Genomic DNA, 115,343 nt, shown 5'->3' with positions numbered 1-115,343 from the left:
CCTGTTCGGCATCTTCGCCAATGTCGCGCTCGCCATGAATATCTTCCTGATCATGGCGGTCCTGTCGGTTCTGGGCGCCACGCTGACCCTTCCGGGGATCGCCGGTATCGTGCTGACCATTGGTATGGCGGTGGACGCCAATGTGCTGATATTCGAGCGCATCCGAGAGGAAATCCGCGTCGGCAAATCGCCGCTGAATGCGGTCGAATCCGGTTTTGCCCGTGCCTTCACCACCATCATCGATGCCAATGTGACGACCGGTATCGCCGCCGTCATCCTGTTCGTCATGGGCTCCGGTCCGGTAAAGGGCTTCGCGGTGACCCTGCTGATCGGGATTATCAGTTCCATGTTCACGGCGATCATGCTCTCGCGCATGCTGATATCCTTCTGGATGCAGCGCAAGCGCCCGAAGACACTCGAGATTTAGGGAACCGGAATGATGAGAAAACTGAAACTTATTCCGGATAACACGAATATCCCGTTCCTCAAATTCAGGATGATGGCGTTCATCGTGTCGGCGGTGCTGATCCTGGCGTCGATCGGCCTGTTTTTCAGCCTCGGCCTCAACAAGGGCATCGATTTCGAAGGCGGCATCCTTGTCGAGGTGGGCATGGAACAGGCGCCCGAGCTTGGCGATATGCGAAGCTCGCTCGGTGGCCTCGGCCTCGGGCAGGTGGCGCTGCAATCCTTTGGCAGTGACACCGATATCCTGATCCGCGTGCAACGCCAGGAAGGCGACGCATCGGCGCAGGAGGAGGCGGTAACCCTCATCAAGCAGCAACTCGCCCAGGATTATGGCGACGCCATTTCCTATCGCCGGGTCGAATTTGTCGGGCCGACGGTCTCGAATGAGCTGGTGATCGCCGCGACCGAGGCGGTAGTTGTCGCGGTCCTCGCGATGTTGGTCTATATCTGGTTGCGCTTCGAATGGCATTATTCGGTGGGGGCGGTTATCGCACTTGTTCACGACGTGATTCTCACCATCGGCATGTTCGCCATCACGCGGATCGAATTTAATCTCGCCTCTGTCGCGGCGATCCTGACGATTGTCGGCTATTCGATCAACGATACGGTTGTCGTCTATGACCGGATTCGCGAGAATTTCCGCCGTTTCAAGAAGCTGTCCGTGCAGGATTTGATCAATCTTTCGATCAACGAGACCCTGACGCGAACCACGATGACCTCCTTCACGACGTTGCTGGCGCTCGTCGCGCTCTATATTTTCGGGGGAGAAGTGATCCGCGGATTTGCGATGGCCATGATTTTCGGTATCGTCGTCGGCACCTATTCCTCCATCTTTGTCGCCGCGCCGATCCTGTTGCAGATCGGCCTGACGCATCAGAAGGAAGAGGAAGAGGGGTTCGCCGGAGCAGAGCGGGCGGACGCCGACGCGGAAGAAAAAAGCTGATCCTCCGGTCGGCTTGAGGAGACATCATGCAGGACATTTCCGGCCTTCCGAAAGAAGGGCAGCAGCTCATTAACGGCTACGGTGATGGCGGCTTCCGGGTGAGCGGCGTCCGGTTTGAGGGCTCCGTGCTGATCCTGCCGGAAAAGACGCAACCGTGGGACATGCCGACGATCGACGACCTCAGCCTGGAAAGTCTCTCCGCCCTCACCGACGCGAGCGACAGGATTGAAATCCTACTGATCGGCTGCGGTGACGGGATGGCCTTTATCGAGGAGGATATCCGCGCCAGCCTCCGTCAGCAGGGCATCGTGATCGATGCCATGAGCACCGGGGCCGCCGTCCGCACCTATAATGTTCTCCTGCTCGAGCGCCGCCGTGTCGCCGCGGCCCTCGTCGCCGTCTGATCTCCCTTATATATTACCTACTTTACATATAGCGCCTTCCGGACATATGATTCGCCTCGCATCCTGTCGGCGGGGAATTTTGTGTGGTGCCGGCAGGATAATCCTTAAGGGGAAGGGGAGACGTTATGTCCAGTATCTTATCAAACCTCAGAAATACCGTTATTGCGGGTATCGTTCTCACAATTATCATGGTGGCGATCGTCACGGCGCTGACCGGTGGCGGCTTCGATATGGGCGGTCATGCCTATGGGGCCTTTTTCCTGCGCTGGCTGCATGTCCTGAGCGGGGTGATGTGGATCGGCCTGCTCTGGTACTTCAACTTCGTGCAGATCCCGAACATGCCGAATATCCCGGACGAGCAGAAACCGGCAATCGGCAAGGTGATTGCGCCGGCGGCGCTCTGGTGGTTCCGCTGGGGGGCGATGGCGACGATTATCACGGGGCTGCTGCTCGCCTGGGCGAATGGCTATCTTCTGGACGCCCTCACTCTTGGCGGGATGGACGGATTTAGCGTCGACAAGAGTCTCGCCATCGGCATTGGCATGTGGCTCGGTATCATCATGTGGTTCAATGTCTGGTTCGTGATCTGGCCGAACCAGAAGCGGGCCCTCGGCATTGTCGATGCGGATGCGGAAACCAAGGCCGCCTCCGCCCGGACCGCGATGCTGTTCTCACGGACCAATACGATGCTGTCGATCCCGATGCTCTACGCCATGGTCTCGGCGCAGAACCTGTTCTAGACAATAAAAAAGGCGCTTCCCGCAGGAAGCGCCTTTTCATGAATTAATCAGCGATTATGCCTTGGCGAGATTCTCGTTCGCGAAGTCCCAGTTGACCAGGTGATCGAGGAAGGTCGCGATATAGTCCGGGCGCCGGTTCTGGAAGTCGAGATAATAGGCATGCTCCCAGACGTCCATCGTCAGAAGGGGCGTGGCCCCGTCGGTCAGCGGGCAGGCCGCATTCGCGGTTTTCGTCACTTTCAGCTTGCCACCGTCGTGCACGAGCCAGGCCCAGCCGCTGCCGAACTGGGTTGCGCCGGCGGCCTTGAATTCCTCAACGAATTTGTCATAGGAGCCGAAATCCGCATCGATCTTCGCGGCGATTGCGCCGGTCGGCTTGCCGCCGCCGTTCGGCTTCATCGAGTGCCAGTAAAAGGTATGGTTCCAGACCTGTGCCGCGTTATTGAAGACGCCGGCCTTGGCCGCGTCGCCCGCGGTCTCCTTCATGATTTGCTCAAGGGAGCGGGAATCGTCACCGATCAGATTGTTCAAATTCGTCACATAGGCGTTGTGATGCTTTCCATAGTGAAAATCGAGGGTGTTCTCCGAAATATGCGGGGCGAGGGCGTTTTTTGCGTAGGGAAGGGGGGGAAGTTCGAAAGCCATAATAATTCCTCTTGCCAAATTACTGGTCAATTTTTCAGTTCATAATTCTGTGGAAATTCAAGCCCCTGAATGGGGAAAGAACTCGCTTATCGCTACTCTAACAGATATATACAAAATTATGCGGGCTTCCAGTTTTTTTATAATGATTCTATTCGAAAGTTGAGATGAACAGTGACCGGAGCGGATCAGAATTCCTTTTTATCCGAAGAAGTTAGGCGCTATGACTACGACCGCTGGCTGACCGTGCTGTTCGCGCCGGCGCCGGTTCGCAACGCCTATCTGGCCCTGCTTGCCTATCATTCGGAACTCGCCCGCATCCGCGAAACCGTCTCCGAACCGATGCTCGGCGATATCCGCCTGCAATGGTGGCGCGACGCCCTTGGAACTATGGAGGCGGGCGGAGCCGTACCGGTGCATCCGGTTGCCGAGGCGCTGGCCGAGACCCTGTCCGCTCATGACCTGTCGGTGGCGGACCTGCGCGAGATGATCGATGCGCGGGCCTGTGATCTCGACCCGCTTCCCTTCCAAACGGTGACGCAGCTTCTGGACTATGCCGGGCGGACCGGCGGCGTTCTGCAACGCCTTCTCTATCGCATTTCCGGCGGCGAGACGGCGGAGGGGGGCGCGGCCGCCTATCAGGTTGGCAAGGCCTATGCGCTCTGCGGCATTATCCGGGGCATTCCCTATCACGTGGCGCAGGATGTCCTGCGTGTCCCGAAGGAAATGATCACGGCGAAGGGCCTCACGGCAGCGACGCTGTTTTCCAAAGGGAACCGGCAGCACTTCTTCGAGATTGCACGGGAGCTCACGGAAATTGCCTTGGCCGAGCAGGAGAGGGCCCTGCGCCTCGTGAAAGCGCGTCCGCGATCTGAAAAGGCGGCCTACCGGCTGGCGTCGCTCACCTCCCTCTATCTCAGGCGGCTGACGGCCTCCAGTCATGATCCGGCGGATCGGAAAATGGATATCGGACCGGTCCGAAAGATAGCGGCGCTCGCGCTCGGGCGCTAAGAGGCCTACATATTGCCGAGGCGCCAGGTCTGCGACTGCATGAAATTGCGGGCGAGGAACTGGTAGGTTTCCTTGAGCAGCCGTTCGATTGCCGGGTCTTCCTCGATGATCATGTCGTCCCATTTTTCGACCATCTCGCTCCAGATCATGAAGCGCTGATGCAAATCGTCGCGGGTCCGGCGGATCGTTTCGATGGTCGGCTGGAAATTCTTGAGAATGACCATCACCTCGCAGGTCTGCGCATCGATTTCGGTGAAGGTCCGGTCGAATTTCCGGATGACCGGATCGATCAGGATCTGCATCCGGTTCAGTTCCTCCGATGTCGCCCGGTCGCGCCGGTAAAGGCCGGCGAGGCGGTTAAGGTTGGTGCTGATTTTCTTGATCTTGGTATAGTAGTCGCGCAGCGCCTCGATATAGGCGAGTTCGCGGATGACATCATCGATCTTGGCGACGACATCCTCGCGCCGGATGCCCAGCTTCTCGGCAATCTCGCGAAAGGCTTCCTGGACTTTCTCCTTGGTGTCGGGATCGTTGGAAATTTGCTCGAGTTCCTTGATATTGAGGACGATTTCCTCATTGCCGCTCAGCCAGGAAACGACCTGAACCGTGATGCGGCCGCGGGCGATTTCCTTGTGCATATCGTCGATCGACCAGGAGGCGGAACCGTCGAGAAGCTCGCGCGGGATGGAATCGTTGGGGCGGATTTCCCGGACGAATTTGAGCGCACTCCCGATGGTCGACAGCAGCTGGGCATCGGAGCTGTCCTTGTCGATGCCGAATTCCTTGCAGATCGACTTTGTGGGGATGGCGCCCTTTATCTCGCCGAGATTGACGAAATAGCAGGGTTCCTTGGTGTCATGGGTGAGGCTGAAATAGGCGCCGTCGACCGTGAAAATCTTGTGGTCGAAAGCGAAATAAACGCTCGGATCCCGCTTTTCTTCCATAGACTTACCCGCTGCGTCGCTTGCTTCCGCCTGATCTGGTTGCGCGTTGCTCATTCAATGTCCAGTGTCTCAATGCCCTCCCGGGCGCAGGGCCGCCGGAGTTGCTCGATCCTGATCATAGGAAAACATTCTATACAAAAGGTTACCAAGCGCCGTTTACCTGCCGGGCGAAACAGATAAGCGCGGCCGGGAAATCTATTCGGCGGCGATTTTCCTGTCTGTCCAGCGGGCAAAATCCTCGGCGGCGCGGCGGGTATAGGCCTGTTTGCGCTCCTTCTTGCGAATTTTACCTTCCGGCGGCGGGAAAAGGCCGAAATTGACGTTCATCGGCTGGAAGGTCGAGGCGTCCGCCCCGCCGGTGATATGGCCGAGAATGGCGCCAAGCGCGGTGGTGATCGGCGGGAGGATGAATTCCTCCCCCCGTATGTCGGCCGCCGCGAGCCGTCCGGCGACGAGGCCGACCGCCGTGCTTTCGACATAGCCCTCGACGCCCGTAATCTGCCCGGCAAAGCGGATATGCGGATGATTCTTGAGCCGCAACCGGCTGTCCAGAACCTCGGGGCTATTGATGAAGGTGTTGCGGTGCAGGCCGCCGAGGCGGGCAAATTCCGCATTTTCCAGCCCCGGTATGGTCTGAAAAATGCGCTTCTGCTCCCCATAGGTAAGCTTGGTCTGGAAGCCGACCATGTTATAGAGGGTGCCGAGCTTGTTATCTTGCCGCAGCTGGACGACCGCATAGGGCTTCTCGTCGGAATTGGGATTGGTGAGGCCGACCGGTTTCATCGGGCCGAAGCGGAGCGTCTCGGGGCCGCGTTCCGCCATCACCTCGATCGGCAGGCAGCCATCGAAATATGGGGTATTCTTCTCCCATTCCTTGAATTCCGTCTTGCCGCCCTCATTGAGCGCCTGAATAAAATCGCGGTACTGCGCCTCGGTCATCGGGCAATTGATGTAATCCGATCCGTCGCCCTTGTCATAGCGGGACTGGAACCAGGCGATATCAAAATTGATGCTGTCCTTATAGACAATCGGCGCGATGGCATCGAAGAAGGCAAGCGCATCGGCCCCGGTTGCCGCATGGATCTTTTCGGCGAGCGCGCCGGAGGTGAGGGGGCCGGTCGCGATAATTACCTGCTCCCAGTCGGCGGGGGGCAGGTCGGTCACCTCCTCGCGTTCGATGGTGATCAGCGGATGCGCGGTGATCTTTTCCTCGACATAGTTCGAGAACCCGACGCGATCGACCGCAAGGGCCCCGCCCGCCGGCACCCGATTGATATCGGCGCTTTCCATGATGAGGGAGCCGAGATCCCGCATCTCCCGGTGGAGGAGGCCGACGGCGTTGTTTTCCGCGTCATCGGAGCGGAAGGAATTGGAACAGACAAGCTCGGCGAGGCCATCGGTCAGATGCGCGTCGGTTCCGCGCACCGGGCGCATCTCATGCAGGATAACGGGAACCCCGGCGCGCGCGACCTGCCAGCTTGCCTCGCTCCCCGCAAGGCCGCCGCCGATCACATGAACGGGTTTTCTGCTCTCTGACATGATCCTATGCCGCCTTCGTCTTCTTTGGCTTTTTCGCCTTGGCTTCCGCCTGCTTGACCGGTGGCCGTTTGGCGAGAATGTCTTTCAGATACTGCCCGGTATAGCTTGCCTCGACCTTCGCGACGTCTTCCGGCGTGCCTTCAGCCACCAGATAGCCGCCCGCATCGCCGCCATCGGGGCCCATGTCGATGACCCAGTCGGCGGTCTTGATGACTTCCAGGTTATGCTCGATCACGAGAACGCTGTTGCCCGCATCGACAAGCGCCTGAAGAACTTCCATCAGTTTGCGCACATCCTCGAAATGCAGGCCGGTGGTCGGCTCATCGAGGATATAGAGCGTGCGGCCCGTCGCCCGGCGGGAGAGTTCCTTCGCGAGCTTGACGCGCTGCGCCTCACCGCCTGAGAGGGTCGTCGCCTGCTGCCCGACATGGATATAGCCGAGGCCGACCTGCTGCAACGTCTCGAATTTTTCGCGGACGTTCGGCACTGCCTTGAAGAAGACGGCGGCATCATCGACGGTCATATTGAGCACGTCGGAGATGGACTTGTCCTTGAACTTGATTTCCAGAGTCTCGCGGTTATAGCGATCCCCCTTGCAGACGTCGCATTGCACATAGACGTCGGGCAGAAAATGCATCTCGATTTTGATGACGCCGTCGCCCTTACAGGCCTCGCAGCGGCCGCCCTTCACGTTGAAGGAGAAACGCCCCGATTTATAACCGCGCGCCTTGGCCTCCGGCAGGCCCGCGAACCATTCGCGGATCGGCGTGAAGGCGCCGGTATAGGTCGCCGGGTTGGAGCGCGGGGTCCGCCCGATGGGGGACTGATCGATATCGACGATCTTGTCGAGCCATTCGATCCCCTCGATCCGGTCATGCGGTCCCGGGTGGTTGCGGTTGTTGTTGAGCTTTTTCGCGATCGCCTTATAGAGCGTCTCGATAATCAGTGAGGATTTGCCGCCGCCGGAGACGCCGGTGACACAGGTAAAGGTGCCGAGCGGGATATTCACATTGACCCGCTTGAGGTTGTTGTGGCGCGCGCCGATGATGCGAATCTGGCGCGATTCCTTCACCTCCCGCCGCTGTTTGGGAAGCGGGACTTCCATCTCGCCGGACAGATACTTGCCGGTGATACTTTCCGGCTCCTTCATGATGTCTTCGGGCGTGCCCTGCGCGATCAGGCGGCCGCCGTGACGACCCGCGCGCGGGCCCATATCGACCACATGATCGGCGGTCAGGATCGCTTCCTCGTCATGTTCGACGACGATAACGGAATTGCCCTGGTCGCGAAGGTTGACGAGGGTCTTGAGAAGCCGGGCATTGTCCCGCTGATGCAACCCGATGGAGGGTTCGTCCAGCACATAGAGCACGCCGGTGAGGCCCGAGCCGATCTGCGAGGCGAGGCGTATCCGCTGGCTCTCGCCCCCCGACAAGGTGCCGGACGAGCGGGAGAGCGTCAGGTATTCCAGCCCGACATCGACAAGGAAGCCGAGCCGCTCGTTGATTTCCTTGAGCACCCGCTCGGCGATGGAGTTATCTTTCTCCGACAGCACGCCGGAAAGTTCCTCGAACCATTTGCGGGCGTCGAGAATGGATTTTTCGACCACCTCGCCGATATGCAGGTTGTTGATGCGGATCGCGAGGCTCTCTTCCTTCAGCCGATGCCCGCCGCATTTGGAACAGTTGGTCTTGTCCTGATATTTCTCCAGATCCTCCCGGACCCAGCTGCTGTCCGTCTCGCGCCAGCGCCGCTCGATATTCGGGATCACGCCCTCGAACGGCTTGTTGGTCTTGTAGGTGCGCAGGCCGTCATCGAAGGTGATCTGGATTTTCTCCTCCCCCGTGCCGTAAAGAATCGCCTTCTGCTGTTCTTCCGTAAGGTCTTCCCAGGGTTCGGTGGTGGTGAAGCCGTAATGCTTCGCGAGCGCCTCTAGCGTCTGCATGTAATAGGGCGCGGGCGTCTGGGAGCGGGACCAGGGCGCAATGGCGCCTTCGCGCAGGGTGAGCGTGACATCGGGCACGATCTGGTCGGGATCGAAGAACATCTCGGTGCCCAAACCGCCGCAGGCCGTGCAGGCGCCATACGGGTTGTTGAAGGAGAAGATGCGCGGCTCGATCTCCTCGATCGTGAAGCCGGAAACCGGGCAGGCGAACTTCGACGAAAACATCGTCCGGTCCTTCGTATCCGCATCCTCGACGGCAAAAAGACCGTCCGCGAGGTCGAGCGCCGTCTCGATGGAATCGGCGAGGCGGCCCTGAATATCCTCATTCAGCACGACCCGGTCCACGACCACGTCGATATGATGCTTGATCTGCTTGTCGAGCTCGGGCACTTCCTCGATATCGAAAATCTCGCCATCGACCTTGACGCGCTGGAAACCCCGTTTCCGAAGATCGAGGAATTCCTTGCGATATTCGCCCTTGCGGCCGCGCACGATCGGCGCCATCAGATAGAGCCGCTTGCCGTTCCCCATGGCCATCACCTGATCGACCATCTGGCTTACCGTCTGGCTGGTGATCGGCAGGCCCGTCGCCGGGGAGTAGGGAACGCCGATACGGGCATACAAAAGGCGCAGATAGTCGTAGATTTCCGTCACCGTCCCGACGGTGGAGCGCGGATTCTTCGAGGTTGTCTTCTGCTCGATCGAGATGGCCGGGCTGAGGCCGTCGATATGATCGACATCCGGCTTCTGCATCATCTCGAGGAACTGCCGCGCATAGGCCGACAGGCTTTCCACATAGCGCCGTTGCCCCTCCGCATAGATGGTGTCGAAGGCGAGGGAGGACTTGCCGGAGCCCGAAAGCCCGGTGATCACCACCAGCTGGTCGCGGGGGATGTCAATATTGACATTCTGCAAGTTGTGTTCGCGGGCGCCGCGGATGCTGAGAATTTTCTGCATTCGGATAATATACCTGACGTGATCTTGAATGATGGCCGGAATTTATCGGTTAACGCGGTAAATTACCAGTCACAATCCGAAAAAATGTTTTCATTTTGTTCACGGTCGACATTCTGGTCGAAAAGCACTGGCCAGAGGCGCTTTTGCACGTTATTGTCTGGCCAGAATTTTTTACGGGAAATTAGAATCGGAAGCGAAATCATCATGGCGGGCAGCGTTAATAAAGTCATTCTTGTTGGAAATCTGGGCGCGGATCCCGAAGTTCGCTATATGAACAACGGCAAGCCTGTCTGTAACCTCCGGGTGGCGACGAGCGAATCCTGGCGCGACCGCGACAGCGGTGAGCGCAAGGAACGCACGGAATGGCACAGGGTTGTGATCTTCAACGAAGGACTTTGCAAGATCGCCGAGCAATATCTCAAGAAGGGCTCGAAAATCTATCTCGAAGGCCAGCTTCAGACCCGCCAGTATGAACAGGACGGCATCACCAAATATTCGACCGAGGTTGTGCTGCAGGGCTTTAATTCCGCGCTCACCATGCTCGACAGCGCCGGTGGCGGTCAGGGTCAGGGCGCCGGCTACGGCGGGGCGCAGGGCGGCAATGAATATGGCGGCGGTGGCGCCCCGAGCGGCGGCGGAGACAGGAGCTATGGCGGTCCGGCCGGCAGCGGCATGGGCGGCGACTTCGACGACGATATACCGTTCTGATCGTTGGATGACGGGAAGAAAGTGAGAAAAGGCTGTCCCTTGCGGGCGGCCTTTTTTATTTGACAAGGAACAGCAGGGAGGAAAGAAAATGGCGATAGATCATGTTTCCGTTGCGGTCAGCGACATTGCGAAAAGCGGGCAATTCTATGATGCGGTGCTCGGGCATCTCGGCATGACGCGCATTGCCGACCGGCCGACGATGATCGGTTATGGCAAGAAATTCCCCGAATTCTGGATTAATGCGCGCCCCGAAATGGCGCCGGTCGCCGCCGATACCGGCTGTCACATCGCCCTCCGTACCCGCAGCGAGGAACTGGTCACCGCCTGCTACGAGGCAGCGCTCGCGGGCGGCGGCGCGGATGCCGGGAAACCGGGAATGCGCCCGGCTGCGCTCACCACTTATTTTGGCGCCTTTTTCACCGATCCCGACGGCAACAAGGTCGAGTTACTCACCTTCCCGCAACCAGTATAACGCTTCCATGACCTTATTGCTCGGCATTGATACCGGCGGCACCTATACGGACGCCGTGCTGTTTGATGAGGAAAAGGGCGTCATCGCCAGCGCCAAATCGCTGACGACGCGGGAAGACTATGCAATCGGTATCGGGAATTCCCTCGCCAAAGTGATTGCGGCGGAAGGAATCACGCCGGGCGACATCGGCCTGGTGTCGCTTTCGACCACGCTCGCCACCAATGCGCTGGTTGAAGGGCAGGGCGGGCGCATCTGCCTGGTGATGATCGGTTTTGAGGAGAGCGCGCTTGATCGCAATAACCTCCGTGAGGCCCTTAAAGGCGATCCGGTCATTTTCCTCGGCGGCGGCCATAACGGACATGGGGAAGCGCTGGCGCCGCTCGACGAGGACAAGCTGACGGCGGAGCTGGCCGCCATGGAGGGAAGCGTTTCCGCCTTTGCCGTTGCCGGCTTATTCGCGATCCGCAATCCCGAGCATGAACTCCGGGCGCGCGAATTGATCCTCGCCCATTCCGGCAACAGCGTCACCTGCAGCCATGAGCTTTCCAGCAAGCTCGACGGGCCGCGACGGGCGCTGACCTCGGTCCTGAATGCGCGGTTGATCAATCTCATCCATCATCTGGTCGCCTCGACGGAGGCCCTGCTTGCGCAAACCAGGATCAACGCTCCGCTAATGGTGGTGCAGGGCGACGGCGCGCTCATCTCCGCCGAAATTGCCAAGGTGAAGCCGATCGAGACCATTCTCTCCGGTCCCGCCGCGAGCCTTGTCGGGGCGGCCTATCTGAGCGGCGAGACGGACGCCATGGTTTCCGATATCGGCGGCACGACGACGGATATCGCGCTTCTTGACGGGGGACGACCGCGGCTGGATGCGGAGGGGGCGACGGTCGGCGGCTGGCGGACAATGGTCGAGGCGGTGGCGATGTATACCGTCGGCCTTGGCGGGGACAGCGAGGTTTCGGCGGTGCGGTCCGGCCTGTCGCTCGCCATTGGCCTCGGGCCGAGACGACTTGTGCCGGTCAGCCTGTTCGCCCTTGACCATGCCGATCTTGTCCATCGCACGCTCGATGCCGCGCTCGGACAGGAGCGGGTAACGGAAACCTCCGGCCGGTTCGCCGCTGTCATCGGACGGCAGAGCGCCCATCTCGCGGCCCTGAAACCGCTTGAGCGCGACCTTCTTGATGAATTGCAAAAAGGGCCGGTGGCGCTGGACAAGCTGATTGTGAAGCGCCGGTATCTGACGGCGCTCGACCGGCTTGTCTCCATGGGGCTTGTCATGGTCGCGGGCCTTACGCCGTCGGATGCGGCCCATGTTCTCCGGCTCCATGATGCCTGGGACCGCGGGGCGGCGGAGATGGCGGCGGCGCTGTTCGCCCGCAACAAGGATAGCCGCGGGATGGCGATCGCGCCCTCCGCCGACGCGCTGAGCCGGATGATTGTCGATGCGCTGGTGACGACATCAAGCGAGACACTGATCGAGGCTGCCCTTGCGGGAAATGAGCAGCTTCCGCCGTCCCTTGCGGTCAGCCTTTATCGCGCCGCCCGCCGGCCCGAGGCGCATCCGCTCGTCGATCTGAGCATCGGCTTTCGAAAACCGGTGATCGGGCTCGGCGCCTCCGCCCATATCTATTATCCGGAGGTCGCGGGGCGCCTGCGCACCCGGGCGATCATTCCCGATCATGCCGGTGTCGCCAATGCCGTCGGCGCGGTTGTGGGTCAGGTCCGCGTCAGCGCCAATGCCACCATCATGCCGACGGAAACGGATGAATTCCGCCTCTATCACAGCGGCGAGCCGCTGGACTTCGCAACCTTGGAGGCGGCCGCCTTGGCGGCGCAGGAACTCCTGACCCGGGAGGCGGAGGAGATGGCGACGGCCGCGGGCGCCATGCAAATCCATACGACGTTCGACCGCAAAGACAATGTCGCCCTGATCGACGGCCGCGAATTGTTTATCGAGAGCCTTTTGACCGTCGTAGCGTTCGGACGGCCACGCATTGCCCGCTAAATCGACTGAAGCGGCAGGGCGGTGGTGAACTTTATCTCCTCCATCGCGAAATTGGAGCTGACGTCGGAGAGCTCGACCTCCTGAATGAGCCGGTGATAGAACCGATCGTAGGCGGCAACGTCCTTCACCGCGACTTTCAGCAGATAATCGATATCGCCGCTCATCCGGTAGAATTCCATGATCTCCGGAAACTTATCGACGGTCTCGGCGAATTTCCTGAGCCAGTCGACATCATGGCGGCTTGTCTTGATGGCGACAAAAACGGTGACCGGCAAATTCAGCTTGCTCCGATCGAGAAGGGTGACCTGGCCGCGGATGATGCCCGCGTCCTCCAGCGACTTGATGCGCCGCCAGCAGGCGGTGCGCGAACAGCCGACCTCACCGGCGAGGTCCGCGACGGCGATGGAGCTGTCCTTTTGCAGGCGAGTCAGAATTTTCTGGTCAATATGATCCATGGGTAAATATCCCGTAAAATATAAAAATTACGAGCAATATGTTTCACATAAATTGTCATATGCGTCAATAAAGGACAAAAATTTCCGTATGATCGGTTATTATTGTCCCCAAGTTGTGAGTATGAATGACCATTAGAAACCGGACCAAGACAGATGACGATCCTGAAACTCTTTACCGAGCATCCCGCTTCCGTCAATGAAAGCTATGCCGAGCATATGGAAATGTCCGGCACCTTCGCATTCTGGCTGTTTGTCGCCGGGTTTTGCGCGACCGTCCATGCCGTCTTCCCATTCCTTTTTGAAAAGACGGGAAGCCGGATCATAACCAAATTGCATGACCGGATGGTCACGAACCGCGTGCGCAGGGCGACGCCGGTTTCCCGCGGACAGCAGGCGCTCGACAGCGCCGCCCTTTAAGGGGCGCAACAAGCGGCGAAAGGGCGCCTTTCTGGCCCGCTAAAGGTTGCGCGAGGGGCTGATATCTTGTAGAACAGGGCAACCCTGTTCACAGCCGTTTCGGGCAGGGGAGTTTTACCATTTTCCCATGCCTGAATCATCTCAGGCATAAGCAAGTTTATTCAGGAATCCCTGCCTTGAGCGATGTAACCAACCCTCCTTTCGACAAGCATATTGTGCCCGTTACCATCGAGGAGGAAATGCGGCGGTCGTATCTCGACTACGCCATGAGCGTGATTGTGTCGCGCGCGCTTCCAGATGCCCGTGACGGCCTCAAGCCGGTGCACCGGCGCATCATCTACGCGATGTATGAGAACGGCTATACCTCCGACAAGGCCTTCCGCAAATCCGCCCGTGTCGTCGGTGACGTGATGGGTCGTTACCATCCCCATGGCGACAGCGCGATCTATGACGCCATGGTGCGCCTCGCGCAGGATTTCTCGATGAGCCTCAAACTGGTTGAGGGGCAGGGTAACTTCGGCTCGATGGACGGCGACAAGGCCGCGGCCATGCGTTACACCGAGGCGCGGCTTGAAAAGGCGGCCGAGAGCCTGATCGACGATATAGACAAGGACACCGTTGATTTCGTCAATAACTATGACGACAGCGAGCGCGAGCCCTCGGTTCTGCCGGCGCGCTATCCCAATCTGCTGGTCAATGGCGCAGGCGGCATTGCCGTCGGCATGGCGACCAATATCCCGCCGCATAACCTTGGCGAAGTGATTGACGGGGCGCTCGCCCTCCTTGAGAAGCCGGACATGGCGGTCGAGGAACTGATTGACTATATCCCCGGTCCGGATTTCCCGACCGGCGGCATTATCCTCGGACGCAGCGGATCGATCAGCGGCCTCACCACCGGGCGCGGCTCGGTGATCATGCGGGCGAAGGTGGATATCGAGGAAATCCGCAAAGAACGTCAGGCCCTGATCGTCAGCGAAATTCCCTACCAGATCAACAAGGCGCGGCTCGTCGAGCAGATTGCCGACCTGGTGCGGGCGAAAAAGATCGACGGAATCGGCGATCTCCGCGATGAATCGGACCGGCATGGCGTGCGCGTGGTGATCGAGATCAAGCGCGATGCGATGGCCGAGGTGGTACTGAACCAGCTGTACCGCTTTACCTCCCTGCAGACCTCCTTCGGCGTCAATATGCTGGCGCTCAATCGCGGCAAGCCGGAGCTTCTGAACGTCAGGGAACTGCTCGAGGCCTTCCTCGATTTCCGCGAAGAGGTTATCTCAAGGCGGACCAAGTTCCTGCTGGGCAAGGCGCGGGAGCGGGCACATGTGTTGATCGGTCTCGCCATCGCGGTTGCCAACATTGATGAAGTGATCAAGCTGATCCGTGCGGCGCCGGACCCGGCAACGGCGCGCGCCGAACTGATGGGCCGCGACTGGCCGGCGAACTCCGTCGAGGCGCTGATCCGGCTTGTCGATGATCCCGAGCATATGATCAATGCCGACGGTACCTACCGTCTGTCCGAAGCCCAGGCGCGGGCGATCCTCGATCTCCGCCTGCAGCGCCTGACCGCGCTCGGCCAGAACGAGATCGGTGACGAACTCAAGGATTTGGGAACGAAAATTCTCGACTATCTCGATATTCTGTCCAGCCGGCCGCGCCTGATCGGGATTATCCGCGACGAACTTCTGGAAATGAAGGAGAAATACGCGGTTCCGCGGCGTACGCAGATCGAGGAAAACGAGTTCGAGCATGATATCGAGGATTTGATCCAGCGCGAGGATATGGTGCTGACGGTCAGCCACAAGGGATATATCAAGCGCGTGCCGCTCTCGACCTACCGGCCGCAGCGCCGCGGTGGCAAGGGCCGTGCGGGCATGCAGACCCGTGACGAGGATTTCGTAACGCAGGTCTTTGTCGTGAACACCCATACGCCGGTGCTGTTCTTCTCCTCCTTCGGGCGGGTCTACAAGCTGAAGGTCTACCGGCTGCCGCTCGGCTCGCCGCAGAGCCTCGGCAAGGCGATCATCAATCTCCTGCCACTGGAGGAGGGTGAGGTGATCTACACCTTGATGCCGCTCCCCGAGGAGGAGGAAAGCTGGTCGGAACTCGAGGTTATGTTCGCGACCGCCAAGGGCAATGTCCGGCGCAACCAGCTCAGCGATTTCTCCAACGTGAAATCGAACGGCAAGATCGCCATGAAGCTGGATGAAGATGACCAGCTTATCGGCGTTCAGATCTGTACGCCTGATTCCGATGTGCTGCTGGTCGCCAAAGGCGGCAAATGCATCCGCTTCCGCGCAACCGATGTGCGCCTGTTCAAGGGCCGCGATTCAAGCGGCGTGCGCGGCATGAAGCTCGCCAACGGGGACAGCGTCATCGGCATGTCGATCCTCAATCACGTCGACGTCGATACGGAAACCCGCGATGCCTATCTCCGGGCGCGCAAATCCGTCGATGACAGTGGCAACGTCACCGAGTATGGCGATATTTCGGCCGAGACCTATGAGACCTTGCTAAAAGATGAGGAAGTCCTGCTCGCCATCACCGAAAACGGCTATGGCAAGCGGACGAATGCCTTCGAATACCGCGTCACGAACCGCGGCGGCCAGGGGATCATCAATATTGAAACCTCGAGCCGGAACGGGGAGGTCGTTGCGACGTTCCCGATTACGGAGGATGAGCAGATCATGCTGGTCACCAACGGCGGCAAGCTGATCCGGACGCCTGTCACCGATATCCGGATCGCCGGCCGGAATACGCAGGGCGTCACGCTCTTCAAGACGGCGGAAGGCGAGAAGGTCGTATCCGTCACCGCGCTTGCCGATGCGAAATCGGATGACGAGGGCGGAGAGGACGCCGATCCCGCCGGTGAGGAAGAAAACGACTGACCGCCTGTGCAGAATAATCAAGCTAACGCAAAGAAGTAGCAAAGAAAGGAAATAAATTTCATGCCGAAGAATCGCGTAGGATTGTACCCGGGGACCTTTGATCCGATCACCCTCGGCCATTATGATATCATCCGGCGGGCGTCGAAACTGGTTGATACGCTGGTGATTGGTGTGGCGATGAACCCGGGGAAAAATCCTCTTTTTACCGTCGAAGAACGCGTGGAAATGGTCGAGAAAATGACCGAGGAATTTCCGGGCACCAATTTCGTCGTGAAACCCTTCAACAACCTTCTCATGCATTTCGCGGAGCAGGTGGGCGCCTCGATTATTATTCGCGGTCTTCGCGCCGTATCCGACTTTGAATATGAATTCCAGATGGTGGGCATGAACCGGCGCCTGAATTCCGAGATTGAAACGGTTTTCCTGATGGCCTCCGACCAGCATCAGTTCATTGCCTCCAGCCTGGTCAAGGAAATTGCCTTGCTGGATGGGGATATTACGAAATTTGTTTCCGCAGCGACGGCGCAGAAAATTGTCGAGCGCGTCGAGCTGATCCGGAGCAATAAAACCAGCTAACACTACTGTCCGGGAGGGATCCGGACGCAACAGGAGCGATTTATGTCCCGTGATTTAGAAAACACCCTCTATCTTGAACTGAAGGACGGCCGCGTCGTTATCGAGATGCGCCCCGATCTTGCGCCGAACCATGTCACCCGAATCAAGGAACTGGCGCGCGACGGCTTTTATGACGGGATTGTATTTCACCGCGTGATTGACGGTTTCATGGCCCAGACGGGCTGTCCGCATGGCACGGGAACCGGCGGATCAGGGCAGAAGCTGAGCGCGGAATTCTCCGGTGAAGCGCATATTGAGGGCACTTGCTCGATGGCCCGCGCCGGACATCCGGACAGCGCCGACAGCCAGTTCTTCATCATGTTTGACCGCGCACCGCATCTCGACAGCCAGTATTCCATCTGGGGCCAGGTCGTCGAGGGCATGGACGCCGTTCACAAGATCAAGAAGGGCAACAGCATGGACAATGGCTCCGTTAAGGACCCGGACAAGATCATCAGCCTGAAGGTTGCGGCCGACGTCGAATAGATTTCCTCTAATTCCGGGCACGAACGGCTTGGCGTCCCAAGTCGTTCGTTTGCGTTTTACGCCATGAAAGTTGACCTGTTCGATTTTACCCTTCCGCCGGACCGGATTGCCGATCGTCCCGCCGTTCCGCGCGAGGCGGCGAAGCTTCTGGTGGTCGGGAAATCCTTGGCCGATCATAAGGTCGCGGATCTCCCTGGACTGCTGCGCGAAGGCGATCTCCTCGTCTTTAATGATACCAAGGTGATCCCGGCACGGCTGCGCGGGACAAGGCGGACGGCGAAGATCGAGGTCACGCTTCACAAGAATGTCGCCGCCGATAGCTGGCATGCCTTTGCGAAGCCTGCGAAGAAGTTAAAGGTTAGTGATATCATACGGTTCTCCGATGATTTTACAGCATTGGTTACGGAAAAATTCGATGGCGGCGAGGTTGCGCTCTCCTTCTCTGCTTCCGGCCCTGAACTGATGGAAAAGCTGATGGCGCATGGGGAAATCCCCCTCCCGCCCTATATCAGCAGCCTGCGTCCCGTCGATGAGCAGGACAAGCGCGACTACCAGACGATTTTTGCAAAAGACGAAGGGGCGGTCGCGGCCCCGACGGCGGGCCTTCACTTCACCAAGGCGCTTCTTGAGAAATTCCGCGCGCGCGGGATCGAGATGGTGACGACCACCCTGCATGTCGGCGCGGGCACCTTCCTGCCGGTCAAGGTCGAGGATACGGAAGACCATCTGATGCATGCGGAACGGGGCTTCCTCAATGCGGAGACGGCGAGGAAAATTAACGAGGTCCGCACCCGCGGCGGACGGATTGTTTCGGTCGGGACGACCAGCCTGCGACTTTTGGAGAGCGCGGCGGATGAGCAGGGCATTCTCCATCCGTTCGAGGGGGAGACGGATATTTTCATCACGCCGGGCTACCGTTTCAAGGCGATCGATTTGCTGATCACCAATTTCCATCTGCCGAAATCAACGCTGTTCATGCTTGTGTCGGCCTTTTCCGGACTGGAGACCATGAAGGCGGCCTATGCCCATGCGATCGCGGAGAAATACCGTTTCTATTCCTATGGCGACTGTTCGCTGCTATATCCGACGTCATGACAAAGACATTCGAGTTCAAAATCTCCTGCGTTGACGGCGCGGCCCGGCGCGGAACGCTCAATACCGCCCATGGGGAGATACGCACGCCCGCCTTCATGCCCGTCGGGACGGCGGCGACAGTGAAGGGCATGACGCCGGAGGCCGTGCGCGAGACCGGCGCCGATATCCTGCTCGGCAATACCTATCATCTGATGCTGCGCCCGGGATCGGAGCGGGTGAAACGCCTTGGCGGCCTGCATAAATTCATGAACTGGGAGCGGCCGATCCTCACCGACAGCGGTGGCTTTCAGGTGATGTCGCTCAATGAGCTGCGCAAGATCGATGAAAACGGCGTCACCTTTAAATCCCATATCGATGGCCAGCGGTTCGAACTGACGCCCGAACGCTCCATGCAGATCCAGAATGATCTTGACGCGACCATCACCATGGCCTTCGATGAATGCACGCCCTATCCGGCGACGGAGGAGGTGGCGGCAAGCTCCATGCGCCGGTCCATGCGCTGGGCCGCACGCTCCCGCGAGGCCTATGAGCAACGGGCTGGCTATGGCCTGTTCGGTATCGTTCAGGGCTCGACCTACGAGGATTTACGTCTGGAATCGGTGGCCGCCCTTACCGGCATCGGGTTCGAGGGTTATGCCGTCGGCGGGCTGGCCGTGGGGGAAGGGCAGTCGGAAATGTTCCGCACGTTGGAGTTCACAACGCCCGCGCTCCCGAACGACAAGCCGCGCTATCTGATGGGGGTAGGCAAGCCGGATGATCTGGTCGGCGCGGTCATGCGCGGGATCGATATGTTTGACTGCGTGCTGCCGACCCGCTCAGGGCGGAATGCGCAGGGCTTCACGCGTTATGGCACCATCAATATCCGCAATGCCCGGCATGCGGATGATCCGCGCCCGCTAGATGAGCGGTGCGCCTGCCCGGCCTGCCGGAATTACAGCCGCGGCTATCTTCATCACTTGTTCAAGGCGAAGGAGATGCTCGGCTCCATCCTGCTGACCTGGCATAATCTGCATTATTATCAGGAGATCATGGCGGGCATGCGCGCCGCGATTGAAGCGGGAAAGATGGCGGATTTCGCGCTCGATTTCTTCGCGATGCAGGAAAAAGGCGATATCGACCCGGTTTAGGGAGAGGGGTAATCGAAGCCATTTTTGCCGTTGAGGGGAGGGGTGGAAAGGGCAAAAACAGCTTCGATCAACCTTGGACAACTTTATCATCCGCCTCGGACTCTTAACATTGCGTTAAATTTGAATATGCGGGCATGAATGCAAGAGAGACTCCCTGAAATTGCATATTTTTTGCGCAAATTAACCATGTTTTCTGCGGGGTTGCGGCATTGGCGGCGCGAATCGCGAGTGATCGGAAGGCCGCCCGGACAAGCGCGAATTACCGATTCTCGGGCGAATTTACGGGCGGCGCCGACGGCTTCTCGGCGGCGGTGGAAGATTTAGCGGTGAATGATTTCACCTTTTGCGCCATCGGGGTCGCGGCCGGCGCGGTCGATCGGGTTGTCACCGTCGAGATGATCTTGTCGATGACATAGAAAATGAGCTCGACGCTGTAGCCGGCGAGAAAGGCGACGGCAAGCGGGCTGAAATTGCTGAGGCTCGACGTTCCAAGCTTTATGGTCGCGAAGGCCGATGAATGCGCCGTCATCGAGTAGATCTGTGCCGGTGTCTCCGTAAAAAAGAAGCTCGCCATAATTCCGGCGAGTGGTCCTTGCGTAATCCTGAGGCTGTAGTCGATATGGGAGTTCATGGAGAAGGTGAGCTTCTCGATATCTTTCGGCAGCTGGCGCAGGACATAGAAAGACGCCCCCAGCAACCCATATAATATCGGCAGGAAATAGGCGGATATGGCATGCAGCACATATTGCGCGGATACATAATGGACATGGGTTTTCGCCTCCTCCGACAGGTCGTTGTAATCCGGCTTTTCCCAGGTTTCCTGGCTGAAGAAAATGAGCCGGCCCCAGAATCGGTTCCAGTTCTTGAGCTCGATCACCTCGGCATTGCGCCAGGAGATCAACTCGCCAATGCGCCGGTTGAGTTCCTGCGTATCAACGGCGGTTGACGTCTCCGATTGCCCGGCGGCGTTGCGGGCGGCGCCGGAACCGCTGGATTCCATCGCTGATCCGGGGCTTTCCGCCTGTCTTTTCGAAAGATCGCTGCCGTTTCCGTATCCGTCCGATTTTGTCGACGTGAATACTTGCGCTTCGAGCTCGACGATCCGATCGGACTGCTCCTTGATGTCGATAACCAGTGTGTTGCCGATGGCCCAGAAAACCTGAAGCGCGATCAGCGACAGCAGCGTCAGCGTCGAGAGCAGCTTGTAGCGGAAGGCCGATTTCCGGGAAAAGGGAACATAAACCTTGCCCTGGAGATATCCCCAGATGCCGGATCGCAACTGACGGAGATCATGGGTTGCGCGGACGCTGTCGATGGTGATCGGACTCAGCGTATGGGAGAGGGATTCATAGGCCTGCCAGAAATCCGCGGCAATCTCGGGGGTTATCCGCTTTTTTTGCAGTGCATCCTCAGCATCGAGAACGGCGCGCGTGATGTCCCCGTCAATTTCGATCCCGCGTTCGGCCGCGGTCATCATCAACAACTGGGCGTCGGCAAGCGAGCTCGCCAGAATCGTCATGCCGAAGGTATCGGACGGCTTGGCCGTCGCGTCGGAATATGGTTTAGAGAACCAGCCGCCAAAAATACCCATTCTTCCCTCCGTCCATGCTGTGACGCCGGGAGGCACGCGGCTGTGACCGAAATTTCGCAGTTTTCCGGGAAATTCCGTGATTTCACCGCAAATGCCGCACGGGGTTGTGCTGCCCTGTTTCCGCGCGGTAAAAGGGAAGGCGGAAAAACTGTCCTGAAGAGGTATTCCCTTTGATTATATATGGCATCAAGAACTGCGACACCTGCCGCAAAGCCATGAAATGGCTTGATGAGGCCGGTATCGCCTATCGCTTCCATGATTTTCGAAAAGATGGTCTCGCGCCGGAGGAACTCGCGAAATGGCTCGCCGCAATTGACCGCGATGTTCTCATCAACCGGCGCGGCACGACCTACCGGCAACTGGATGACAAAGCGAAGGCGGCGCTTGCGGGGGAAGAGCCGGCGGCCGTGCTACTTGGCGCGCCGACCCTCATGAAACGGCCGATTTTCGCCTGTGAGGGAACCTATCTCGTCGGCTTCGGCGATGCGCAGAAAGCCGCGTTGAAAGACCTGGCGGGTTAGTCGAGCCTCTGTACGTAGCAAAGAACATGGTCGATATCGACCTGGTTCTCGCTGAGCGGCAGGGCAATCACGCGGAGCGGAATCTCATCGAAGGTGGAGGGGAAATATTCCGTGCCGTGGGTCGGCTTGCCGGTATTTGCGACGTCGCGGGCGAGGCTGAGCACCCAGTCGACGATCATCGGTGAAAATTCGATTTCCGAATTTATCTCCCGGTGGGGATTTTCCTCCCGCATCACAGCGCGAAGTTCATTGGCGAACCCGTTCTCGAGCTGTAGCCGTCCCGCCACCCGGTCGCAATGGACAAGCGTGCAGTTGGGCCAATGCCGGCCGATCTTGGCGGTATCCAGATTTTGCCAGGTCGGATAGCGGTTGCCGTCGCGGATTTCCATCCAGTAAGAGAGAATGTCCGGCGCGACAGCCTTTTTCTGCCATCCCGATGTTGCCGCGGGGCGCGCCCAGTTGGCCCGTCGCGGTGGCACGGCGGAAACGGGTTTCGGGGCCGATTCGATCTTTTTTCTGGGCGCGGGCGCGGGTTTCTTCGCCTTAACCGGTTTAGCGGCCGCCTTTGCCGGTGCGTCGGATTGCTTTTTGGCGGTGACAGGGACCGGCTTGTCTTCTGCGGATTTCTTGATTTCCGGGGCGGGCGCGGGTTTGCGCGCCGGTTTGCTCGCCTCGAGTTCCTCCGCAAGTGCCTGCAGCCGATCGGTAATATCGCCGGATTTCACCTTGCGCGGGGTATTCGCGGCGTCTTTCGGACGCCGGACCTTGATACGCGAAAGCGATGCCGCATCGAGCCCGCCTTCCAGTTTTTCATCAAAATTTTCACGCATAATGGTTTACTTCCACTCAGAGGGACGATTTATCCAGGACGCAGGCGCAGCTGCGGGGCAGTATTTCGGTCCCGTGATTGGCGATATATTCTTCCAAAGCAGTTTCAAAAATCGATTGTGCGGACATCTGCGTATGCGCGGCAATCAGCTTGAGTTGAAGGTGATCCTTCGGCGACATCCGCACGGAGATGCGAATACGACCGAGGCCGTCTTTTTTCAGCTTAGCGACCTCATCGGCAATTTCCTGCGCCTTCTCCTCGCCAAGTGGCGGCAGATCCTCTGCGGCGCTCTCCGCGCCGTTCATCGCGGCGGACGTCGGCGCGCTGTAGGCGGCCGAGGGCACATAGGACGCGCCGTTAAATCCGTTCACATTCGTATCGTCGGTGTCGTCGGATTTACTTTCCTCGGAATAATAACCGTTGCTTGAGATGTCGCCGGCGTCAGCGGCATGATCGGCGTCATAGGACACGTCATCGTGAGACTCTTCGCCGTCCGGATGCGGATCCGCATATTCCCGCACGCGCTGATAAATGCGCGAGACACGGTTTTCGCCGGTGTTCGCATCTTCATCAAGAAGGTTCCGCGGCGTCAGTCGGGGGGACGCCGGAGCGGCCTTGCCCTTGGAGGCAATCAGTGAACTTGTAAGGAAAGCTGCTTTCATGACAAATCTTCTTCTTGTGTATGGCGATCAGGAATTAATTGAAGGCTGCGCCGTTGCTCGCCTGCGAGGCGGAAAGATGGTGCGAGGGCGGCATCGGGTGGTTTGCCTCCATTCGTGCCAACCGTTCCTCGATATAGGTCCAGAGCTTGCTGATTTCGTCGCTTGACCGCGAAGAGGGGTCGAGTTCCATCGTCGTGCGGCCATCGATCATGCTGGAGGCGAAATCGACGCGCTGATGGATGATGGACGGGGCGAGCGTGCCATGCTGCGAGAGGGCGATCGCGGCTTCGCTGGTAATGCGGGCCCGCGGCGTCGCGCCATTGACCACGAAAATCAGCGGCGTGTTCAGTCCTTCGGCAAGCTCGACGGTCGCGCCGACGGCGCGCAGGTCATGCGGGCTCGGGCGGGTCGGGATGATCAGCAGATCGGCAAGCCCGATAACATTCGCAATCGTCGAGGTGATCGCCGGCGGCGTATCGACGAACAGAAGATTGATTCCCATCTTCTCCATCCGGCCGATATCGGCGCCAAGCCGTTCGACGGTCGTGCGGGCAAATAGCGGCGTTTCCGCCTCGCGTTCGTTCCACCATTCTGACAAGCTGCCCTGGGGATCGGTGTCGACGAGCGCGACCGGCCCCTGTCCGGCCATTTCGGCCTGAACGGCAAGATGTCCGGCGAGCGTCGTTTTCCCCGAACCACCTTTTTGTGAAGCAACTGCAATAACCTTCATCAGAACTCTCCTGCTCGGATCTTGAAGCCGGAGGTTAAAATGCCGTTGCAATCACGGCATATCCGCTCCAACTATTGTCTCATGAAGCAAAATTACCGATGAAAACTTAAAAGAGAATTACGAATTGCGCCAAATCTTAGGTAAAAATTAGTAAAATTTTACAAAGTGTTAAGGCGCCAGCGGGCAGCGTTAGAGGATAAACTGCTCATCCAGGATGCGCTTTTCAAGGTTATGTTCCGGATCGAACAGCAGCCGGATAGTGATATCGCGTTTTTCCTCAACGATCACCGTTGCAACGTCGCGCACCTCGACAGCATCGGCAACGGCGCTGACGGGTCGTTTTACCGCCTCAAGCACATTGAGTTCAATGCGCGCCTCCTTTGGCAGTATGGCGCCACGCCATCTTCTCGGACGGAAGGCACTGATCGGGGTCAGGGCGAGAACGCCCGCGTTGACCGGCAGAATCGGTCCATGGGCGGAATAATTGTAGGCGGTACTCCCGGCCGGTGTCGCCACCAGGATCCCGTCGCAGGTGAGCTCAGCGACCTTGACATGATCGTCAATAGAAATGCGGATTTTCGCGGTCTGGCGGCTTTCGCGAAGGAGGGAAACCTCGTTGATGGCGAGCGCCTCGGTTTTCCGGCCATGCATGTCGACGGCGGTCATCTTGAGCGGATGCAACTCGGTGATCTCGCCGGCGTTTAACCGCTCAACCAGGCCATCTTCCTTGTAATTGTTGAGCAGAAACCCGACGGTTCCCTTGTTCATGCCGTAGATCGGCAGGTTGGAGTCCATAAACCGGTGCATGGTTTCCAGCATGAAGCCGTCGCCGCCAAGCGCCACGATAATTTCCGCCTCGTCCGACGCAACATGCGGATAGCGGGTTTCCAGCATTGTAAGGGCGGTTTGCGCGTCCTCTGACTCGCTGGCGGTAAAGTAGATCTTCATCCGTCCTTAGCCGCCCGTTACGCTCATATGACGGGGGACCGCCGGACGGTCGTCATTTTGCCGGTCGACGACGAAATCATGCCCCTTCGGCTTGCGGCCGATTGCCTCGTCGATCGCCGCATCAAGGGCGGCGGCGCCGTTTTCGCCGCGCAGGACATTCTTCAGGTTGGCGCTGTCTTCCTGACCGAGGCACATATAGAGTATGCCGGTGCAGGTTAGCCGCACCCGGTTGCAGCTTTCGCAGAAATTATGGGTGAGGGGGGTAATGAAGCCAATCCGCCCACCGGTTTCCGCCACATCGAAATAGTCGGACGGCCCGCCTGTCCGATAGGCTGACGGCGTCAGGGTCCAGTTTTCGGCAAGCTGTTGCTTCACGTCCGAGAGCGGAAGATACTGGTCCGAGCGATGGCCGTCGATCGTGCCCATGGGCATGGTTTCGATGAAGGTGATATCCATCCCCTCATCGCCGACCCAGCGAACCAGGTCATTGAATTCATGGTCATTAAAGCCCTTGAGCGCCACGGTATTGATCTTGATCTTGAGACCGGCCGCCTTCGCCGTCCTGATCCCCGTCATCACCTTTTCGAAATTGCCCCAGCGGGTAATATCCTGGAAGCGGTAGGGATCGCGCGTATCCAGCGAGACGTTAAGGCGCCTGACGCCGGCCTCAAAAAGCTCTCCCGCATATTTTTCAAGCTGGCTTCCGTTGGTGGTGAGCGTCAGTTCATCGAGTTCGCCGCTCCGGATATAGAGGCCGAGGTTGCGGAAAAGTTCCATAATCCCCTTGCGAACGAGCGGTTCGCCGCCGGTAATGCGGATCTTGCGCACGCCCTTGCGGATGAACGCGGCGGAGATCTTCTCCAGCTCCTCAAGGCTCAGGACATCCTTTTTCGGCAGGAAGGTCATGTTCTCCGACATGCAATATTTGCAGCGGAAATCACAGCGATCCGTGACGGACACCCGAAGATAGCTTATTTTCCTGCCGAATGGATCAATCACGCGCCGGTTCCGAAAAGAGGGTCAGACGAACTTCTCCTTTCAAAATATAGTTTTAATCTCGTTTTGCAAGCGATGAGGTAAAACGGCCGAAATGCCTAGCATGTTTCGGAATATTTGATATTTCCGGACATGAAATCTTCGTTCTTGAGTGCCGCCGCCGCGGACTCCTGCGTTAGCAGGTCATAGAAATCCATCGGCACCGATTTGACCGGCGACAGGATTGATGATGATTTGTCGCGGATTGACGCCGTGAGGTCATAAATTGTCTTGAAGATGACCCGGTCGATATTCAGGCTGCGGCAGGCCACCGCCAGAATTTCCGGATTGTCCGTATAGATGATCGCCCGCGCCTGGTCGATATCGACGTCAAGCAGCTTGGCGAAAGCAAATTCGAACAGGTCGATTTCTCCCTGATGCAGGGATTTGATCATGAACCTTGTCGACAGGTCGCCGGAACGATGCAGTTTTTCGACGAGACGGAAGGACGGATCGCTGTCACCCGAGATTGCCTCGATCGTCTTCTCCCGATCCAGGATATCCATTTCCAGCGCCCGCACATCCACCTCGAAATTTGCGCAGATATATTCGCGCAAGGAAATGGACACCCAGCGGTACATTTTCTCGGCGATTGGTTGGGGCAGGAACGGGCGCTCCAGAAGCGGGCGCTGATATTCCGGGATGAATTCCGATTGCTCACCGAGATAGCTCAGCATCAGCAGGGGCATCTGGGCGGTGTGGTTCTGCAGCAGCGTCACCGTGATATCCGGATCATTGATCTCGCACAGCGCCGTGCAGACATTCTCGCCGATATTGTCGCGCGCCGCGACGGCAAGACGATGCTGCTTGGACCGAAGCTTGACGATTTCCAGCAAATCATTTTCCGCGAGCAAACCGCAATCGCGGAGGATCGGCAGGGCCACCTCTATGTCGTCATTGGCGAGAAACGCCATCAGGCTTGGGGGAACATCCGCACGGTTTGCCAGCTTTTTCGCAAAATTCGCCCGGATCGATTTTTCCACATCCGCCGTGATCCGGCAGATGATATCGGCCATGATTTCCTTTTCGGAGCTGGAAAAGGCCTGTTTGTCGTCGACAAGAAACTCACCGATCCTGTTGTAGAGGAATTCCCGCTGCTCCGGTGTTTTCGTTTCCGCCAGACCGACAAGCATTTTTATTTCTTCAATATTTTCATGATGGGCAGCGCTCATTACGAATTCGTCCAAAGGGTTCTAAACTCTTCGGATCACTCTAGAATTTTAGTGTTAAATAAACCTTAATGAGGGGCTGAATTCCGCGATTTCGGGAGACGCGGAAATCCCTCAATGCGCGAGCGGCAGGCGGATTTTGAAGCGGCTGCCGTCAGAAAGGCTACTTTTCACCGTGATATTGCCGCCCATCAGCCGCGCGAGCTTGAGAGAGAGCGTCAGGCCGAGACCGACGCCGTCGGTGCCGCGGCTGTAAACCCCTTCATGCGCCTGCTTGAAGGCTTCGAAGATCTTCTCCTGATCTTCAGGGGCGATGCCGGGACCGGTATCCCAGACGGTGATATCGACAAAAGTATCATCGATGATTTCATACTCAATCCCGATGGTGCCGCCGTTCGGTGTAAATTTGACGGCATTGCCGATGATATTCACAAGGATCTGCAGGCACCGGGTCGGATCGACGGCCAGCTTGACATCCTCGGTGATGCGCGTGCCGATTATTTCAAGGCTCTTCTGCCGCGCATGGTTCTGCACGAGGACATAGGCATCCGCCACCATGCCGCCGAGCGGGGTCGGGACGATTTCGATCGGGATTTTGTCGCTTTCAATCCGGGCGATGTCGAGGATATCCTCGATCAGGCTCAGCAGATGCTTTCCCGAATTCAGGATATCGCCCACATATTCGCGGTATTTATCGCTGATCGGGCCGAAGGTCTCAAGCCCGATGACTTCGGCAAAGCCGATGATGGCGTTGAGCGGCGTGCGCAGTTCATGGCTCATATTGGCAAGGAAGGTGTCCTTTGCCTTCGCCGATTCCAGCGCTTTCTTCGCCGTTACCTCCAACTGGATGTTTTTCTTGGTGATTTCATTGATTGCCCGCTCCAGATTGGCTTTCGAGGACAGGGCCTCGTCCTCGGCATGAAGCCGCGCCGTGATATCGTCGCTGGTGCCGCGATAGCCGACGAAGCGGCCTTTCTCGTTGAAGACAGGGACGCCGGACATATTGAAAATCTTGTAGTCGCCGCTGGTATCCTGGATCTCGAGCGGGACGGAGCGGAAGGGGACATGCTGCTCCATGGCGAATTCGGCCTTGTTGCCGCCCGTCGGCTCGGGCTTGAAAACGCCCAGATCGGCGAGTTTCTTGCCCTTGAGAAGCATCGGCGGCAGGCCGACTGCCTGCACGACGCGGTCGGACACGAAGGTGAGCCGGCCATCGGCGTCCGTCTCCCATATCCAGTCGGAGGCGGCGCGGGTAATGTCGAGAAACCGGCGCTTTTCCTCTCTCAGCTTGGCTTCGGCGTTGACCTGCCGGGTCGAGTTGATGAAGCTGCCGCAAATTGCGATCAGTTGGTCTTCGTCATCAAAAATCGGGAAATGGCGAGAGAGGAAATATTCCGTTTCCCGGCCGCTGGTGAGGGAAAGTTGCCGCGTTTCCGTTTCGCCGGTTTCGGCAATGCGCTTGACGATATCGAGATGATCCTGGGGCAGGGAGGGGAGTATCTTGTCTTCAACGCGTTGCGCGGCGCCGGGCCGGAAATGTTCCCGATAGCCATTGTTGGCATAAATAACGGTGCCGTCGGGGCGGGCCATATACATTGGGGGGGCCTGTTCAAAAACGGCATCGAAGAATTCCCGGCTGACAATGCTCTGCGTCGACGGAATGTCCGAGCCGCTCGCGTTTTTCACATCCGAATGAAGCGACACGACGCTTCCTTGCCCCCGTTCAGTCATACACTTACTACATGCAAATCCACATGTTCCCTGATACCGTGTTACGCTACTTCAGGACTCATAGATAAACCCTGTCGTCGTCTAGATCGTCGTCGAGTTTCTCTATGGCTTCCAGATAATCACGCTCCAATTGCCAGAAGCGTAATGTCATTTTCGCACTTTTCGCCGAAAGTTTATCATAAATTTTCATTATAATCTCAACTTCTTCCGGACGTGTTGTATTTTTTACTTTTTCATCATGCGAAATATTGCGGGTTAGCAGGTAAACGCTTGAAAAAGAACTGCGACTGAATTCAAGCGCCTTGAGGACAACCAGCAGGGCTTCGGCGTTCGGATCATAAATAAAACGACTGATTTTCAGGTAGTCGAGGCCGGAGAGTTCGGCGAGCCCGATGACGAACAGACGGATCTGGCGGCCACGGAGTGCCTGGACGAGGAATTTCTCATTAAGCTCCTTGCGTTTGACGAGTTCGGCAATCAGCTTGTCCGCGTTCGAGCTCTTGGCGGCGACATCATAGCGATACTCGGTCTTGGTGGCGGCGACGATTTTTTCGTGCAGCTCAAGTTCGTCTATTTCGAAATGTTCAAGGATATGGCGGCGCAGCGCGGCGGATACCCACCAGAACATCTTGTGGGCGAGGTCGGCCGGAATATCGTGGCGGGCGACCAGCGGTTCCTGGAAGCGGTCGATGCGGCGGGATTCCTCGACGAGATACTCCATGCTCTTGCGGGAGATCTTGGCGTCGCCATTTTCGATCAGATGCGAGATCACATCCTCATCGCCGTGGCTGATGAGGAGATCGCTCAGCGTGGTGTTGAGGTCATCCCGCTCGGCGATGGCGAGCAGATGCTCCTTGCTGCGGTTCTGGATAATCTCGATCAGGTCCGGCTCGGCAAGAAGGTGGCTTTTGAACAGGATCGGGCGCGCGACATCTATTTCATCATTGGCGAGCAGGGTGATAAGCCCGTGCGGGACGTCTTCAAGGTCGGCCAGTTCTTCGGCCAGATTCTGGCGGATCGTCGTCTCGATTTCGGAAAGCAGCTTGGACAGAATGCCAATAACAAGCGCATGCTCCTGCTGGCTCATGCGCTCTTCGTCCTTCAGGAAGAGTTCAGTGATATTGTTGAACAGTTGCCGCCGGCCGCGCTTGCTGCTGTCCTTGGACAGCGCAATCAGCCTGTCGAGCTCTTCATTCTGACTATCTGTCATCTCAATCCTGTTTTCCGCCATATGAAGCCTCGCTTCGCGACGACCAATTGATTCCGAAAACTCGTCCTGCCGGACCTGTCCGGCGGCCCGGTCCGGACAAAATGAATGGCCTGCGCAAGTCGATCTTAACGCCCCAAAATGCTATAGCGACATTAAATTCCCGTTAATTACCCGGCGGTATCATCTTAAAAACTACGACGTGATCATAATATTGCCGCGAAATTATGCCTTATTTTACATAACCGTGGCGTCGAAGAAAGAAGGGAATTCAATGAAATCATCGAAAACGAGAGAGTTTTCGGAGGATTTGCGACGATATCGCCTATTCTTCGCGAAGAATTTTTAACATTTTACAATTCGTTAAGATTGTCCGGGCAGAATAGCACAAGATTTCTAAGAGTTTCATTTTTCGATAAACGCGTATTGCCGGTAAAGTTAAGGAAAAATTGTGACTGACGATTATCATGAACTCACCAGGTTGATTGAACGGCTTCACCGCCGGTTTCTCGACGTCTTGCGAACAGAACTCACGTTGATGGAGATTACCGATATCAATGCCGTGCAGGCGCTCCTGCTCGCCAATATCGGTGATGAGGAAATCAATGTCCGTGAACTGATGTCCCGTGGGTATTATCAGGGATCGAATGCGTCCTATAACCTGAAGAAGCTTGTCGAGATGGGATATCTCCTGCAGGAAAAATCCGATCGCGACCGCCGCGCGACGATGATCCGCCTGTCGGAAAAGGGCCTTGATATGGTTGAGAAGCTCGCCCAGCTTGAACAGAAGCAATCGGACCTTCTGGCGCGGTCGAATCCGGCGCCGGATGTTGCCGAAACGCGCAAGCATCTGCGTCAGATAGAGCGCATCTGGACCGACTACATCCAGTACGGGGCGCAATAGGCGTCACCGCGCAATCATCACAAACATCGCTTTTTCGCTTCGCCGGCCAGATAACCGGCGAAGTCCTTCCCTGCGGCATTAAGAATTTGTTAACATATTTCCGCTAGGTTTGATACCTGCGGTACTTCCGCAAATTGTGTTTGGCTTTACCTTTAGAATAAAGGAGAGGAGTTGCGTTATGGACGTAACCCCGTATGCAAAACAAGACCCGTTGGTCACCTCGTCGACGTCCGGTTCCAATCCGGCACGAAACGACGCGACGAAATCCTTCAACGAGGGCATTACCGGCCCGTCGGAGAATGAGGCCGTCGTTGCAGATCCGGTAAAGCGCGCCGAAGCGGCGATTGGTGGATTGTTCACCGATTCCCGTTTTCCCACTGGTCGGTTCAGCATCGACCACGATCAGGACAGCGGCAGATATGTCTATCGCCTTGTCGATCGGGAGACCGAGGAAGTCCTGAAACAGTTCCCCGGCGATTACGTTCTTCGGCGTGTTGCCTATTACCGTGAATTGCAGGGTATTGCGGTCAACAGCGAAGTCTGAATTTCACACCGGCTTTCTAGATCACCTGATTGATGGCGATGGCGCCGTCGACTGCGCGCGAATTTCTGCTTGAGAGCGGATTGGCAACGCTGGCGCGTGCCGTATAGCCGCTGGGCGGCGCCTTTTTCTTGGCCACCTCGTCCGCGACCGCCTTGACCAGTCCCTCCGTCACCGTTCTCGCGGTGGAAAGCTTGCGGAAGTGACTGTCGAGGATCCCGTAGAATTTGCTGCTGACTTCCTTCAGATGATCGATCTCTTCCCTGGGGCAGGATTTATAGGCGTCGGGATTTCTCTTGATCAGGGTCATCTGCTGATTATACACGGCGATCAGGCGGGTTTTTTCGCTCAGCGTCGCCTTGAAACTTTCCGGTTTATTCTCGTCGAGCAGCTTGTTTTCCTGCGCCAGCACATCGCTCAGCCGCGATATCATGTGCGACAGGGCTTCGGGGCTCATCAGTTTTGCTGCGTTGGTCTGGGTTTCTTCCGTCATCTACTTAACCTCCTGCAAGGCCAGCATTTCACGATAAACCGCATCGGCGATGCCGACACTGTTGTTACGGCTCATCGATTTGGCATATTCGTCGTTCAGCATGGAGCGGAACATCTTCTCCGATTCGCCGCCGCCGAAGACATTGTCCGTCTCGAGCCCGGAAGACATGGAGTTCAGAACCTGGCTCAGGAAGAAGGCCTCGAATTCGATGGCCGTCTGGCGGATCTGATCGTCCGTCTGCGGGCGGTTCTTCTTGTCCGCGGCGCTGGTGTCGACGATAAATTTCGGGGCGTTTGTCTGAATTTCGCTCATTACATTAACTCGATATCTGCCTGCAGGGCACCGGCGGCCTTGATGGCCTGCAGAATGGAAATCATGTCTCTCGGTCCGATGCCGAGGGCGTTGAGGCCGTCGACCAGATCCTGAAGGCGGACGCCCTCCTTGAGGATGGTCAGTTTCTTGTCGCTATCGTCGTCGACCTCGATATTGGTGCGCGGCACGACGACGGTCTCGCCATTTTCCGAGAACGGGGCGGGCTGGGAGACTTGCGGCGTCTCCGTGATCCGGACCGTCAGGTTGCCCTGGGCGATGGCGACGGTATCGACCCGGACTTCACTGCCGATCACGATAATGCCGGACTGCTCGTCAATGACAACGCGGGCGATCTGGTCGGGATTAACCTGAAGCTGTTCGATATCGGCGAGTAGTTCGACCATGTTCTCGCGCTGGCTGCCATCGAGGTTGAGGATAACCGTCGACGGATCGGACGGTTCGGCAACGGTCGTGCCGATATATTTGTTGATCGCCGCGGCGATGCGGCGGGAGGTGGTGAGATCCGGGTTGCGAAGCGAGATGCGCAGGCTGGTAAGCGCCGCCAGATCGAACCCGAGCTCGCGCTCGACAATCGCGCCATTGACGACGCGGGCGGTCGTCGGCACGCCGCGGGTGATGGATTCAGCGGCGCCGCCCGCGGCAAAGCCGGCAACCGTAAGCGTTCCTTGCGCAACGGCATAAACTTCGCCGTCCGCCGCCATCAGCGGCGTAACGACCAGGGTGCCGCCCATCAGGTTCGTGGCATCACCGAGGGAGCTGACGACGATGTCGATTTTCGTGCCCTGGCGCTGGAACGGCGGCAAGGTGGCGGTAACGACCACCGCCGCAACGTTTTTCGTCTTAAGGGTTTCATCGCTGGTATTCACGCCGAGGCGTTCCAGCATCGAGGTGAGGCTCTGTTCGGTAAAGGGGGAGTTTGGCAGCGAGTCGCCGGTGCCGTTCAGGCCGACGACCAGCCCGTAGCCGACAAGGATATTGTCGCGAATTCCCTCGAATTCGGCGATATCTTTCACGCGCGAGGCGGCGTTCGCCGCGTCGAATGACCAGAAAAGGCAGCTCAAGGCGACAAAAACCGCGGCAATATAGTGCGATTTCGCCTTCGAATGCGTTGCGATTTGCTGAACAATCTTTAAAGCCATCAGTCAGTTCCGTTCTTGGATACCCAAAATTTTCTAATTTCGATAAAAGATAAGCGAGAAACATGCCAAGTTTTATGCCTGCTAACATATTGATTTATATGGATTTCTCTTTTGTTGAGGAATATTTTCCGCGCCGAAGGGCAATATCTTCCCCTTGACCGGGAAAGAATGTCCCATGAGAATGGGGCATGACATCGATTGTCATCAAATATGTGACGGGGTAACTGTTGTAAGATGAAAGTGGGCGGACCAGGCCGGACCAGTCCGGCATCGGGCAGTAAAGGCGGCAAAGCGTCGCAAAAATCCGGCGCGAAATTTTCCATAGAAAATGACCCGGTTGAAACGGTGGCCTCCGGTGGCGTTGCCTCGTCGTCTCCCATCAGTTCGATCGAGGCGCTGGTCGCCCTGCAGGGGGTGGATGACGAACAGCCGAAAGACAACCGCCGCGCCGTCGTGAAGGGGGAGGACCTGCTCGAAAAGCTGGAAGCGATCCGCGATGGTCTGCTCACCGGCCGGTTGACGGCGGATAATCTAAAGCAGTTGAAAAACACGCTTTCCGGTTACGATGTGAAGGGCGCCGATCCCGAACTGCAGCAGATTGTCAAGGATATCGAGGTTCGCGCGGCCGTCGAGCTGGCGAAATTCGGCTTCTGACCTGCTTTTTTCTGTCGATTGGCAGATTTCCCGATATCTCATTGAATTTCATTCGACTTTCATAAATATCACGCGATAGCCCATTAGTTTGTTGCTAATGCGTGCGTGATCTTATATTTATTGCCGTTAATTTTTTGGGTGTCGGAAATGCGACACTTGATATGGGAACTGGAGTCGCTTAATGAACGTTCAAATTCCTGAAGATTACAGGCCGTCCGAGGACGAGCCGTTTATGAATCCACGGCAGCAAGAATATTTCCGCGCGAAACTGTTGAAGTGGCGTAGCGAAATTCTTGCGGATGCCAGCCAAACCATTCTGAGCCTGCAGGAAGAGACGGTGAAGGAGCCGGATATCGCTGACCGGGCGTCGACCGAGTCGGAGCGGGCGCTGGAGCTGCGCACCCGTGACCGGCAGCGCAAACTGATTGGCAAGATCGATGCGGCGCTCCGCCGGATAGACGAGGGTCAATATGGCTATTGCGTCGAGACGGGGGAACCGATCTCGCTGAAGCGTCTTGAGGCGCGTCCCGTTGCGACATTGAGCTTGGAAGCCCAGGAACGCCACGAACGGCGCGAGAAGAGCTACCGGGACGACTGATCCTGATCGAGATAAGGAAAGAAAAAGCCGGTTCGCGAGGAACCGGCTTTTTTGTTGGCATATAGGACCCTTTTAGAAGGGGAAGATGATATCGAAGAGCTGCTGGCCGTAGCGTCCCTGCTGGACATCGGTCAGATGGCCCCGGCCGCCATAGGCGATGCGGGCTTCGGCAATCTTCGAGGATTGGACGGTGTTCGACGAGGTGATGTCCTCCGGCCGGACGACGCCGGTCACCGACAGATCGCGGCTTTCGAAATTCACCCGTACTTCCTGACGGCCGACGATCACCATATTGCCGTTCGGCAGGATCTGGGTGACGATGGCGGCAATCTCCATATTGATGGTTTCGTTGCGGTTGACGGCACCGGACCCGCTGACGCTGTGGTCGCTGCCAAGATCGACAAGGGCGCTGGCGCTCGTGCCTTCGGGCAGGACTTTCGTCACTTGGGATTCCAGGCCGAGCAGGCCCGCGAAACCGGCATTTTCAGATGTGGTGCGTGACGTGTCGGTCGAATTGTTCAGCGTCGCCTTGTCCTCGATCTCGACAAGAACGGTTACGATATCGCCGACCTGGTTGGCCCGCTGGTCCTTGAAAAAGGCCTTGGAGCCGGGCCGCCAGAGCGAATTGGCTTGCTGCAATACGGGTTCCGGGCGGGGCATCGGCATTGAGACCGGCTGATAGCCTTTCTGGGCGACCGGGTTCTCGATCTGCGAGAGCGGCGGTTCTTCGCCGATATTGGCAAGCCGGGTGAAGAAGTTGCAGCCGGACAGCGCAACGCCAAGGCCGGCCACCAGAAGGACGCGGGATATGGTATTGAGGCGGGTTGTCATCGGATACTCCTTCAGTTTTCAACAGTATTGGCGGACGCCAGTTGCGGCGGACGGGTGACGATGCGGACTTCCTGCGCGCTGATCACCTGGGCCAGAATTACCTTGCGGCTGTTTATGTTCTCGACGCGGATCACATCCTCTTCGCCGCCGGCCTCCAACGTGCGTCCGGTGACAGAGAGATACATTCCCCCATGCTCAAGAATAACGGAAACGAGCTTGCCTTTCCCGACCAGAACGGGATCGCCGAGATTGCTCATGCTGACCGGCTGGCCCGAGCGAACCGAACGGCGCGGGCTCTTGCCGATCAAAAAGGCGGCATCGGTTACGACCTGGCGGCCGACTTTGCTCGTCCGTTCCGCCATGTAGTCGATATCGCTTTCGCGGATTTCCTCTCCCGCGGGCTTGAAGCGCTTGAGAACCGGGATCATCGTCTGCGGATGAACCTGACCGCTTATGCGGACGCGCTGGCCGTTCTCCGAATGGGCGGGGGCCAGGATTTCCGCGACAAACTGACCGCTTGTCTTGTTAAGATACAGATTTTCGACGGAAACCGTCTGCGGCTCGTTCGCGGCGATCTGGATGTTGAGATTCTGCGTTGCGAGGCTCATCTCGAAAAGTTCCAGCTGCATTTCATATTCCAGGGCGGCGCGCAGCTGCTCATCGATGACCTGCTGCGGAATGCTTGCGCCGAGGCGGCGAACGGTAATCCGGCGGATCGGGGTTGCCGGGCGCCATTCCAGTCCCTTCGACTGAATAAACCGGGCGACAGAGACAGCCTTGAATACGGTCGTTTTGCCCGGGGCCGGGGACGGGGCGATCACCAGATCGGCCTTGTCACCGGCGCCCATGAAAAGATCGCCGAGCGTAATCCGGTCCCCTTCGACCGTGATATCACGGCGGAGGGTGACCGACTCCTCGGCAACGGCGATGCCGGGCGCGGTGAGGGCGACCATCAAGGTTAAAACGAGTGCAATGTATTTCATAGCTGACCCTTTCATACTAGAAAGTGTTTATCGTCCGAGCTGGTTGGTGACGGACATCATTTCATCGGCGGCCGTGATCGTTTTCGAGCACATTTCATAGGCCCGCTGGGCGCTGATAAGCTGGGTGATTTCCTGCACCGCGTTCACGTTGGACATCTCGAGATAGCCCTGACGCAGGGTGCCGAAACCGGTTGATCCCGGAACGCCGATGGTCGGTGCGCCGGAGGCGGTGCTTTCCTTGTAAAGGCTGTCACCGAGCGGCTGCAGGCCTCCCTCGTTGAAGAAAATGGCAAGATCGAGCTGGCCGACGGTCTGAAGGTTGACCTGGCCGTCGATCTGGACCTCGACTTCGCCGCTGGGATTGATGGTAACGCTGGTCGCGTCCTGCGGGATGGTGACGCTCGGGATTACCGTAAAGCCGTCCTGGGTCACGATTTCACCGGACGGGCTCAGCTGGAACGAGCCGGCACGGGTATAGGCTTCTTCGCCGCTCGGCAGCAGGATGCGGAAATATCCCTCACCCTGGATCGCCATGTCGTAGGTGTTGCCAGTGGCCTCTAGGCCGCCCTGGTCGGTGATACGGTAAACCGATGCGGTTTTCACACCGACGCCGATCTGGATACCGGCGGGAACAATGGTCCCTGCATCCGAGGACGCCGCGCCGGCCCGTTCCATGTCCTGATAGAGCAGGTCCTGAAACTCCGCGCGCTGGCGCTTGAAGGCGGTGGTGGTCATGTTGGCGATGTTGTTCGAGATAACATCCACGTTAAGCTGCTGGGCCAACATCCCTGTGGCGGCAATACCGAGAGCTCGCATTATCTTGTTCCTTCTTTACTGTACCGCGGGTAATTCTTCGATGGCTTTGAGCTGCAGGTCATTTTCAGAATCCAGCAACTGCTGAGCCGATTGATAGGCGCGCATGATGTCGATCATTGACGTCATTTCCAGGATGGGATTGACGTTGGACTTCTCCAAAGTGCGCTGCATGACGCTTACGTCAGTGGCCGGCTGGGGACGAAAATCCTCCGCATCATAGAGGCCGTTGCCGATCTGCTTGAGAACCTGCTGGTTCTCAAACTGAACCATGCCGATCTTCTGTGTCTGGCCCGGTGCCGTTGTAATCGTGCCGTCCGGGGCGACGGTGACTTCCTGGAACTGGACGTCGACCATGATCTTGCGGTTGTTCTCATCGAGAAGCGCCTGGTTGTTGATGGTGACGATATAGCCATCGTTATCAAGGCGGAAGCTGCCGTTCCGCGTGTAGCGGATGCCCTCGGGCGTCTCGATCGAGAAATAACCGGCGCCGCTGATCGCGAGATCAAGCGGACGGCCCGTGTGGGTAAATTCACCTTCCCGCAAATCACGATAGCTGCCGTAATCCTGAACGAAGGAGACGTCTTCCTGGTTCAGGCGTTCGACCAGAAACTCCTCGAACAGCGGATGCTCGCTCTTGAAGGCGGTCGTATTGACGTTGGCAAGGTTGTTTGCGGTCATGTCAAGGCGCCGCTTCAACGCCATTTGCTGTGACAATCCGATAAAAACTGCGTTTTCCATATCTCTGCCCTTCTGGCACAAATTGATCTGCCCTTACTTACGCAAAGGCCATGCCAGAAAAAATACTCAATAAAAACAATGATTTGAGTTTATCGGGAGGAAGGATGCGCGGCAAACCGGGGCGCAATTCCGACCGGGGGCGGCAATTTTTTCCCATTCTGATCGGCGAGATGAGCGGCATTTCGCGAAATTCCCCAAAAAAACGCGCCTTTATGCAAATGATCTTAACAATCTCAACTTCTTGTTAACCAAAGCCGCCTACTCTGTAGCCAGTTAACGAATGTCGAGATCGTCGAAGGTACGAAACGAACAATGGCTGACGAGATAGATGATGAGGCGTTGGACGCCGAGCAGGACGAGGACGGCGAGCCGAAAAAGCGAAAGAAACTGAGCGGTAAGGTTCTGGTTCTTTTCATTTTGCTTCCCCTGTTGATTATTGGCGGTGGCGCCGGTGGCGCCTATTACGCCGGCGTATTCGACACGCCGGAGCCGACGGAGGAGGAAATCGCCGCTAAAGCCGCCGAGATGAACAAGAAGGTCGTCTTCTATGATCTTCCGGAAATGCTGGTTAATCTGAACTCCAGTACATCATCGAGCAGTTTCCTGAAACTCGGCGTATCGCTGGAACTTGCGGACGAGGCGGCGATTGCCGATCTCGAACTGCTGATCCCGCGGATCATGGACAACTTCCAGGTATATCTTCGCGAACTTCGCAAGGAAGACCTGAACGGATCCCAGGGCGTCTTCCGCCTCAAGGAAGAGCTGCTGATGCGGATCAACAACTCGGCGACCCCGGTTAAGGTCAACGACGTCTTGTTTAAAGAATTGCTGGTGCAATAGGTAGGTTTATGGCTGATCTGGACGACGAAATGGATATGGCGGCCGCGATGGCCGCCGAAGAAGACGGGGAAATGGACATGGCCGCCGCCATGGCCGCCGAGGGTGGCGATGACGAAATGGCCGCGGCGATGACGGATGCGGACGGCGGCGATACAGCTTCCTCTGCCGCTGCCATGACCGGTCACAGCACCCGCGTCCTCAACCAGGATGAAATCGACAGCCTCCTCGGCTTCGATATGGACGGCGACGGCGGCGGCGAAAATTCCGGCATCAAGGCCATCATCAACTCGGCGCTGGTCAATTATGAACGTCTTCCGATGCTGGAGGTCGTCTTTGACCGGCTGGTGCGCATGATGACGACGTCACTGCGCAATTTCACCTCCGATAATGTCGAGGTCAGCCTGGACAACATTACATCGATCCGCTTCGGTGATTATCTCAATTCCATTCCGCTGCCGGCGATCCTGAGCGTGTTCCGCGCCGAGGAATGGGACAATTTCGGCCTGATCATGGTCGAAAGCTCCCTGATTTACTCGATTGTTGACGTTCTGCTCGGCGGCCGCCGGGGAACGGCGGCTATGCGGATCGAGGGACGGCCCTATACGACCATCGAGCGCAACCTCGTCGAGCGGATGGTTTCTGTTGTTCTCAACGACATGACCGGCGCTTTCGAGCCGCTGAGCCCGGTCAATTTCCGCCATGAGCGCATCGAGACAAACCCGCGTTTTGCGACCATCGCGCGCCCCGCCAATGCGGCGATTTTGATCAAGCTCCGGATCGATATGGAAGATCGGGGCGGACGCCTTGAAATGCTCCTTCCCTACGCGACGCTGGAGCCGGTCCGCGAACTTCTTCTGCAGATGTTCATGGGCGAAAAATTCGGGCGCGACAGCATTTGGGAAAACCATCTGGCAACCGAACTCTGGTCGACCGAGGTCGATATCCAGGCGGTCCTCGATGAAAAGCAGATGTCGCTCAATGATGTTTTGAAACTGGAAATCGGCGATACGATCATGTTCAACGCCTCGCCGAGCAGCCCGACGGTACTCCGCTGCGGCGGGATATCGATGGTGTCGGGAAAAATGGGCCGATCCGGTCAGAATATTGCCGTGAAGGTCGATAAATCACTGCGAACGCTGGGTTAAAATAATGCTGGATTCTCTACCACTTGATTTTCTGCTGAACCTGTTTCTCGTCGGGCTGTTGCTGGCGACGATCGGCTATTGCGCACTGTTGAACAAGCGCCTGTCCAACATGCGCGATGCCCATACGGAACTCCGGCAATTGACGGAGGAATTCGACAAGGCACTCCTGCGGTCCAAATCAGGTGTCGATGAGCTTAAAAACCTGGCGGCGACCACCGGCAAGCAGTTTCGCGATGAAATCAAGCAGGCGAAGGATCTGATCGAGGAATTGCAACTGATCAATGCCTCCAGCACGCGGATCGCCGATCGTCTCCAGAAAGGGGTCGAATCAACCGCGAAACGCGAGGTGACAGGGGTCTATGACGATGATCCGGCGGGGCTTTTCGATGATGAGGAAATCACCCTTGACAGCCGGTCCGAGGAACCCAAGAAATTCCGCACCGAAGCGGAAAAAGAACTTTTTGAAATGCTGACCAAAGCGACGTGAGGCGGGACCTTCCATGATGAAACATATTCGCATTTTGCCCGTAACGGTCTTTGCGCTGATCCTGATCTTCGGGCTCAAGCTGAGCGCGGTCTGGACGGACGCCCAGGGCGTTCTTTTCGACGTCCGGCTCGCCGAGGTTCAGGCAAGCGAGAAGGAAGAGGAAAAGCCCGCCGAAGCGGCGGCGCCCGCAGCGGAAGAAATGGTTTCCGCGGTTGCGACGGAAAAGCCCGCCGATCCGGTGAACGAGACAAGGGTTGCGGCAACGGATCCCACCGGCGTGCGGCAATTCTCCAAGAGTGAGATCGAAGTGCTGGAGCGTCTGGTCGAGCGCCGGGCCGAACTTGACCGGCGCGGTGAAGAACTCGATATGCGCGATAACCTGCTGAAAGCGACGGAATCGCGCATCGATGAAAAAATCACCAAATTGAAGGAGATGGAGACCACTCTTAATTCTCTGCTCAAGCTTCACGACGAGCAGGAAAAGGCCCAGATGGAGAGCCTGGTCAAGATCTACGAGAAGATGAAACCGAAGGATGCGGCGCGGATCTTCAACGATCTCGAAATGGATATCCTCATCGATGTTGCAAGTAGCATCAAGGAAGCCAAAATGGCGGCAATCCTGGCCGCAATGAACAGCAGCCGCGCCAACAAGCTGACCGTTGAACTGGCAACACGCCGGCAGCTTCCAGGTGTGGAAGACGACAAGAGCTGATCGCCATCGGCAATTGACTCCGGCTCTTGCCTGTCCGCCAGAAATCGCCTCCGTCATTTACCGCCGGTTAACCATTGCCGGGTAAAATTTGCCTAGCTTGAATGCGATGCGATACGGCGTCTTGGGAAGGGTAAGCAGGTAAATTGTGAACGGTACGGATAATCACAATAATTCGGAGATAGATTTTATCGAGCCGATGCTGGAGCCGGTGCGGGAGAAGAACGCAAATTCGGTCGTTTTTGTCTCGCTCTATCTGCTGCTGCTCGCCTTTTTCATTTTCCTTCATTCCATTTCGGTGATGCAGGAAGACCGCATTCGCACCGTGCTTGGCAGTGTCAATATCGCCTTTAACGGCCTGTCGCGGGATACCCCCGCCGACCGGCAGAAGAAACTTTCCGGCGAAGAGCAGGGCACGCAGGCCTTTCACGCGAAGCTCAAGAACGTGTTCGAGACGGCGGTCCCCCTCGTTGAATCGCGGGTGACCAGGGGCGGGACGCGCCTGCAGTTTTCCGTGCCGATCCGCCAGCTTTTCGCCTATCGCAGCCTTGAGCTGCGCGACAGCCTTGGATCCTTTATTGAAGATGTCGCGGCGACGCTGATTTTGCGAAACCGCAATATTGCGACGGACCTTGAAATCATGATCGGCACCGGGCTCAACCTCCCGGGACTCGAGGAGATGCCGACGGACCTGGCGCCGCAGCGGGTAAGTTATCTTGCACAAACTCTTATGGATAAGGGCGTGCCGTCACGGAATATCTCCATCGGCATGGCGGCCGGTGACGCCGGGCTGATCCATTTCAGCTTCTTCCTGCGTCCGACGCTTGAATTCCAGTTCCGGCCGGAGACGCGTCAGAAATGAATTTCCTGTTTCCGAAAAGCGACAAGCCGCAGGATTTCAGCAATGTCTGGATGACATCGCTCGCGGACTTGCTCGCGCTGCTGCTGGCGTTCTTCGTCCTGCTCTTCTCGATGAGCGAGATCAAGGTCGATCGCTGGCAGACCCTGACCGAGACGTTCGGCAACAAGATGAGTGACATAACCGATCTCGTCACCAAGACGGGCGAGGCGGAAAAGAACATGGCCATGATCACCGAGCCGAAAGCCATTGATCTGTCCTATCTGGAGCACATTCTCAACGGCAAGAAGGAACAGAGCCCGCTGCTGGCGAATGTCGAGATTTTCCGCGCTGAGGAGCGTCTTGTGATCTCGCTTGCGGGGTGGGACTTCTTCAGGCCCGGCACCGAGAAGGAAGGCGGAGAAGTTGCCGAAGTGATTGATATGATTGGCAATACCCTCCGTCATATCAGTAACAGGGTCGAGGTTTACGGCCATACCGATCCCGATCCCATCACGTCACCGACGGCGAAGTATCCGAATAACTGGGCGCTTTCAATGGCGCGCGCGCTGTCGGTTGCGACTGAATTGAAGCATTCCGGATATATCTATCCGATCCGGGTGTTCGGCATGGCGGATTCCCGTTTCGGCGAGCTGATTTACGTGGACGACAAGGATAGAAAATTTGCGCTGGCACGACGCGTGGACATCGTCGTGCGCGAAGCTGAGGGTCGAGGACAGTAACATGAACCGCGTATCGAGTATGTCAATCAAACACCGGATCGGCCAGTTTCTACTGGCGGGGATTCTGGTCATTGCCTGTCTCTGGGCGGAGGCGATGGCGGCCGTGCCCGTAAAGGTGACGGCGGCGGACACGGGGAATGTCGGCCGCTTGACCTTTGGCTGGGACAAGGCACCGGAATTCAGCACCGAACTTGAAGACGGCTACCTCTATATCCGCTTTACAACGCCATTTGACGCGGATCTCGCTGTGGCCTCAGCGGAACTTCGGAACTATGTCGGCCCCGGCGAATTTTTGGAGGGGCGTCAATCCGTTCGCTTTCCGTTAAAAGGGGAGGTGCGTCTCGCCTCGAAAAATGACGGCAATCTGGTCATCGTGGAGCTTGAAAAGCCGGCCGCGGGACAGACCGGCACGGCGTCGGATGCCTCTGTCCGCGTGCGTCTGCGGGCGGGTGATCACAAGGATTTCAGCCGCCTCGTCTTCGACTGGCCGACCGCGAACACGGGCTATAGCAGCCGCGTCGTTGAGGACAGGCTCGAAATCACGTTCGATGGCCGCGCCGAGATTAACGTGAAGGCGATCAACAATGATCCGCTCAATTTCGCGAAATCCGTTTCGCTGAGTGCATCGGGCGATAAAACGCAGGTGACGGTCCGGCTTGCGCCCGGCAGCGCGGCGACCAGCTTCCGCAATGAGAAAAGTATCGTCTTCGATATTCGCAAAGGGCCGGAGAAAGTTACCATCGCCGAGGCGCAACCAGATCCCGAACCCGAAACCAAACCGGTGAAGACGCCGGCGGTGAAGACAGTGCCCGAGGCGGTTGCCCGGGCCCCGGAACCGGTCGCGCCGGTGGTGACGGCCAAAGCGGAACCTGTGGCGACCAAGGCCTCTCCGGATGAGCCTGTCGCGACATCCAAAGGACCCGTGATTGAGCTGCCGGTTGTCAATCTGAATGACAAAAAAGCGACCGTTGCACCGGCTAAAAAGCCGACGGAGAAAACGGAAGAAAAGATAGAGATCGCGCGGGAAAAGGCGTCTCCGCAACCAATTGCCTCCTCCGGTGTCGTCGAAATGGCGACCCCGCAAGAAGATGACCGGCTGGGATATATTTCGCCCGCGTCGGGATCAGCGATTGCGCCCATTGGCCCGACTATCGTCCTCGACCCGCCCGCGGAGAAAGAGGAAATTGCCGCTGTCGAGCCGGAAAAGCCCGAGCCGATCGTCATCAAGGACGCCGGCGAGGAGCCGGTCGCGAAAGTCGAGCAGCCGAAAGTCGTCGCCAAACAGATGGAGGCGCCGCAGATCGCGCAGCTCAAGGTCAAGATCGCCAACCTGAAGGATGGTTTCCGCCTGATCTTCCCCTGGGATGAGCCGGCCGCGATGGCGATGTTCGAATCCGGCGGTGCCCATTGGGTCATTTTCGACCGTCCCGCCGAGGCGGATTTCAGCAATCTTTCCGGACCCTACAAGTTCCTCGTCTCCAGCGCGCGCCAGTTGGCCGATCAAAAGGCGACGCTCCTGCGGTTTAACTTCCGCGAAGGCTATGCGCCCAAGGTTGATAAGGTCAATGAGGAATGGTTCATCGATTTTACCCTCGACGCGAGGCCCGTCGTAACGCATCCGCTGGGCGTCCAGACACAGGGAATTTCGGCCTCCGAGTTCCGCGCCTTCATTCCGGCGGTTCATAACGGCCGGGAGGTCCGCTTCTTGGATCCGGAGTCGCAGGAAGAACTGGTGGCCATGCCGCTCACCGCGGCTGGCTACGGCATTCCGGAGGTGCGTGTCTTCAACGGCATCACCATCCTGCCGACGGTGCAGGGTGTCGCCCTCAGGTCATCGGCGGGCGAGATCCGCATCGGCCGGGAGCAGAACGGCTTCGCGGTAACGGCGATTTCCAACGAATATGCCGCGCCGCAGGAGCCGAAGGAAGTTCCGAAAAAGCCGGGCGAAGAAATTTATCCGACTCCTTCCATCGAAAAGGCGCAGCTTGTCCGCCTCGCGGAATGGCGGCAGGTAAATCCTGTTCTTTTCACGATCCGCAAGCAGGAGCTGCAAAATGCCATTGCGACCGCCGAGAAGAAGGATCAGCGCAAGGCTAAGATGACCCTCGCGAAATTCTTTGTCGGACAGAAATACTATGCCGAGGCGCTTGGCGTGTTGGCGGAGCTCATCCGCCGCTATCCGAAGATCGAGAAAGACAAGGAATACCGCCTGCTGATGGGGCTGGCCGAACTCGGTCAGCACCATTATGACGCGGCGGCCCTCCATCTGTATGACGAGGGTTTCGAAGGCGATGTCGAAGTCGCCCCCTGGCGCGGCATGATCTCCGCCGGTCTTGGCGACTGGGAGCGCGCGGCGCAGGAACTTAATTATTCCGCACCGGCCTTCACTGTCTTTGAAAAGGAATGGGCCGATCATTTCCGCCTGTTGCGGGCGCGGGCGGCGCTCGAAAATGTCGATGTTAATCTGGCAAAACAGGTTCTGGACGAGGTCAAGACGCCTGACTTGCCGTCGCAAAAGGCCGAGAAATCCTATCTCGAAGGCGTGCTGGCGCTACAACTCAGCGATTTTCCGACGGCGGCGGCGAAATTTACCGATGCGATCAAGGTCGGATACCGCCCGATCACGGAAAAGGCCCGCTTCGACAAGATCAATGTCGATCTAGTCGCAAAACTGATCACGCCGGAACAGGCAATCGCCGAGATTGAGAAACTCGATTTTGCCTGGCGCGGCGACGAACTTGAGGTCGAGGTGCAGAAGCGCCTTGGTGATTTGTATGTCGCCACCGGCCAGATCGGCAACGGACTGGAAACCTATAAGCGGATCGTCCGGCATTTCCCGGAGTCGCCCTATTCGCGGATTCTTGGTCGCAAGATGAACGATCTGTTCGCCGAGCTGTTCCTGGAGGGCGGCGCCGATAACCTGCCGCCGGTCAAGGCGCTTGCCATTTATTACCAGTACCGTGAACTGACCCCCGTCGGGGATCGCGGCGACAAGATGATCCAGATCCTGGCGGACCGCCTGACACGTGTCGATCTGCTTGAACAGGCGGCGCAGCTCCTTGAGCATCAGGTCAGCTTCCGCCTGAAGGGCGCGGAGAAGGCCGCCGCGGGAACCAAGCTCGCCATTGTTCATCTATGGAACGACAAGCCGGAAGAAGCGCTGCGCGCGCTCTATGATACGCGCTGGCGCCAGCTTTCGCCCGAAGCCAAGAAAGAGCGCCTGCATATCGAGGCGCGGGCGCAGGCGGGCCTTCAGCATTACAAGGAAGCGCTGGCGCTGATCGAGAGTGATCGCAGCCTTGAGGCAGATGAGCTGCGCGCTGAAATTCACTGGAAATCGAGGAACTGGGCGCAGGCGATCCCGGCGATCGAGAAACTGATCGGCAATGGCGGCAACAGCAACGGCGCGGATTTCGAGCGGCTCGACCGGCAGCGGATCATGCAGCTCGCCGTCGCGCTCAATCTTTCCGACGACAAGCGCGGCATTCGCCAGCTGCGCGATAAATACCGTGAAAAGATGGAAGGGACCGTCGATCAGGCGGCGTTTGATTTGATTACGGAACAGAATGATCCTTCCGAAACCGAATTCCGCGAACGCGCGACGGTGATCGCGAAGGTCGGTCAGCTCGAATCCTTCATGGCCGGATATCGGGAGAAACTGGAGAACGGGCAGTTCTGGGCGACCTACTGATCGCCCTCGTTGAGGATGCGGGCGTAAAGCGCGGGATCGACATTGCCTCCGGACGCGACCGCAACCAGCGTTTTACCCTGGATATCAACCTTCTTGCTCAACAAGGCGGCGAGTGCGACGGCGCCACCCGGTTCGATCACGCATTTGAAATAGTGAAAGGCCGCGCGCATCGCCGATTTGGTCTCTTCCTCCGTGACGACGAGCCCGCCGGAGAGGGTCATCTTGTTGACGGCGAAGGTTATTTTCCCCGGTGTCGGCGTCACGATGGCATCGCAAATGCTGTGATGTCCCTCGGCATTGGCGACGGGCTTGCCCGCCGCGAGGGAGCGGCTGGTGTCATCAAAGAATTCCGGTTCCGCCGCATAGATTTTTGTCCGGGAGCTTAATTCCCGAAGGGCGAGGGAAGTGCCGGCAATCAGCCCGCCGCCGCCGGCCGGGGTGACGCATATGTCGGCGCGGGCGCCGTGATCCTTCACCTGTTCAGCAATTTCTATGCCCACGGTTCCCTGACCGGAAATAACGAAGTAATTGTCGTAAGGCTTGACGAGGGTCAGGTTTTTCTCCCGCGCGATTTTCTCGCCGATCTCTTCGCGCGACTGGTGGTAGCGGTCATAGGTGACGACCGTCGCACCATAGCCGCGCGTATTGTCGAGCTTGATCTGCGGTGAATCCTCCGGCATCAGGATGGTTGCCGGGATGCCGAGAAGTTTCGCCGACAGGGCTACGCCCTGTGCATGGTTGCCGCTGGAATAGGCGATAACGCCGGCGGCCTTTTGCGACGAAGAGAGGCGGCTCAGGGTGTTGTAGGCGCCGCGGAATTTGAAGGATCCCGTATGCTGAAGCGTCTCACATTTGAGAAACAGCCGGGCCCCCAGCTTTTCATTGAGCGCGAGGGATTCCAGCAGCGGCGTGCGCACGGCAATGCCGCGAAGCTGCGCGGCGGCGTCGCGGATCGACTGGTATGACGGGGTTTTATCGAACTCGAGCAATGAAATCATCCAATACGGCAAGGGCTTCGGGCTCATTGAGAAGCGGCACATGGCCCCGGTTGTTGAGCACCAGCGTTTGCAAATTCGGGTTTTCCGTCTTCATCCGTTCGAACACGGCGGCGCTCAGAACGTCGGAAAGGGCGCCGCGTATGGCCAGCGTCGGCACATCGGCAAGCGCCTTGAAAAATGGCCAGAGGTCAACCTGCTCGCTGGAATTGATCTGCTCCGCCAGCGCCTTTCCAAGCGCCAGATCGTAGTTGAGGCGGTAGTTCTTCGCCGCGTCATCATAAACGAAGGTGGTTTTCGCCTGGCCTATCCAGTCCGCGTCCGGCATATCGGGATAGGCGCCGCCATAAATTTCCTTTTGCTTTGCGGCGGCGGCCTCGAGCGTCGCGAAACGGGCATCCTTGCCGACATAATCGAGGATGCGGCTGCTTCCCGCGCTGTCAACCTCCGGCCCGACATCATTCAGAACCGCGCCCGCGATGAAATTCTTGGCAAGTCCTGCCATCGCCATGGTCAGCAGGCCGCCGAGCGACGTTCCGACAAACAGCGCCTTCTCAATATTTTTCTGGGTAAAGAAGGCAAAAATATCGCCAAGATAGACCTGCGGATTGTAGTTCTTGTAATCCTTGTCATAGTCGGATTTGCCGCGTCCGCGATAGTCGAGCGCATAGACCTTGCGCTCTTTCGAATAGCGTTCCGCGACGTCATGAAAATCAAGGGAAGACCGGGTGAGGCCCGAAAGGCAAATGATAGGGCAGGCGCTCTCGCCCGATCCATATTCCCTGTAATATAGTTTCAGGCCATCCTGAGACAGGTAATGATTTTCACTGAACGACATGGGTGAAGGGTGTCCTTATTCAAACGGCGCCGACTATGGCGGGTAACTCATCGAGGGTGCGGATCTGTGCGTCCGGCGTTTCGGGCAGCCGTTCGTCCGCCTGGCCGAAGCGGTTGCACCAGATAACGTTAAATCCGAACGCCTTGGCGGAATAGGCATCCCAGCCGTTCGACGACTGAAAGGAAATCTCAGACGGAGAGACATCGAGCCTGTCTACCGCCAGCTGATAGACGGACGGGTCCGGCTTGTAGATACCAACCTCTTCAATCGAGTAAATCCCGTCGAGAAGGGAGGCGATGCCGGCATTTTCGACGGCGGCATCGAGCATTTCCGGCGTGCCGTTGGAAAGGATCGCGCATTTCATGCCGGCGCGTTTCAGCGTCTGCAATGTTGCCTTTACTTCGGGATAGGCCGAAAGCGTGAGATAGAGGTTCATCAGCCGTTCGCGCAGCGCCGGGTCGGCCATTTTTGCGCTGGCAATCGCGAAGTCGAGGGCATCGCCGGTCACTTCCCAGAAATCCGCATGACGCCGTTGCAGGCTGCGAAGCCAGGTATATTGAAGCTGTTTCATGCGCCAGATTTCGGCAATTTCCTGCCATTTATCCCCGAGCGCCTGCTGTTCGGCGCGGGCCGCGGCATTGACATCGAACAATGTGCCATAGGCGTCAAACACGCAGGCCTTGATATGTTCAAGCTTTACGGTTGCCATGTGTCATTCTTTCCTTAAGAAAGCGCGCCTTCCCGAATGTTGGATATCTGGCGCGGCAATGCAAGTAAAGAATTGGCCGCGCTTATCGCGTTGCGCTGCCGCGGTTGATGTCAAAGCTGATCCTCAAGGTGCTGCCCTCGTCGCGGGCCAGCCGTTCACGGTAGACCTGCAAATTCTCGATGACCCGCTGGACATAATTCCGGGTTTCCGAGAAGGGAATGAACTCGATCCAGTCGATCATGTCGATATCGCCGGAGCGGGGGTCGCCCCATTCCCTGAGCCAGCGTTTGACATTGGAGGGTCCGGCATTATAGGCAGCGATGGCCAGCACGTAGGAGCCGCCGAACTCGTCGATCAGGCTGGCGAGATAGGCGCTGCCGAGCATCGCGTTATAGGATGGATCGGCGGTCAACAGGGTGGGCGAGTAGTTCAGGTTGAGCCGGCGGGAGACGGCCTTGGCGGTTCCCGGCATCAACTGCATCAGACCCCGCGCGCCGGCCCAGGAGACCGCATCGGCGGCGAACGCGCTTTCCTGGCGGGTGATGGCGAGCATCAGCGCCGGTTCAATGGGCGGATTCTTGATCGCGAGCGTCGGCGTCGGCCAGTTGATCTCGGTCAGTTCGGTCCCGAGCTGCGACGCGCGTTTGGCGACGGCAATCGCATAATCCGGCCGCCCGATCTTGTTCGCCAGCTCCGCAACCGCCACGTAATCCGCTTCACTTTTCGCCTTTTCGGCCATTTCCAGCAGGAAGGGCTTTGTCCATTTCGGCGCGCCGATTTCGGTGAGAAGGCGGACGATCAGAACCTGCTCATCACTGCCCACATCGGCGCTTACAAGACTTTTTGCCAGCGTGATTTGCGGAATTGCCGGGAGTTTCCGCTGCCCGAGTTCATGCAGCGCCATCTGCCCGTAATAGGTCGTGTAATATTGCGTCGCGACCTTGTACCAGTATTCCGCCATAACCCTGTCGCCGAGGGATTCTTTCGCCCGAGCAATCCAGTAGGCGCCGCGGGCACGGCTGATCGGGTAGCTGACATTTTCATACAGGCGCGTGAAATGCCGAAGTGCCGCGTCGCCATCTTCCAGGAAGCGGAGGGTGATCCAGCCGGACAGCCATTCCGCGGCGGCGAAATCCTCGCCCTCAGTGAGGCCATGGCGGCTCGCCAGATTATAGGCGTCTGTAATATGCCCCATCGCCAGCAGCTTGCGGGCCTGCACATGTCGTTCGGGCCACCATTTATCGGCGCGCGGAACGGTGTCGTCCACTTCGAAGAGCAGTTCACGTGATTCTTCATCGAGGGCCTTGCGGCGGCGCCATTTCGCCCGTTCGAATATCAGCCCTGGATCATCGCGGAGTTCGGCTGGCACGGCGCGGATGGCCTGATCGACATTCCCTTTTCGCGTCATCAGCCGGATCCGGGCGATCGCCAGTTTCTTGTAGCCCTCGCTCACGAAGCGGAACATGCGCTTCGCGGCCTCGGTTTCCCGCTCCCACAGCAGATGGTCGAGGCGTTGTTCGTGATCCGCCTTGCTCAACAGGCCGCTGTAGTTTTTCAGTATCTCTTTCTCGATGTCCTTACGGAATTCGCCGACATGCCAGGCGCGGCGGATCCAGTTGGCGCCCTCGGCGGCCCTTCCCGAAGCGATCAGCGCCTCGCCATAGCGATACATACCGATGCCCGTGATCGGCTCATTGCCAGCGAACCAGTCAAGCAGCCTTTCGGCGGCGACGGGCTCATCAAGCGCCTGTTCAGCGCGACGGCGCAAGGTACCCAAACCCGGCCAGTCCGGATTTTCTTCGATGAAGCGGGAAATCTGGTCGAAACTCGCAAAATTCCGATAGGCGCTCATATAGCGCCATTCGATTACCTTCGCCGGCAGCTTGTATTTAGCCCGACCGGCGATTTCCATCGCCTGGCTCCACTGGCTCTTGTCAGCGAGCGCAAAGGCCTCCCGGTAAAGCTTCAGGTCCCGCGCATCGACCAGGCCGGTTGCCAGCGGATGCGGCGGCAACTCCGTGCCGACGGGGCGTTTCTGCGGAATCGGGGGAAGATCGGCGTTCAGCAGGGCAAGCTCGACGAGATCGGGTTTGGCGATAGGAAGTGGAACGCTCTCTCCGTCCGCCGCATCAAACTCGGTCGGTGTTTCCCGGCTCATGGTGGCGGCATCGGGATTTTGCATCGCGACCGGTTTGCCCGCCGCCGACAGAGACGACGAGATAAGCATTGTCCCGGTTATTAGCGCCACATAGGTGAACTCTTTTCGCATTACCCCGACCGATCACTCAAATGAAATTAAAAGCTGCTCCTCAATCTGATATCGCTTCGCGTCATATTATCAGATAATTTGGCTAATTATGCAGGCTTTTATTTGCCATTTCGTAAACATGATCTGATAAATCCGGCAATTTGAGGATTTTTTCGAGTTCTGCCGTCATCAGGCCCTGCCGTTCGGCGTCATACCGCCGCCATTGCCCGAGCGGCGCGACGAGGCGGGCGGCGATCTGCGGGTTGGTCTTGTTAAGCGCCGCAATCACGCCCGACAGGATGCGATAGCCTTCGCCGCTTCTCTCATGGAAATAGACCGGGTTGCCGGAGGCAAATGCACCGATCAGGGAGCGCATCCGGTTCGGGTTGCGAAGGGTAAAGGCGGGGTGATCCATCAGCGCCTTGACGTCGGCAATTGTGCTCGCGCGTACTGCCATGGCCTGCAGCATGAACCATTTGTCGATGACGAGCGCATCTTTCTGCCATTTATCGTAATAATCCGCGAACAGGGCCTCGCGGACGGGATGCGTAATGTCCTTAAGCCCGGAAAGTGCGGCGACGCTGTCGGTCATGTTATCGCTGGCGCGGTATTGCCTGTCAGCGAGGCCGACATAGTCTTCCTTTCCCGTCGCGATCAGATAGGTGAGCGCCGTGTTCTTGAGCTTGCGGCTGCTGCTTTCCGGCTGGTTCGCGGGCGCGGCCGCGCAGCTGCATTCGTCGTAGAGCCGCCGCCATTCTTCCTCGAACCGGAGGCCGATCTGGCGTCTTGCCCCTTCGCGGACCTTGTGGATGGCATCGACATCGACGACCGGCATTTTCTGTGCGATATCCTGCTCGCCGGGGAGAGTAAGCGCGGCGGCAGTAAAGGCGCGATCGAGATCCTTGTCGGCGAGAATATCGGCAAACGCCTCCATGAACGCCTCGGGAAGGGCGGCGGTTTCGTCTTGTTTCTCGATCTGTTTCAGGATGATGTTATTCGCAAGGCGCTGGCCCGCATCCCAGCGGTTGAAAAGGTCCTCGTCCTTGGCGAAGAAGAAAGCGAGATCGCGATCGTCCATTTGCTGGTTGATCTTTATCGGCGCGGAAAAGCCACGGAAGAGCGAGGCGCGCGGAGGCGACTTTAGACCCGCGAAGGTGAAGGTCTCCCGCTTTTTCGTGAGATCGAAAACGCCGCTGTTCTTGCCTTTGAACGGCCCCTCCGTAAAGGCTATCGCTTTGCCATTCTCGTCGAGAAGCCCCATCCGGAGCGGGATATGGAGCGGCTTGAAATCGGCACCGGCCTTGGCGTTACTCTGCTGGAGAGTGAGCTTGTAAGTACCTGTTTTCTCGTCAAATTTTTCATTGACCGTAATTTCAGGCGTGCCCGGCGTTACATACCAGCGGCGGAACTGGGTGAGGTCCACGCCGGAGCCACCCTCAAGCGCCGAGACGAATTCCTCGGTCGTCACCGCCTGTCCGTCATGGCGCTCAAAATAGAGGTCCATGCCTTTTCGGAACTTCTCCTCGCCGAGAAGGGTATGGATCATGCGGATCACCTCCGCGCCTTTTTCATAGACGGTGGCGGTGTAGAAATTGTTGATCTCGACATAGCTTTGCGGCTGGATCGGATGGGCGAGGGGGCCGGCATCCTCCGGGAACTGGGCGGCGCGCAGGCGCTGCACATCGCCAATACGCTGCACGGCCGCGGAGTTCATATCCGCCGAAAACTGCTGGTCGCGAAAGACGGTCAACCCTTCCTTCAGGGTAAGCTGGAACCAGTCGCGGCAGGTGATGCGGTTGCCCGTCCAGTTATGGAAATATTCATGGGCGATAACGCTCTCGATCCCGTCGAAATCGGCATCCGTCGCGGTCTCCGGGGAGGCCAGCACATATTTCGAGTTGAAGACATTGAGGCCCTTGTTCTCCATCGCGCCCATGTTGAAATCGCTGACGGCGACGATCATGAAGATATCGAGATCATACTCACGGCCATATTTCTCCTCGTCCCATTTCATGGATTTTTTCAGCGAGGTCATGGCGTGACCGCATTTATCCTCATTGCCCTTTTCAACAAAGATCCGGAGCTTGATGTCCCGGCCCGAGCGGGTGGTAAAGCTGTCCTCGACCATTGCGAGATCCCCGGCGACAAGCGCGAAGAGATAGGCGGGTTTGGGATGCGGGTCATGCCAGGTCACGGATTTGCGACCGTCGGAGAGAATTTTCTCCGCCGTCAGGTTGCCGTTCGAGAGCATGACAGGGTATCGCGTCGCGTCGCCGATAATGGTTGTCGTGAAGACGGCCATGACATCCGGCCGGTCGAGATAATAGGTGATGCGCCGAAAGCCCTGCGCCTCGCACTGGGTGCAGAAATTGCCGCTTGATTTGTACAGTCCTTCAAGCGCCGTATTCTCCTGCGGCTTGATCCGGGTCTTGATGTCGAGGTGAAAACCGTCCGTTTTCGCCGGTATGTTCAGCGTGAGATGCTTGCCGTCGACCTCATACTCTGCCGCTTCGAGCGTCCGCCCATCCATGGCAACGGAAACAAGTTCGAGATATTCACCGTTGAGGCTCAGTTTCTTCGCCGCGGCGTTGTTGCGCGCGAGATCGAGGCGGGAGGTGACGATCGTATCCGCCTCCCCGAGTTCGACGGTCAAATCCACCGTCTTGATCAGGAAATCGGGCTCTTTATAATCTTTGAGGTAAATCGTGGCATGCGCGGCGGGAGACTTGGACAAGGGGGACACCTTTTACAAAAATGAGAACAGTCTAAATGTAACCCCGATATTGGTATGATCAAGTGCGATCCACCCTGCTTTGTTGCCGTAAATCGTCATTATGGGTCCGGTCTGCCCGGGATTTATGCAGTTACCGCTTGCCATGCGCGGCATCATGCCTATAAATCATGCGTTTGCCGCAGGTGAAAATAAGGGTCTTTTGAAAGCAGGCCCATCGCATGCCAGGCGGAAACGGAAAACCAACTTATCGAGGATATTGTCATGTTTAGAGGATCGATCACAGCGCTTGTCACTCCCTTTGATGGAGAGCGCGTGGATGAAAAATCGTTTCAATCCTTCTGTGACTGGCAAATAAAATCCGGAACGAAAGCGCTTGTCCCCGTCGGGACGACCGGCGAGTCCCCGACCCTGAGCCATCCCGAGCATGACCGCGTGGTCGAGCTCTGCATCGAGGCGGCGGCAGGACGCGTGCCGGTTATGGCGGGCGCGGGTTCGAACAATACGGCGGAGGCTATCCGCCTTGCCAAGCATGCGAAAAAGGCCGGCGCCGATGCGGTGCTTGTCGCCATGCCCTATTATAATAAGCCGACCCAGGAAGGTATGTTCGCGCATTATAAGGCGATCAACGACGCGGTGGATATTCCGATTTATATCTACAATATCCCGGGCCGTTCCGTCGTCGATATGACGCCGGAGACGATGGGCCGCCTTGCCAAACTGGCAAATATCGTCGGCGTCAAGGATGCGACCGGCGATGTTTCCCGCGCGGCGCTTCAGCGCATTCACTGCGGCGAGGATTTTATCCAGCTGTGCGGTGATGACCCGATTGCGCTTGGCTATAACGCGCAAGGCGGTTGCGGCTGCATTTCCGTAACCTCCAATGTCGCGCCGGCGCTGGTCTCGGAGATGCAGGAAGCAAGCCTTGCGGGCGAAAGCGAAAAGGCGCTTGAGCTTCAGGACCGACTGATCCGGCTGCACAAGGCGCTCTTCATCGAGGCAAGCCCGGCACCGACGAAATACGCCCTGTCCCTGCTTGGCAAATGCAAACCCGATGTGCGCCTGCCCATCATCCCCGTGTTCCGCGACGAGTCCAAGCGCGAGATAGAGGCCGCCATGCGCGACGCGGGTGTCCTGAACTAGATAGAGTGGATTGCAGACATGGGCCGCACGATCGCGGAAAACCGGAAGGCCCGCTATAACTACTTCATCCATGAAGAGTTTGAGGCGGGTCTGATCCTGCTCGGTACGGAGGTGAAAAGCCTGCGCGCCGGGCGGGCCAACATTCAGGACGCCTATGCGTCTTTTGAAAATGACGGCCTGTATCTCGTCAATCTGCATATTCCTGAATATGGACATGGCAACCGGTTCAATCACGATCCGCTGCGGCCGCGCCAGTTGCTGATGCATAAGAAGGAAATCAAGAAGATCGCCGGTCAGATACAGAAGGCGGGCAAGACGCTTGTGCCGCTCTCCATGTATTTCAACGACCGCGGCATTGTGAAGGTTAAGGTCGGGCTGGCATCAGGCAAGAAGCAGCATGACAAGCGGGCGACGGAACGCGAACGCGACTGGGGCCGTGAAAAACAGCGCCTGCTGAAAAACTTCTCCTGAGAAACTAGGCCGTCGCCTCCTTGGGGAGCGGTTTCGCGAACTCGAGCCCGAGGAAATTATCCTTAGCCCAGACAACGCGGCCCTTGAGACCCTTCGAAAAATCGCGGGAGGACTGCAGCACGAGAGACGTCCCGGCCGGCAGCTTTCCCTGCAACCAGATCTTCGCGCCGGTCCGGCTGTAATCGACAAGGCTGACGTTCATCTTCGTCTCGTTCGTGATGATGAAGGCCGGCCAGTCGATTTTCTTGCGCGGGAAGCGGCGCTTGTTCACCATTTCGTCCATATGCTCGCGGTAGAGCGGGATATCGCTGTCCGACAGACTGGCGAGCTGCCGGGGGCGGTATTTCTTGTCGAGCTCCCGCCGTTGCAGAACGGATTCATGAAGTTTTTCCGGCTCCAGATTAAGTTCCCCGGGAAAGCTTTGCCGGGATTGTCCGACGGCCCGGTTGAAGGGCTTCTTGAAGGGCAGGGGAATGCCGAACACCTTCCGCCGGTTCATCGCGATCTTGCCAAGGATGTCCGGCGTTGTGAGCTCGGCCAGTTTTTCAGGATCGATGGCGAGGCCCTGTTCGCCGGCCCGGTCCAGCAACCATCGCAGGGCGATATCGGACAGGCGGCTGTCGCGCCGACCGCCGACAATATTTTCATGGGATCCGGGGAACCAGACCTGCTCAACCGTCTGGATTTCAGGGGAATGTACACCCGTCCAGAGGCCGGGCTTGAAACGGCTGCGCCGTTCATCCAGGGCAAGCGCCTGATAGGCGCTTTCGACATTCGCATTGATCTTGTGGTCATGGTACATCATCCAGCTTTGCGAGATGCGATGAAGTCCCGGCAGCGGCAAACCATGGCTGCCGACCGTATCCCAGCAGCCGAGAAAACGGATGCGCACGGATTTCGCCGGCAGGTGGTCGGCCAGGCTTTTTGCGCCCGGCGTTTCAAGGGCTTCGGCAGGGATCTGGCTGTATTCGAAGGCCTCCGGCAGCAGATTGAGCTTTTCGGGCGGCAACAGTCCGACCCTGTCGAGCAGATCGGCGAGGCGGCGGATGTTGAAGGCGCCAAGACCGGCGCCGAACAGGTAAATCTCATCCTCTTCGGAGTGGTAATTCCGGGACAGGAAGGTGTAGCTGTTAAAAATTTCCGCCTTCATCCCGAGCCCGAAAGTCCGCTGCATCAGTCGGCGGTAGAAGGCCGGGCGGGCTTCCAGATCGTGCAGATACCGGATCTGTTCCGCGCCGTCTCCCGTTTCTTCGGCAATGCATTGATAGGCGAGGGTCGCGTTCCCGGGAACGCGCCGGTTCTTGCTTCTGAACTGCGGGGCAATCCAGCTGCCGTCACTCAGGACCACAAGTTTTCGGGCCATAACTTCCCCTCTTAATCCAGACAATTATAGCAAACCGGGTACGAAAGGCGGCGTGGCATTGCAAGGCCGCATTAAAAATAGACGCAAAATTTTTACCGAATTGGCATTCTCTGTCAAAAATGCCGTGATTATTGTAGCCATAATTCGACCCTACTTCCTAAGAAAAAATTCAAGGCATCGATCAAGGAGACCTATGACAATGTCTTGAAACCGCATTTTTTTGATTGCTGCGGCCCCGAAATACCTCTATTTCGAGAAAAATACCGGGGTATATTGCACCGGTAGATTATTTTTTTGATAGAAGAGGGGAACAATGGTGATTTCGCAAAAAGTAAGAATTTTTTTCATTTTCATTTTTCTGATGGGGCTTTCCGCGTGCGCGGTTGACCGCAGCACCGTTTCGGTTGAGGCACCGGAAGATATTTCTAATCCCGTTAATGGGGTGGAGGTAAAACTGGTTACCGTAACGGATGACCGTGTTTTCGAATTCAAGCCGGCGACCCCTGATATACCCTCGCTCTCGGAAAGTGAAATTGCCAATACAGATATCAAGGCAAGGGCTTTCGCGAGAAAAAGAAATTCCTACGGGCAGGCCCTTGGCGATGTCATCCTGCCGGAAGGCCAAACCGTCGCGGGGATTATGAGAAGGGCGCTAATGCATGCTTTCCGATCCGCGGGCTACCGCGTAATCGAGCCGGGCGATCCCGGATATGAAAATGCCGTTCCCGTCGATGCGAAGATCATACAATTCTGGTCATGGATCGAATGGGGCTTCTGGGAGCTTGGCGTGCGGAACCGGGCAGAAGTCTCTCTCAAGGCGCCAACAGGAAAATTAGACAAGGGCGTAACGGTGCTCAACGAAATCGTCACAAAACATTCTGCGGTTTTCGATAGTGACTGGCAACAAAGCGCGACCGCGGGCATGCAGGGTATTTCCGCAAAGATAACGGAAGAATTGAAGAGGGGACAATAACCCGCTGACAGTCGGGGAGGTTGCCGCCGGTCAGGCGATCTCCTCGGCGTCCTCATAGGGATCGAATTCGCCGGGGTAATCCTCAAATTCCCGGTCGGATTTCTGGCTGACGGCGCGGCCGACCTTCTTTTCCATATCCTTGAGTTCAATGAAAAAATCGGCCTGTCGGCGAAGCTCGTCGGCGATCATGGGCGGCTGCGACTTGACTGTGCTGACGACACTGACGCGGACGCCCTGACGCTGGATTGATTCCACCAGCCGGCGGAAATCACCGTCGCCCGAGAACAGCACAGCGTGATCGATATGGCCGGCGAGTTCCATCATGTCGATGGCCAGCTCGATATCCATATTTCCCTTGTACTTGCGGCGACCGGCGGAATCGGTAAATTCCTTGGTCGGCTTCGTGACCATGGTGTAGCCGTTGTAATCGAGCCAGTCGACAAGCGGGCGGATCGGGGAATATTCCTGATCCTCGATAAGGGCGGTGTAGTAAAATGCCCGGACGAGTCTGCCCTGCGAAGCGAATTCGCTCAGTAATCTCTTGTAGTCGATGTCGAAACCAAGTGCCCGGGCGGCCGCATACAGGTTCGATCCATCGATGAAAAGAGCAATTCGCTCTTCTGAGTAAAATGGCATTACCAATTTCCGCACTTTATATTATAAATAATTCTTGTTACGGTCGCTAACGCTCCCTAATCATTCATCAATAGCAAAATTATTGGTAATTCTCTAGATAAGAATTACGCGGCGGTGCGCCAATTATGGTGAAATGATGCGAAAACCTTGGTTTTTTCGTGGTTTTTAAGGATAAATTTAGGTGATTTTGATTGGTTTAGGGGCAAATATGCCACATCCGGACCATGGCGAACCGGTCAAAACCCTGGCCGCCGCGGTCCGCAGGCTCGCCTCGTCGGTTAACCTGGTCGGGCAATCGAGCTGGTATCGCACCGCGCCGGTCCCTCTTTCCGATCAACCCTGGTTCGCAAATGCTGTTGTCCATATCGAGACGGAATTGCCAGCACCTGACCTGTTGAATTTGCTGCATGATATCGAGGCCGAGTTCGGGCGGGTCCGCCGGGAAAAATGGGCGGCGCGGCTGATTGACCTCGATCTTCTGGCCTATCATGACCAAGTCACGGAAAACACAGATCAAATCTCCGGCCCCGTTGTCCCGCACCCACTCTTGGAGACCCGGGCTTTTGTTCTCGCGCCCATTGCCGAAATCGCGCCGGACTGGCGCCATCCGGTAAGTGGAAAGACGGCGCCGGAACTCCTCAAGGAGCTGCCTGACGGACAGGTATTTGACATTATTCGCGCCGGCGATGTCCCGACATGATGCGAAAATGCGACGCGGTGACCGAAAAGTGCCGATTTTCAAGGGGTTTTTTATGTCACTTAGACTTGCTATCTGATACGCAAACGAATATGTAGTAAGCTAAATCACAGACAATTGGAGTTACTGTAAATGGCACGCGTCACCGTTGAAGATTGCGTTGAAAGAGTACCGAACCGTTTTGAGATCGTCCTGCTGGCCGCCCGCCGGGCGCGGGAAATCGCCGCTGGCTCCATGCTGACCGTCGATCGGGACAATGACAAGAACCCTGTGGTCTCCTTGCGCGAGATTGGCGATGGCACCATCGATCTTGACGAGTTGAAGGATCATCTCGTGCATTCGTTGCAGCGCCGCGTCGAGGTGGACGAGCCGGAAGAAGACAATATGGCCGCCCTGATGAGCGCAAGTAATGAATGGGCAGGTGTCATTCAGGAAAACACGACTGAAGAAACCTTTTCAGCCGATGAAGTCGGCGCAACGGTTGAGGGCGCGCCGGCTGAAGAAACGAACGCCGATGACCCGTTCGCTGATAATTGAGTGGAACACAGGTAAAGCCCGGCATTTACAACCCATACCCGTTCGGAAAATGCCGGGATCAGCGGATTTTAGTTTCGACGCCAGTACCGATTTCAAAGTAAGCCATAGGGTTCAGCAGGAGGGAGACGGCGCCTGCACGTCTTGTCGCTGCTGATGTTGCGCCAGGTTGAACTTGTCGATCGCGTCTTGAGTTATGATCCTCAAGCCGATGAGGACTTGCTCAACCGGGCCTATATTTTTACCGTCAAAGCCCATGGCAGCCAGGTGCGCGCCTCGGGCGACCCCTATTTTTCCCACCCCATCGAAGTCGCCGGCATCCTGACCGAGCTCAAGCTGGACACGGCGACCATCGTGACGGCCCTTCTGCATGACACGATCGAGGATACGGTCGCGACGAAGGAGCAGATCGAGGAGATATTCGGCAGCGAAATCGCCGCGCTTGTCGATGGTGTCACCAAGCTGTCGCAGATTGAACTGCAGTCGGACAAGACCAAGCAGGGGGAGAATTTCCGCAAGCTCCTCCTCGCCATGTCGAACGATATCCGCGTGTTGCTGGTCAAGCTTGCCGACCGGCTGCACAACATGCGGACGCTTCATTTCATCAAGAACCCGGAAAAGCGTAAACGGATCGCCACCGAGACGATGGAAATCTATGCGCCGCTGGCCGAACGGATCGGTATGCAGAATTTCCGCGACGATCTTGAGGATCTCGCCTTTATCGAGCTGAACAGCGAAGCGCGGAATTCGATCAAGCGGCGGCTGGAATATTTGCGCGAAGAGGGGGAGGATCTCGTCGACCGCATCGTTGATGCCCTGAAAAAGGATGTCGCAACGACGGAAATCGATGCGGATATTTACGGCCGCGAGAAACGCTATTATTCGATCTGGCGGAAGATGGAGAAGAATAACGTCTCCTTCGAGCAACTGGCCGACATCATCGCGTTTCGCATCATCGTCGAGACGGTAGAGGACTGTTACCATGTCCTCGGCATTCTGCATTCAAAATATTCGATGGTTCCCGGCCGGTTCAAGGATTACATCTCAATCCCTAAGCGGAATAATTACCGATCAATTCATACGACCATCATCGGACCAGAGAAGAAGCGCATCGAGGTCCAGATTCGTACCCGGGAAATGCACCAGACCAATGAATATGGTGTGGCGGCCCACTGGCAGTACAAACAGGATCTGGAGCATATCAAGGAGGGCAAGCAATATCGCTGGCTGCGGGAGCTGCTTGAAATTCTGGAAAATACCGTCGATCCGGATGAGTTTCTTGAGCATACAAAGCTCAGCATGTTCCAGGACCAGGTGTTCTGTTTCACGCCGAAGGGCGACCTGATCTCCCTGCCGCAGGGAAGCAGCCCGGTCGATTTCGCCTATGCGGTCCATACGGATGTTGGCAATACCTGCGTCGGCGCGAAAATCAACAGCCGCCTGGTGCCGCTCAGAACGCCGCTTCGCAATGGCGATCAGGTCGAGATATTGCGATCGAAGAACCAGACGCCGTCGCCGACCTGGGAAAGTTTCGTGGTGAGCGGCAAGGCGCGCTCCGCCATCCGCCGGTTCACCCGGATGAAGCAGCGGGGCCAGTATGTCGAGCTTGGCCGGGCGATCGCCGAGAAGGCGTTTCGGGTGGAAGGAAAGCAGTTCGCCGAAAAGGCGATGCAGACGGCCGTCGATGTCTGGAACCAGGAAACGGTTGATGATGTTTATTATATGCTGGGCGACGGGACGCGGACCGGGCGCCAGCTGATCGACGTCATATTCCCTGGTGAAAAACGCAAAATCGACAATGAAAATGTCGTTCCGCTCAAGCAAGCGAAATCGAAGCCGAGCGGGAAAAATTCGCACGCCATTCCCATTCGCGGCTTGATCCCGGGGATGGCGATGCATCTCGCCGGTTGCTGCCATCCGTTGCCGGGCGACCGCATTGTCGGGATCGTCAGCACCGGGCGCGGCGTCACCATCCATACCATCGATTGCGACACGCTGGAGCAGTTTGCGGACGTGCCGGAGCGCTGGCTTGATGTCTCCTGGGATGAGGAAAACCAGCAGGCGGCGCTTCCCGTCGGCCGCATTTCGATCATTATGGCCAATGAACCCGGGGCGCTCTCCGGTATTACCTCGACCATTGCCTCCAACAACGGCAATATCAATAATCTGGCGATCGTCAATCGGAGCCAGGATTTTTTCGAGATGATGATCGATATCCAGGTCAAGGATGTCCGGCATCTGACGAACATCATTGCGGCGCTCAGGGCGGATCCCGTCATCAGTTCCGTGGAAAGATCGGCCGGCTGACGACGGCCCGAGGCAGAAAGGGAGATTATGACTGAGGAAGAAATCCTGTCCCATTTCCGGGAAACCGATGCGCTGCTGGAGGGACATTTTCTGTTGAGTTCCGGCCTTCATTCGGACCGTTACCTGCAATGCGCCAAGGTGCTGATGCATCCTGACCGGGCTGCGTCCCTCTGTCGTGCGCTGGCGGATAAGGTCATTGCAGCGCTTGGCGAGAATGCCGTGGATATCGTTGTCGCGCCGGCGATGGGAGGGGTGATTGTCGGCTACGAGATGGCGCGGCAGCTCGGCGTTCCGGGGATATTTACGGAGCGGGAGAATGGCGTCTTCACCTTTCGCCGCGGATTTTCGCTTGCGCCCGGCGCCCGTGTGATCATGTCGGAGGATATTGTTACCACCGGAAAATCGAGCCGCGAATGCATCGACGCGATCCGTGCGGCAGGCGGGGAGGTTGTCGGCGCGACCTGCCTGATCGACCGGTCAAACGGGACGGCAGATGTCGGGGTGCCGCTGTTTTCCCTCATGAAAATGGATGTAAAGACGTATGAGCCGGATAATCTGCCGCCGGAACTCGCGGCGACGCCGGCCGTCAAGCCGGGAAGCCGTAATCTCAAGTAATCTTACCCAAAGCGGAGTGCTGGTCGAATGTTTCGCCGCCGTAAAAAAACAACACGGTTCAAGCAATTGGCGGATTTCTTCTGGCCGGCAATCGGCTTTCGCCGCTCGTCGAAATATGTCGGCTACCGGCTTGCGCGCCTGAAAGGCTCCCCCTACAGCCTGGCGGCGGGATTCGCGTTCGGGGCGGCCGTCTCCTTTACCCCGCTGGTCGGCCTTCATTTCATTATCAGCGGTGTGCTCGCCTGGATATTCCGTGCGAGCATTCTCGCCTCCGCCCTTGGCACGGCCGTCGGCAATCCCTGGACCTTCCCCTTTATCTGGACGCTAACCTACAAGGTCGGGCGCTGGATGCTTGGCGGTGAGCCGGGAGACAAGGCGTTTCCCGATGCCAGCCTGACCACCTTCTTCGATGGCCTGTGGGCTGGGCATTGGTCGGAAGTCTCCCATATCTTTTTTGACGTCATCCATCCCATGCTGATCTCGAGCCTTCCGATCGCCATCTTCGTCTGGATCATTTTTTTCTACCCATTGCAGGCTTTGATCCGTAGATTTCAGGATAAACGGGCGCAAATAATTACCAAGGCGCGGACACGCCGGGCGAACCGGCGGATCGCGGACCGGGATAAGTTGGGAGTAAGCGAGAAATGAAACATCTGCGTTTGGGCGTGAATATTGATCATGTGGCGACCATCCGTAACGCGCGCGGCGGCGTTCATCCGGACCCGCTCAGGGCGGCGCGGATCGCCGAGGCGGCGGGCGCCGACGGAATAACCGCCCATCTCCGGGAGGACCGCCGCCATATCAGCGACGGCGACATCACCCGTCTGGCGAAGGAGCTGACGATCCCGCTTAATTTTGAGATGGCGGCAACGGAAGAGATGTTGGCAATTGCGCTGGATCATAAGCCCCATGCAAGCTGTCTGGTCCCGGAAAAGCGGGAAGAACGGACGACGGAAGGCGGGCTTGACGTGGCGGGCGGACATAATTCGCTTCGCTATTATGTGGAAAGCCTGAGAGGCGAGGGCATCCGCGTATCGCTGTTTATCGAGGCCGATCCGCGCCAGCTCGAGGCGGCGCAGAAAATCGGCGCGGATATCGTTGAAATCCATACCGGCGCCTATTGCGATGCGGAGGATGCGGCGGCGCGCCAGCACGAGCTTGAGCGCATCCGGAAAGCCGCCGCGCTTGCCGATGACCTCGGGCTGGAATGTCACGCGGGCCATGGCCTGACCTTCGGAACGGTGAGCCCGATCGCCGCGATCCCGACCATTGTCGAGCTGAATATCGGCCATTTCCTGATCGGTGAAGCGATTTTCACCGGCCTCGAAACGGCAATCGGCAAAATGCGCCGCCTGATGGATGAAGCCCGTCAGGCCGTGGCCTAGCGCCGGGGCGGGGAGAGATGTCCAGAATTATTGGCATTGGCAATGACATCATCGATATCCGGCGGATCGAAAGAACGCTGGAGCGGTTCGGAGATCGGTTTGTCAGGCGTATCTATACCGATATCGAAATTGCCAAGTCGGAGCGGCGGCTCAACCGCGTGGAATCCTATGCAAAGCGCTATGCCGCCAAGGAAGCCTGTTCGAAGGCGCTTGGCACGGGATTTCGGAAGGGCGTTTTCTGGAAGGACATGGGGGTTGTAAACCTGCCATCGGGAAAACCGACCATCGCGCTGACCGGCGGGGCGCTCGCGCAGCTCGTGCGGATCACGCCGCCCGGTATGCGGACGGAAATTCACCTGACCATCACGGATGAGCCGCCGCAGGCGCAGGCGATTGTTCTGATCACAGCGATTCCCGAGGAGGATTAGCCGCCGCCAATGCTCGCAAAAAAGACGGGAAATTGGTTGCTTGCAAATGGCGTTCGTGCAATTGAATGTCCCTTATTTGTTTATTGATTTGGAAATGAGTTCATGAAGGAAGAAGCGGTGAAGGCCAAGGGCGGCGTCGGGGAGACAATCCGGACAATTATCTATGCGGTGCTGATCGCGGTTGTCATCCGGACATTCGCTTACGAGCCGTTCAAAATTCCGTCCGAATCCATGCTGCCGACCCTGATGATCGGCGATTATCTCTTTGTTTCGAAATATTCCTACGGCTACAGCCGTCATTCCTTCCCCTTCAGCCTTGCGCCCATCTCCGGGCGCGTTTTTGGTGAATTGCCGGAACGCGGCGACGTGGCGGTCTTCAAAAAACCGATTGGCGAGCCGGTCGACTATATCAAGCGGATCATGGGCCTGCCGGGCGACAAGCTGCAGATGATCAATGGTGTCCTTTACATCAACGGCACGGCGGTGAAACGCGAACGGGTCGATGATTTCGTCGATCGTGACCGTTTCGGGAATGTCCGGCGCATCGCGCAGTATCGCGAGACCTTGCCGAACGGACAGACCTACCTGACGCTGGATGAAACCGTGCAGGGTATGATGGACAATACGGATATTTACACGGTTCCAGAAGGTCATATCTTTGCCATGGGCGATAACCGCGATAATTCGACGGATAGCCGTTTCCTGAGCCATGTCGGATATGTGCCGGTGGAGAATCTTGTCGGCCGGGCGGAGATCATCTTTATGTCGCTCGACGGCTCCGCCGCCTGGTACGAAATCTGGAAATACCCGACGGCCATTCGCTGGAACCGGATTTTTAATTCTTTAAGCTGATGGCCGCGCCCGTAAAAAAACTCGATGATCTTGCGGACTTGCTCGGTCATGTGTTCAAGGATCCGGACCTGCTGAATGCGGCGGTCACGCATTCCTCCCTGATCAAGGGCAAGGGCAAAAAACAGCCGGGCAGCGATTACGATCGTCTCGAGTTTCTTGGTGATCGCGTGTTGGGCCTGATTATCAGTGACGAACTCTTTCGCCGTTTCGAAAGCGCCGAGGCGGGGCAGCTCTCTCGCCGCTACAACGCCCAGGTGCGACGCGAGGCACTTGCCGAGATCGCACTTGATATGGGGTTGCAGAACTATATCCGGATGGCGGATGATCTTGCCGCGTCGGGCGGGCGGGAAAACCCGGCCATTCTGGCCGATGTAATGGAGGCGGTGATCGCCGCTCTCTATCTCGATGGCGGGATGCGCGCGGCGTGGCGTTTCGTTGAAAAAAAATGGTGGCCGCGGTTCGACCGCAAGGATGCCTCCAAGAAGGACGCGAAATCGGCGTTGCAGGAATGGCTGGCGAAGACCGGCCGGCCGCTGCCGGTTTACCGGGTGGTGGAGGAGACGGGACCGGACCACGACCGGCATTTCACGGTGATGGTGTCGGTTAAAGATTTCGAACCGGCGACCGGATCGGGATCATCGAAACGGGTGGCAGAGCAAAAGGCGGCGGCAAAGATGTTGAAGGAACTTCAAGGTGACTGATCAGGCAACCAGGGGCGGCGGCACGCGCTGCGGATATGTTGCGCTGGTGGGGGCGCCGAATGCGGGGAAGTCGACCCTGCTCAACCAGCTGGTCGGGGCGAAAATCGCCATCGTCACGCCGAAGGTGCAGACGACCCGCTCGCGGGTCACGGCGATTGCCATCGAGGGGGACAGCCAGATCATCTTTGTTGATACGCCGGGAATCTTCAAACCCTCCCGCCGGCTTGAAAAGGCGATGGTTGAGGCTGCCTGGGGCGGCGCTGCGGATGCCGACAGGATTGTTCTCATCATCGATGCCGCGAAGGGACTCACCTCGGACGTCAAGCGAATCATGGACGGGCTTGAGAAGAACGGTCGCCGCGCGCATGTTATTCTCAACAAGGTCGATATCATCAAGCGCGATAAACTGCTCGGCCTCGCTCAGGAATTGTCGGACCGCGGCATATTCGACGAGATTTACATGATCTCGGCGCTGACGGGTGACGGGGTCGCGGAATTGCGAAGCGCGCTTGCGCAGGAATTACCGGAAGGGCCCTGGCTATACCCGGAAGACCAGCTTGCCATCGCGCCGATGCGCCAGCTGGCGGCGGAGGTCACGCGCGAGAAGCTGTTCATGCGGCTCAATCAGGAGCTTCCCTATTCGCTGACCGTGGAGACGGAAAGCTGGGAGGAGCGAAAAGACGGCTCCGTCCGCATCCAGCAGGTCGTCTATGTCTCCCGCGCCAATCACAAACCGATCGTCCTCGGCAAGGGCGGGCAGACGATCAAGAAGGTCGGAGAACTCGCCCGTCAAGAACTCGAGGAGATGCTCGGCTGCCGCGTCCATCTATTCCTGTTTATAAAAGTCCGCGAAAAATGGCTCGACGATCCGGAACGCTACCGGGAAATGGGCCTCGATTTTCCGAAAGACAATTCCTGACGCCCACACGGCTTTTCCCGAAATTTGCCGATGGGGACGCGGCGGTGCCATGGATCGGTGCGCAAAAAGCGCAGATTCCCCATGAGATTCACGAACATGGTTAAAAATGTAAATCGAGAAACAAAAAATTAACTAAATTCCTTCCATCATGTCGCAGATCAAAGATTTTTCATTAATCGGAGAGTGTTTTGTCTGGATAGTCGTTTAAATATGGGGAATGGAACAATGGCTAAACTCGAGGTGAAATATATAGAGAAACATTTGAAAAGCGCCGATGCAGGCGTGGCGGATGATCAGTTCCGGGCTGGCCTGCTATACTCGACAGGTGAGGGGGTGCCGCAGGATCTGGTAACCGCGCATAAGTGGTTTAACCTCGCGGCGATGAACGGAATTGAGGAAGCCCGCGAGAACCGCGCAGAAATTTCTCTCGACATGTCCGCCCAGGAAATTGCCAAGGCACAGAAGCTGGCCCGCGAGTGGATTATGGGCCGCTAGGGCCCGGTCTTCGCGGAACAAAAAAATTGCAACTAAACTCTTTGACACACGGCCAAAATCTGCCATATTGCCGCCTCCGGTGAGCTGGCCGAGTGGCTGAAGGCGCTCCCCTGCTAAGGGAGTATGGGGTCAACGCTCCATCGAGGGTTCGAATCCCTCGCTCACCGCCACAACCCACCCTCAGAACATATCAGACCCAATCACAATATCTCAATGACGGCGCATGATTCTGCGCTTGTTCTTGTCACGTTCTCTCAGGCTTTATCTTGTTCTTTCCCCGCATCGCGTGGTATGATGTGGGTGAAAGTATGGATGAAATAATGGCAAGGCAGATAAACAGACTTAGTCCGGTCGCCGTGAAGAATGCGACCAAGCGAGGTTTCTATGCCGATGGTGGTGGACTTTATTTACAGGTCTCGCCTTCGGGTTCAAAAAGTTGGGTCTATCGATTCACCCTGGACAAGCGAAAAAGGGACATGGGATTAGGGCCATATCCCCTGATATCGTTGGCAGATGCGCGCATGCAGGCCGAAAAATGCCGCCGCCTTCGTTATGAGGGCATTGATCCCATCGAGAAGCGCAACGAGCAAAAGCGGCAATCCCGTCTAGAAACTGCAAAGACTGTCACCTTCCGATTTTGTGCAAACGAATATATCCGGCTTAACAGGGCAGGTTGGCGAAATCCCCGTCAGGCGAAGCAATGGGAAAGTTCATTGCGGACATACGCTTTTCCTGTGCTTGGCGATTTGCCGGTCGATAAGATTGATATTGGCTTGGTGCTAAGAGTGTTGGAGCCTATCTGGCAGACGAAAGCGGAAACCGCGAGCCGTGTTAGAGGCCGGATTGAATCAGTTCTTGATTGGGCGAAGGCCAGAAAATTCAGGGAAGGAGAAAACCCGGCCAGATGGAAGGGCAACTTAAGTATGGTCCTCCCATCAAAAAAGAAAGTCGCGAAAGTTGTTCATCATCCCGCCTTGCCGTACACCGAAGTCAGCGACTTTATTTCAGACCTTAGAAAAAGAGACGGGCTGTCAGCTCTAGGGCTTGAATTGGTTATTCTGACAGCTTGCCGGACTGGTGAGATTATTAAAGCAAAGTGGTCAGAATTTGATCTTGATAAAAAGTTGTGGACGATCCCGGCGGACCATATGAAATCAGGCCGGGAACATCGAGTGCCTCTCTCCGAACCGGCGCTTGATGTGCTGAAGGAATTGAAAGAACATTCCCGCAATGACTTTGTTCTGCCCGGTAATGGAAACAAGGGAGGTTCATCAAATATGATATTCTTGCAGCTTCTTAGACGGATGGGCCGGTCGGATATAACGGCCCACGGCTTTAGAAGCACGTTCCGTGATTGGGCAGCGGAGAAAACAGATTATCAAAACGAGGTCGCGGAAATGGCGTTGTCGCATGCCGTTGGCGACCGCGTAGAGGCCGCATATAGAAGGGGCGATATGTTTGAAAAGCGGCAGCAGTTAATGGATGATTGGGCGATGTACTGCATCGGGCTGGGTAAAGAATGAGCACATATACAGTCGAGGGTCAGCTTTATGGTATTGTTCCATATGAAGCGGTGGTTAGGTTGTCCGAGGCTGGCTGGACGAAAAAACATATTTCTGAACGCTTATTAGATGAAGTGCGGCGCGGAAATATCACGTTAATTGCTAAATCTCCATCATTCTTTGGCAATAATGAATATAACCCCATTCCAAGCGGTCGGCGATGGCGCTCAATTGTTGACATGGATAAGCGCATAGCGGTTGTTCCGGCTAAACCTAAACTGACTGATAAAGAATTGGAAGACGAAAAAGGGACCGCGTCACGAACATATTATGTAGGTGAAACCCCCCCAACAGAAGAACTTACGACTACGGTTATTGCGTGTCTGGCTCATCCTGATCCTGACTTAAAGAAAGCCGGAATAGATACCAACGATATCGGCTTGACGGATGAAGCCTTAGTATATTGCGGAAAGTCGTATAAATGGAAAAACAACTTAGCGAGAGTCCCTGAATTTCCAGATATTGTATGGCACAAATTAACTGATTTATGGTTCTTATATCGGGAACTTGTTTCGTTTCTGACTTTTAGGTGGTCAGATAAATGGCTGGATGATTACCGTCACCCTCTTATTCCACCCGGCTATGCTCCAATAACAGAATTATGGGACAGCCTGCTTGTTGCGCTTTATGGTGATGGTGCGGCGGGTCCTATCGATTTTGTCCGGCGACAAGGCTTTACGCGCGGCGGGAAGGGTATTGGGGCAGGCTTCCCACTCGCGCCGGAGTGTTATAAGCGCGCATTTGATCTTATGCTGACGGCTCTTAGAGACGGTAAAATAAATGCTGTTCTTCAAGTAGGTGACAACATGGGTCGAATTAACCGAAGGCAGTGGGCTCACGAGGAGGGGCGAGCCGCGCTACATATGGGATATTTTATAGACGCCTCCAATGAGCGGGGCGAAGAAGAGGCGATCTACGTTAACGAGGAAGAAACCAAAGCGTTTGTTCAATCGATTTTACCTGACGTGACAGCGTTGCCAGAAGAAAAGCTAAAAAGGCGGCTCATCAACGATATAATGGATAAAAATATTGGAAAGAGGGGCGCATCTAAAAAGACGGCTGAAAAATACGCTTTGTGCGCTATTGATTATTATCGTTTTCGTGCAGAAGAGCCAGATAGCTTTGACGGCGCAATGAAGCGGGCGAGAGAAGAATTTAAGCGGCGAAATCCTGACGATAAAATCTCTACAATGGATAAGCAGTTAAATGAATACTTGGGAGCTGGCTGGCAATCAAAGTTCGAACTTAATTGACCCTACTTTGTGAGTTTCACAAAATTTCACCGTTTTTCATAAATAAGTATAAATCCACGAAACCCGCAGAAAACAGCCAATAATTAAGCAATAAAAATAATAACTTTTCTCTTGCTCACAATTCTGTGCGCGTCAGGATTGATCTTATTGGAACGGGGCGTTGCCCTTCTATTCAAGGATCAAACCATGACGACCATATTAGAAAAAGAGACTGAGGAAACGAGTGGCGGTTTTCGCCCCGCGTTATCTATCCCTGACACCGCCAGGGCCATCGGCAGTAGCGTGCCAACTGTTTATCGTGAGATAGCAGCAGGCAATCTCAAGGCGAAGAAGCTGCGAGGAAGATCGATAGTTCTGCCCGCAGAGATAGACCGATATTTGAACGCCTTGCCCAACATGTCGGCGGCGTCATGAACAGCAATAACCGCTTATGCGATATCCCAACAAAAAACCAGCGGCGCAAAGGTTTGGTCACTCGCGCGCTCGCTGGTTTCTTTTTAACCCTTATTACAAGGATTTTTCACATGCCAAAAGTACGACAAAAAGCCATCCAACGCAAGCAGGAAGGCAACGATCTCACCCGACGTCAGGCATCTTCAATTCGTCGCCGCTACCATGTTTCCCCTTCATTCGCCCGCATCATTGCACGGGAGTTTTTTGGAGGTGACGTATGAGTAGGTTGAAAGTCACTGCAGTTGTTGGACCAAAACAGAAGGACGCGGCCTGATGGCGCGCGGTGGCAAAGTGTTGACTAACGGGCGGAACAAAAATGAGCAGTTTGTTCCGCTCCCCTATGCGATGGTTCGTAGCGAAGCATGGCTATCGCTTAGTTCGGGGTCAATCAAAGTCTATGTCGAGCTGAGATCCAAGTTTAACGGCGGCAACAACGGCGAATTATCTCTTTCCTATGCGACGGCGCGTAAAAAATTGCACTTGGGTAATTCGACAATTGAGAAAGCCTTCGATGAGTTGGAGGAAAGGGGCTTTATCGCTTTAATCAAAGAAGGGCATTGGTATGGGCGCAAGGCTGCGGAATGGAGAGCTACCGATCGACCTTATCAGGGAAATCCGGCAACCAACGCATGGAGGCGATGGAAGCCGGGCATGGATTTCAGAAAAACAGAAGCCGCTCCCGACACGGGACATATTCACTATCTGACGGTCCCATCTCAGAAACGAGGGGCATAAATATGTCCCGCCTGAGTAATCGTCACGTCCATTTTAGATGCTCCCATGGTCCCGTCTGGGGAGTACCTATAATTACCACTCTTTACTCCAAGAATAGGCTACGGAGTAAATCAGTATCGAGGAGCGTTTGAGTATGACGAAGACAATGGAAAAGAAATCACCCACGAATGGAAAAGGAGACCAAGGGGTATTACTGCCAAGCCAGAAAGGGCGGTTTAAGAAAGAACTGAGCAAGATGTCTCCTGCTCTGGCGGAAAAGACAGCGGGCGTAATCGACGGGGGAAGTAACTACCCTTATTTGACGGCCAGAGAAGACGGCAATTTGGACCTTGTGATTGACGGCGACAAGGACGCGGGGCGGACGGCGCTCGTTGGTTTATTCGGCGTGCATGGGCCGTGGTATGCTCATGAACAACTATCGTTATTAAGAAGGACACACGCAACTGTCGAGCAATCCGCTGAGGATCAGGCGGAGAAGGCAAATAACGACTTGGCGGCAATCGCCTCAATCAGCCCTGATGGAGCCATGCAAAGCATGTTGGCAACACAAATGGTGGCAACCCATAGGGCCGCGATGAAAGCGCTGTCTCAACTGCATAGCGTTGATACTTTAAGGCAGGCAGATAGCGCCATGAACAGGGCTTCCAAGCTCCTGAATGTGCATATCAAGCAAATCGAGGCAATGAACAAGCTGAAAGGCAAGGGACAGCAAAAGGTCGTTGTCGAGCATGTGCATGTCCACAAGGGCGGGCAGGCCATTGTGGGCACCGTAGAGGGGGGAGGTGGGGTTAGTGCAAAAAAGTGAGGACAACCCCATGCGTTGCGGTGCGAAGACCCGTGACGGCTCTCCCTGTAGATCCTGGGGGATGAAGAACGGCAGATGCAGGATGCATGGCGGAACGTCACCGGGCGCGCCCAAGGGCCCCGGCAACGGAAACTATAAGCATGGATTTTGGACTAACGAGGCAATAAAAGAGCGGTCGCAGATGTCAGAGTTTATCCGGGAGATGCGCGACTCACTTCCTTAAAAAATCAGTAGTTTGTTCCATAGGCTCTGACGGGGAACAGGACTTCATCGGTGGTATCTAAAGACAGGGTATATGGGGAATATGATTATTCTTAAATTATGATATAACGTCACTACAGGATGCAAATCTGGAGCAGAAAAAAGTTGTGTTGCGTGGATCTACATATCCACATTTTATCGACACCGCAAGAAATTGCATCTCGGTGAACAGGAGCCCTGTCAGATGGTAGCCCATCGCACACAAAGACAACTCGCAGCGATTATGTCTGTCGATGTCGTTGGTTTTTCCCGGCTAATGGGCGTGGACGAAGAGGGTACGTTGGAGGCGCTAAAGCGCTTGCGGCAAACTATTGTGTCGCCACAAGTGACTAACCATCAAGGGCGCATTGTCAAGCTGATGGGAGACGGCGCAATTATCATCTTTTCCAGCGTCGTTGATGCCGTTTCAGCGGGAATTGCAATTCAACAAGCAATGAATGATTTTAACAATGAGATTTCCTTTGAGCATACCATCACCATGCGCATTGGAATCAACCTAGGTGACGTTATTCTGGAAGGCAAAGACATCTACGGTGACGGGGTGAATGTAGCAGCCCGCATCCAAGAAGTGTGTACTCCCGGCGGTATAGCGCTCAGTGCTACTGCATATGAGCATGTAAACGGCAAGGTAAACGCGGATTTCGTGGACGTAGGCGAACGGGTTCTGAAGAACATCACCCGGAAGATACGTGTGTTTCGCTGGCCTGATACACAAACAACCGAGTCTCCACCGCGGTTATCGTTACCCGACAAACCCTCCATCGTGGTGCTTCCATTTGACAACATGTCGAACGATCCAGACCAAGATTATTTTGCCGATGGTGTGGTGGAAAGTTTGACGGCGGCCTTGTCACGTATACGATCTTTCTTTGTAATCGCACGCAATTCAGCTTTTGCCTATAAAGGCCGTCATATGAACATCATCGATATTGGTCGAGAACTGGGCGTAGGCTATCTGCTTGAAGGGTCGGTTCAGCGGGCTAGCGGCAAACTGCGAATAACAGTCCAGCTGGTCGAGTCCACAACCGGGGCACATCTCTGGGCCGAAAAATATGATGGTGCAGACAGTGAACTTTTTGATCTTCAGGACCGGATTACCGAACAAGTTGCTGGTGCATTGCAACCTTCAATTCAAAAGGCGGAAATTGACCGCGCAACACGCAAGCGTCCCCATGACATGGGAGCTTATGATTATGCCATGCGCGCGATCCGCCACGTCTGGATGCAAGATCAGGAAGAATCCGCCGTTGCGTTGAAACTGCTGGAAAAATCACTTGCCATTGACCCTGACTATCCGCTTGCCCTGGCGCTGTCGGCTTGGTGTTGGGCTCAACATTCAGTTTACAACTGGACGGATGATATCGAAAGCGCGAAGACCCGGGCGCTGCATTTGGCAGAGAAAGCGGCTGCGTTCTCGAGCGATGATCCATTGATCCTTTCAGTGCTTGGTGTTGTCCATACGTTTGCCCGTAACCATGGTACCGCACGCATTATGCTGGAACGTGCAATTAAGCTTGATCCTAATGCCGCGTGGGCGCTTAGCAGACTGGGTTGGCTCGAGGTTTACGCGGACCGCCCTGAAGCTGCTTTTCAGCATTTCGAACACGCGATACGACTCAGTCCGCTTGATCCGATGAATTTCAATAATCTTGTTGGTATCGCCAGCGCGCACCAGATTTCCGGGGACTTTAGTGCGTCTGCAAATCTCTTCGAACGTTCTCTGATGGAACGACCAAATGCGTTTTGGATTTATCGTAATCTGGCACCCGCTTTGCTGGCCGCAGGCCGACGAGAAGACGCTGAAGCGGCGAAGAATCATATGCTGAAAGCATATCCAGCCATGACCATTAAACGGTTCAAAGATGCAATGGTGTTTTCTCCAAAAACTCTCGAAGGTATGGCTGTCTATCTTCGTGAACTGGGTATTCCCGAAGAATAAATTATGGCGTTGTTACAGTGCTGATGGAAGAAAACAGCTTGTTGGCTCATCTATTTTCTACTCTTCATGAATGATACAGCACTATCCTTTCCATTATCTCCTTAAATCACCGACTGACCTTCCAATAATCCGGGCCACATGGTTGGCTTCCATATGCCGCTTAATTGCAAGATATACGCTCAGAAACAATATCCGTTCCGTCTGAGGTATTAATGGTTAGTTGGCGGTAAAACTTGAAGCCATAAGACATTAAAGTTTGCGCATGATTATCAGAGCGGATTTGCTTGACTTCGCGGGCATCATATTGTTCGGCTCGGTTAACGCTTTGAGCCAGTTCCTGAGTCGACATTTTTCGGGGGTCGAGTGTGTAGACTCTCGTTATAGCGTCTCCCGAAAGGGTAACGCGCTCAAACGTAGTGCCCGGCATTACCTCTTGTGGAAGAGATTTGTTTTACGGGCGACATACTGCTTATCAAGCTCCGAGAACTTAAAATCGGCCGTACAACCGGCCAACAACAGGAAAAGTAGTAATATCCTCATCATCAACTCCTTTTCTTAAACATAGCACTTATCTATGAAGGAGAGTCCTAAAACTAAAGGTTGCTTACAGCAACGTTGACGATCTATCTTTAGGAGATAGGGGGATTATAAAATGAAAAAATGCCTATTTGTATTGGCTTTGATACTGTTGACAGCATGTCAGGACAATTCTGGTATTTCGACACAGGACAAGAATGCCGGTTCCCCCGATAAAACGTCGTATAAGATATACTCCGAATTGATGGGGCGCATTCTTGGCCAAGGCGTCGCAAACAATGTTGATATGGGGTTGCGAAAGGGGACAATTAATCCTTATCGGAAAGGGTTTCCAGGATATCAGCATAAGGCGCTAGCCGCATGTTTGGTTTGGGATACTGACGCTGTCCTGGCGAGTTCAAAATACTGGCACAGCTCGGGTAGCAGCGATTGGAGTTACGCCGCATTCAATGCATTGGACAAATGTTCTAAAACCGCGCAAGCAAGGGATCTCGATTGCAAATGCCAACTTGTGGACCACGATGACGTAAACGTCTTAGAAGTCCCGTACGACTTCCGCAAGGCCTATGAGAGCCTGCCAGAAAATAAATCTGGTTTCATAGCACTAGGAGATTCTGGCGGCGGAAGTCAAAGTAGCGATGAAATCCGTTATTTGGAAGCTCCTGTTGAACCAATAACCAGCCTGCTCACAGTAAGATATCGCCCAATTCATAAGGCTCCGCGCATTAAAGACGAAACCACTGTTAATGTTGATGAAAACGGAAAGGAAAAAACGTCCACCGAGCATAAAGAGAGCACTATTTTGGTATCCAAGATTGGAGAAAACCTGCTTTACCAGACGAGCTACACGGCTGAAGGCAAGGATTTCACAATAAATATGCTTATGTCGGAATTTGGCGAAGTCAGGGAAGTAACGGTTTCCGGGTCAGACACGGCGGCGTCGGGTGAAGTAAACCAGGCCTTGCAAACTTTCGAGTCGACGATAAAAGCCTATACAGTCGTTTATCCGCGCGAGGGCGTTAGAACTGGCGATGACCTCTTTGCCGATAGGGGCGAGGTTAGGATGGGTTCGTTTGACGCATGGATTTATATAAAGGGCGAAGTACAGGGGTTGTCTCATTTCCGTGGACGCCCGTCTATTTTGGTGGATCTGGCGGGAAGCTATCTCGTGATAGGCTCTAATCCAAAAGCTTACATGGACGGTTGGATGTTGCTCGACGTCGAGACCGGGATGACCACTAAAATGTATACAAGAATAGCCATGCGCTTTTCGGACAAGGCCAACCAATTTATCGTAACCGCGACTGACGAAATACGCCTCCCGCAATTGGCCCCAAAGCAAACCGCCGACCCATCCGAGAAACAATACTACCTGGACCTGGCATGGGAAAATCTTCTTGAGCAAAGGGATGTGTTTCCCGTGATGATAAAGCAAGTAGGCCGTGTCGGTTACGTAAAGTCTGCTTCGCTCATCGGAGGTAAGAAGTGCGATGCTGTCTTCCGGTATGATGAGACGGGGCAAGGAGATTGGGAAGTCACCTGTACTGATGGAACGCGGGCCGTAGGTGTCTTGCAGACGCTTGGTCGTGGCAAGGGGTCCAAGGGAAGCGGCTTTGATACGGACGGAAACAAGATCGATTTTCGGATTCGGCATGGAATCGCAGAATAAAAAAAGAGTGGAGAGCTGAAACACTATCCCCCCTTAAGATGACCGTTCCTGAGCTTGGCGATCTATCGGTGATTGCCGGTTATACCTTCGGTCGTATTGAGATAGAAAAGAAACAAGCACGTCCTGCGACGATGCAGGCATTTGCCAAGGTATTTCTGGAGCGGGATTTGTTGCCATCCCAATTTTAGGGAAATTGCACAAAATAATGACACATGAATTTAACAGCATCATTCTCTTACGTGGGGTCCTGACGGTGCCGAAAAATCTGGTTCTTGGCGCATCGTTTCTCGTTTTATCTACTTATCGAGTGATAGCGGACTATTACTTTTGCTGGGTCACCAAAAAGCTTAATCCAAGCTACGGCTTTTCCGAAGCTGAAATTAAAAAGAATAAGTTTTCAGTCAAGATCGAGGATCATAAGGAAAAGTCGTTTTTATCGCGATACTCAATTTTACCGGGCGAGGAAAAGATTTCATGCGACCGCTACGAAATTGATATGCGCGTTAACGGTGAACACGTTGGTGTAATCAAGTTCTATGTCTTTCGCTCGCTATTCGATATCCAGCTTTTCAGGGATATGACTTTTGTCCAGAACAATGGCCGCAAAGGAATATCGTTTAGATTTTGTGGGAGCGAGCGCAATGGACATTGTGGAGTCAGGAATTAGGCTGGCAAACAAAAGAGGGGAGTAACAATGAAAAAGTTTGTTGTTGGGATCATCACTATTCTCATGTTAGTTGGCGCCTATTCGGAGCCCGCAAGGGCCGTAACCACCCCGAATGTACTATTAAATTTATGCGATATAAACAAACCAGCAGACGACAATGCGAACATTTACTGTGCTTTGTTCATCTTGGGTACTGTTGAAACGTCCGAGTTCTTTTTTTTAGATGGTGACGACCTGGGAGGCTATAAGTTTTGTCGTCCTGACAATACGCTGAATAGCCAAGTGAATAATATCGTTTGGACGTATATCCGCGAGCACCCTGAGCAATGGCACTTCGCGATGATAACAGTGACTATGCTCGCTCTCAGAGAGGCGTTCCCTTGCGAGTAATACTGCAAGAGTGCCGTCAGGAAAGTAATTCGATTGCGATAACTAGAAGAAAACTGCTGATAATAGTCCAGCCCAGAATACTGACGAATTTCTTGAATCTGGGGCTTTCGCTTATCAAGCTTAGTGCGCCGGGAGAAAAGTTATTGCTATTGCAATTGCCGCAACAGCAAATAAGAGAATTAAGGAGTATTCCGCCAGCCGATTGGTAAGTTCGAGTATTTATACCATTGGTTTCCCGATCCTGCACACACCCTGAAAATTACCACTCGACGTGCCGCTATCAACAGAGGGCGTTGTCACATTAAGATCGAGTAGACGCAAAAAGTTATTGCTCAATACATTCAGGCAGGGGAAGTTGCCGCTGCCCAAACATCAAAAGCTTCTTCGCGGAGCTGCTTGAAGTAAGTTCGATTGATTAGGTGACGTTGGACGTAAAAGTTATTGTAGGTGGCTGAGTGAATATTGAGAAATCTTTGGGCGGATTCTGGAGACTTGAACCTCTGCATTTTTCGCTCTCTTCGCCTGACAGGAAGATGTGAGTTTTCAGCTCGATTGTTTGAACGTTTGTTGTCAAGATGCTCGGCAGTTAACCCCAAGGTTCGAAATGCCTTGTGATAGGATTTCAGTTGATCTGTTATGATTTGCGTTGGCGCAAAGCCTTGTTTTTTCAGTAGTTTCCGCATCAATTTCAAGGCAGCTTTCGTATTCCGTTTTGATTGTACGAGAAAATCCAGGACTTCCCCTTCGTTATCAACGGCGCGCCAGAGCCAGTGTCGCTTTCCTCGAATGACGATGACCATTTCATCCAGATGCCAGATATCATTGGGAGTAGGGCGGGTAGATCTTAGGTTTCTGGCTACTGGGTCACCAAACTTTAGAAACCATCGCCGAACTGTTTCGTACGAAATATCCAGGCCGCGTTCTGCCAGTAAATCTTCAACATCCCGATAGCTCAATGTAAATCGAGCGTAAATCCAAACGGCATGTTTAATTATGTGAGAAGGGAAGCGATGTCGGGAATAGGAGATCTTTTGCATCGCTGGAGATTAGAGGATCATAAATTTTCTCGCCACTAAGTTAATGTGACAATGCCTTCCGGAAAAGCCTCTTCTGACCGATATTTGCGGTCTCATTATCTGAATGCCCGGTGTTTTTTCACCTAAAGCCCGATAAATAGCACCATGATTAGACCTGTTTGCATTTGCTTAGATGGTACCTTTTCGAAATGACGCAAATTAAGAAAATCGAGATTCTAACAGCTTATTTATCATCGCTTTCACTTCCATAGATTTTTGCTTGTCGCTCCTCAATAGCAAGAAAGACTTGAGGTATATTGGGGGATCAAATGGAATAAGCGACAATCCGCTACGGTCAAAGGAGCTTTCAATCGCGAGGGGGTTCGTGAGGCCTATGCCGATTCCAAGCTTGACCAACTCCGCCACGGTAATGGCATAGGGTGTCTCGATGACAATATTTGGATTGATCCCATTCTCATTGAGAACAGTATCTATTTGTTGGCGCGCGCTATCCTCAGACATGAACGCGATAAAGTCCTCACCATCGAGATCTTGTGGTCTGATAACTTCTTTGGTTGATAAGGGATGTTTATTTGATACGGCACAGATTGCCCTGACACTTGTGAAAACTTCAAAATGCATCCCCTCTGTATCGATCTCTTCGGCAGCCAGTCCGATGTCAAAATGTCCGTTGTAAACCAGGTTGCGAACTCGAGCAGATGAGGCAATCTGCAGTGTAATCGCGGTACTCGGATATTCCTCTCGGAACTTGGCGATCGCCCTGGGTACTAGGGAAGAACCCTGTGAGGGAATGCTGGCAATTCGGATTTGCCCGGAACCGAGATCCCGTATTCTAGCTGCTGACGTCCGCAATGAATCAAGCCCACGAAAAGAAGTTTTCACATCGCGAAAGAACATTTCACCTTCCGGTGTTGGCACTAATCTTCCGCGAATTCGATTGAATAGGGGAAAACCAAGTGACCTCTCCAGTTCCGCGATTGCCCGACTGATAGCCGGTTGAGTTATTTGAAGTAGGTCTGCCGCGCGGGAGGCCGAGCCAGCCATCATAACTGCCCGAAAGGTTTCTATCTGCCGAAAGTTCATGCGAATTAAATAGTCCAATAATTTAACCTATAAGTTTTTAGCATAGACTTGTTTCTTTTCGTCAATTGTTTTTGATCATTTCCAGAGCTAACTTGATTTCACTTTCCCGTTTGGGGGCTTTCAAAGAATACAATTGAATATAGGCAGGTAAGGAATTGAATATGTCATTGTTGAAATCAACATTTACGAAAGTATTAACGTCCTGTGTTGTGGCCGGGATGTATATTTCTTCAGGAAATGCGGCAGAAGTTAATTGGGATTTCCCGATTTCTTGGCCGGAAAAGAATTTTCATACTGTAAACGCGACTATTTTTGCATCAGAAGTTGAAAAATCTACAAATGGCGAAGTACAAATTACTATCCACCCAAACGGCTCATTGGGCTTTAAAGGGCCGGAGATGCTCACGAGTGTAGAGCAGGGATTGGTGCCAATTGCAGATATTGTCATGAGTGCTCAATCTGGTATCGCGCCAATTCTGGCACTTGATACGCTGCCTTACCTCGTTAATGACATCGATCAATTGCGGATCCTCTATAAACATTGGCGTCCCGCAGTTGAAAATGCCGCGGCGAAGCATAATCAGAAAGTGCTTTATATGGTGCCCTGGCCCCCAGCCATGATCTACACGAAATCGCAAGTAAATAGCATAGACGACCTAAAAGGCGTGAAGGTTCGTACATATAGCAAAAGTTCCAGTGAAATGATGAATAGTCTCGGGATGACTGCGATACAGATGCCTTGGGGAGAGCTAATTCCAGCGTTAGCTTCTGGAGCTGTTGAGTCTGTGACTACTTCGGCAGCTTCCGGCGTCGATGGCAAGCTTTGGGAGTATCTGGACTATATGTATGTGACGTCCCACACATGGTCTACGAACATGGTGACAGTCAATCTGGATGCTTGGAATGCTTTATCTGACAAGCAACGCTCTACCATTGATGAATTAGCTCAGAAGCTAGAACCGGTGTTTATTGAGAATGCTCTTTCAGATCACATCGCAAAACTGAAAACGCTGCAGAGCAATGGCATTGAACTTGGGACAATTTCACCAGACACGCTAGAAAACATGAAGACGCTTACGGCGCCATTGGTCGAGAAGTATGTCAACGAAGTGGGTGCGCCTGCGTCTGATGTCCTTAAAAAATATCGCACAGAAATAAACGGCTAAGTGATGAACGTGAGAAAAGTGATAGGGCGTGCAATTCGCTTTGCTGATTGCCTGACTTTGGCAATGGCGTGGATCGCCGGCGGGTTGGTCATACTTGTGACGATACTCATCCTGATCGAGGTGGTGTCCCGTTCGTTATTGAACATTAGCATGGCTTTCGCTTGGGAGTTTTCCAGTTTTGGTGCCGGATTAGCAATGTTGCTGGGCACTCCCTACGCCTTTCTCACCTCTGGGCATATTCGTTTAACGCTGGTTGATGAAATGCTTGGGCAGCCATGGGCATCCAGACTGGCGATATTAACAACGTTGTTTGGGTTGATTGTTTTGGTTGGAATAACAGTCGCGACTGGGCAGCTAGCATATTACTCCTACAGTAGAGGGGTAACATCTTTTGCAACGGATCTGCCCTTAGCTTTACCACAGGCTGTCATTTGTTTTGGATTCCTTGCCGCTTCCATACAACTTGCGGCGGCTCTTGCGCGCCTCACCATGGATTTCGACAACTTAAATGTGAAAGGCATGGATGGGTAGCATGGCAATTGTAGCAATTTGTACGATTGTACTTCTTTTTCTTACTTTGGGAATGGGCCTGTGGATTGGTCTGTCACTCGTGACGACCGGCGCGGTTCTCATGGAAGTTTTTCGGAGCATTCCGACCGCAAAGTTATTATCTCAGCAGATATTCAATGTTGTGTCTACTCCAGAGTTAGTCGCCCTCCCGCTCTTCATTCTGATGGGAGAGATACTTTTTCATACGCGCCTGGCGGAAAATCTGTTCTCTGGATTGCGTGTTTGGATTAACCGGCTTCCTGGTCAATTGCTCCATGTAAATGTTTTGGCATGTACGGTTTTCGCCGCTGTTTCGGGTTCCTCTGCGGCGACCACGGCGACAGTTGGTCGCATTACATTGGATGAATTGGACAAGCGTGGTTATGACGGAAATGTATCCGTTGGATCGCTTGCAGGCGCAGGAACATTAGGTTTCCTGATCCCTCCTAGTCTCATCATGATTGTATATGGAGTTATCGCGGAAGAGTCTGTTCTGAAGCTCTTTGCTGCAGGGATTCTACCCGGATTGATGATTGCCGGACTATTCATGCTCTATATTGCCGGAGTGTCACTGGTTCGGCCGAAAGTAACGCCTAAGTCGGACGAAAAGTTTACGTTATCGCAAAAGCTTAAAGGTGTTCGGGAGTTTGGGCCGGTGACTTCACTCATCGTATTCGTACTTGGTTCAATGTACGGTGGGTTTGCAACACCAACAGAAGGGGCTGCATTTGGTGTTCTTGGGGCGATCATAATCGGAGTCTGTCAGCGAACACTGACAATATCAAACTTCGGAAAAGCCATTTTGTCTGCGACAAGAACCTCCAGTATGGTTTTTCTTATACTTGTTGGCGCAGTTTTCTTTTCTGTAAGTCTTGGGTTTCTTGGATTGCCCAAGTTTATCGCAGTGCAAATAGCCGGGCTGGAATTGTCGGCATTTCAGTTAATCGTTGCATTGGTCTTGTTCTACGCATTGCTGGGTACTTTTCTGGATGGCATTTCAAGTCTTTTGATGACCTTGCCCATTACACTGCCGCTGGTTCTACAGGCTGGGTATGACAAAATCTGGTTTGGTGTCTTCATAATCGTAACAATTGAGATGGCTCAAATTACACCGCCACTAGGTTTCAATCTCTTTATTCTAAAAGATATGACAAAGCGGACGATTGGGCAGATCGCCATGTCAGCCTTGCCATTTTTCTTGATACTTTGCTTGGCCTGCTTGTTGTTGGCGGCAATTCCGAGTATCGCGACCTTTTTGCCGTCAATAATCACAACAGATGTGAAATAAAGAAAACTACTAAGGAAAAGACAATGAGTTTTTCAGTTAAACAGAGCCCGAATTCAGAGAAAATCTTGATTTCTTCGGGGTCTCCATTTGAAGAAATGACAGGATACTCGCGCGCTGTTGCGTTTGGTGAAGAAATCCATGTATCTGGCACAACCGGGTATGATTATTCAAATATGACCATATCTGAAGATACCGGTGAACAAGCGGATCAATGCTTCAAAAACATCCAGAAAGCTTTAGAAATGGCCGATTTTGAGATTGAGGATATTGTTTGCTTGCGCACTTACTTTCCTAATCGCTCCGATTGGCCGGCCATCGCAGAGGTGATCTCCAAATGGTGCAACTCTGCTCGCCCGACCAGCACAGCCGTTGTCTGCGGCCTGGTCGATGAAGAAATGAAAGTTGAGATTGAGGCTTACGCTCGGCGGACGACCGCAAGGTAAACCAGTTTTCTCTGATGAAAAACCAACAAATTGGCGGGTGAAATGATTTCAAGAAATAGATCGATAGCGGATTGTACAATCAACTGGGTTTACACCGATGATCTTGTTGGCACCAAGGCGTTCTATGCCGAAAAAATCGGTTTGAAGGTTGCGTATCAGCAGGAAGGTACATTCATTTTTCATCTTGGCAGAGATTGTTTTCTGGGGATCTGTAAAGTTCGGCCGGGAAGGTATGTCGAGCCTCGCGGAACGATGAACACCATTGTGACGAATGAAGTTGATGATTGGTATGAAAAGCTGATTGACGCGGGCGTAGAAATTGAAAGTCCGCCGCAACATAACGAAACTTTTGGAATCTATCATTTTTTTGCAAAAGATCCGAATGGCTATGTCATTGAATTTCAACGATTTACAGATCCTCGTTGGGCCGAAATGCGAAAGCAGATGAGTAACGAAGAATGACAGATAATTTCACACTTTTTAATTACAGCCCCTACAACCGGCGGCCGCAAATCCGTTGGCCGGATGACGCTCGCATCGCACTCGTTGTAGTGCCCAATATTGAGTACTATGAATACAATCCACCAGGCAATTCCCGCTATCAGGGATGGGAACGTCCTGCCCCGGACATCCTGTATCTATCTCATCGGGACTATGGAAACAGGGTCGGGTTGCATCGCATGATGTCTGTGATGGAGCGATATGACGTTCGGGGCACGGTCTCGCTAAACGTGGCTTTATGTGATCACATGCCTGAAATTATCGAGGATTGTTGCAACCAAGGGTGGGAGCTTTTTTCGCATGGAATATACAACACAAGATATATGTATGGCCTGACCGAAGATCAGGAAAGAGAAGTAATTCGCGACTCGATCGCTTCTATCAAGAAACATAGTGGCCAGGATATGGCAGGATGGTTATCGCCATCCATCACACCGACAATTCATACAACTAGATATTTAGCAGAAGCCGGCGTGAAATATACATGTGATTTCTCCCATGATGATCGACCGATTGGAATTGAGTTTTCGGGAAGTCGAATTATTAGCATGCCGTATTCATATGAGATCAACGACTATTTCGCATTGAACTCATATCATTACACTCCTGAAGAATATCTGGATGTAATCAAGCGGCAGTTTGATCAATTGTACAAAGAAGGCGAAGAATCCGGAACAGTTCTCTCGCTGCCCCTACATCCTTACATCATCGGACAACCTCATCGGATTAATATTCTTGATCAGGCGCTTGATTACATTACCGGGCATTCAGCTGTTTGGCGTGCAACAGGAAGAGAAGTCGCCGATCACTGCCTTGCGCATTTTGATGAATATTATGGAGGCAATAATGGACGCTGACTATCTCCAATATGAATATCGCAGAAAAGGCTATGATCATGGTCTCTTCAGTTTTTCCAATAGCTTCTCTCGCCCACCTCTAGTACTACCCGGTGGGGCTAAAGTTGCGGTTGTGATACTGCCGGTTTTGCAACATTTTCCGGTTTCCGGGCAGGCCGGAGAGTATCCCAATTTATGGGATATAAGCCGGTATGATTACGGAGTGCGGGTAGGTATTTTCCGCATCCTTGAAACGCTGGGTAAGTTTGATTTTCCAGCTACCGTCGCATTCAATGCCTCTCTAGCAAAGCTCGAGCCCCTCGTTAATCAAATGCGCGATGCCGCCTGTGAGATCATTGGGCATGGAAGTAACATGAATGTCCTTTTCACAAACGACCTTGGGTATGAAGAAGAGAGCCGGGTCGTTGGTGAAAGCCTGCAAATTCTGGAGAGTACATTTGGAAGTAAAGTAACAGGCTGGCTATCTCCTCAATCTTCAGAATCAAATCATACTCCCCGCATACTTGCCTCACATGGGATCAAGTATCAATTTGATTGGTCGAATGATGACAGGCCCTATTGCTTTGATCTGGCAGATGAGAACCTGATCGCGATGCCCGGCAGTTACGAACTAAGCGACAAATGGGCGATGGAGCAGTTGAACTACACCTCTCCTCGTTGGGCGGATCAAGTGCTTCAATATGTGAATGTTCTCAGTACAGAGGCCAGCCAACATGGCGCACGCGTCATGACATTACAGCTTCATCCATGGATAGCGGGGCAACCGCATAGAATTAGGTCTCTTGAGAAAATATTTGAGCACTTTCAGGCGCGGGAGGATGTTCTGGTAGCAAAAGCAGAAACAATCATTGAGAGACTTGAACCACAACTTAGGAATGATGGCTCTATCGGGAATTCAGATGTAACGCCTCCATAGACGGGCTCAGGTTTAGAATTTTTCTGAGTTTATTCAATTGTCCGCCGCGACATTGCCATTGTTGCAACCAGTGGCCACAGGATTGCTTTGCCTAAAAGCCTTAAACGGGACGCAAACTTAAATCGCTGAAATGGAAGAAAATCAAAATGACGGGAATTAAGCGTGAAACAGAAGTGGCGAGCCTAATATCGTTCGCTCACAGAATATTTGATGAAAAAGGTCTTAGCCGTGAGACTTTGAGTGAAATATTGGACAGATTAACGGATCTGGCCGCACAAACAGACTTATGGAATTCGGAAGCCTATCCGCCGCCGAAGGAAGGCGAATTGCAGGTCCGATATCTGATTAGCCAAGATGAAGATGCAACCTACGCCCTCTATCTTAACACGATGCGTCCTGGGAAGAAAATTCCACCACATGATCATACTACATGGGCATGCATAGCGGCAGTAGAAGGTGTTGAGACAAACACAATTTATACCCGTCTGGATGATGGCGAGGAACCGGGAAAAGCAACCATCGAAAGCATCGATGAAATAGAAGTCGGTCCTGGACAGGGAGTAGCACTTCTTCCGAACGACATCCATTCAGTAACCATCATGGGGAGCGAGCCCATTCGCCATTTGCATCTATATGGCAGAGCGTTGGAGACACTGACTGAGCGCACGGTTTTCGATATTGAATCCGGAACCTGTCGGATAATGGATGTCGGCGTCAAAACACGTTCCGCGAATGCAAAGGACAAGTCATGAGTACCCATGTCACAACCAAGTTAATTACTGCGGACGAACTTAAGGCACGCTTGGCCGCTCTCGAAGAATTCGCCTTGCTGGATGTCCGCGAAGCCGGAGAATTCGGCGAAGGACATATGTTATTTGCCTCCAATTGTCCATATAGCAGGCTTGAACTTGATATCACGAAACTGGTCCCAAACCGGCATGCTTTATGTGTATTATGTGATGGAAATGACGGAGTGGCTGATCGTGCTGCCGTTCGGCTCAACGCGATCGGATATGAGAATATAAGAATTCTCCACCAAGGTATGCCTGGATGGGAAAAAGCTGGCTTTAGTGTCTTTAAAGGAATTAATGTTCCAAGCAAGATACTTGGTGAACTGATCGAAAAAGCTGAGAAAACTCCTACAATTACGCCCGATACATTGTCCGGCTGGCAAGAAGAAGGCAGGTCTGTGATGGTCATTGACGGCAGACCTTTTTCAGAACATGCTAAATTTACATTGCCAGGATCCAGATGTATTCCAAACGGCGAGTTTCTATACCGCAAGGATAGCATCTTGACTGATCCCGAATTGACCGTTGTCATTCACTGCGCAGGGCGGACACGCGGGCTGGTTGGGGTTCAAAGCCTGATCGATGCATCGATTGAAAATCCGGTTTTTGCATTGGAGAATGGAACCCAGGGTTGGGCATTGTCCGGGCGAGATCTAGTGCGGGGAAAGGTCGGCGAACCATTGCCGGAGGTCAATGCTGACATCAAAAAGCAAGGCGCAATTGTCGCAGATAGATTGGCGGCTTCGCATGACATTCCCTTCATCAGCGCAGGTACAGCCAAGCAGTGGTTTCACGACAAGTCGAGAACAACATACTTGCTTGATGTACGAACGCATGAAGAATTCGACGCAAGGCATGTTCCCGGGTCAGTGCACGCCCCAGCAGTGCAAATTGTTCAAGCGACTGATGAATGGATTGCCGTTCGCAATAGTAGAGTTGTGTTGATTGATGATAATGGCATTCGCGCAACTTCTGCAGCCTCAAGGTTAAAAAGGCTTGGCTATTCAGTTGCTGTAATGCGCACAGCTTTTGAAGCATTGGGAACATGGGACACTCCGGAAAAATCTTTGCCTGAATTCTGCGAATTCCCCAACATGAAGGAAATTTCAGCAGCGCAACTAAAAGCGAATAAGGATCAATTCAATATAATTGATGTGCGCCCCAGTTCTCAATATCGGGAAAAGTGTATTCCGGGGTCGTCCTGGTCCATACGCCCGAAGTTAGATCAGTTGGATTTCGAGCGCGGAACAAATGTTGTGTTGATCTCTGACAATCAACCTGTTGCCAATTTGGCAGCTCTTGACATCCAGGAAGCGACCGGCGCGGATGTGTATTTTCTAGTCGGAGGTTTAGAAAACTGGGAAGAAATTGGCGGCGAGCTAGAACAGGATTCCAATCGGCCATCTGCGGAAGAATCCATAGATTATTTGTATTTTGTTCATGATCGGCATTACGGCAACATGGAGTCCGCTCGGCAATATATTGCCTGGGAGATCCAACTGATAGACCAACTTGATAATGATGAGAGGCAGCTCTTCCAAATATCTTTAGAAGAGGAAGCCACCCATGGATAGAATGACGCAATTAGTAAGGTCCGGGAGAGATTTGCCCACGGATACTCGGCCTGCAGCAATCAATCCACCGGTTATCAAAGCATCAACAGTTCTTTATTCGAACTGGGAAATGATGCAGTCAGTCCGTTCCCGCCGAGATAAAGGCGAGAGAATATTTTCATATGGCGCGCATGGCACTCCGACGACGCACTTCCTCGAGGACAGTCTTTGTACCCTTGAAGGTGGTGATCGTGCGTTTGTTTTTCCAACCGGGCTCAGCGCCCTAGCAACGGTCTTCTTGACTTACACCAAGCCGGGGGATCATGTGGCGGTTATTGACAATGCATATCCTCCGGTTCGCAAGCTATGCGATGAATATTTTGCAAACCGGGGGGTAAAGGTGTCTTACTTTGCGCCTAACCCAGAAAGTCTTTCTGAGGTTATTCAATCTGAGACTAGCCTTGTACTGGCAGAGTCACCCGGATCAGGGACCTTTGAAATTGTCGACCTTCCTGCCCTCTCAAAGATAGCCCATGAGCATGAGGCGATACTTGCGGTTGATAATACATGGTCAGCGGGAGTATTCCTTCAGCCGTTGTTGCTTGGGGCTGATATATCGGTGCAGGCCGCGACAAAGTACTTATGCGGAGCATCAGACATTATGATGGGAACCATAGTATGCAAGGAAGCATGCGCAAAGCATATATATGATGTAGTGACATTACTGGGTATCATAACAAGTCCGGAAGATTGTTACGATACCTTACGGGGGATGCGCAGTTTATACCCACGACTTAAACAGCACGAACAAACCGCGATTGAGTTGGCGAATTGGCTAAATTGCCAGGATGAAGTGGCAATGGTTTTGCACCCATCATTGCCGGATCATCCTGGGCATGAAATTTGGAAACGTGATTTTTCGGGATCAAGCGGTTTATTCGCATTTGGTTTTACTGATGAGTTTGTCGCGAAAACACCGGATTTTATTAATGAACTAAGGTTGTTCGGTATAGGTTCTTCTTGGGGTGGTTTTGAAAGTCTTGCGTTGCCAGTATCGCCTGAATCAATACGAAGCTGCGGCTCCTGGGATGGTCCAAACACTTTGGTTAGAATACATGCGGGTCTTGAATCTCCCGGCGATTTGATTGCTGACCTTCAGCAAGCATTGGCCAAAATATCGCAATAAGAATGATTGGATAGATCGCATAGATGTATTGCGACCGCCAATTCAAGTTGGCTATTCGCTGATCACCAATAAGCGAAATCCATAGAAATTTAATTAGCATTACCTTCGCCGAACTAGACATTACATCGGGCGATTTGGATGAACATGGAATGGAGAGTTAGATGAAACCGGTAATTGATGTCATTTCTCTGGGTGGCACAATAGCAATGAAAGACAAGAGCGGATCGGCTGGAGTTGTGCCAACTTTATCAGGCGATGATCTTGTGCAAGCTGTTCCACAACTGGCAGAAATTGCTGTAATTGGAACACATTCACCTTGCAATGTACCCAGCGCTCATCTGACCTTTGAAGATATTTTTAATGTAGCAAGTAAGATCAGAATGTTGGCGCAAGAGGGATCCGCTGGCTTTGTCATTACACAAGGAACGGACACCATTGAAGAAACAGCTTATGCGCTGGACCTGTTGCTGAGTCTTGAAGTGCCTGTTGTCGTAACGGGAGCAATGCGGAACCCGACGAAGCAAGGAGCCGACGGTCCGGCCAATATACTGGCTGCGGTTCAGGTGGCGGTAGAACCAGCTGCAAAATCTCTTGGTTCTCTTGTCGTGTTCAACGATGAGATACATTCAGCCCAATTTGTCCGAAAAACGCATACAAGCAATCCATCAACTTTTCGATCGGATCCGCTGGGTCCGATTGGTTGGCTGGCTGAGGACGAAGTGAGAATACATTTAGAACCAAAAAGTCGACCGGTTCTCGGCTCTAGTGAATTTGATAATGACGTACGGGTTGCGATTATAAAGTTAGGGCTAGGTGACGATGGCAGATTGATCGATGCAGCGGTTACAGCAGGCTATTCCGGGCTTGTCATCGAGGGATTAGGAGGAGGGCATGCATCTGTAAGCGCAGCCGATGCTTTGGAGCGTGCCTGCGCGAAAATACCGGTAGTCCTTGCATCACGTACAGGAGCGGGTGAAGTTCTGACTTCTACATATGGGTTTGTCGGATCGGAAATTGACCTTCTCTCAAAGGGGCTTATCTCTGCAGGTCGCCTTGACGGATGTCGTGCGAGAGTATTGCTGACTTTGTTGCTTTGCTCAAAAGAAACAAGTGTTGAAAACATCGCCGATGCATTTCTTTCTCATGGAACACAATAGACTGTTGATCCTATTAAACAGTCAAAGCTGCTTTTAGCTATCTTTTGCATTGGAGGGTTGCGGGTTGAACGCGTGGCACAGACAAATTTACACTTCCTGTTCGGGGCTATTTCCGGGCCTTCTTCTCTGTCTGACGGTTGCCGCGGCGGCGCGATTTTTATCGGAACATTATACGGCGCCGCAAATGCTGTTTGCGCTGCTGTTGGGGATGGCCTTTCATTTTCTCGCGGAAGAGGGCAAATGTGTCGAGGGGGTTGAATTCTCATCGAAGACCATACTTCGGTTCGGTGTTGCTTTGCTCGGTATGCGACTGACAATCGACGATGTACTTTCGCTCGGCTGGGCGCCTGTTGGCGTGATTATCAGTGGGGTCGGGGCGACTATAATTGTGGGAATTCTCTTATCCAGATTGCTGGGTCGTCGCCGCCGTTTCGGAACATTGACAGGAGGCGCCGTTGCCATTTGCGGGGCGTCGGCCGCGCTGGCCATTTCTTCTGTGTTGCCGAAGTCAAAGAGCAGTGAAAGAGATACAATCTTTACCGTCATCGCCGTGACGGCCCTCAGTACGTTGGCGATGATCCTGTATCCCATTGTGGCCAGTCTCCTGGGGCTTGACGACAGGTTCGCCGGCATATTTCTGGGCGGGACAATCCATNGGTCGTTGGTTGAACAATCGCTGTGAGAACTCCCATCTTCCTTTCCGGCGACGAGAGCAGGCGATGCTAAAATTCAGGCGCTGGCGAAGTATGCAGAAGTTCGTCTCAATCCACTCATCATTCCACAGCCACTTCAACCATGAGCGTCACTTAACCAAGCGAAAAATATACAAGCTTCAAAGAAATGCCGCACTGGTCGAGTGGCGGCAACTTAGTGCGGCATAGTAGGGGCACCGTTAAGCCACTTTACGCCATACAGAGACGACGTCGCATTCGTCTGACAGCACCTCAAAGAACCATCGCACTTGCCGAGTGGCAGCAGCTTGGTGCTGCATAGTAGGGCCACCGTTATCCCATTTTACGCCATACAGAGACGACGTCGCATTCGTCTGACAGCACCCCTTTAGTGCCAAAAAATTTGACGACGAAGAAGTCTGAAGCAACTTTTTAGTCGCGTAAAATCATTCTTACATTTTTTTCGATTTCATCTTGAGCGTCTTCTAGAGTAGTGATGTCTTCTCGGAGGAATTTCAGCCAAACGTACAAACTAACTGCACGTAACACTTCTGCGGCTCGCTCAATCTGAAAACCCGCCGGGACAAGTCCTCGATCAGCGAGTATACTAAAAATTTTTAGACGTTCGAGGTGAGGACCTGTATCCAATTCAATAGACTTTTTACCTAGTGCTGACCACGGGCTCATTATACCGGCCGCTGCTATTCGCCTCCATAGAGGTCGGTCCAAATATCGTGTTGCGTGCCATAGCCGTTCTTTTTCATACAAAATCATAGCTTCAGTTAAATCATTTGGCGGAGAATCTACTACTCTAAGGCGTCTGGAACCTATAGATTTTCGATGCAACAAAAGAATTGCGAGCAGTATATTCTCTTTAGTTTCAAAATAAGAATAAACTGTTCCGGGCGACACTTCTGCTGCTTCTGCTATGTCTTCAATTCGCGTGCTTTGATAACCACGGTCCCGAAAAAGATTTGACGCTGCTTCAACTATCCATTTTTCTCGACGCTCGCGATTGCGCTCCTTGAGGCTTTTTTTAACGCTTCCATCTTTCCTAAAGTTTTCATCAATATTTTTCACACCAATTCCAAGCTGTTACCTTGTCCCAACTAATACAAAAATAGATTCTAAAAATCTATTTAAACCTTTTCGAATTTGACAGCCAGTTGAAATTCATACTTCTAAATCTACTCCAGGCAACGCATTCTTTTTTACAATGTAATATTTCGAGCTACATATTTTTGAAATCTATGCAATCCAATTTCCCAAAATGGTGAGAAGCGTGTTGGGAAATTCATACGCTTTCGGACCGCTGCCATTTCTTGGGCGGATACTAAAAATGGTATATCTTGCGCCAAAACATTTTTCCAAACTTCCGCAATCTCTTCACGTTTCACAGACAGTTCCGGAGAAACTGCGGCGTCGCCGAGGTAATAGATCTTCCGAGTTTGAAACGTTTTAGTAACGCTAACAGGGCGAATGAGATTAAGAATAAAATAATTTGGAAAAAGGAGTACAACGGCATTCGGCATTAAGAAAATAATATAAAAATTGATAGGTTCATTATTCTCCAAATTTATTTTCATTTTCCTGAATGTAGGAAACGGACTGGCTTCAGTTTCACTATTAGCTGCGCGACGCCGCATTTCTTCTATGGATAACGGTATTTTGTGTCCAATATATGCATCCTTCTCATCCACCAATACAGAGGTTTCCTTAGGCGGCAATTCAAGCTGAGGGTGCACCCAAGGAAGATGATAGCTTTCAATTCCACCTTCGACCAATAATTTCCAGTTAAATGGAAGTTCTGTTTCGGGTACGGCAACGTCAGCGACTGTCACTTCATCTAATTCATAATCGGCCAAGAGGCAGTTGAGCCGCGTGAAATGATCTGCAAGTGACGGAGCTTCTCCACTAATATCAACGAATAGAAGATCTTGCCAGGTGTCGCATCTAACCTGGCGAAGCCCAAGAGACTTACGATCCATGCCTTCCACATCGCTCACGCCAGGTCCGCCAAGATGTGGAGTTCCTATCAATTCACCATCGAGGTTATATGTCCAACAATGATATGGACAAGATATTGAATTACCACTTTTACAACCTTCCACCAACTTACTGCCTCGATGGCTACAAATGTTATGGAAACAACGGACGTTATTATCTTTGCCACGTACCAATAATAACTCCCAACCGGCAATGGTGACTGATTTTTTATCGCCTGATTTCGGAATATCACTAGAATATCCGGCGGCAAACCAAGAATTTGTAAATATAGATTTTTGCTCCAACTCAAAGATAGCTTGATCTGTATAGGCCTGCCCTGGTAACCCTGTTGCTAAGGCTGTTGGCTTTTCGAGTCCTTCCAAACTATCATTTCCGAGAATATCGGCCGATGTTGCTTTGCGCATTCTAATCCTCACAATTTTCGACTAGCCAATTTTATTTATCAATAGGAACAGAGAGCACAGGTTGGGCCATTTAGAAAAATACGCTGTACCGCCTATATTCCCTTTTTACATTAATCCAATCTTAAGAATGAAGTCAACTTTATTTATGTAGTTTACTATAACAAATGACAGGATTTCGCATTTTTGGCATTTTCGGTACTTAGTAATTGAAGTATGTTGCCTTGCTAAAAAATCCCAAATGTATCGCTCAATTGAAAAGTTGCGACCGATCATATGCAACATCTGCTCAGAGTGCGGAAAGTATTTGCCGTTAGCTTTCTGAAGCGCGAATATGTAACCTAGGCTCGCGACTCCTCTTATTTTAACCTTGAACAATTGCTTGGGGCTTTGATCCCAAAGCATAAGAAAGGAATTTAAATTTTTACTTGTGCGGAGAGCCGTGTCGACCTCCAAGATTGAATGTTTGATGCTATAGTATTTATCAGCAAAGCTGAGACAGTTTTTCAGCGCTATGTAAGCAGGTGGTCACGTGTGCTGAGAAGTAACGCGGGTTGGCTTGTTTATGGCGTAAGATATCAATTGGCGGTTATGTATGAGTTTTATGGAAAGCGCCGGATACCGAGGACTTGAACATTAGTCAATTTTTCTACATCTTCTCGGCATCCTGAAGCTATTCAAAACTAGTAACTAGGTTGTGTTTGCCTACTAGTTCTTTGGCGATATTGACTTTCACTCACCAAATAGACGGATGCTCTGATTTAGTGGATTTAGTAACCAAATTATCTAAATAGAAAAATCTCTTCTAACCATAGAAAATTTTATTTTTTAGTATTTTGTCAAATAATGACATTTATTTTAACAATTATGTATTTAAAATCTCAAGTTCGATGCGTATTCCTAAGAAATAGTACTACATTTTTTAAAATTTATCATTGGCTAAAAATAACAATTTTTCCGATTCAGATTTTTCAAAACGAGGTGCAGAGAATGCACCTCGTTAAAAATGTCTCTAAATTAGGTAATTCAAAATGTTCCTTGATCGATTCCGCTCTTTTCAACGGCAAGTTCGGACTGGTTGTATTTCTCTAGGATCTTGGCGTAAGTACCATCTAATATTATTGCGTCTAGGCCCGCCGCAATTGCGTCACGCAATTGCGTATCATCCTTAAGAAATGCCCATCCATAATGCCATTTTGCCAGAGGTTCTCCAATTTTCGAGTAGGTGTCTGGTTCCAATTTCATTAGCCAATTGACCGTTTCAGTAGTAAGCATTGCAGCATCAAAGCGTTTTTGCAACAGTCCTAGTTTCGGCCGCAAATCCGTTGTTAAGAGCTCAATTTCTGGTCTACCTTTATCAACACACTCTTTCGCATTGAATTCTTCTAATACTGTTTTGAAAGTAGAAATATACCGTAAATAGGCAACAGGTTTTCCGCAAATATCTTCGTATCCCCTAATTGTTTTGCTACTTTCTTTGCGAATTACTATATACGGTCCAGCTGTCACGTAGTCTACAAAGGTGAGTTTTTTCCGGCGTTCCGGAAAATCGCCGATGGCCGCTCCGACAAAATCGAAACGCCCGGTATCCAATCCTGGAAGAAGGTTTGCAAAACCAACCCCAAAAAATTCGAACTTAACACCAAGTTTGGCAGCGATGGCTTGTAATAGTTCGTAATTTACGCCTGTCTCTTCTCCTGTTTTTGGATCCTTGAAATCCATTGGTGCAAAATCATGCTGCATGCCGACTCTTATCACTTTTGATTCTTGAAATTTGGCGGGCAGCATTTCTTGCTGAGCATGTACTCCTCCAATAGCAGTAAAAATAACCCCAATTGCCGCCGCAAAAGTTACTAGAACTGGCAAAAGCCTTTTTCTTATAATTTTCATAGTTTTCTCCCTAGGTTTTGTAAGCTATTTTTGAATCTTAAGCTCGGACAGCAGTAAGAAAGTTCTGTGTTCGGGTATGTTTTGGATCTGCCAACAATTCTTTAGCAATTCCTTCTTCAACGATCATACCGTCATCCATAAATACAATTCGATCTGCCACTTCTCGAGCAAATCCGATTTCATGCGTAACAACGATCATTGTGTGACCGGAATTGGCAAGACCGCGCATAACCTGCAGAACCTCGCCAACTAATTCTGGATCCAACGCTGAAGTCGGTTCATCGAAAAGCATTAACTCGGGTTCCATAGCCAAAGCTCTTGCTATTGCGACCCGCTGCTGCTGACCACCGGAAAGTTGGTTCGGGTAAGAATGCGCTTTTTCGTTGAGTCCAACTTGATTGAGCAACTTAGCGGCGGTGTCACGAGCTTTTTGCTGCTTGGTGCCTTTAACATGGGTAGGCCCCTCAATAAGATTTTCAATTACGGTCTTATGAGGAAATAAATTGAACTGTTGGAATACCATGCCGATTTTTGATCGCTGCCTGGAAGCCAGCTTGTCCGACAATTCATGTAACATTCCGTCAACTAATTTGTAGCCGATGATTTCACCATCAACCTTAATCAAACCACGGCTGATTTTCTCCAAATTATTTATGCACCGCAACATTGTGCTTTTACCCGAACCCGAGGGTCCGATTATGCATACAACCTCACCTTTGAATACGTCCAACGAAACACCATTCAACGCCCGAACGGGTCCATAGTTTTTATACACATCCATGATTTGAACCAAAGGAGTCATTTTTTAGTCTCTCCCTTGGCGGTATCTCTGCTAGATCGATTATAATATCGCTCAATATGCATTTGTCCAAAAGACAAAATGGAGACAACTACTAAGTACCAAAATGCACAAACAAATAAAAGTTCTATTACTTGAGCATTAGCAAAATAAATCGTTTGAGCGCTGTAAATGATCTCGCGGTATTGGATAATACTTGCGAGTGAAGTATATTTAACCATGCCGATCGTTTCATTGCCCACCGGCGGGACAATGACTCGCATGGCTTGTGGAATAATAATTCGACGAAGAGTTTGCCCTTTGGTCATTCCGAGGGATTTTGCCGCTTCAGCTTGCCCACGATCGACTGACAGCAATCCGCTTCGTATAACTTCACTTGTATACGCGCCTTGCGAAATTCCGAATGCTAAGACAGCCGCGACAAATGGCGTTGCAACTTCAGTCATTGGAATAGAGAATAAGCCTGGTATCGCAATAGTTGGGAAAATAAGGGCCAAATTGTACCATATTAAAAGTTGGAGTAAGACGGGAACCGACCTGAAAAAAAATATGTAAAAAAGCGCTGTATTGCGTACGACTAGATTGGACGATCCACGCATCAACGCAGCGATTAATCCAAACGAAATACCTAAGAACATAGAAATTATAGTCAGAACGACGGTGTTGACGATCCCTGTTAAAATACTTCTTGCAAACAGGTATTCCCTTACCACTCCCCAATCGATCTTGCCGACGACAAATGCATGCACGATCAAAATGGCTATGAATAGAATTATTGCGGCGGCAAGATATCGACCGTACCTAAATTTTGTTGCAATCGGGTAATGATACTTATCCTTGAAAGCATCATCTGATGATTGCTTAACAATACTAGACAATACAGTGCCTTTCTCAATATTAATGGGCTAACATTTGGCTGGCCACCTAGATGACTCTATAACTAGACTTGTTTTTGCCGCATCAATTTAGTTACGGTCATTTGCCATATAATGTCAACTACATAAATGTAGTAAACTACATTTTTACGGCAAATTTGAGTTCTCGGGGCTTTGTCAGAAGAAAATTTCTTGATGGGAATTTTCTCGTCGACCAGCCTCCGGGAGCGCTGTCAGAAGAAAATAGCTTGTCCCCCAATCTATTGCTTCTTACTCTCTCTGAATGGCTTTGTCAGAAGAAAACTACTTGATGGGGATTTGGTCGTCGACTAGCTTTCGAGCATGACAAAACAGAACCCGTTTCGCTATTTCAAGACGTCTCCCGAGATCATCCGCCTGGCGGTGATGATGTATGTTCGATTTCCCCTTTCGCTTCGCAATGTTGAAGACCGGCACTGTCAGAGGAAAATCGGGCTTTGACCATATTTTAGTAATTCCATAAAATTCTGAAATGAAAAACAGGAACCCTTTTCGCTATTTCAAGACGTCACCTGAAATCATCCGCTTGGCGGTGATGATGTATGTTCGATTTCCGCTTTCACTTCGCAATGTCGAAGACCTTCTTCATGAGCGTGGTATCGACATTTGCCATGAGACTGTGCGCTATTGGTGGAACAAATTTGGCCCAATGTTCGCAAGTGAGGTAAGGAAGAAACGGATCCATCCGTCTCAGAATTATTCAAACTGGAAATGGCATCTTGATGAGGTCTTTGTGAAGATCAATGGCGAAACACATTACCTGTGGCGTGCGGTCGATCATGAAGGAGAGGTGCTGGAGGCCTTTGTTTCTAAACGCCGCGATCGCAAAGCCGCTTTGAAATTCCTCAAGAAAATCATGAAACGGTACAGAAAACCACGGAAAATAATAACGGACAGATTACGTTCATATCGCGCGGCCATGAATACCTTAGGAAATGCTGAGGTTCAAGAGGTTGGCCGTTGGAAGAACAATCGCTGTGAAAATTCTCACCTCCCATTCCGGCGACGAGAGAAGGCTATGCTACAATTCAGGCGCCTGCGAAGTTTGCAGAAATTCGTCTCTATTCACGCATCCGTCCACAACCACTTCAATCATGAGCGCCACCTAAACAACAGAGAAACATTCAAGCTTCAAAGAAATGCCGCGCTGGCCGAGTGGCAGCAACTTAGCGTGGCATAATAGGTGGCACGGTTGTGCCATTTTACGCCATACGGAGACGAGGTCGCATTAGTCTGACAGCACCCACCCGCATATTATTTTGGCGCTTTTCGTAACAAATCACCTAATATTTCCTGCGTATGATGTCCGACCTGATAGAGCAGTTTTCCTGCGGCTGATGGTGTTCTTGAAAACTTTGGTGCGGCGTTGGGTTGGAGTATGCCGTCAACTGTAATAACAGATTCTCTCTCTTTCAGATGTGGGTGGTCCGCAACTTCGGCAAAGGAAAGCACCGGCGCAAAGCAGACATCTGTCCCTTCCAATAACTCGCACCATTGAGCCCGTGTACGGGTCCGGAAAATACGGCTGAATTCTTCCTTCATCATTGGCCAATTATCTCGGTTCATCTGTTGATCCCATAAGCCGCCGCTCAGATTTAATTTGTCTTTGAGCAGGGAGAAGAATTTGGATTCAATGCTGCCAATGGAAATATATTCGCCATCTTTTGTTTCATACACGTTGTAATATGGCGCGCCGCCATCGATTTGATTTGAGGCGCGGCTGTTCTCCCATTTTCCTTCTGACATGCGCGCGAGAAATGTCCCCGCCAGGGATATTGCCCCATCGACCATTGCGGCATCAATAACCTGTCCTTTGCCAGAGCGAGAGCGTTCAAACAAGGCAGCACAAATACCCATGGCAAGGTAAAGCGATCCACCACCGAAATCGCCAATAAGATTTAGGGGTATAGAGGGCGGCCCCTCCTTGGGGCCGATAGCGGCCAGTGCCCCAGTCAATGCGATATAGTTGATGTCATGTCCGGCGGAATGAGCCAATGGTCCGTCTTGTCCCCATCCCGTCATTCGACCATAAATCAAAGCAGAATTTCGATTCAGGCATATTTCCGGACCTAACCCCAGTCGCTCCATGACTCCCGGTCGAAAGCCTTCAATCAATGCATCAGACTGTTCCACGAGTTGCAAAGCCGTCTCAACATCGGCGGGGTCTTTTAGATTAAGGGTTATCGATCGTTTGCCGCGAGAAAAAATGGACGATGTAGAATTGGCGTCTTCGCTGTGGCGATCGATGCATATGACATCCGCCCCCATGTCCGCTAAGAGCATGCCGCAAAACGGCCCCGGACCCATCGCTGAAAATTCTATTACTTTAAGACCTGAGAGAGGGCCGTGCATTTTAGTTACTCCACTTGGTTGCTGTCAGACTGAAAGATTGGTGTGATTTTCCGGTATTGAGGCATTCATGTCGCCAGTCCTCTTTCTATTGGGTGCAAAGTAGAACATGGGCATGGTTATATTCCATAAAAAAATATATCAATATATAAAATTACATATTATAAAATAGTACAATTTAGAACCTCGCAGTTTAGGGCTCAGGCGTAAATGAATGCGCAGATCAAACTTACATGCGTGGCATAGATGCAAACTAACAGGATGAAAAAATGACCAATGATCTTCTAAAAGATAAAACTGCCTGGATTGTTGGTGCCGCCGGCGCGATTGGTCATGCGACGGCTCTCCGCTTTGCGATGTATGGGGCTGCTGTTGTTTTGAGCGGAAGAAATGAAGATAACCTCAAGCGTCTGGCAGATGAGTTTGAATCACAAGCAATGCCCCGGCCGGCGATAGTACCGGTTGATATTACCAGTCGCGAGAGCGTGGACAGTGGCGCGCAAGCCGCAATCTCTGCGCTCGGGAAAGTCGACATCCTTATAAATTCAACGACGAATCCAATCTTCGCCGATTTCATGGATTTGACGGATGAGGACTGGATGGCCGTCATGGATGCGAAGGCCTTCGGATATATGCGCACCGCCCGAGCGATTCTCCCGCATTTCAAAAAGAACGGCGGGGGCACGATCATAAATGTCTCGGGACGTGGTGGCCATCAGCCGACGTCCCCTTCACATCTCGCGGGCAGTCTCGCCAATGGCGCCGTTAATACATTGACGAAAGGATTGGCCAATATGTATGGGGGCGATGGAATTCGTGTAAATGCGGTCGCGCCCGGGCCGGTCAAGTCTGAGCGATATGACCGAATTGCGAAGGCAAATCAATTGGTTTCCGATACGATGAAGCTAAAACCCCGACCAGGAACAGGAACGGATAATTCTCTTGGCTATATGTCAGGGCCGAATGAAATAGCCGATACGATTGCCTTTCTCGCGAGTGATATGTCACGATTTATGACCGGAGAAACTCTGCGCATTGATGGCGGGGGAACCGTCGCGACGTGAGCCTCTTATTAAAAGATAAGCTTGGTTAAATATTAGCCGTGGAAATTTTTAGGTCCGGCATTTTCGTTGCATAGAGTAATATTTATGCACAGCACGGTTCTTTGATCTCGGCAATACCTGCATATTGACCATCATGATAAATTAATGGTCGATCTGAATCGGCATTTCGTACGGCGACGACCTCACCCAGAAAAATACGATGCGATCCTTTGTCAATGAACCCTGACACTGAGCAGTCAAAATTGGCTGAAGAGCCGACAATTGCCGGTGCGCCGGTTTTTAAAGTCGACCAGTTACACAGCTCAAAACGCTCGGCACCCGAAACGGCAAGGAACTTTTTAGCGAGATCCACTTGTGTTTCCGACATTACATTTATGCAAAAAAAACCGCTTTCGCAGACCGACTGATAAAAATTTGTGTTCCTATTTACGCACACAAGGAGGGTCGGGGGGGATGCGCTGACCGAACAAACAGCGGTAGCCAACATACCGCAGGGTTCCTGATTTACCCAAGTGGACACAATATTAACCGAAGCTGCCAAGTGCCGCATTCCTTGTTTGAAGCTATCAGCGGACGTCGAATTCATTTGCAGACCTTTCCGTAAGTGATTGTTGTCGTGTTTACATCAAATCAAACGTTATTAATAGATACAATATTAAAATTTGTATCAATATATAATGTTACAATATCTATGGATCTAAGAGGATACGTTACGGGTCTTGCGATCATCGACGGCGAATTCGTTTTGGTGACGGTGCTTTTCGGCGCCAGTATGTCAATGAATTTGGAGATGTTCAGCTTATCGAATGTTCCGCCAGAGAAGCCGGATTGATCAAAAAGCGGGTGTCAAAGGTCCGTAGGTTCTGCCGGGTGAGCGGCAGAGCAGGAATCTCTAGGAAATAGGGTGATTCTAAATTTATGGGATAAAATGAAGGCTCTGGTGTGGCAATTCGTCTCTCGAATTAATTTAGACCACAGCCATTTTGGGACGAGGATGGGCCTCTAAAACTTGTTTGACGATATCAAGCCCGCTTTCAAGCGCTTTTATATTTGGGGCCGGAGTGAGCGCAAGACGGACGGCATGTGGAGGCGGCAGATCACCTACAGAAAAACTGTCAGCAGGGACGACAGAAACACCAGCTGCACGTACGGTCTGTGAGAAATCATGCGCACTCCAGTGAGCGGGTAACTCGAGCCATGCAAAGAAGGCGGCGGGGTTTTGGAGCATTTGGGCATTTGGAAGCATTTGGGCGGCCGTTTCGTGTCGCCGGCTAAGGTCTATGAAATTTTTACTGATCACATCATCTACGGCGCCGTTCATGATCATTGTTGACGCTACTTCAAAAACCAGTTGTGAGTTGGCCAAGGTAATTGCATGCAGGGTGCTGACTAATGGATCAACGAGTTGAGGAGGAGCAAGTAAATACCCGACGCGGAGGGCGGGGCTGATGCTTTTTGACAGGCTTGTAATAAAAATCGTGCGTTCCGGCGCCAAAGTTGCCAGGGGTGCGGGCCTGTTTGGCATAAGGGTGGCGATCGTATCGTCTTCTATCAGGATCAAGTCGTGTTTGCGGCAGATTTCCGCAACTTGATGACGGCGGGCTTCCGGAAGCGTTGAGGTTGTTGGATTGTGGAGAGTTGGCTGTAAATACAGGATTTTTGCCCTACTCGATTCACAGGCTTCATCGAGTGATTCCGGAATGATTCCATCTGCGTCGATTTTGACTCCTTGGAGAACTAAGTTCTGGACCGCCGAAATTGATTTTAAGCCGGAGTAAGTAAGTTCTTCGGCAAGAATTTCATCCCCGCCTTTGGCGAATGCGGCCAATGCGACCAACAATGCCTGTTGAGCGCCACAGCAAACTATAACGTTTTCCGGTTGAGCCTGGAGCCCGCTTTTCATAATCCATTTTGCGCCCGCCACTCTGTGGGTTAAATACCCATTGGCAGGCGGATAACCGTGCAAAGGTAAAAGTATTGCGTTATCTGCAGCTTCCGTCATTGCGGAGATAAGTAATTCCGACAGACCTTCGACAGGATTGCGATAGCGAGCAAGATCAATAGTCCCGGGTTCTGTTTCCGGCAGGTTATTTGACGCAGAGGCACCGTTTTGATTGTCACATACGAAAGTACCTTGGCCAATTTTCCCAACAACCAGATTTCTTTTTTTTACGATGGAATAGGCCCGTCCGACAGTGCCTACGGTTAGGTCTAATTCCTCAGCTAGTTCACGTTGAGGGGGTAATTGCGCCCCGGAAGGCAATTCGCCACTATTAATGGCTTCCGCAATAGCACTTGCGAGAGCGAGATACCTGGGGCCAGAAAATTTGGAAATATTGGCTGCCCACATATTGAAATTACTCTGTTCTTTTAAAATGATAAAATGACCAGGATAGAGTGACTAACTAAAATGAACACAATATCTGTAAAATCTACTAATCATTTTGTTTTCATCTATCAATCATGATTCGCTAGTAATGACTATATGAGGGGCAATTTTGGTTGTCAAACAAGGTAACTGCCAAGATCAGCGGCGCTTTTACCTTTGAATCAGCGTTTGTTGCGGCGATGCACAATTCCACGCCATTTCCCTGTCTCAACCAATTCCTCGGCAATGTTCTCGATTAACTCGATGGTGGCCGTCATGGCATTTGTGACCAAGGATCCCGTTGGTCGGGAGAGGGTCAAGGAGCGCCGGAATTCTTGGCCAGCCATGGGCGCCGCGGATAGCTCGCCTCGTAAAACCTCTTCATGTACCGCCCCAAATCCCATCAGTGAGTATCCAAAACCGCGTCGGATCAGCGTTTTGGTTATGGCAAGGCTGTCGATTTCACGAATAATATTGAGTGTAACGTTATTAATCATCGCTGCTCGGTCGAGCAAAATACGCAGGCTGTTTGGTCGACTTGCCATGACCAATGGCAAATCGGTTAGCACATCTATCCCGCATTCATCTGATATATTTAACTTGGTGTTTTGGGGGCCGATTAGATATAGGGGTTCACTGAATAGGGGTGTCATATCCAGAAGGCCGCGCGCTTGTGGGTCATAAATTAACCCAAGATCAAAGCGGCCTTCGGTTAGCCCGCTTTCAATTATGCTGGTGTAGGCTTCGACGACACTCAATGACATTCTTGGATATAGTTTTTCGTAACGCTCTATCAGGGGCGGCATCAATAATTGCCCGGCGGAGGGAACCGCAGCGATTGTCACGCGACCGGTTGGTTCATTCGCCAGATCCGTAACTTCCGTTTTAATTTTGTCGACTTGCTTGAGTAAAACCATCGAATGGTCCAAAAGCACTTTGCCTGCTTCCGTTAATTCCGATTTTCGTTTTGAGCGGGTGAGAAGTGTGACGCCGAGTTCTTCTTCCAATTTCTGTATTTGCCGGCTAATTGCTGGCTGAGCAATCCGCAAATGGGCGGAAGCTTTCGAAAAACTTTGCAGTTCCGCTACGGTGACGAAATAGGATAAAGCGCGTAGATCCACGGGTTCTCCTCCTCAATTCATAATAATAACAAAAAGGCATAATTCAAATGCTTATTATATATTATAGTTATTGTTTTTTTTCTCCTAATATCCCCTTCGTAATTTTCAGCACGCACTCTAAGCAAAATATGCGTTTCAAGGAGAAGAAAAAAAATGGACTTTGAATATTCCCCCGCCCAGCGAGAGGTGTACGAAATAGTTGGTGAGCTTGGGCGCACAAAGTTCTCCGCGCGTGCTGCGGAGTACGACCGGGATGCCTCAACGCCGATTGAAAATCTTCGTGACTTGGGCGAGCAGGGTATGCTGAAGCTGACGATAGCCAAGGATCGTGGAGGCATGGGGAGCGGTGCCCTTGGCGAAGATCCCTTGCTGTATCTGATTGCCGTCGAACAGACAGCTCGATATTGCTTGGGAACAGCACAATGCCTCCATATTCACTGTCATGGGGCGCATTACGTGGATAATGTTTGTACGGATGCGCAACGTGATGTGATTTGCAGTGACGTTGTAGAAAACGGGGCGTTGCTAAACGCGACGGGCAGTGAGCCTGGTCGAACACGTCGTGGTCTATATACCTTGACAACGGAAGCCGTGCGGACAGACGGTGGATATGTTCTCAATGGAGTGAAGAACTACGCAACCCTGGCGGCCGAGGCAAGCTACAACGTCATTTTTGCCGGACAGCCTGATAAAGATCCGGTTGGAGGGCACGTCGGTGTCGCCGTGCCGAAAGGGACCGCTGGCCTGAAAGTCGTTGAAGGATCGTGGGATCCGATGGGTATGCGCGTGGCGACCAGCCCCAACATTGAACTCAAAGATTGTTTCGTGTCCGATGATTATGTGCTGGGTGCGCCCGGCGTCTATCCAAATAATCGCTGGCAGGCAAAATTTCACCTGAGTTTTGCGGCTCAGTACCTCGGCGCGGCAGAAGGCATATTTGATTTCCTGAGTGATTACCTGCCGAAGCGGGGCACAGCGTCTGATCCTTATACGCAGTTGCGTGCCGGTGAGATACGAATTGGGATTGAATCCACGCGTTGGATGATTTATCGCGCCGCATGGCTGTGGAAGCAAGGGGATGAAGTCGCTGCAGAGCTTTACTCCATGCAGGCCAAGCATCGCGCTATTGAAAATGCCGTCATTACTATGGACAAGGCGGCGCAAATCGCGGGTTCAAGCGCGTTTTTGAATTCGATGCCCATGCCGCGTTATTTCCGGGATCTGCGAATTCATACATTGCATGAAAATCTGGACAAAACGGCGAAAACCGTCGGCGCTCATTGCCTCGGTGAAGAGTTTGATACAACCGCGCGTCTTTAACGGGCTATTTGAACTTTATGATGTACGTGAAAAGACTGCCGGAAGTCCGGTATGAAGAAGGGGAGATAAGCAGCTACTTCTGGAACCCGGAAGCGGAGCTGATGTCGCCGGAAGAAACGCTTGCTCTTCAGGAGAAGAAACTGCGCATGCAGTTGCAGTATCTGTTTGATAAATCAGAGCTGTATCAGGAAAAGTTTAAACGTGCGGGGTTTTCTCCAGCAGATTTCGGGAATCTCCCAGACCTCGATCTGCTTCCCTTCACGACCAAGCAGGAGCTTCGCAAGAGCCAAGAGGAGAGTCTTCCTTTTGGGCGTCATCTTGCGGCTCCTCTTGATAAGGTTATCCGGGTCACCACCACTGCCGGGACAACGGGTCGGCCGGTTGTTCAGGCCTATACTCGCAATGACGTCATCCGACGCAATGAGAGCCTCAGTCGGGTGCTGTGGAATTTCGGCGTGCGTCCGGGCGACAAGGTGTTCAATGGATTTGCGCTTAGTATGTTTAATGCCGGAATTCCTTTCTGCACGGCCGTCGAAAACCTGGGCGCAATTGATGTGCCTGTTGGGGCAGAGCGGCGTGCGGATGGTTTTCTTCGCTTGGCCAGAGACATCGGCATAGACGTTTTGATTGCGACGCCCTCCTTTGTCCGGTATCTCGGTGAGAAATGTCATGAAGTGCTTGGTTTTCCCGCGACAGATTTGAATGTACGCGTAATTTGTGGCGGCGGTGAGCCAGGATTTGATTTGCCGGGCGTTCGCGAAGAGATTATGGCGACCTGGGGAACGGAGCATGTCTATGACCTTGCATCAATGTCTGATGCGCATCCAAATTCATTCGCAAATTGCCGGTTCCGGGGGGGCAAACATCAGGTAACACCTGACCTTGTGCTCGTCCAATTGGTTGACCCGCAGACAGGTCGACAAATCGAGGTTCGAGACGGCGTTGTCGGCGAGTATATTTTCACGCATCTCGACCGTGAGGCTTGTCCTCTTTTACGCTACCGTACGGGCGATATTGTCCGGATCAATGCCAAGCCGTGTGAATGTGGGCGGCCCACACCACGATTCGATATTATTGGGCGTACTGACGACATGCTTATTGTCCGCGGCATGAATGTTTTTCCATCAGCTATTCAGACTGTTGTTGGAGAATTCGCACCCAAGGTATCTGGTGCTCTGCAGATTGTGCTGGATAAGCCGGGACCAAGCGTCGAGCCGCCGCTTAATCTGAAGGTGGAGGCTGCGAAAGACTTTCCCGCCTCGCAGGAAGAACAACTCAAAAACGAGATGGAATCTGCAATCCACAAAAAATTGAATGTGCGCTCGAGCATACAGATTGTTTCCTATGGTTCGCTCCAGCGTACAGAAAAGAAATCCAAGCTTATCGTCATCAAAGGAGAGGAAGCATGAGCCCCGACTCGCTTCGTGTTTTATTGGCTTCTGCTGTCGAGTGGGCATTATTTGACATTCGGGAAGCTGGTGAAGCTGAAGCTGGGCACATTCCCGGGGCGACATTTCTTCCAAGGCGTCAGATTGAACTCCGTATCGCTGATTTGGTTCCGGATAAGCGAACCATGATTGTTGTGTATGGAGACGATAGCGAAAGGGCGAATTTAGCCGTGAAGACTTTGAAAGCGTTAGGTTATAAACGCACAGATGTCCTTCATGGGGGGGTGGGGGCCTGGCTGACGTCTGGTGGCATCCTGTCCAAAGGGTCGAACGTACCAAGCAAGCATTTCGGCGAAAAAATATTTGAAGATTATCGGGTCCCTCAAATAACGGCCGATGAACTCGCGGATTTGGCCAATGATGAAGATGTCTTGATATGTGATATACGCCTGCGCAGCGAGCATGAGACGGCGCGGGTGCCGGGCGCTTTCTATATCGGGAACTTCGATATTGCACTCGCAGCAAAGCAACTTGCCGAGACCGGGAAGAACATTGTTTGTCATTGTGCCGGACGGACACGCAGTATCATTGGTGCGCAGACTCTCCGTGATCTCGGCGTTGAGAAGGCCTTTGCGTTGAAGGATGGCACTATGGGTTGGGTTCTATCCGGGAGAGAGCTGGAAAAGGGTCCCGTCTTAAAAAAATTGACTCCGTCCGCAGAAAGCGCTGCGGATGCCTTGGCAAAGATCAAGAAAATAACGGCAGATAAGGGCGTTCAATGGTGCAAGGCGGACAAGGTTTTTGACGAAATCGAGAGCCGTTCGAGTGGCGCGCATAATGTCTACATTTTTGATGTCCGGCAACTGGAGGAATACGAAGCGGGCCATATCCCGGATACCGTCGCATTGCCTGGTGGACAAGCTGTTCTGCGTGCTGACGATTTCATCGCTGTTCGCGGAGCACCGATTTTTCTAATCGACGAAGGTGGCGCGCGTGCAGGAATGGCAGCGCTTTGGCTTCACCGTCTGGGATATCCCAATGTTATTGCCTGTGAGGGGGCAATTGAAGGTTGGCGTGCTTTGGGCCGTCCCTTTGAAATCGGTCGTGGGCGAACCCGACCGTTAGGTTTAGATGCCGCGAAAACTGTCGCCGGTGGTTTGGACGCCGACCATGCGCAGGAGCTCATCTCGGCGAACGATGATGTCGTGATCATTGATGTTGATAATAGTAAAAATTTTTCAGCAAACCACCTCCCTGGTTCTATCTGGGTGCCGCGTGGCTGGCTGGAAGAAAGGTTGCCTGAAATTGCTCCGGAGAAGACCACAGCTATCTTGCTGACGTCGGCTAAGGAATTGCAGTCTGTATTTGCAGCCGCTTCGGCGCGTCAACTGGGATATGAGAATGCATTCTATCTGGAGGGAGGCGTTGCTGCCTGGCGGAAATCGGGATTATCCGTAGAAACAGGGCTTCCGGACACAATCGATCCCAACACTTCTGACCTAGTCCTGCCGCCCTATGCGCGTGGAAAGGCGGGCATGCGTCGTTATCTGAGTTGGGAAAAGGATCTCACAGCCAAAGACAAACAAATAAAACTTACTTCGTGAAGACTATGATCATGGGCCAACTGTGGTGAAAAAAGGCGTAAATTCAATCTACTAACATGGAGAAAACAATATGATGAAAAAAATACGCAGTCTGAGAAAAACACTGGCGGTGTTGGTTGCTGTGCTAGCAACTACTTATGCCGGCAGCGTTCAGGCAAAGGAAAACATCACTATCTTGGGCGGCCCGGTGGGTGGCGGCTGGTACATGATCGCCAGTGGCATGGCTGAGATAATCCAAGCTAAATATCCTGAATTGGTCGTTCGGGTCGTGCCCGGCGGAGGACTTGTTAATCCCCCCCGTGTCGGGACCGGCGACGCTGACTTCGCGCTCACCCTTACAGTGAATACTGAAATGGCCAAGAAGGGCGGAGACCCCTATGAAGAAGCCTACGGAGATATACGTTCCGTTGTGTGGGGGTTTAATACGACTGTCTATCAGGTAGTCGCCCGCGAGGAGGTGCCGCTTAACACATTTGACGAAATCGCCGAGAAAAAATTCGCCGCAAAACTGGCCACGCCGGGAATGCAGACGATGGGCGGATGGACAGTGAAGAAACTGTTCGGCGTATATGACGTTAGCATTGATGACATTAAAGACTGGGGCGGCGCACATTATCAGGGAAGTCACTCCCGGTCCGGGGATTTGCTGCGCGACGGTCAGGCCAACATTCTAATGACCTTGTTGCCGCTTCCGGCACCCAACATTTTGGAAGTGTCCAATGTAAGAAAGCTAAAGTTCCTGCCTATGTCAGAAAAACTGATTAATACGATGGTGGAGCAGTATGGCTATGGACGCGGGACTATTCCGGTTGATGCCTACAAAGGTTCTATCGAAATCGACAAGCCAATTCCGGCATTGACAATTGCTTCGGGACTAATTGCGAACGCCAATGTATCCGACGAAGTCGTATATAAGGTAACAAAAGCGCTGTTAGAGAACTCAGAGCGCGTTCAAAAAATCCACAGAAGCATGAAAACCTTTGTGCCTGAGGAAATCGTTAAGGCTAAAAATCGCGGCACGATTGAGTTGCACCCTGGCGCAAAAAAATACTTCGATGAAGCAGGCCTGAATTATAATTGATCAGGTAATGTCTCTACGCCAATCATTGGCGTAGAGACTCTCGTTTTGGATGCACCATGTTTGCCGGTGCAACCATTTAAAACCAATATAAGGGTGAATTCCCATGCGAAGTATAACAGGGCCATCGGGTGTTGCCGTGGCGGCGTTTCTAATTTGCGCGTCGCTTTTCCATTTATGGCTAAGCAGCGTAGGTATTCTGGATGCGCGGCTGATGCGGGCGCTCCATCTTACTTTTCTCCTGCCAATCGTTTTCATTCTGTTTCCGGCATTGCCAGGGAAATCACCACTTCATCGACCATCATTGCTGGACTTGATATTAGCGGTCCTCGCCTTGATTGTTACTCTTTATATCGCTGTCGAATATCAGCGTCTCGACAACCGGCTAGAACTGGTCAACAAAGTGCGGTTGGAGGAGGTAATCCTCGGAACCATCGCGACGGTGATAATGCTTGAAGCAACACGCCGTGTTGTCGGACTCGGCATGGCGGTCGTTTTCGTTGCAGCTGTTGGCTATTTGATGCTTGGGGAGTATTTGCCGGGCATATTAAGCCATGGCGGCATTAGCTATGATAGAGCGATTGAGCGTATCTATCTTCTACAAAATCAGGGCATATTCGGGACGCTGACCGACATATCGGTGTCTTATCTATTCATATTCGTCTTGTTTGGGGCGTTCGTCGATAATACCGGCATTGGCCAATGGTTCTCGGATCTTTCGAATGCCATCATGGGACGCCAAACTGGCGGGCCCGCAAAAATAGCTGTTTTAAACAGCGCTCTTTTTGGTTCGATAAATGGTAGTCCCACCGCGAATGTATACGGTACCGGCGTCTATACGATCCCCCTGATGAAGAAGCTGGGATATTCGGCAAACTTTGCCGGCGCGGTAGAGGCATCGGCCTCCACTGGTGGGCAGATCATGCCTCCGGTTATGGGAGCGTCGGTCTTTATTATGATGTCGTTGCTGGGATTGAGTTATTTGGACGTTATCACGGCTGCAACGCCACCAGCAATTCTCTTCTTTCTCGCGATTGGCGCAATGACGCATTTTGAGGCTTTGCGCAGAAAGATCAGACCATTAACAAAGGCAGAGTTACCGGACCAGCTTGCCGTGCTCAAACGGGCCTATTTCTTTGCGCCGATTGCCGTGCTCATGATCGTTCTTTTTATGGGCTATACGCCGGTAAAAGCCGCGCTCGCCGGTATCCTGACAGCGTTTATAATCAGTATCTTAAATCATGAAAACCGGATGACGTTAAAACGGTTTGGTGAAACGCTTGCCATGGGCGCCCGCTCAGCAATCCTGATTGCGATTGCCTGTGCGGCGTCCGGTGTGATTGTAAGTTCTTTAACCGCGACGGGATTGGGACTCGCCTTTTCCGGGATGGTGGTCAACCTTGCAGATAACGTACTCCTGTTTAGCTTGGTTTTGACGGCAATAACGGCAATTTTGCTCGGCATGGGCATGCCGACCACACCCGCATACGTGCTGGCCGTTACCATCGCCGCGCCGGCGTTGATTGATCTCGGTGTGCAGGAATTGGCGGCACATATGTTTGTGTTCTATTTTGCCATTGTGTCTGGCGTGACACCGCCTGTGGCTATTACCGCCTATGCGGCTGCCGGAATTTCTGGCGGCAGTCCTATGGGGACGGGTGTGCAGGCATTCAAACTTTCCGCCGGGGCTTTCATCATTCCGTTCATGTTCGTCTATAGCCCGTCTCTTTTGTTGCAGGGGACGTGGACGGAGTTCTTCACACATTTCCCCTCGGCCGTCATCGGTATGCTCGCAATTGCGGGCACATTGGTCGGATTTGTGCGGCGCCCCTTGCCATTCTTTTTCAGGCTCCTCTTATTTGCGGGCGGTGTAATGCTGACGTTTCCGAACTTGCTCGCAAGCGGGATTGGACTTGCCCTGATGCTACCGGTAGCCCTGCAGCAATTCGGCTGGCTTGGAGGAGGTAAACCAGGGCCCTCGCTATCGCATGTTGACGATGTGCCGGACCGGGAAAAGTACGAGTAAACATACAAAAAAGGAAAATAAAATGGCCTTCGACTTTAGTTTTACAGATGAACAACTTGAATTTCGCGACATCGTTGCGGATTTGGCTCAGCGTGAAATTGCTCCCTATGTCAGCGAATGGGATCAGAAGGAAGTCATGCCCTGGCACGCCATAAATAAAATGGGCGAGGCCGGTCTGCTCGGCATCATTGGCAAACCGGAACTAGGCGGTCTGGATCTGGACTATATTACCCTCGGTATTGCTGTGGAAGAAATCGCCAAGGTTGACAATAGCTCGGCGATGATTTGCTCCATGCAGAATACATTGACCCGCCTGACGCCGGGCTGGGGCGATGATTTTATCGCCAAGGTTTATGCCGGCAAGGCACTTGTCTGTATAGCGACATCTGAACGTGACGCGGGTTCGGACGTTTCCAATATCCAGACCAAAGCAGTGGTGGACGGCGATGAACTTGTCATTACCGGCGAGAAGATACATGTCAGCCTGATGCCGGGTGCCACTTTGATGGGCGTGACGGCACAAATCATCGAAAACGGCGAGTCAAAAGGAACTGAGTTTCTCCGTGTTCCCGCAGGTGCGCCAGGCGTCAGCTGCGAACTGATGCCGGAAATGGGCGTTCGCTCCCATCAGCTTGGCATTGTCCGCATGAAAGATGTTCGCATTCCGAGAGACGCGGTGCTTGGCGATGCCGCAAAAGGCGCTGGTAAGGGCGCAGGCAAAGCGGTTCTCTATGCAAGATGGAACGTATCGCGCTGCCTGAGCGCTTTGAATGCGTTGGGAAGTGCGCAGGCGGTGCTCGACCAGGCCATCGAATTCGTCAAGACCAAGGAAGTTTATGGTCGGAAAATCGGCCTTAATCAGGCAATTCAATTTCCCATCGTCGAGCATTATACCCGGGTAGAGGCATGCCGGTTGCTGGCTTACAAGGCGTTATGGATGAATGTGCGCGGCGAAAACGCAGCGAAGGAGGCGACAATGGCAAAGTGGCATGCCGTGACGCTTTCAGTTCAGGCTATTCAGGATTGCCTGCAAATGTTTGGCGCTAACGGATATCTGACAGAATTTGGCATCGAGCGCCGTTTGCGCGATACGATGGGGCTGATGTTCACCGGGGGAGCGATCAATATCATGAAGATGATTGTGGTCAAAGAGCTGTTTGGCAATGAATTTATGGGAATTTCCCGTAATTCTTAAAAGCAATTCAATTGCATATTAAAGGAAGATCATGAACTTTCATAAACAACAGTCAGCTCCACCGGATGGTTTGACGGCAACCATAGCTGAGCATATCCATAAAACAAGTTATAGTGATATTCCGCAAAATGCTGTTACGGCCGCCAAGCATATTCTTTTTGATACGCTGGTTGTCGGCATTGCGGGCCGCAATGAGGCAGGTGCTGCCGAAGGTCGGGAGATCATCCTTGCAAATGGCGGTATTGAACAGAGCCGCCTATGGGGCTCTCGTCATCGCGTGCCTGCCATGTCTGCGGCCTTCGTTAATGGAGTTGCTGCCGCTGCCCTCGATTTTGACAGTGTTCACGAAGGCGGGACAGTTCATTCAGATATTATCGTTGCGCCTGCAGTGTTGGCGCTTGCCGAAGCGAGAGATCTATCCGGGCGTGATGTACTCACCGCATTAGCTTTGGGAAATGATCTTGCCGGCCGTCTAGGTATGTCAACACGTGAACACAGCGGGTGGTTCTATACCTCCTTGCATGGGGTATTTGCCGCGGCGGCGACCTCGGCCAAATTAATTGGCCTTGATGCTGATGGGATTCGTAACGCCATCGGTATTGCGCTGAGCCGAACTGGGGGGACCCAGCAACCCGCGCGCGAGAAGGCGGTGACAAAGCGCATGCAATCAGCTTTTGCGGCACAGGACGGAGTCTTCGCAGCCCTTTTGGCGGAAAAGGGGATTATCGCCCCTTCAGCGCCAATTGAAGGAGAATTCGGTCTGTATAATATGTATGAGGCTGGAAATCATGAAGTCGTATTAAGCGAACTTGGATCTCGATTTGAAGGGAAAAATATTACCGTCAAAGCTTATCCCAGCTGTGCGTGTAACCATGCTGTAATTGCGGCAATGCTTGAAATTGTTGGGGAAAACAACCTTAAGGCCGATGAGGTAGCTTCGGTCGAACTGATTGTCACGCCTTATATCAAGCGTCTTGTCGGAGGTCCCTTTGATCCTGCTGCCAACCCGCAGGTAGCGGCTCAGTTTAGCATTCAATACTCGGTCGCGGCGGTATTGCTGCACGGTAAGTTTGGACTTGCCGAAATACAATCGGCTGCGGTCCGTGATCCGCGCAGTGCTGATTTGGCGTCACGAATTTCTATCCTTGTTGATGAAAGTCAATCCGGTGTATTTGGCCCGGTGAAAATAACAGTCAATTGTCATGACGGGCGCAAATTAAATGTGCTCGCGAACACTGTCCCCGGTCGTCCAGACAAACCGCTCACTGAAGCTGAGCTAATTTCCAAAGGGAATATGTGCTTGCCAAATAAGAATGGTGATGCGCTATTCAAACTTATTTCTGAATTGGAAAACCATCATTCAGTTAAGGCATTGATGGATGAACTGGAGATTAAATGAGCCTTCTTTTTCTCGCTCCGAATAGAGGCGAAATGTTATCGTATCTGGTTGTATGAACTTAAAAAATCCGAGAATTGATCCGGAAGACTTGAAACTTTTTTGATTTTCTTCACCGGGCTGGAAGAGGCGGGCATCCTGCCAGGCTTTCGTTTTGCCATTGCCAAAATGATCGGACGCGCCGCCGAATGTTGGAGATGGTTTTTTGATAGGGCTATGGTTCTTCGAAAACCAACTTGGAAAATGTAAAATATTGATTTTTAAAATATTTTTCTCGTTTGTTTTAACTCGCGTCCGATAGTCCGCTTAATTTTTTTCGCTCGTCCTTTCGTTGAAACCTTGTCTTTGGGAAATCAATGCATTGGTCTCTTGGCGCCCTTCGCTATGGAGTTTCCCCCAAATGGTCTCGCGGTATAAGCAGTATTTTTCCCTCTATTCCGGTCATTTTCGCGGACTATTACTCTGCCTGACGATTGCGGCGGCGGCGCGGATGCTCTCGGAACATTATGCGGCGCCGCAGATGCTGTTTGCCTTGTTGTTGGGGATGGCGTTTCATTTTCTCGCAGAAGAGGGCAAATGTGTCGAGGGGGTTCACTTCTCCTCGAGAACCATATTGCGTTTCGGGGTCGCGCTGCTCGGGATGCGGCTGACCTTCAATGATATTGTCTCCCTCGGCTGGGCGCCCGTTGGATTGATAATTAGTGGAGTGGGGGCAACCATTCTTGTGGGGATCCTTCTTTCCAGGCTTCTCGGTCGCCGCCGCCGCTTCGGCACCTTGACCGGCGGCGCCGTCGCCATTTGCGGGGCCTCGGCCGCCTTGGCGATCTCGGCTGTGTTGCCGAAATCAAAAAGCAGCGAAAGAGACACAATCTTCACCGTCATCGCCGTGACGGCCCTCAGTACGTTGGCGATGATCCTGTATCCCATTGTGGCCAGTCTCCTGGGGCTTGACGACAGGTTCGCCGGAATATTTCTGGGCGGGACGATCCACNGATGTCGCGCAGGTCGTCGGGGCGGGTTATGCGGTGTCCCCCGAAGCCGGGGATATCGCGACCATTACCAAGCTGTTGCGGGTGTCACTGCTGGTGCCGATCGTGTTGATTATCTCGTTATGTTTCAAGACACGGGGGGAAGGGGCGACGAGCGGTTTTCCTTT

General features: G+C 53.4%; 112 protein-coding genes, 1 tRNA gene and 4 pseudogenes (2 of these 117 running past the window's edge). 78 read left to right on the top strand and 39 right to left on the bottom strand.

Annotated features, from left to right (window positions below; translation table 11 throughout):
• From secD to GQF03_RS02935, 4 genes are all read left to right on the top strand, one after another.
• On the top strand, nt 1–427 hold the 3' portion of the coding sequence (gene secD, locus GQF03_RS18695) for a protein translocase subunit SecD (protein WP_170078515.1). 1,157 nt of this gene lie to the left of the window's left edge; only the last 427 of its 1,584 coding nucleotides appear in the window; its start codon lies off the left edge, out of view; its stop codon occupies nt 425–427.
• A 9-nt stretch (nt 428–436) separates the two neighbouring features.
• Nucleotides 437–1,408, top strand: a complete 972-nt coding sequence (gene secF, locus GQF03_RS18690; RefSeq protein WP_206376245.1) for a protein translocase subunit SecF — start codon at nt 437–439, stop codon at nt 1,406–1,408.
• 26 nt (nt 1,409–1,434) lie between these two features.
• Nucleotides 1,435–1,812 carry an Mth938-like domain-containing protein gene (locus tag GQF03_RS02940; protein ID WP_161337683.1) on the top strand — a complete coding sequence of 126 codons (378 nt, stop codon included), beginning with the start codon at nt 1,435–1,437 and terminating at the stop codon, nt 1,810–1,812.
• Between the two features lie 125 nt (nt 1,813–1,937).
• A complete protein-coding gene (locus GQF03_RS02935) occupies nt 1,938–2,552 on the top strand; it encodes a urate hydroxylase PuuD (RefSeq protein WP_161337682.1) in 615 nt (204 codons plus the stop codon).
• Nucleotides 2,553–2,606: 54 nt separating this feature from the next.
• Here GQF03_RS02935 and GQF03_RS02930 read toward each other — a convergent pair whose 3' ends face one another.
• A complete protein-coding gene (locus GQF03_RS02930; RefSeq protein ID WP_161337681.1) occupies nt 2,607–3,197 on the bottom strand; it encodes a superoxide dismutase in 591 nt (196 codons plus the stop codon).
• 171 nt (nt 3,198–3,368) lie between these two features.
• Between GQF03_RS02930 and GQF03_RS02925 the strand changes: the two genes are divergently transcribed.
• The gene (locus GQF03_RS02925) at nt 3,369–4,205 is read left to right on the top strand and encodes a squalene/phytoene synthase family protein (protein WP_161337680.1); all 837 of its coding nucleotides are present in this window, start codon (nt 3,369–3,371) and stop codon (nt 4,203–4,205) included.
• Nucleotides 4,206–4,210: 5 nt separating this feature from the next.
• On the opposite strand, the gene GQF03_RS02920 is transcribed toward GQF03_RS02925, so the two are convergent.
• From GQF03_RS02920 to uvrA, 3 genes are all read right to left on the bottom strand, one after another.
• Nucleotides 4,211–5,203 carry a hypothetical protein gene (locus tag GQF03_RS02920; protein ID WP_161337679.1) on the bottom strand — a complete coding sequence of 331 codons (993 nt, stop codon included), beginning with the start codon at nt 5,201–5,203 and terminating at the stop codon, nt 4,211–4,213.
• 141 nt (nt 5,204–5,344) lie between these two features.
• Nucleotides 5,345–6,688 carry a methylenetetrahydrofolate--tRNA-(uracil(54)-C(5))-methyltransferase (FADH(2)-oxidizing) TrmFO gene (gene trmFO, locus GQF03_RS02915; RefSeq protein WP_161337678.1) on the bottom strand — a complete coding sequence of 448 codons (1,344 nt, stop codon included), beginning with the start codon at nt 6,686–6,688 and terminating at the stop codon, nt 5,345–5,347.
• A 4-nt stretch (nt 6,689–6,692) separates the two neighbouring features.
• Nucleotides 6,693–9,587 (bottom strand): excinuclease ABC subunit UvrA, encoded by a 2,895-nt coding sequence (uvrA, locus tag GQF03_RS02910; protein WP_161337677.1) that lies wholly within the window; start codon nt 9,585–9,587, stop codon nt 6,693–6,695.
• Between the two features lie 204 nt (nt 9,588–9,791).
• On the opposite strand from uvrA, the gene ssb reads away from it, so the two are divergent.
• The 3 genes from ssb to GQF03_RS02895 all read left to right on the top strand — a co-directional run bounded on the left by ssb (nt 9,792) and on the right by GQF03_RS02895 (nt 12,772).
• Nucleotides 9,792–10,295 (top strand): single-stranded DNA-binding protein, encoded by a 504-nt coding sequence (ssb, locus tag GQF03_RS02905; protein ID WP_161337676.1) that lies wholly within the window; start codon nt 9,792–9,794, stop codon nt 10,293–10,295.
• A gap of 88 nt (nt 10,296–10,383) precedes the next feature.
• Complete coding sequence (locus GQF03_RS02900; protein ID WP_161337675.1) at nt 10,384–10,767, top strand: VOC family protein; 384 nt, start codon at nt 10,384–10,386, stop codon at nt 10,765–10,767.
• A gap of 7 nt (nt 10,768–10,774) precedes the next feature.
• Nucleotides 10,775–12,772, top strand: a complete 1,998-nt coding sequence (locus GQF03_RS02895; RefSeq protein ID WP_161337674.1) for a hydantoinase/oxoprolinase N-terminal domain-containing protein — start codon at nt 10,775–10,777, stop codon at nt 12,770–12,772.
• Here GQF03_RS02895 and GQF03_RS02890 read toward each other — a convergent pair.
• A complete protein-coding gene (locus tag GQF03_RS02890; RefSeq protein WP_161337673.1) occupies nt 12,769–13,227 on the bottom strand; it encodes an Lrp/AsnC family transcriptional regulator in 459 nt (152 codons plus the stop codon). The two genes, GQF03_RS02895 and GQF03_RS02890, sit on opposite strands and share 4 nt — an antisense overlap.
• Nucleotides 13,228–13,380: 153 nt before the next feature.
• Between GQF03_RS02890 and GQF03_RS02885 the strand changes: the two genes are divergently transcribed.
• From GQF03_RS02885 to tgt, 6 genes are all read left to right on the top strand, one after another.
• Nucleotides 13,381–13,644 (top strand): DUF6356 family protein, encoded by a 264-nt coding sequence (locus tag GQF03_RS02885; RefSeq protein WP_161337672.1) that lies wholly within the window; start codon nt 13,381–13,383, stop codon nt 13,642–13,644.
• Nucleotides 13,645–13,820: 176 nt separating this feature from the next.
• Nucleotides 13,821–16,529: a DNA gyrase subunit A gene (gene gyrA, locus GQF03_RS02880; protein ID WP_206376247.1), complete on the top strand. Its 2,709-nt coding sequence runs from the start codon at nt 13,821–13,823 to the stop codon at nt 16,527–16,529.
• 60 nt (nt 16,530–16,589) lie between these two features.
• Nucleotides 16,590–17,105, top strand: coding sequence for a pantetheine-phosphate adenylyltransferase (gene coaD / locus GQF03_RS02875; protein WP_161337671.1), 516 nt, complete (start codon nt 16,590–16,592; stop codon nt 17,103–17,105).
• 42 nt (nt 17,106–17,147) lie between these two features.
• Complete coding sequence (locus GQF03_RS02870; RefSeq protein WP_161337670.1) at nt 17,148–17,630, top strand: peptidylprolyl isomerase; 483 nt, start codon at nt 17,148–17,150, stop codon at nt 17,628–17,630.
• Between the two features lie 63 nt (nt 17,631–17,693).
• Complete coding sequence (gene queA / locus GQF03_RS02865) at nt 17,694–18,725, top strand: tRNA preQ1(34) S-adenosylmethionine ribosyltransferase-isomerase QueA (protein WP_161337669.1); 1,032 nt, start codon at nt 17,694–17,696, stop codon at nt 18,723–18,725.
• On the top strand, nt 18,722–19,852 hold the full coding sequence (tgt, locus tag GQF03_RS02860; protein WP_161337668.1) for a tRNA guanosine(34) transglycosylase Tgt: 1,131 nt from the start codon (nt 18,722–18,724) through the stop codon (nt 19,850–19,852). The genes queA and tgt overlap by 4 nt, the downstream gene beginning before the upstream one ends.
• 259 nt (nt 19,853–20,111) lie before the next feature.
• Here tgt and GQF03_RS02855 read toward each other — a convergent pair whose 3' ends face one another.
• Entirely contained in the window at nt 20,112–21,443 is a 1,332-nt protein-coding gene (locus GQF03_RS02855; protein ID WP_161337667.1) for a hypothetical protein, read from the bottom strand.
• Between the two features lie 170 nt (nt 21,444–21,613).
• Between GQF03_RS02855 and GQF03_RS02850 the strand changes: the two genes are divergently transcribed.
• A complete protein-coding gene (locus GQF03_RS02850; protein WP_206376248.1) occupies nt 21,614–21,964 on the top strand; it encodes an arsenate reductase in 351 nt (116 codons plus the stop codon).
• On the opposite strand, the gene GQF03_RS02845 is transcribed toward GQF03_RS02850, so the two are convergent.
• The 8 genes from GQF03_RS02845 to GQF03_RS02810 form a co-directional block, all read right to left on the bottom strand.
• The gene (locus GQF03_RS02845; RefSeq protein WP_161337666.1) at nt 21,961–22,794 is read right to left on the bottom strand and encodes a PAS domain-containing protein; all 834 of its coding nucleotides are present in this window, start codon (nt 22,792–22,794) and stop codon (nt 21,961–21,963) included. The genes GQF03_RS02850 and GQF03_RS02845 overlap by 4 nt on opposite strands.
• 16 nt (nt 22,795–22,810) lie before the next feature.
• Nucleotides 22,811–23,455 (bottom strand): flagellar hook-length control protein FliK, encoded by a 645-nt coding sequence (locus GQF03_RS02840; RefSeq protein WP_161337665.1) that lies wholly within the window; start codon nt 23,453–23,455, stop codon nt 22,811–22,813.
• Between the two features lie 34 nt (nt 23,456–23,489).
• Nucleotides 23,490–24,185, bottom strand: coding sequence for a ParA family protein (locus GQF03_RS02835; RefSeq protein ID WP_161337664.1), 696 nt, complete (start codon nt 24,183–24,185; stop codon nt 23,490–23,492).
• A gap of 189 nt (nt 24,186–24,374) precedes the next feature.
• Nucleotides 24,375–25,133, bottom strand: a complete 759-nt coding sequence (locus GQF03_RS02830; RefSeq protein ID WP_161337663.1) for an NAD kinase — start codon at nt 25,131–25,133, stop codon at nt 24,375–24,377.
• A 6-nt stretch (nt 25,134–25,139) separates the two neighbouring features.
• Complete coding sequence (moaA, locus tag GQF03_RS02825) at nt 25,140–26,132, bottom strand: GTP 3',8-cyclase MoaA (protein ID WP_161337662.1); 993 nt, start codon at nt 26,130–26,132, stop codon at nt 25,140–25,142.
• Nucleotides 26,133–26,227: 95 nt separating this feature from the next.
• Nucleotides 26,228–27,340: a DUF2336 domain-containing protein gene (locus GQF03_RS02820; RefSeq protein WP_161337661.1), complete on the bottom strand. Its 1,113-nt coding sequence runs from the start codon at nt 27,338–27,340 to the stop codon at nt 26,228–26,230.
• A gap of 111 nt (nt 27,341–27,451) precedes the next feature.
• Nucleotides 27,452–29,041, bottom strand: a complete 1,590-nt coding sequence (locus tag GQF03_RS02815) for an ATP-binding protein (RefSeq protein WP_161337660.1) — start codon at nt 29,039–29,041, stop codon at nt 27,452–27,454.
• 85 nt (nt 29,042–29,126) lie between these two features.
• On the bottom strand, nt 29,127–30,278 hold the full coding sequence (locus GQF03_RS02810) for a DUF2336 domain-containing protein (protein WP_161337659.1): 1,152 nt from the start codon (nt 30,276–30,278) through the stop codon (nt 29,127–29,129).
• Nucleotides 30,279–30,726: 448 nt separating this feature from the next.
• On the opposite strand from GQF03_RS02810, the gene GQF03_RS02805 reads away from it, so the two are divergent.
• A complete protein-coding gene (locus GQF03_RS02805; protein WP_206376249.1) occupies nt 30,727–31,179 on the top strand; it encodes a winged helix DNA-binding protein in 453 nt (150 codons plus the stop codon).
• A 178-nt stretch (nt 31,180–31,357) separates the two neighbouring features.
• On the top strand, nt 31,358–31,723 hold the full coding sequence (locus GQF03_RS02800; protein WP_161337658.1) for a flagellar protein FlaG: 366 nt from the start codon (nt 31,358–31,360) through the stop codon (nt 31,721–31,723).
• 16 nt (nt 31,724–31,739) lie between these two features.
• Here GQF03_RS02800 and GQF03_RS02795 read toward each other — a convergent pair whose 3' ends face one another.
• From GQF03_RS02795 to GQF03_RS02785, 3 genes are read right to left on the bottom strand one after another with little or no spacing between them, the layout of a single operon-like run.
• Nucleotides 31,740–32,213 (bottom strand): hypothetical protein, encoded by a 474-nt coding sequence (locus tag GQF03_RS02795; RefSeq protein ID WP_161337657.1) that lies wholly within the window; start codon nt 32,211–32,213, stop codon nt 31,740–31,742.
• A complete protein-coding gene (locus tag GQF03_RS02790) occupies nt 32,214–32,525 on the bottom strand; it encodes a rod-binding protein (RefSeq protein ID WP_161337656.1) in 312 nt (103 codons plus the stop codon). It abuts the gene before it with no gap.
• Complete coding sequence (locus tag GQF03_RS02785) at nt 32,525–33,685, bottom strand: flagellar basal body P-ring protein FlgI (RefSeq protein WP_161337655.1); 1,161 nt, start codon at nt 33,683–33,685, stop codon at nt 32,525–32,527. Before GQF03_RS02785 ends, GQF03_RS02790 begins: the two co-directional genes overlap by 1 nt.
• A 234-nt stretch (nt 33,686–33,919) precedes the next feature.
• Here GQF03_RS02785 and GQF03_RS02780 point away from each other — a divergent pair, with 234 nt between their 5' ends.
• Nucleotides 33,920–34,339, top strand: a complete 420-nt coding sequence (locus GQF03_RS02780; protein WP_161337654.1) for a flagellar assembly protein FliX — start codon at nt 33,920–33,922, stop codon at nt 34,337–34,339.
• 181 nt (nt 34,340–34,520) lie between these two features.
• The gene (gene dksA, locus GQF03_RS02775; RefSeq protein ID WP_161337653.1) at nt 34,521–34,937 is read left to right on the top strand and encodes an RNA polymerase-binding protein DksA; all 417 of its coding nucleotides are present in this window, start codon (nt 34,521–34,523) and stop codon (nt 34,935–34,937) included.
• A 72-nt stretch (nt 34,938–35,009) separates the two neighbouring features.
• Here dksA and flgH read toward each other — a convergent pair whose 3' ends face one another.
• The 4 genes from flgH to flgF are packed head-to-tail and all read right to left on the bottom strand — an operon-like array spanning nt 35,010 to nt 38,305.
• Nucleotides 35,010–35,768, bottom strand: a complete 759-nt coding sequence (gene flgH / locus GQF03_RS02770; protein WP_161337652.1) for a flagellar basal body L-ring protein FlgH — start codon at nt 35,766–35,768, stop codon at nt 35,010–35,012.
• 11 nt (nt 35,769–35,779) lie between these two features.
• Entirely contained in the window at nt 35,780–36,751 is a 972-nt protein-coding gene (flgA, locus tag GQF03_RS02765) for a flagellar basal body P-ring formation chaperone FlgA (protein ID WP_161337651.1), read from the bottom strand.
• Nucleotides 36,752–36,778: 27 nt separating this feature from the next.
• Nucleotides 36,779–37,567, bottom strand: coding sequence for a flagellar basal-body rod protein FlgG (gene flgG / locus GQF03_RS02760; protein ID WP_161337650.1), 789 nt, complete (start codon nt 37,565–37,567; stop codon nt 36,779–36,781).
• Between the two features lie 15 nt (nt 37,568–37,582).
• Nucleotides 37,583–38,305 carry a flagellar basal-body rod protein FlgF gene (gene flgF / locus GQF03_RS02755; RefSeq protein ID WP_161337649.1) on the bottom strand — a complete coding sequence of 241 codons (723 nt, stop codon included), beginning with the start codon at nt 38,303–38,305 and terminating at the stop codon, nt 37,583–37,585.
• Between the two features lie 50 nt (nt 38,306–38,355).
• Between flgF and GQF03_RS02750 the strand changes: the two genes are divergently transcribed.
• The 8 genes from GQF03_RS02750 (at nt 38,356) to GQF03_RS02715 (ending at nt 46,758) form a co-directional block, all read left to right on the top strand.
• Nucleotides 38,356–38,553 (top strand): hypothetical protein, encoded by a 198-nt coding sequence (locus GQF03_RS02750; protein WP_161337648.1) that lies wholly within the window; start codon nt 38,356–38,358, stop codon nt 38,551–38,553.
• 64 nt (nt 38,554–38,617) lie between these two features.
• Complete coding sequence (locus GQF03_RS02745) at nt 38,618–39,145, top strand: flagellar basal body-associated FliL family protein (protein ID WP_161337647.1); 528 nt, start codon at nt 38,618–38,620, stop codon at nt 39,143–39,145.
• 8 nt (nt 39,146–39,153) lie between these two features.
• A complete protein-coding gene (fliM, locus tag GQF03_RS02740) occupies nt 39,154–40,290 on the top strand; it encodes a flagellar motor switch protein FliM (protein WP_161337646.1) in 1,137 nt (378 codons plus the stop codon).
• 4 nt (nt 40,291–40,294) lie between these two features.
• Complete coding sequence (locus GQF03_RS02735; RefSeq protein WP_161337645.1) at nt 40,295–40,777, top strand: DUF6468 domain-containing protein; 483 nt, start codon at nt 40,295–40,297, stop codon at nt 40,775–40,777.
• 13 nt (nt 40,778–40,790) lie between these two features.
• Complete coding sequence (locus GQF03_RS02730; RefSeq protein WP_161337644.1) at nt 40,791–41,489, top strand: MotE family protein; 699 nt, start codon at nt 40,791–40,793, stop codon at nt 41,487–41,489.
• Nucleotides 41,490–41,634: 145 nt separating this feature from the next.
• Nucleotides 41,635–42,348, top strand: a complete 714-nt coding sequence (locus GQF03_RS02725) for a hypothetical protein (RefSeq protein WP_161337643.1) — start codon at nt 41,635–41,637, stop codon at nt 42,346–42,348.
• Nucleotides 42,345–43,067, top strand: a complete 723-nt coding sequence (locus GQF03_RS02720; protein WP_161337642.1) for an OmpA/MotB family protein — start codon at nt 42,345–42,347, stop codon at nt 43,065–43,067. The genes GQF03_RS02725 and GQF03_RS02720 overlap by 4 nt, the downstream gene beginning before the upstream one ends.
• A 1-nt stretch (nt 43,068) precedes the next feature.
• On the top strand, nt 43,069–46,758 hold the full coding sequence (locus GQF03_RS02715; RefSeq protein ID WP_161337641.1) for a tetratricopeptide repeat protein: 3,690 nt from the start codon (nt 43,069–43,071) through the stop codon (nt 46,756–46,758).
• Here GQF03_RS02715 and GQF03_RS02710 read toward each other — a convergent pair.
• The 5 genes from GQF03_RS02710 to pepN all read right to left on the bottom strand — a co-directional run bounded on the left by GQF03_RS02710 (nt 46,752) and on the right by pepN (nt 54,282).
• Nucleotides 46,752–47,756, bottom strand: coding sequence for a threonine ammonia-lyase (locus GQF03_RS02710; RefSeq protein ID WP_161337640.1), 1,005 nt, complete (start codon nt 47,754–47,756; stop codon nt 46,752–46,754). The genes GQF03_RS02715 and GQF03_RS02710 overlap by 7 nt on opposite strands.
• The gene (locus tag GQF03_RS02705; protein WP_161337639.1) at nt 47,731–48,591 is read right to left on the bottom strand and encodes an alpha/beta fold hydrolase; all 861 of its coding nucleotides are present in this window, start codon (nt 48,589–48,591) and stop codon (nt 47,731–47,733) included. Before GQF03_RS02705 ends, GQF03_RS02710 begins: the two co-directional genes overlap by 26 nt.
• 19 nt (nt 48,592–48,610) lie before the next feature.
• Nucleotides 48,611–49,300 (bottom strand): haloacid dehalogenase type II, encoded by a 690-nt coding sequence (locus GQF03_RS02700; RefSeq protein WP_161337638.1) that lies wholly within the window; start codon nt 49,298–49,300, stop codon nt 48,611–48,613.
• 82 nt (nt 49,301–49,382) lie between these two features.
• Nucleotides 49,383–51,569, bottom strand: a complete 2,187-nt coding sequence (locus GQF03_RS02695; protein ID WP_161337637.1) for a lytic transglycosylase domain-containing protein — start codon at nt 51,567–51,569, stop codon at nt 49,383–49,385.
• A gap of 82 nt (nt 51,570–51,651) precedes the next feature.
• Nucleotides 51,652–54,282, bottom strand: a complete 2,631-nt coding sequence (pepN, locus tag GQF03_RS02690; protein WP_161337636.1) for an aminopeptidase N — start codon at nt 54,280–54,282, stop codon at nt 51,652–51,654.
• A 261-nt stretch (nt 54,283–54,543) separates the two neighbouring features.
• Between pepN and dapA the strand changes: the two genes are divergently transcribed.
• Nucleotides 54,544–55,422 (top strand): 4-hydroxy-tetrahydrodipicolinate synthase, encoded by an 879-nt coding sequence (gene dapA, locus GQF03_RS02685; RefSeq protein WP_161337635.1) that lies wholly within the window; start codon nt 54,544–54,546, stop codon nt 55,420–55,422.
• An 18-nt stretch (nt 55,423–55,440) separates the two neighbouring features.
• The gene (gene smpB, locus GQF03_RS02680; protein ID WP_161337634.1) at nt 55,441–55,893 is read left to right on the top strand and encodes an SsrA-binding protein SmpB; all 453 of its coding nucleotides are present in this window, start codon (nt 55,441–55,443) and stop codon (nt 55,891–55,893) included.
• A 4-nt stretch (nt 55,894–55,897) separates the two neighbouring features.
• Here smpB and GQF03_RS02675 read toward each other — a convergent pair whose 3' ends face one another.
• Entirely contained in the window at nt 55,898–57,256 is a 1,359-nt protein-coding gene (locus tag GQF03_RS02675) for a phospholipase effector Tle1 domain-containing protein (protein WP_161337633.1), read from the bottom strand.
• Nucleotides 57,257–57,569: 313 nt separating this feature from the next.
• Here GQF03_RS02675 and GQF03_RS02670 point away from each other — a divergent pair, with 313 nt between their 5' ends.
• A complete protein-coding gene (locus GQF03_RS02670; protein WP_161337632.1) occupies nt 57,570–58,229 on the top strand; it encodes a flagellar biosynthesis protein in 660 nt (219 codons plus the stop codon).
• Nucleotides 58,230–58,259: 30 nt separating this feature from the next.
• On the opposite strand, the gene GQF03_RS02665 is transcribed toward GQF03_RS02670, so the two are convergent.
• Nucleotides 58,260–58,865: a LabA-like NYN domain-containing protein gene (locus tag GQF03_RS02665; protein WP_161337631.1), complete on the bottom strand. Its 606-nt coding sequence runs from the start codon at nt 58,863–58,865 to the stop codon at nt 58,260–58,262.
• A 181-nt stretch (nt 58,866–59,046) separates the two neighbouring features.
• Here GQF03_RS02665 and folK point away from each other — a divergent pair, with 181 nt between their 5' ends.
• The 24 genes from folK (at nt 59,047) to GQF03_RS02545 (ending at nt 78,069) form a co-directional block, all read left to right on the top strand.
• Nucleotides 59,047–59,565: a 2-amino-4-hydroxy-6-hydroxymethyldihydropteridine diphosphokinase gene (gene folK, locus GQF03_RS02660; protein ID WP_161337630.1), complete on the top strand. Its 519-nt coding sequence runs from the start codon at nt 59,047–59,049 to the stop codon at nt 59,563–59,565.
• Between the two features lie 129 nt (nt 59,566–59,694).
• Nucleotides 59,695–60,099: a DNA-directed RNA polymerase subunit omega gene (rpoZ, locus tag GQF03_RS19175; protein WP_161337629.1), complete on the top strand. Its 405-nt coding sequence runs from the start codon at nt 59,695–59,697 to the stop codon at nt 60,097–60,099.
• Between the two features lie 153 nt (nt 60,100–60,252).
• Nucleotides 60,253–62,403: a RelA/SpoT family protein gene (locus GQF03_RS02650; RefSeq protein ID WP_161338094.1), complete on the top strand. Its 2,151-nt coding sequence runs from the start codon at nt 60,253–60,255 to the stop codon at nt 62,401–62,403.
• 27 nt (nt 62,404–62,430) lie between these two features.
• Nucleotides 62,431–63,018, top strand: a complete 588-nt coding sequence (pyrE, locus tag GQF03_RS02645) for an orotate phosphoribosyltransferase (RefSeq protein WP_161337628.1) — start codon at nt 62,431–62,433, stop codon at nt 63,016–63,018.
• Between the two features lie 27 nt (nt 63,019–63,045).
• The gene (locus GQF03_RS02640; RefSeq protein ID WP_161337627.1) at nt 63,046–63,666 is read left to right on the top strand and encodes a DUF2062 domain-containing protein; all 621 of its coding nucleotides are present in this window, start codon (nt 63,046–63,048) and stop codon (nt 63,664–63,666) included.
• Entirely contained in the window at nt 63,663–64,403 is a 741-nt protein-coding gene (locus tag GQF03_RS02635; RefSeq protein ID WP_161337626.1) for a pyridoxine 5'-phosphate synthase, read from the top strand. Before GQF03_RS02640 ends, GQF03_RS02635 begins: the two co-directional genes overlap by 4 nt.
• A 17-nt stretch (nt 64,404–64,420) precedes the next feature.
• Nucleotides 64,421–64,831, top strand: coding sequence for a holo-ACP synthase (gene acpS, locus GQF03_RS02630; RefSeq protein WP_161337625.1), 411 nt, complete (start codon nt 64,421–64,423; stop codon nt 64,829–64,831).
• A gap of 102 nt (nt 64,832–64,933) precedes the next feature.
• On the top strand, nt 64,934–65,683 hold the full coding sequence (gene lepB / locus GQF03_RS02625) for a signal peptidase I (protein WP_161337624.1): 750 nt from the start codon (nt 64,934–64,936) through the stop codon (nt 65,681–65,683).
• Nucleotides 65,683–66,384 carry a ribonuclease III gene (gene rnc / locus GQF03_RS02620; RefSeq protein ID WP_161337623.1) on the top strand — a complete coding sequence of 234 codons (702 nt, stop codon included), beginning with the start codon at nt 65,683–65,685 and terminating at the stop codon, nt 66,382–66,384. The genes lepB and rnc overlap by 1 nt, the downstream gene beginning before the upstream one ends.
• A complete protein-coding gene (gene era / locus GQF03_RS02615; RefSeq protein WP_161337622.1) occupies nt 66,377–67,303 on the top strand; it encodes a GTPase Era in 927 nt (308 codons plus the stop codon). Before rnc ends, era begins: the two co-directional genes overlap by 8 nt.
• Nucleotides 67,304–67,528: 225 nt before the next feature.
• Nucleotides 67,529–67,798: an SEL1-like repeat protein gene (locus GQF03_RS02605; protein ID WP_161337621.1), complete on the top strand. Its 270-nt coding sequence runs from the start codon at nt 67,529–67,531 to the stop codon at nt 67,796–67,798.
• Nucleotides 67,799–67,876: 78 nt separating this feature from the next.
• Nucleotides 67,877–67,968: transfer RNA gene (locus GQF03_RS02600), tRNA-Ser, on the top strand.
• Between the two features lie 138 nt (nt 67,969–68,106).
• The gene (locus tag GQF03_RS02595) at nt 68,107–69,321 is read left to right on the top strand and encodes a tyrosine-type recombinase/integrase (protein WP_206376250.1); all 1,215 of its coding nucleotides are present in this window, start codon (nt 68,107–68,109) and stop codon (nt 69,319–69,321) included.
• The gene (locus GQF03_RS02590; RefSeq protein WP_161337620.1) at nt 69,318–70,613 is read left to right on the top strand and encodes a hypothetical protein; all 1,296 of its coding nucleotides are present in this window, start codon (nt 69,318–69,320) and stop codon (nt 70,611–70,613) included. The genes GQF03_RS02595 and GQF03_RS02590 overlap by 4 nt, the downstream gene beginning before the upstream one ends.
• A 186-nt stretch (nt 70,614–70,799) precedes the next feature.
• Nucleotides 70,800–71,027, top strand: coding sequence for a helix-turn-helix domain-containing protein (locus tag GQF03_RS02585; protein ID WP_161337619.1), 228 nt, complete (start codon nt 70,800–70,802; stop codon nt 71,025–71,027).
• Complete coding sequence (locus tag GQF03_RS02580; protein WP_161337618.1) at nt 71,024–71,287, top strand: hypothetical protein; 264 nt, start codon at nt 71,024–71,026, stop codon at nt 71,285–71,287. The genes GQF03_RS02585 and GQF03_RS02580 overlap by 4 nt, the downstream gene beginning before the upstream one ends.
• A gap of 52 nt (nt 71,288–71,339) precedes the next feature.
• Entirely contained in the window at nt 71,340–71,801 is a 462-nt protein-coding gene (locus GQF03_RS02575) for a helix-turn-helix domain-containing protein (protein WP_161337617.1), read from the top strand.
• 133 nt (nt 71,802–71,934) lie between these two features.
• Nucleotides 71,935–72,606 (top strand): hypothetical protein, encoded by a 672-nt coding sequence (locus GQF03_RS02570; RefSeq protein WP_161337616.1) that lies wholly within the window; start codon nt 71,935–71,937, stop codon nt 72,604–72,606.
• A gap of 10 nt (nt 72,607–72,616) precedes the next feature.
• A complete protein-coding gene (locus tag GQF03_RS19170) occupies nt 72,617–72,829 on the top strand; it encodes an HGGxSTG domain-containing protein (protein WP_380742285.1) in 213 nt (70 codons plus the stop codon).
• 222 nt (nt 72,830–73,051) lie between these two features.
• Nucleotides 73,052–74,806: an adenylate/guanylate cyclase domain-containing protein gene (locus GQF03_RS02565; protein ID WP_161337615.1), complete on the top strand. Its 1,755-nt coding sequence runs from the start codon at nt 73,052–73,054 to the stop codon at nt 74,804–74,806.
• Nucleotides 74,807–75,458: 652 nt separating this feature from the next.
• Nucleotides 75,459–77,012 (top strand): hypothetical protein, encoded by a 1,554-nt coding sequence (locus GQF03_RS02560; RefSeq protein ID WP_161337614.1) that lies wholly within the window; start codon nt 75,459–75,461, stop codon nt 77,010–77,012.
• Between the two features lie 38 nt (nt 77,013–77,050).
• The gene (locus GQF03_RS02555; RefSeq protein WP_161337613.1) at nt 77,051–77,200 is read left to right on the top strand and encodes a hypothetical protein; all 150 of its coding nucleotides are present in this window, start codon (nt 77,051–77,053) and stop codon (nt 77,198–77,200) included.
• Between the two features lie 17 nt (nt 77,201–77,217).
• Nucleotides 77,218–77,679: a hypothetical protein gene (locus GQF03_RS02550; protein ID WP_161337612.1), complete on the top strand. Its 462-nt coding sequence runs from the start codon at nt 77,218–77,220 to the stop codon at nt 77,677–77,679.
• A gap of 27 nt (nt 77,680–77,706) precedes the next feature.
• Entirely contained in the window at nt 77,707–78,069 is a 363-nt protein-coding gene (locus tag GQF03_RS02545) for a Rap1a/Tai family immunity protein (protein WP_161337611.1), read from the top strand.
• A gap of 341 nt (nt 78,070–78,410) precedes the next feature.
• On the opposite strand, the gene GQF03_RS02540 is transcribed toward GQF03_RS02545, so the two are convergent.
• Nucleotides 78,411–79,106 (bottom strand): IS6 family transposase, encoded by a 696-nt coding sequence (locus tag GQF03_RS02540; RefSeq protein WP_161337610.1) that lies wholly within the window; start codon nt 79,104–79,106, stop codon nt 78,411–78,413.
• Nucleotides 79,107–79,304: 198 nt separating this feature from the next.
• The gene (locus GQF03_RS02535) at nt 79,305–80,207 is read right to left on the bottom strand and encodes a LysR substrate-binding domain-containing protein (RefSeq protein WP_206376251.1); all 903 of its coding nucleotides are present in this window, start codon (nt 80,205–80,207) and stop codon (nt 79,305–79,307) included.
• A 143-nt stretch (nt 80,208–80,350) separates the two neighbouring features.
• Here GQF03_RS02535 and GQF03_RS02530 point away from each other — a divergent pair, with 143 nt between their 5' ends.
• The 13 genes and pseudogenes from GQF03_RS02530 to GQF03_RS19165 all read left to right on the top strand — a co-directional run.
• Nucleotides 80,351–81,355: a TRAP transporter substrate-binding protein gene (locus GQF03_RS02530; RefSeq protein ID WP_161337609.1), complete on the top strand. Its 1,005-nt coding sequence runs from the start codon at nt 80,351–80,353 to the stop codon at nt 81,353–81,355.
• 3 nt (nt 81,356–81,358) lie between these two features.
• Entirely contained in the window at nt 81,359–81,886 is a 528-nt protein-coding gene (locus GQF03_RS02525; RefSeq protein ID WP_161337608.1) for a TRAP transporter small permease, read from the top strand.
• Nucleotide 81,887: 1 nt separating this feature from the next.
• Entirely contained in the window at nt 81,888–83,192 is a 1,305-nt protein-coding gene (locus tag GQF03_RS02520) for a TRAP transporter large permease (RefSeq protein WP_161337607.1), read from the top strand.
• Nucleotides 83,193–83,215: 23 nt separating this feature from the next.
• A complete protein-coding gene (locus GQF03_RS02515) occupies nt 83,216–83,635 on the top strand; it encodes a RidA family protein (RefSeq protein WP_161337606.1) in 420 nt (139 codons plus the stop codon).
• Nucleotides 83,636–83,665: 30 nt separating this feature from the next.
• The gene (locus GQF03_RS02510; RefSeq protein WP_161337605.1) at nt 83,666–84,097 is read left to right on the top strand and encodes a VOC family protein; all 432 of its coding nucleotides are present in this window, start codon (nt 83,666–83,668) and stop codon (nt 84,095–84,097) included.
• On the top strand, nt 84,094–84,993 hold the full coding sequence (locus GQF03_RS02505; protein ID WP_161337604.1) for a polysaccharide deacetylase family protein: 900 nt from the start codon (nt 84,094–84,096) through the stop codon (nt 84,991–84,993). The genes GQF03_RS02510 and GQF03_RS02505 overlap by 4 nt, the downstream gene beginning before the upstream one ends.
• A complete protein-coding gene (locus GQF03_RS02500; RefSeq protein ID WP_161337603.1) occupies nt 84,983–85,909 on the top strand; it encodes a polysaccharide deacetylase family protein in 927 nt (308 codons plus the stop codon). Before GQF03_RS02505 ends, GQF03_RS02500 begins: the two co-directional genes overlap by 11 nt.
• A 146-nt stretch (nt 85,910–86,055) precedes the next feature.
• Complete coding sequence (locus tag GQF03_RS02495; protein WP_161337602.1) at nt 86,056–86,661, top strand: cysteine dioxygenase family protein; 606 nt, start codon at nt 86,056–86,058, stop codon at nt 86,659–86,661.
• Nucleotides 86,658–88,274, top strand: coding sequence for a rhodanese-like domain-containing protein (locus GQF03_RS02490; protein WP_161337601.1), 1,617 nt, complete (start codon nt 86,658–86,660; stop codon nt 88,272–88,274). The genes GQF03_RS02495 and GQF03_RS02490 overlap by 4 nt, the downstream gene beginning before the upstream one ends.
• Nucleotides 88,267–89,439 (top strand): cystathionine beta-lyase, encoded by a 1,173-nt coding sequence (metC, locus tag GQF03_RS02485; protein WP_161337600.1) that lies wholly within the window; start codon nt 88,267–88,269, stop codon nt 89,437–89,439. The genes GQF03_RS02490 and metC overlap by 8 nt, the downstream gene beginning before the upstream one ends.
• A 161-nt stretch (nt 89,440–89,600) precedes the next feature.
• Complete coding sequence (locus GQF03_RS02480; RefSeq protein WP_161337599.1) at nt 89,601–90,596, top strand: asparaginase; 996 nt, start codon at nt 89,601–89,603, stop codon at nt 90,594–90,596.
• Nucleotides 90,597–90,645: 49 nt separating this feature from the next.
• Nucleotides 90,646–91,251, top strand: a pseudogene (locus tag GQF03_RS02475) (YeiH family protein); the annotation flags it as partial.
• Nucleotides 91,244–91,477, top strand: a pseudogene (locus tag GQF03_RS19165) (DDE-type integrase/transposase/recombinase); the annotation flags it as partial. The pseudogenes GQF03_RS02475 and GQF03_RS19165, both read left to right, overlap by 8 nt.
• A 222-nt stretch (nt 91,478–91,699) precedes the next feature.
• On the opposite strand, the gene GQF03_RS02470 reads toward GQF03_RS19165, so the two are convergent.
• The 5 genes from GQF03_RS02470 to GQF03_RS02450 all read right to left on the bottom strand — a co-directional run bounded on the left by GQF03_RS02470 (nt 91,700) and on the right by GQF03_RS02450 (nt 97,242).
• The gene (locus GQF03_RS02470; protein WP_161337597.1) at nt 91,700–92,347 is read right to left on the bottom strand and encodes a TetR family transcriptional regulator; all 648 of its coding nucleotides are present in this window, start codon (nt 92,345–92,347) and stop codon (nt 91,700–91,702) included.
• Nucleotides 92,348–92,478: 131 nt separating this feature from the next.
• Nucleotides 92,479–93,678: an aromatic ring-hydroxylating oxygenase subunit alpha gene (locus tag GQF03_RS02465; protein WP_161337596.1), complete on the bottom strand. Its 1,200-nt coding sequence runs from the start codon at nt 93,676–93,678 to the stop codon at nt 92,479–92,481.
• A 1,023-nt stretch (nt 93,679–94,701) separates the two neighbouring features.
• Nucleotides 94,702–95,565 (bottom strand): ABC transporter substrate-binding protein, encoded by an 864-nt coding sequence (locus tag GQF03_RS02460; RefSeq protein ID WP_161337595.1) that lies wholly within the window; start codon nt 95,563–95,565, stop codon nt 94,702–94,704.
• 37 nt (nt 95,566–95,602) lie between these two features.
• Nucleotides 95,603–96,367: an amino acid ABC transporter ATP-binding protein gene (locus GQF03_RS02455; RefSeq protein WP_161337594.1), complete on the bottom strand. Its 765-nt coding sequence runs from the start codon at nt 96,365–96,367 to the stop codon at nt 95,603–95,605.
• Nucleotides 96,364–97,242, bottom strand: a complete 879-nt coding sequence (locus GQF03_RS02450; protein WP_161337593.1) for an amino acid ABC transporter permease — start codon at nt 97,240–97,242, stop codon at nt 96,364–96,366. The genes GQF03_RS02455 and GQF03_RS02450 overlap by 4 nt, the downstream gene beginning before the upstream one ends.
• Nucleotides 97,243–97,581: 339 nt before the next feature.
• Between GQF03_RS02450 and GQF03_RS02445 the strand changes: the two are divergent.
• Both GQF03_RS02445 and GQF03_RS02440 read left to right on the top strand, forming a co-directional pair.
• Nucleotides 97,582–97,710 (top strand): annotated as a pseudogene (locus GQF03_RS02445) (IS6 family transposase); the annotation flags it as partial.
• A gap of 40 nt (nt 97,711–97,750) precedes the next feature.
• The gene (locus tag GQF03_RS02440) at nt 97,751–98,458 is read left to right on the top strand and encodes an IS6 family transposase (RefSeq protein WP_161337592.1); all 708 of its coding nucleotides are present in this window, start codon (nt 97,751–97,753) and stop codon (nt 98,456–98,458) included.
• 74 nt (nt 98,459–98,532) lie between these two features.
• Here the strand turns inward: GQF03_RS02440 and GQF03_RS02435 are convergent, their stop codons facing one another.
• Nucleotides 98,533–99,630 carry a CaiB/BaiF CoA transferase family protein gene (locus GQF03_RS02435; protein ID WP_161337591.1) on the bottom strand — a complete coding sequence of 366 codons (1,098 nt, stop codon included), beginning with the start codon at nt 99,628–99,630 and terminating at the stop codon, nt 98,533–98,535.
• A 266-nt stretch (nt 99,631–99,896) separates the two neighbouring features.
• Between GQF03_RS02435 and GQF03_RS02430 the strand changes: the two genes are divergently transcribed.
• Nucleotides 99,897–100,691, top strand: a complete 795-nt coding sequence (locus tag GQF03_RS02430; RefSeq protein WP_161337590.1) for an SDR family NAD(P)-dependent oxidoreductase — start codon at nt 99,897–99,899, stop codon at nt 100,689–100,691.
• Nucleotides 100,692–100,773: 82 nt separating this feature from the next.
• Here GQF03_RS02430 and GQF03_RS02425 read toward each other — a convergent pair whose 3' ends face one another.
• The 3 genes from GQF03_RS02425 to GQF03_RS02415 all read right to left on the bottom strand — a co-directional run bounded on the left by GQF03_RS02425 (nt 100,774) and on the right by GQF03_RS02415 (nt 104,180).
• The gene (locus GQF03_RS02425; RefSeq protein WP_240958587.1) at nt 100,774–101,241 is read right to left on the bottom strand and encodes a flavin reductase family protein; all 468 of its coding nucleotides are present in this window, start codon (nt 101,239–101,241) and stop codon (nt 100,774–100,776) included.
• Nucleotides 101,242–101,658: 417 nt separating this feature from the next.
• Complete coding sequence (locus tag GQF03_RS02420; protein WP_161337588.1) at nt 101,659–103,041, bottom strand: aminotransferase-like domain-containing protein; 1,383 nt, start codon at nt 103,039–103,041, stop codon at nt 101,659–101,661.
• A gap of 200 nt (nt 103,042–103,241) precedes the next feature.
• On the bottom strand, nt 103,242–104,180 hold the full coding sequence (locus GQF03_RS02415; RefSeq protein ID WP_161337587.1) for a LysR substrate-binding domain-containing protein: 939 nt from the start codon (nt 104,178–104,180) through the stop codon (nt 103,242–103,244).
• Between the two features lie 153 nt (nt 104,181–104,333).
• On the opposite strand from GQF03_RS02415, the gene GQF03_RS02410 reads away from it, so the two are divergent.
• The 8 genes and pseudogenes from GQF03_RS02410 to GQF03_RS19160 form a co-directional block, all read left to right on the top strand.
• The gene (locus tag GQF03_RS02410; RefSeq protein ID WP_161337586.1) at nt 104,334–105,500 is read left to right on the top strand and encodes an acyl-CoA dehydrogenase family protein; all 1,167 of its coding nucleotides are present in this window, start codon (nt 104,334–104,336) and stop codon (nt 105,498–105,500) included.
• Between the two features lie 17 nt (nt 105,501–105,517).
• Entirely contained in the window at nt 105,518–106,909 is a 1,392-nt protein-coding gene (locus GQF03_RS02405) for a phenylacetate--CoA ligase family protein (RefSeq protein WP_161337585.1), read from the top strand.
• Nucleotides 106,906–108,492, top strand: a complete 1,587-nt coding sequence (locus GQF03_RS02400; RefSeq protein ID WP_161337584.1) for a rhodanese-like domain-containing protein — start codon at nt 106,906–106,908, stop codon at nt 108,490–108,492. The genes GQF03_RS02405 and GQF03_RS02400 overlap by 4 nt, the downstream gene beginning before the upstream one ends.
• Nucleotides 108,493–108,562: 70 nt before the next feature.
• Nucleotides 108,563–109,573: a TAXI family TRAP transporter solute-binding subunit gene (locus GQF03_RS02395; RefSeq protein WP_161337583.1), complete on the top strand. Its 1,011-nt coding sequence runs from the start codon at nt 108,563–108,565 to the stop codon at nt 109,571–109,573.
• 103 nt (nt 109,574–109,676) lie between these two features.
• The gene (locus GQF03_RS02390) at nt 109,677–111,596 is read left to right on the top strand and encodes a TRAP transporter permease (protein WP_161337582.1); all 1,920 of its coding nucleotides are present in this window, start codon (nt 109,677–109,679) and stop codon (nt 111,594–111,596) included.
• Nucleotides 111,597–111,618: 22 nt separating this feature from the next.
• Nucleotides 111,619–112,791, top strand: a complete 1,173-nt coding sequence (locus tag GQF03_RS02385) for an acyl-CoA dehydrogenase family protein (protein WP_161337581.1) — start codon at nt 111,619–111,621, stop codon at nt 112,789–112,791.
• 31 nt (nt 112,792–112,822) lie between these two features.
• Entirely contained in the window at nt 112,823–114,190 is a 1,368-nt protein-coding gene (locus GQF03_RS02380; RefSeq protein ID WP_161337580.1) for an MmgE/PrpD family protein, read from the top strand.
• A gap of 397 nt (nt 114,191–114,587) precedes the next feature.
• A pseudogene (locus GQF03_RS19160) lies at nt 114,588–115,343 on the top strand (YeiH family protein) (its annotated part continues 148 nt past the right edge of the window); the annotation flags it as partial.

It is taken from the genome of Sneathiella chungangensis, assembly GCF_009882935.1.
In the GTDB taxonomy this organism is placed as follows: Bacteria; Pseudomonadota; Alphaproteobacteria; order Sneathiellales; family Sneathiellaceae; genus Sneathiella; species Sneathiella chungangensis.
The sequence above is the reverse complement of the archived record's forward strand: the minus strand, read 5'-3'. Positions and strand labels throughout refer to the sequence as shown.

Bases quoted from the DNA above. Each gene is read 5' to 3' on its own strand.
- secF (WP_206376245.1), top strand. From the start codon at position 437: ATGATGAGAAAACTGAAACTTATTCCGGATAACACGAATATCCCGTTC.
- GQF03_RS02940 (WP_161337683.1), top strand. From the start codon at position 1,435: ATGCAGGACATTTCCGGCCTTCCGAAAGAAGGGCAGCAGCTCATTAAC.
- GQF03_RS02935 (WP_161337682.1), top strand. From the start codon at position 1,938: ATGTCCAGTATCTTATCAAACCTCAGAAATACCGTTATTGCGGGTATC.
- GQF03_RS02930 (WP_161337681.1), bottom strand. From the start codon at position 3,197: ATGGCTTTCGAACTTCCCCCCCTTCCCTACGCAAAAAACGCCCTCGCC.
- GQF03_RS02920 (WP_161337679.1), bottom strand. From the start codon at position 5,203: ATGAGCAACGCGCAACCAGATCAGGCGGAAGCAAGCGACGCAGCGGGT.
- trmFO (WP_161337678.1), bottom strand. From the start codon at position 6,688: ATGTCAGAGAGCAGAAAACCCGTTCATGTGATCGGCGGCGGCCTTGCG.
- uvrA (WP_161337677.1), bottom strand. From the start codon at position 9,587: ATGCAGAAAATTCTCAGCATCCGCGGCGCCCGCGAACACAACTTGCAG.
- ssb (WP_161337676.1), top strand. From the start codon at position 9,792: ATGGCGGGCAGCGTTAATAAAGTCATTCTTGTTGGAAATCTGGGCGCG.
- GQF03_RS02900 (WP_161337675.1), top strand. From the start codon at position 10,384: ATGGCGATAGATCATGTTTCCGTTGCGGTCAGCGACATTGCGAAAAGC.
- GQF03_RS02895 (WP_161337674.1), top strand. From the start codon at position 10,775: ATGACCTTATTGCTCGGCATTGATACCGGCGGCACCTATACGGACGCC.
- GQF03_RS02890 (WP_161337673.1), bottom strand. From the start codon at position 13,227: ATGGATCATATTGACCAGAAAATTCTGACTCGCCTGCAAAAGGACAGC.
- GQF03_RS02885 (WP_161337672.1), top strand. From the start codon at position 13,381: ATGACGATCCTGAAACTCTTTACCGAGCATCCCGCTTCCGTCAATGAA.
- coaD (WP_161337671.1), top strand. From the start codon at position 16,590: ATGCCGAAGAATCGCGTAGGATTGTACCCGGGGACCTTTGATCCGATC.
- GQF03_RS02870 (WP_161337670.1), top strand. From the start codon at position 17,148: ATGTCCCGTGATTTAGAAAACACCCTCTATCTTGAACTGAAGGACGGC.
- queA (WP_161337669.1), top strand. From the start codon at position 17,694: ATGAAAGTTGACCTGTTCGATTTTACCCTTCCGCCGGACCGGATTGCC.
- tgt (WP_161337668.1), top strand. From the start codon at position 18,722: ATGACAAAGACATTCGAGTTCAAAATCTCCTGCGTTGACGGCGCGGCC.
- GQF03_RS02855 (WP_161337667.1), bottom strand. From the start codon at position 21,443: ATGGGTATTTTTGGCGGCTGGTTCTCTAAACCATATTCCGACGCGACG.
- GQF03_RS02845 (WP_161337666.1), bottom strand. From the start codon at position 22,794: ATGCGTGAAAATTTTGATGAAAAACTGGAAGGCGGGCTCGATGCGGCA.
- GQF03_RS02840 (WP_161337665.1), bottom strand. From the start codon at position 23,455: ATGAAAGCAGCTTTCCTTACAAGTTCACTGATTGCCTCCAAGGGCAAG.
- GQF03_RS02835 (WP_161337664.1), bottom strand. From the start codon at position 24,185: ATGAAGGTTATTGCAGTTGCTTCACAAAAAGGTGGTTCGGGGAAAACG.
- GQF03_RS02830 (WP_161337663.1), bottom strand. From the start codon at position 25,133: ATGAAGATCTACTTTACCGCCAGCGAGTCAGAGGACGCGCAAACCGCC.
- GQF03_RS02820 (WP_161337661.1), bottom strand. From the start codon at position 27,340: ATGAGCGCTGCCCATCATGAAAATATTGAAGAAATAAAAATGCTTGTC.
- GQF03_RS02810 (WP_161337659.1), bottom strand. From the start codon at position 30,278: ATGACAGATAGTCAGAATGAAGAGCTCGACAGGCTGATTGCGCTGTCC.
- GQF03_RS02800 (WP_161337658.1), top strand. From the start codon at position 31,358: ATGGACGTAACCCCGTATGCAAAACAAGACCCGTTGGTCACCTCGTCG.
- GQF03_RS02795 (WP_161337657.1), bottom strand. From the start codon at position 32,213: ATGACGGAAGAAACCCAGACCAACGCAGCAAAACTGATGAGCCCCGAA.
- GQF03_RS02790 (WP_161337656.1), bottom strand. From the start codon at position 32,525: ATGAGCGAAATTCAGACAAACGCCCCGAAATTTATCGTCGACACCAGC.
- GQF03_RS02785 (WP_161337655.1), bottom strand. From the start codon at position 33,685: ATGGCTTTAAAGATTGTTCAGCAAATCGCAACGCATTCGAAGGCGAAA.
- GQF03_RS02780 (WP_161337654.1), top strand. From the start codon at position 33,920: ATGAAAGTGGGCGGACCAGGCCGGACCAGTCCGGCATCGGGCAGTAAA.
- dksA (WP_161337653.1), top strand. From the start codon at position 34,521: ATGAACGTTCAAATTCCTGAAGATTACAGGCCGTCCGAGGACGAGCCG.
- flgH (WP_161337652.1), bottom strand. From the start codon at position 35,768: ATGACAACCCGCCTCAATACCATATCCCGCGTCCTTCTGGTGGCCGGC.
- flgA (WP_161337651.1), bottom strand. From the start codon at position 36,751: ATGAAATACATTGCACTCGTTTTAACCTTGATGGTCGCCCTCACCGCG.
- flgG (WP_161337650.1), bottom strand. From the start codon at position 37,567: ATGCGAGCTCTCGGTATTGCCGCCACAGGGATGTTGGCCCAGCAGCTT.
- flgF (WP_161337649.1), bottom strand. From the start codon at position 38,305: ATGGAAAACGCAGTTTTTATCGGATTGTCACAGCAAATGGCGTTGAAG.
- GQF03_RS02750 (WP_161337648.1), top strand. From the start codon at position 38,356: ATGCCAGAAAAAATACTCAATAAAAACAATGATTTGAGTTTATCGGGA.
- GQF03_RS02745 (WP_161337647.1), top strand. From the start codon at position 38,618: ATGGCTGACGAGATAGATGATGAGGCGTTGGACGCCGAGCAGGACGAG.
- fliM (WP_161337646.1), top strand. From the start codon at position 39,154: ATGGCTGATCTGGACGACGAAATGGATATGGCGGCCGCGATGGCCGCC.
- GQF03_RS02735 (WP_161337645.1), top strand. From the start codon at position 40,295: ATGCTGGATTCTCTACCACTTGATTTTCTGCTGAACCTGTTTCTCGTC.
- GQF03_RS02730 (WP_161337644.1), top strand. From the start codon at position 40,791: ATGATGAAACATATTCGCATTTTGCCCGTAACGGTCTTTGCGCTGATC.
- GQF03_RS02720 (WP_161337642.1), top strand. From the start codon at position 42,345: ATGAATTTCCTGTTTCCGAAAAGCGACAAGCCGCAGGATTTCAGCAAT.
- GQF03_RS02715 (WP_161337641.1), top strand. From the start codon at position 43,069: ATGAACCGCGTATCGAGTATGTCAATCAAACACCGGATCGGCCAGTTT.
- GQF03_RS02710 (WP_161337640.1), bottom strand. From the start codon at position 47,756: ATGATTTCATTGCTCGAGTTCGATAAAACCCCGTCATACCAGTCGATC.
- GQF03_RS02705 (WP_161337639.1), bottom strand. From the start codon at position 48,591: ATGTCGTTCAGTGAAAATCATTACCTGTCTCAGGATGGCCTGAAACTA.
- GQF03_RS02700 (WP_161337638.1), bottom strand. From the start codon at position 49,300: ATGGCAACCGTAAAGCTTGAACATATCAAGGCCTGCGTGTTTGACGCC.
- GQF03_RS02695 (WP_161337637.1), bottom strand. From the start codon at position 51,569: ATGCGAAAAGAGTTCACCTATGTGGCGCTAATAACCGGGACAATGCTT.
- dapA (WP_161337635.1), top strand. From the start codon at position 54,544: ATGTTTAGAGGATCGATCACAGCGCTTGTCACTCCCTTTGATGGAGAG.
- smpB (WP_161337634.1), top strand. From the start codon at position 55,441: ATGGGCCGCACGATCGCGGAAAACCGGAAGGCCCGCTATAACTACTTC.
- GQF03_RS02675 (WP_161337633.1), bottom strand. From the start codon at position 57,256: ATGGCCCGAAAACTTGTGGTCCTGAGTGACGGCAGCTGGATTGCCCCG.
- GQF03_RS02670 (WP_161337632.1), top strand. From the start codon at position 57,570: ATGGTGATTTCGCAAAAAGTAAGAATTTTTTTCATTTTCATTTTTCTG.
- GQF03_RS02665 (WP_161337631.1), bottom strand. From the start codon at position 58,865: ATGCCATTTTACTCAGAAGAGCGAATTGCTCTTTTCATCGATGGATCG.
- rpoZ (WP_161337629.1), top strand. From the start codon at position 59,695: ATGGCACGCGTCACCGTTGAAGATTGCGTTGAAAGAGTACCGAACCGT.
- GQF03_RS02650 (WP_161338094.1), top strand. From the start codon at position 60,253: ATGTTGCGCCAGGTTGAACTTGTCGATCGCGTCTTGAGTTATGATCCT.
- pyrE (WP_161337628.1), top strand. From the start codon at position 62,431: ATGACTGAGGAAGAAATCCTGTCCCATTTCCGGGAAACCGATGCGCTG.
- GQF03_RS02640 (WP_161337627.1), top strand. From the start codon at position 63,046: ATGTTTCGCCGCCGTAAAAAAACAACACGGTTCAAGCAATTGGCGGAT.
- GQF03_RS02635 (WP_161337626.1), top strand. From the start codon at position 63,663: ATGAAACATCTGCGTTTGGGCGTGAATATTGATCATGTGGCGACCATC.
- acpS (WP_161337625.1), top strand. From the start codon at position 64,421: ATGTCCAGAATTATTGGCATTGGCAATGACATCATCGATATCCGGCGG.
- lepB (WP_161337624.1), top strand. From the start codon at position 64,934: ATGAAGGAAGAAGCGGTGAAGGCCAAGGGCGGCGTCGGGGAGACAATC.
- rnc (WP_161337623.1), top strand. From the start codon at position 65,683: ATGGCCGCGCCCGTAAAAAAACTCGATGATCTTGCGGACTTGCTCGGT.
- GQF03_RS02605 (WP_161337621.1), top strand. From the start codon at position 67,529: ATGGCTAAACTCGAGGTGAAATATATAGAGAAACATTTGAAAAGCGCC.
- GQF03_RS02595 (WP_206376250.1), top strand. From the start codon at position 68,107: ATGGATGAAATAATGGCAAGGCAGATAAACAGACTTAGTCCGGTCGCC.
- GQF03_RS02590 (WP_161337620.1), top strand. From the start codon at position 69,318: ATGAGCACATATACAGTCGAGGGTCAGCTTTATGGTATTGTTCCATAT.
- GQF03_RS02585 (WP_161337619.1), top strand. From the start codon at position 70,800: ATGACGACCATATTAGAAAAAGAGACTGAGGAAACGAGTGGCGGTTTT.
- GQF03_RS02580 (WP_161337618.1), top strand. From the start codon at position 71,024: ATGAACAGCAATAACCGCTTATGCGATATCCCAACAAAAAACCAGCGG.
- GQF03_RS02575 (WP_161337617.1), top strand. From the start codon at position 71,340: ATGGCGCGCGGTGGCAAAGTGTTGACTAACGGGCGGAACAAAAATGAG.
- GQF03_RS02570 (WP_161337616.1), top strand. From the start codon at position 71,935: ATGACGAAGACAATGGAAAAGAAATCACCCACGAATGGAAAAGGAGAC.
- GQF03_RS19170 (WP_380742285.1), top strand. From the start codon at position 72,617: ATGCGTTGCGGTGCGAAGACCCGTGACGGCTCTCCCTGTAGATCCTGG.
- GQF03_RS02565 (WP_161337615.1), top strand. From the start codon at position 73,052: ATGGTAGCCCATCGCACACAAAGACAACTCGCAGCGATTATGTCTGTC.
- GQF03_RS02560 (WP_161337614.1), top strand. From the start codon at position 75,459: ATGAAAAAATGCCTATTTGTATTGGCTTTGATACTGTTGACAGCATGT.
- GQF03_RS02555 (WP_161337613.1), top strand. From the start codon at position 77,051: ATGACCGTTCCTGAGCTTGGCGATCTATCGGTGATTGCCGGTTATACC.
- GQF03_RS02550 (WP_161337612.1), top strand. From the start codon at position 77,218: ATGACACATGAATTTAACAGCATCATTCTCTTACGTGGGGTCCTGACG.
- GQF03_RS02545 (WP_161337611.1), top strand. From the start codon at position 77,707: ATGAAAAAGTTTGTTGTTGGGATCATCACTATTCTCATGTTAGTTGGC.
- GQF03_RS02540 (WP_161337610.1), bottom strand. From the start codon at position 79,106: ATGCAAAAGATCTCCTATTCCCGACATCGCTTCCCTTCTCACATAATT.
- GQF03_RS02530 (WP_161337609.1), top strand. From the start codon at position 80,351: ATGTCATTGTTGAAATCAACATTTACGAAAGTATTAACGTCCTGTGTT.
- GQF03_RS02525 (WP_161337608.1), top strand. From the start codon at position 81,359: ATGAACGTGAGAAAAGTGATAGGGCGTGCAATTCGCTTTGCTGATTGC.
- GQF03_RS02520 (WP_161337607.1), top strand. From the start codon at position 81,888: ATGGCAATTGTAGCAATTTGTACGATTGTACTTCTTTTTCTTACTTTG.
- GQF03_RS02515 (WP_161337606.1), top strand. From the start codon at position 83,216: ATGAGTTTTTCAGTTAAACAGAGCCCGAATTCAGAGAAAATCTTGATT.
- GQF03_RS02505 (WP_161337604.1), top strand. From the start codon at position 84,094: ATGACAGATAATTTCACACTTTTTAATTACAGCCCCTACAACCGGCGG.
- GQF03_RS02500 (WP_161337603.1), top strand. From the start codon at position 84,983: ATGGACGCTGACTATCTCCAATATGAATATCGCAGAAAAGGCTATGAT.
- GQF03_RS02495 (WP_161337602.1), top strand. From the start codon at position 86,056: ATGACGGGAATTAAGCGTGAAACAGAAGTGGCGAGCCTAATATCGTTC.
- GQF03_RS02490 (WP_161337601.1), top strand. From the start codon at position 86,658: ATGAGTACCCATGTCACAACCAAGTTAATTACTGCGGACGAACTTAAG.
- metC (WP_161337600.1), top strand. From the start codon at position 88,267: ATGGATAGAATGACGCAATTAGTAAGGTCCGGGAGAGATTTGCCCACG.
- GQF03_RS02480 (WP_161337599.1), top strand. From the start codon at position 89,601: ATGAAACCGGTAATTGATGTCATTTCTCTGGGTGGCACAATAGCAATG.
- GQF03_RS02465 (WP_161337596.1), bottom strand. From the start codon at position 93,678: ATGCGCAAAGCAACATCGGCCGATATTCTCGGAAATGATAGTTTGGAA.
- GQF03_RS02460 (WP_161337595.1), bottom strand. From the start codon at position 95,565: ATGAAAATTATAAGAAAAAGGCTTTTGCCAGTTCTAGTAACTTTTGCG.
- GQF03_RS02455 (WP_161337594.1), bottom strand. From the start codon at position 96,367: ATGACTCCTTTGGTTCAAATCATGGATGTGTATAAAAACTATGGACCC.
- GQF03_RS02440 (WP_161337592.1), top strand. From the start codon at position 97,751: ATGAAAAACAGGAACCCTTTTCGCTATTTCAAGACGTCACCTGAAATC.
- GQF03_RS02435 (WP_161337591.1), bottom strand. From the start codon at position 99,630: ATGCACGGCCCTCTCTCAGGTCTTAAAGTAATAGAATTTTCAGCGATG.
- GQF03_RS02430 (WP_161337590.1), top strand. From the start codon at position 99,897: ATGACCAATGATCTTCTAAAAGATAAAACTGCCTGGATTGTTGGTGCC.
- GQF03_RS02425 (WP_240958587.1), bottom strand. From the start codon at position 101,241: ATGCGGCACTTGGCAGCTTCGGTTAATATTGTGTCCACTTGGGTAAAT.
- GQF03_RS02420 (WP_161337588.1), bottom strand. From the start codon at position 103,041: ATGTGGGCAGCCAATATTTCCAAATTTTCTGGCCCCAGGTATCTCGCT.
- GQF03_RS02410 (WP_161337586.1), top strand. From the start codon at position 104,334: ATGGACTTTGAATATTCCCCCGCCCAGCGAGAGGTGTACGAAATAGTT.
- GQF03_RS02405 (WP_161337585.1), top strand. From the start codon at position 105,518: ATGATGTACGTGAAAAGACTGCCGGAAGTCCGGTATGAAGAAGGGGAG.
- GQF03_RS02400 (WP_161337584.1), top strand. From the start codon at position 106,906: ATGAGCCCCGACTCGCTTCGTGTTTTATTGGCTTCTGCTGTCGAGTGG.
- GQF03_RS02395 (WP_161337583.1), top strand. From the start codon at position 108,563: ATGATGAAAAAAATACGCAGTCTGAGAAAAACACTGGCGGTGTTGGTT.
- GQF03_RS02390 (WP_161337582.1), top strand. From the start codon at position 109,677: ATGCGAAGTATAACAGGGCCATCGGGTGTTGCCGTGGCGGCGTTTCTA.
- GQF03_RS02385 (WP_161337581.1), top strand. From the start codon at position 111,619: ATGGCCTTCGACTTTAGTTTTACAGATGAACAACTTGAATTTCGCGAC.
- GQF03_RS02380 (WP_161337580.1), top strand. From the start codon at position 112,823: ATGAACTTTCATAAACAACAGTCAGCTCCACCGGATGGTTTGACGGCA.